Here is a 111,473-nt window from a genome sequence, read left to right on the forward strand (position 1 = left end):
CTCCCCTGGAACTGGAAGGTCGCTCAGCAACAGCTCGCACAGGATATCGCTGCCTGAAATCCGGCGCCGCCGCGCCGCTCAGCGAATGCGTACGACCGAGGTTCATGTTCTGCCGGCAGTGGACGCGGCGCCGGCAAAGCTCTGCATTCATTATGACCACGATGCCCTGTCGCTTGCCACCATTCGCAGCGAAGTCCATGCCGCCGGTGCCGAAATCGCGCAACAGTTCGGCCACCTGCTCTGGCAAGTCGACGGCGTAGTCCATGCGAGGCGAGCGCGAACCATTGAAGGGCGCGTTGGGCGGCTACCCGGCGTCCTGGAAGCAGTTGTCAATCCGGCGGGTGCCGTGCGGGTCGAATTCGAGCGGGCGAAGATCACCGAGAGCCAGATTGAAAAAGCACTGGCTGAAATGGGTGTGGCGCCATCCGAACAAGCAGCGGCACCAACACAAGAAGTTAGAGAGTTGCCCGCCGAAGCGCCGCCGCATGAATGCGCAAAGCCAGCTGAGGCTGAGCGTGAACATGAGCACGAAGGGCCACTCGGCGCGAACAGCGAATTGATTTTCGTACTGGCCTGCGGCGTATTTCTCGCAACGGGCTTTGCCATTGAGAAGCTCTGGCAGAGTGTGCCTGCCTGGCTAGCGCTTGGATGCTATGTCGGTGCCTACGGTTTCGGAGGCTTCTTCACGGTTCGCGAAGCCATCGACAACCTTCGACTCAAACGTTTCGAGATCGATACGCTAATGCTAGTGGCGGCCGCAGGAGCTGCCGCGCTGGGTGCCTGGGCCGAAGGAGCGCTCCTCCTCCTTCTCTTCAGCCTTGGCCATGCGCTCGAACACTTTGCGATGGGCCGGGCGAAGCGGGCCATCGAAGCGCTGGCGGACCTCGCGCCGCGAACAGCATTAGTACGAAGGCTTGACGGAAGTACCGTGGAAGTCGGGGTCGAGGATCTCGCGGTAGGGGAGATCGTGATCGTCAAGCCGGACCAACGGATCGCGGCCGACGGCTTTGTCATCAAGGGGGCCAGCGCGGTCAACCAGGCGCCGGTGACCGGCGAGAGCATTCCGGTCGACAAGCGCGCGGTTGACGATCCCGCTCAGGCTCGCGCCAACCCGGATCGGCTGGATGCCGCGTCCCGTGTCTTCGCTGGCACGATCAACGGCAGTGGCGCGATCGAGGTCGAGGTGACCCGGCTAGCGAGCGACAGCACACTCGCCAAGGTCGTCCGCATGGTCAGCGAAGCGGAGACGCAAAAATCGCCCACCCAACGCTTCACGGATCGCTTCGAGCGCATGTTCGTTCCGGCTGTGCTCGGTCTGGCGGTGCTGCTTCTCTTCGCGTGGGTTGTGATTGACGAGCCGTTTCGCGACAGCTTCTATCGCGCAATGGCGGTACTCGTTGCCGCAAGTCCATGCGCCCTCGCGATCGCTACACCGAGCGCCGTGCTTTCCGGTGTCGCGCGAGCAGCACGCGGTGGCGTCCTGATCAAGGGAGGCGCCCCCCTCGAATTGTTGGGCTCACTTGATGCCATCGCCTTTGACAAGACCGGCACTTTGACGAGTGGCGAGCCGCGCATTCGCCAGATCATTCCTGCGTCGGGCGTGACCAAAGAAGAATTGATGGCGATCGCCGTCGCGGTGGAAAGTCTGAGTGGTCATCCACTGGCACAGGCGATTGCCCGCGACGGGAAGGCGCATGTCGGAACCTTTGCTGATCTCCCTGCTACCGATCTTAAAAGTCTGACTGGCCGTGGGGTCTCCGCAAGAGTCGAGGGTGAGCTGATCCTGATTGGCAAGGCGGAAATGTTCGGTGCCGACGGTGTCGAGCCACTGTCGCAACCAATGACAGACGCCATCGAACAACTTCGTCAAACGGGTCATACGACGATGGTCGTTCGGCGCGGCGATCAGGATCTTGGCGCCATCGGCTTGATGGATACACCACGTGAAGCAGCGCGGGCAACAATCGAGCGGCTCCATGCCATAGGCATACGCCGCATGATCATGATCTCGGGCGACAAGAAGCGACCGATGCTGTGTGATTACCTGCCGCTTTATTTTCCGGAGATCGAGCGCTTCGCTGGCAACAGCCGCTCAGACTGGTTCCTTGCCTTGATCGAACGGTTCCCGACCCCGGCCAGCATGACCGCCACGCTGTTCGACAGCTTTGTTGGGGCAAGGCGACAAGGACGCGTGCTGATCTAGAACCGAAGAGTTAGACGATCCGGAACCGCTGCTATTTGTGCTCTATCCAGTACAATTTGCCGTTCAATGCGACAATCGCCTGCGATACTGCACCGCTCCATCAATGAAGCGATGCCCCCTATCATACTCTGCTTTTGCCTGCGCTCCTGCCGCGATGGTCCGCAGAAGCACGAAACCGTGCTGGATCGAGGTCATAGCGGGCAAGCTTTTCATAAAGGGTCTTTCTCGAGATTCCGAGCAAAGCGCAGGCTCTAACGACATTTCCCCGAGTGGCATCGAGCGCTTCGGCGATGACCATCCGCTCGTATTCGCCAACGCGCAAAGCCAGCGTCCTGGTAGTTGCGTCCGATTTCACTGCCGGAATCTGGCGCGGCAGATTCAGCACCGCGCTGAAAGCGTAGCTTCGCAATTCACGGTTGTTGCCAGGCCATTCATACTCGAGCAGGCGCTTGCGATCGGCAGCATTCAAATCGAATTTCTTACGACCTGTCTGTTCCAAAGCTTCACTAACAAACCGTGCGAACAGCGGGGCTATGTCTTCGCGGCGGTTTCGCAGGGGCGGGATCTCGATACGAACCGAACCAACGCGATAAGAAAGGTCTTCGCTGATAGTGCGATCCGGGAGGTGTCAGTCTGATGCGAAACGCTCTCCGTTGGTCAGACGCCCCCTTACCCGCGCTGCATCTTAGGCCATGAGGTTTTGCCACTCGGCCAGTGCGGCCGAGCGGCGAAGCTTGTAGGTCTGTCGGTCGACGAGATGACGTTCCTGGTTAAAGTGGTTGTAGATTGAGCCATGTACCGAGGCGAATTTTTGGAGCGACTTCATCTGGCGGAATCGCTGCATCGTCCGTTCTCGTCGGCGGAATGGCAGGTGTGAGTTTTCCACTCTGTTGTTCGCGTGTCGACCGACTTCGCGGCGTGCCTCGTTGCCCAGTTCGCGCATCGCGGCAGGATAGGATTTGAGGCCATCGGTGACGATAGCCTCGGCCTGGCCATGGCGTTTCAAAGCCTTGCGCATGAAGCGCAAAGCCGCCGCTTTATCGCGGGTTTTGGTGACATAGCTTTCCAGCACCTCGCCTTCGTGATCCACTGCGCGCCACAGGTAGTGCATCTCGCCGTTGATCTTTACGTAGACCTCATCGAGGTGCCACCGCCAGTGGCGGAAGCCCCGCATGCGGCTGACCCGCTGGCGCCTGATGTCTGCCGCGAACAGCGGGCCGAACCGGTTCCACCACATCCGCACGGTCTCATGGCAGATGTCGATCCCGCGCTCGAACAGCAGGTCCTCGACGTTCCGCAAGCTCAGGGGAAACCTGACATACATCATCACCACAAGGCGGATCACCTCGGGCGAGGAGTTGAAATAGCGGAACGGGCTGGCAGGTTTGCGGGGACGAGGCATCGACCGCCCCTAACCCGCGTCTTAACTCATGTCAGGCGGTGCATTTGCTCTGACAGAGCCTTACCCGGCACCCCGGCCAAAATCTCGATGGACAACAGATGGACCCGATCCGAGTACAATGACGACCGAGGAAAGGTTGGCAGAAATTGGGCAGATATTGGCTGTCGGCATCCTAAGGATGCGAGAAATATCTTTGAGAAATTCGAGTCCAACCATACCGTAGGTTTTTCGGTAAACTGGAACAAAGGTAGTCACAAATTTGCGCCTTGTTTCTAATTTCTAAACTGGATAGCTGCAGATTAGGTATTGGCTAATTTTTCGATCATAATGCTTGGGGAATGCAGGTTTGAGATATTGGCGATATTTCACATGCGTGCTCGCGGGGTATTGTCTGGCGCTCCCTGCACTTGCTCAAGAAGCAAATGCGCGTGACAAAGATGGTAGCCGGCACTCAATCATCGTCACCGCGCCGGGCGACAGGTTTGACCTGGATGACGCGCTAACGCTTCGTCGCGATGACATCGACCGAGGCGGAACGCCTGATTTGCTGGCTTCTCTCACACGCAGTTTTGCCAGTGTCTCGCTGCAGGATGCCCAAAACAACCCCTGGCAACCCAATCTCGTTTACCGCGGCTATGTCGCTTCGCCCTTGCAAGGTCAGGCGCAAGGGCTGGCGGTCTATGTCGATGGGGCGCGGTTCAACCAGCCGTTTGGCGATACAGTCAATTTTGATCTGATCCCTGATGCCGCGATTGCGGGCGTAACCCTGCGCGATCCCAGCCCGGTCTATGGCCTCAATGCGCTGGGCGGCACGCTGGTGATCGAAACGGCGACGGGCCGCAGTGTCCAGGGGATCGAGGGCAGGGCCAGCATCGGCTCTTACGGTGAGCGCGATTTCAGCTTCTCGGCGGGCGATGCCCGTGGCGACTTCAGCTATTTCGGGGCGGTCCAGTATCGCGACGAGAACGGATGGCGTGATTTCAGCCCGTCCGACCTGCTCAACGGCTATGTCGATCTTGGCTATGACGGCGAGCAGGCAGGCGTGCATGTCAAGTTCATCGGCGCGGATACCGATCTTACTGGCAATGGCGTCGCGCCGGTAGAATTGCTTGCTGCGCGCCGGCAATCGGTCTTCACCTGGCCCGACAACACACGCAACCATTACGGTCGACTTAGTCTCCATCCATGGTTCGCCATCGCCGATGGGTTGCGGGTTGAAGCCACGCTTTATCGCCAGCGACGAACAGCCGCGACCCTGAACGGCGATGCCGCCGATATCGCCGAATGTGAGGACGACGACCTGGAAGGGCTGCTGTGCCTTGAAACGGTTGGCGCGGATGGTGACGAGGAAGAGCAAGGGGTTCTGACCGATGCCCTCGGCAATCCCATCGCTGATGTTCTGGATGGCGGCACTTACGGCGTTTTCAATCGCGGCAATATCAGAACCAGATCCGAAGGCCTGCTTGCGCAGATCGTCAGCGAACAGGACCTGGGCGGACGCACCAACCGGCTGGCCCTGGGTTTCAGTTACGATTCCAGTGAAAGCGATTTTGCCACCTCGACCGAACTCGGCGAACTGACCGAGGCCCGCGGCGTGGAAGGGCTTGGCCCGTTCATCGACCAGCCGGATGGTGCAATCGCACCGGTCGAACTGGAAACCCGTTCCCGCTTCTGGAGCGTTTTCCTGAGTGATACCCTGCCACTTGGCGAGGCTCTGACGGCGGAAATCGGCTTGCGCTACAACCAGGCGCGCGTGCGCCTGATCGACCAGCTTGGCACTGCGCTTAATGGCGATCACAGTTTCAGCCGTTTCAACCCCGGCATAGAGCTGGACTGGGCAGTCACGCCAGCTGTCACTCTACGCGCAGGTTATTCGGAATCCAACCGCGTGCCCACCGAGGCGGAATTGTCCTGCGCGGACGAAAATGCGCCGTGCAGCCTGACCAACTTCTTCATCGCTGACCCGCCGCTGGAACAGGTGGTGGCCAAGAGTTTCGAGCTTGGTGCATCGGGCAGCCATGAACGCGGTGCGTGGGCCATCGACTGGTTGCTGTCCGGTTATCGCACAACCAATACCAATGACATTCAGTATGTTGCCTCGGACATTCGGGGCCGCGCATTCTTCAGGAATATCGGACAGACACGCAGACAGGGTATCGAAGCATCCCTGAAAGCGCGCACTGGCGGTTTCCGGCTTTCGGCGAGCTATGCCTTCATCGATGCTATCTATCGCTCTCCGATCACGCTCAGCAGTCCTTCCAATCCAGAGGCTGACGCAGAGGGATTGATCGAAGTGGTTCGCGGGAACCGCCTGCCTGGCCTTCCGCGCCACAGCGTAACATTCAGCGGCGACTACTCCGGCAAATTGAGAGCGCGCGGCTTCACCATTGGTGGCGACATCGTCGGGCGTTCGAGCCAGTTCCTTGTCGGGGACGAAGCCAATCTCAATGCCTCGGTTCCGGGATACGCCGTGTTCAATCTACGTGGCAGTATCGAACTGGCCGAAGGCGTGTCGCTGTTCGGCGAACTGCGCAATGTCTTCGACCGCCAGTATGCCACCTTCGGCACCTTCAGCGAAGTTGACGAAATCGAGCTTAAAGAAGCGCCCGGGGCAGTCATTCCTCGCGCCTATGGCCCCGGTTCGCCGCGGCGATGGACCATGGGGTTGCGGGCACGGTTTTAGCGCGCATTGGCATACCGATCTTCATTAGGAAGTATCCTGCCTCTGAATTTTATAAATTATAAAACAATGTATTAGAAAAAAGAGAGTTTGTCTGGAATACTTTCGCTACTTGATGGCGATGTCGAGACAGGCATGTGATGGTCGGTGCTGGTATTAGAAAATTGGCCGAATCCCAGGAAATTTAGGGGGCCCTATCTGAGAGAACTTTGGATCAGGGTTCGGCGTCCTCCGCCATACTTGTCCGGCCAGCCAGGCTGCCGGTCAACTGGGGCTCAATTCCGAACTAGCGCGAAAGCCCTCGCTGGCTATGCAGCTGCAATCTGCCGAACTTCAATTGCAGCAAGCGGCGCTCAACCAGCCAGTAATAGGCAATGCCGGCGGCGGTACCGGCCAGCACAGCCAAAGCAAACAGGCCATAGGGATTGGCGGAATAGATTCGGGCGACCACGGAAATCACCGGCTTGTGGACCAGATAGATCGCATAGGATGCCGCTCCGAGGAATGTCAGCCAGCTCGGAACGCCGAACGATCCCGCCCGCTCGTGACGGATCACCGGGAGAACGATCAAGGCGAAGGCCAGGCCAGTCAGAGGCGACAGGCGCGGGTCGGCTCCAAGCCCCAGCCAGATAGCAAAGAACGCGGCGCCAATGGGCAATAACCAGTCCGGTGCCCAGCCCCGCCGGGAAAGGACCGCAACTGCGATTCCCATGAAGAACTCCAGATTGATCGGAGCCAGGACCACGCTGGGCGGCAGATTGAAGAGCAGTCCCGCGATGATCGCCGCGCACCAGATGCCCAGCACAAGGGGCAGGCGACCGCTGAAATAGCCCAGCCCGAAGATCGTATAGAACAGGATCTCGTGCTTGAGCGTCCAGGCCACCGACAATGCCGTTGCAGCGTTGACGGGCGCCAGGGTAAGCGTCGGCAGCCAGGCCCAATCGCGCGAAGCCGCGCTCAACTGCGGCAGGATCGAGTAAAGCAGTGCCATTCCAATGCCGACCGGCAGGTAAGGCAGGTAGACCCGCTGAACGCGTCCCATGGCATATTGTTGGGCAGTCTTCCCTTTGTCGAAGGTCGCATGGAAGATGATGAAGCCGGACAGGACGAAGAAGAAATCGACACCCAGATAGCCCAGGTGCAATACCGATGCGCCGGAAAACGGACCGGAAAAGTCCTGCACCGCGATTTCCGCATGATGCGCCACCACGGCCACAGCGGCCAGGCCACGTCCCGCCTGCAAGCTTTCGATAACGCCCGTTGCCTTCGCCTGCGGTGGTGTCGATGCCACGCGTTCCCTCCCCTTGGGTGCAGACCGCCCCGGCAGGTAACGAACATAGCCCGACATGGTTGCGGCCGAGGTATGAATATCGGTGCACCGGGAGGGAAAATTGCGTTCCATGCACGCTTGTGCGAGGAAAGGTCGGGCCGCGCATGAACTGCGCGGCCCTCCCTCGCTGTGTTGCATTGAACGGGCGGGCCGCCGTCCGCTCAATGCAACCTCGTTGGCCGGATCGAGGCGCTCCGCACGGCTGCGGGAGGCCCCTTCCTCGGCGCATTTCTGGCTGGTCGCTCCGTCGAAGCGACCGTCAGTGTCCGTTGCCCGCGTCCATAATCAATCGCTCGAAAGAGTGTGCGGCCCTTTTTTGTATGAATTGGCAATTGACGCACTAACTGACGGTTTTTAGGGGGTTTTCGACAATAAGAGTGGAGAGAGAATTGACCGAGGATTTCGATTTGCGCAGGCATGACGCGCTCTTCGCAAGCCGCTGCACGGCTGCGGAGTGGGAGCGGATCCGCGCTTTTCGCGATCAGCCGAATTTCATGGCCGGCCCCAGGCGGCATGAAGGAACCATGCGCCCGTTCTTTGCCCACAACCTGATCCTCAACAAGGTGGTGACCGAGGCGTGGCGGTTCCAGATCCTGGTCTTCACGCTGTACCTGGACAGCGTGCGCGATCCCTCGGTGCCGCGGTCGGGATTGACGGTCGCCAACCTCCAGCGGATCTGCACCCAGCTGCAACTGGCCAGCCCCGGGCGGGTCTATGCCTTCCTCAACGTCATGAAGTTCGGCGGCTATCTCAGCGCGCAGCGCTCGACTTCGGATTCGCGCCTGGTCCATCTGACACCGACCCCGCGTTTCCTGGAGATTGTGGAGGAGTGGAACGACAACATCTTCGCCTCCATCGACGCTGCTTCAGGGAGCGATCTGGTGGGAGAGAAGGCCAGATTCCCGGATCTGGGCCGGGAAATGCGCACGCGCGGAGCCGAGGGCCTGCTGGTCGGGTGGTTGCCGCTCGATCCGTTCCCCGAAGTCTTCCACTTCGCCTCGACCGACGGAGGCTGGCTGCTGATGGAGCACATCGTGCTTCGCTCGATCACCGGCGACCAGCAGTTACAGCGCGGCCCGGTGCAGCTGAGCATCCGCAGCCTGGCCAAACAGTTCAGCGGATCGCGTTCCAACCTGCTGCGCCTGCTGGACAGGGCCTACGAGATGGACTTGCTGGACGAACCTCCCGGCGTGAACGGCCTGGTCCGGCCGTCGAGCCGCCTCGCCTGCGCCTTTCTGACCTTCATGGCCTCGTTCCTCGGCTTTTTCGAAATGCACACGAAGGCAGCCCTGGCCGCGCGAAGTCCGGAACTGCTCGCGTGCGACTAGGGCGCCGCACTGGACTACGATAATCACCGTATGGCGCGCTCCAGCGAATAACAATCAATCCTCTGTAGGTCCGGGCAATATCAGATGCTTGGACGAAACAGATGGCCCTTTGGATAGCAGCCCACCCCCCGCCTGGCGGTCCGCAGGCGCACCCTTGCCGGTGCGCGCGGGGGCTTGGCGGATAGCCGCCCCGACAACGTCCGATACTGGCCAGATGCCTTGCGGCGATCTGGCGCAATTCCGGCTGCGGCGGCCATTCGCCGCGCCGTCCCAAGGGAATCCCACAGGCCATGAAGCATGAAGCAATCGACGTGAAGCAAGCCGAGCCGGTTGGCGCGGCGCGCGTTCTGGAGGCGATCGATACCGCCTTTGCCGTCATCGAATTCGACCTGCTGGGCAATATCATCCGGGCCAATGCCAACTTCCTGGACATCATGGGCTATGAAGCGGCGGACCTGCAAGGACAGCACCACCGGATCTTCTGCTCCAAGACCTACAGCTCTTCTGCCGGATACCGCCAGTTCTGGGAGCAACTGGGCGAAGGACGGCACCAGCAAGGCGAATTTTCCCGCCTGCGCAAGGACGGGCGAGAGGTCTGGCTCCAGGCCAGCTACAGCCCGGTCCTCAATTCCGATGGACAGCCGGAGCGGATCGTCAAGGTGGCGATGGACGTCACCGACCAGCGCCTGGAATCGCTCACCTCGCGCGGCAAGATCGAAGCGATCGAGCGGTCGCAATCGGTCGTGGAATTCGACCTGAGCGGGCGGATCATCGCAGCCAATGCCCTGTTCCTGGAAATGAAGGGAATCGAAGCGGGGACCGAGCAGAAGGTCACGCACCAGGACCTGTGCGATCCGGTCTATGCGGCAAGCGACGACTATGCGGCATTCTGGCAGAAACTGACGCAAGGGGAATATGTCTCGGGCGTATTCAAGCGCCGCCGCACGGGCGGCGGAGACGTCTGGATCCGCGCCGCCTACAGCCCGATCCTGGACCTTACCGGCCGTCCGCGCCGGATCGTGCAGATTGCCCATGACATAACCGAACAGCGCCGCATCGATGCTGAATACGAAGGCAAGGTCCGCGCAATCGACCGCGCCCAGGCGGTGATCGAATTCGACCTTTCGGGCAACGTCCTGGCCGCCAATGCCAATTTCCTGGGCCTGATGGGCTATACCATCGCCGAAATCGAAGGGCGTCATCACCGCATCTTCTGCGATCCGGCGGAAGTGCAAAGCGAAAGCTACCGCCTGTTCTGGGACAAGCTGGCCAAGGGCGAATTCGATTCCGGCGAATACAAGCGCCTGCGCAAGAACGGCCAGGAAGTCTGGATCCAGGCAACCTACAACCCCATCTTCGATGCCGACGGAAAGCCGGTGAAGGTGGTGAAGATCGCCAGTGACATCACCGAGGAAAAGAACCGCGCCAGCACATTCGCAGCAAAGGTTGACGCCATTGGCCGCAGCCTGGCGGTGATCGAGTTCGATCTTGACGGCAAGGTTCTGTTCGCGAACGACAACTTCCTGCGGACGGTCGGCTATTCCCTGCGCGAAATCATCGGGCAGCACCATTCGATGTTCTGTTCGCCGGACTATATCCGCAGCGCGGAATACCGCGATTTCTGGCTGAAGCTGAACGCGGGCGAGTTCCATTCCGGGCGGTTCCACCGGGTCGGCAAATACGACCGCGATATCTGGATCCAGGCGACCTACAATCCGATCCTGGACTTGCAGGGACAGCCGAACCGGATCGTCAAATATGCTTTCGACGTCACCGAACAGGTCGTGATGGAAAAGGCGATCACGGAACGGGCCGCGCAAATGGACGGACTGGCCGAACGCCTGTCGCGCTCGATCAACCAGATCACCGATTCCACCGACCAGGCGCGCGGCCTGTCCTTGCAAACCAAGGTCAACGCCGAACAGGGCCAGGACGCGCTGGGCGAAGCGATCGAATCGATCGAGCTGATCCAGAAGTCCTCCTCCTCCATTTCCGAGATCGTCAGGATCATCAGCGAGATTTCCGGGCAGACCAATCTGCTGGCCTTCAATGCCGAGATCGAGGCGGCCCGCGCCGGCGAGCATGGCGTGGGCTTTTCCGTCGTCGCAGGCGAAGTGCGCAAACTGGCGGAACGCAGCGCCATGGCGGCGCGGGATATTTCCAAGCTGATCGACGAGTCCACCGCCCAGGTGAACGAGGGCACCGCCCGTTCGCGCGGCGCGCGGGAGGCTTTCCGCCACATCGCCAGCAGCCTCAACCAGACCAACGAAGCGATCGAAGCCATTGCGACCATGGCCACGGCACAGAAATCGGTTTCAGACGAAGTCGTGGAACTTGTGGAGAAGCTGGTCGCGGCGACCAAGCCCGATGCCTGAGGGCGCACCCTCTACCCCTTGCGCACCTGTCTCCGGCCAGGGCGATCTGTTCGGCTTGCTGCGCATCGGCCAGCTTTCGATCGCCTTGCCGGTGGAGGTCATTCGCGAGGTCGTGCCTTGCCCCGCGGACCTCGCCCCGTTCCCCTCGACCATCCCGGAAATCACCGGCGCGGTGGAACTGCGCGGGCAGCTGATCCCGGTTTTCGACCTCAAGCTGCTTCTGGGCAGCGGAACGGATTGCGACCAGGCCGCAGACCGCATCGTCGCAATCATGCGCCATGATGGCCGCATGTTCGGCTTGATCGCGCACGGCATCGATGGCGTGGCCGTGCTGCCTGAAAAATCCCGAGTGGGGATCAAGTTCGCCGGGCCATCCGGAGACAGTGCTGTCGTCAAATCCACTTTCGTCCAGGGAGGCCGCCGGGGGGTGATCCTCAATCCGGTGGCACTGGCTGGACATCAGGGACTGCCTACGGTCGAGGATCGCCACAACCATTCGGACAGCATACGCCAGACCAGCGAGCCAACGCTGGTGTTCAAGGTGGCTGGGCTGCAATGCGCCCTCCCCGCAGCCTGTGTCGATGCCAGCCTGCCAAGCCAGAGCCTGCTGCCCGCACCCGTGGCGGACCCGCTGTGGATCGCAATGCTGCGCCACAATGAAATGGAAATACCCGCTATCGATACGCTCGCTCTGCTGGGCCAGGGACAGATCCCAGCCGGGCGCGTGTCAGGCGGAGCGATTGTCCTGCGATGCAATCTTCCACCTGACGAAACCACAACCGGCTATGGCCTGGTCGCGCTGCTGATCGACAGCGTCGATGACATCGTGAGGGTCGAGCCGGACAAGGTGGCCGTGCTCGACAATTCGCTGTCGGACGTTCCTTTTGCCGCAGGAATTCTGGAACTCGCCTGCGGGCCGCGTCTCTTGCTGGACGCGAACAGCATCGTGGCGGACGAGCGACTGGTCCGGCTCAGCCGGATCAAGCAGAAAGCGCGGTCGGGCGACCATGCTGGCTCGTCTGCGGCAGAGGCATCCCTTTCGCTTGATCCGGGAGTGGGGCGCGCTGCGGAAGACACTTTCCTGGTCTTCTCGGTCGAAGACCAGACCTTCGCCGCTCCGCTGGCCGATGTGGACGAAATCCTGTCGAGCGACGCCCCGGTCTTTGGCCTGGGATCAGCCGGGAAGAACGTGGTCGGTATCCTCACCCGCAGGTGCCAGGGCATACCCATTGTCGATTTCGGCAAGCAGGTGGGACTGGCGGAAAAGCCTGCGCGGAACTTCGTGCTCGTCTCGCGCGGGGGTAGGGGCAAACAGCGCGCCGGCTTTCTGGTTGATACGCTCCATTCCGTCGACCGGGCAGCAGTGCAGCGGCTGGACAATGACGCGCGGCACCTGAAAACCGGGGCCGCACCAAGCGCGCTCGAACAGACGATCAAGCTCGAAAACGGTAGCGCCTGCGGCGTGATCGACCTGGCGGCAATTGCCGACGCAGCGCTTGGCGCGATGCCCTCTGGATCAGCAGAACCGGGCGGCATCGCGTGAAGCAACGGCCTGGCTGCCAGGTCCGGCGCAATCGCGCCAGTCTGCCCAACCTCCAGACATCAAAAGATCCAATTTGAAGCCAATCACCCCCGCCCGACATGACCATAAAACCAAATAGACATAAGAGTTTTGCTTAAAAAGACCCGACTTTTTGTACGATAATCCACCTAGTTACAAATAACTAATAAGTTCATTTCTGCTAAATTATTTAAGTAACTTCTTTTCAAAAACGCAATCACCGTTAGATATTGGCGCAAAATGTCGAATCCATTGATTATCGGAACAAGAGGGGCCAGAATGAAGATCCTTGGAAATTGCGCCATGGTTGCGGCAAGCCTGCTGGCAAGCGTATCGCTCAGCGCGACTGCTCAGGCCCAGTCCAAGCAGCCGATCGTCGCTGTTGCGCAGATTGACGACAACGCCGGCTCCGGCCAGTCGAAAACCCTGACCCAGATGATGCTGACCGCGATTGCAGCCACGCAGAAATTCCGCGTGATGGAACGCGGCCAGCTGGATGTCATGGTGCAGGAACAGCAGCGCGCCAAAAGCGGGCTCGTCACCTCGCGCAACGGCGGCAAGGTGGGCGGCTTCGAAGGCGCGGACTACCTGATCTATGGCACCATCACGACCCTGTCGGTCACCAAGAAGTCGAACTTCGGCGCGTCGCTGGGCATGGCCATGCTCGCCGGCAACAACAGCCAGACGCCGACGAACTGCTATTCCGGCGAAGTGACCTTGTCGCTGGATATCCGCATCACCGATTCCGAAACGGGCCAGATCCGCTACGTTAAGCGCATTGATGAAAAGAAGAAGGCCGGCACGATCTGCGGCGAAGGCGTGCCCCAGGTCAATGCGACCGAGCTGCTGCGCTCTGCCGCGGACAAGGTGGCGACCGGCCTGGTGACCGCAGTCTATCCGATCAAGGTGGCCAATGCCCAGCCGGATGGCACGCTGATGCTCAACTACGGCGAAGGCACGGTGGCCCTGAACGATTACGTCGCCATTTTCCGGGCCGGTGAATCCGTGATCGATCCCGACACCGGACGGGCGCTTGGCTCCAGCGAGCAGCGCATCGGCGTGGCCCAGATCACGGACGTGCAGACCAGCTTTTCCAAGGCGCGTCCGCTTGCCGGTTTCGAAACCCCGGCCCAGGCGCGCGACATTGCGCGGCTTGCCACGGATGACGACCTGGCCGCCTATCCCAAGGCCAAGCTGAAGCGCAAATAAGCAGGGGTAAAGCTATGCGAAAGAGTCTTGCAATCGGCCTGGCGCTGGTCGGCACCAGCGCCCAGGCGCAGACGGCCAACCCCGTTGCCATCCGCGTCGGCGCCATCGAAACCGCCCAGGAATGCACGCTCTATGAAGGGGTGCGTTACAAGCATGAGGAACGCTCCCGCGGACGCAGCAGCGGTTATGTCGCCGGCGGCGGCAGCGGCTATGCCAATGCCTATGGCGCGGGCGGCTCCGGCTATTACGCGGCGGGAGGCAGCTCCTCCTACTCGAATTCCAGCAAGACTTCGTTCGAGACCTTCTTCGTCAAGGATTGCATCAGCCACTTTGAAGGCATCCGTTCCGCCATGCAGTCGGCCTTGGCCTCCTCGGGGTCGGTGGTCATCAGGACCGGCAGCTACGTCCTGACCGGTCGGGTCGAGGATGTCGTTCCCACGGGCAGTGGCTATGTCGACCAGGCTGCATCCGGACAGAGCTATGGCTCGGTCAGCACGGGCCTGCGCGTAACCATGAGCGTCAAAGTGGCGGACAAGGCCGGCCGGATCGTGTTCGGCGCGCCGGTAGTGACGGAAATCGAAACCGGCTCCTATGGCGAGGCGCGCGGAAGCGCCAATGTCAGCGTTGCCTCTGGCGAAGGGCTGTACAGCCTGTTGCAGCGCCAGGTCGCCATGGTGGCCGCGCGGCAGGTTGCCTTCCACTTCCGCCCGCTTGAAGTTGTCGGCGGCAGCGGCAAGAAGGTCCAGCTGAACTATGGCGGGTCACTGCTCGAAGTCGGCACCATGTTGAGCGTGACCAGCCCGGACGGTTCGTCTGCGGCGCGCTATCGCATCACTTCGGTCAGCAGCGGCAGCGCCCTGGCGCAGCAGGTTGGCGATGCCGATTCCACCGGAATCGTCGCCGGCAGCCGCGCGACGGTCATCGAAAAGGGCGACCCGGCAGCAAACCAGAGCACCCTGGAACGGGTCGACCTGCCCTAAGCCGCCTGAAGAAAGTCCAGCACGTCCGCGCAATAGGCCTCTTCCGTCAGGCGGGGGTCGATTGCCGGACGCGGACGCGCACCTGCCGGTGCCAGGGCGATGATGGCCTGCTCCCAGGCATCCGCATCGTCTGGCGACAGCAGAGTGGTCTGCGCATTGGCTATCTCGCGGTGCGCAGGAATATCCGAAGCAATGGTCGGTACGCCAAGCGCATTGGCTTCATAGACCGGCAGCCCAAAGCCCTCGGTGCGAGTGGGCGACAGCATGCCCTTGGACCCCAGCACCAGGGCGGCCAGGGCAGGACTGGATAGCCCGGACACGACGTGAATGCGGCGGCTCAGCACCGGATCGTCGTCGACCGGGGCAAGGATCCGGTCGGAGTCATAGCCGCGCGCCCCGACGATCACGAGATGCGGGCACCGCTCACCCAGTCGGGCCATCAGCCTCTGCCAGATCCCGATCAGCAGGGCATGGTTCTTGCGCGGCTCCACCGTGGAGACGACGACGAAGTAATCCGCATCGGCCAGTTCCGGAACGCCGTCCTGCACCGAAGCGAAAGCGTCTTGCAGTGGCAGGGCCCGGACCAGGCTGCGCACTGTTTCACGGCCATGCGAACGCATCACGCTTTCCACGCTGCGCCGCGCGGTCGCCGTGTTGTAGATCATGCAATCGGCATGGTCTGCTGCCGTCCGGACCATGCGCGCATGGTGGGCCGCCGCGTGCGGGGGGACGAGGTCGGGATGCTCAAGCGGGATGACGTCGTGCAGCATCATCGCGCAGGTCACGTCCGGCCGGTCCGCCAGCCAGTTGTAAAACACCGGCACGGCCAGTCCGAGCTGCCCGATGTTCACATAGACCGCATCGGCCGGCACCGCGCGCCGGACCGGCTGCCCGAAAGATAAACCAGCCCCGTCGAGCAAGGTGCCGATCCGGGCAAGTTTCCGGGCGAGCGTCAACTTGCTTGCCGGGTGGACATCGGCAACCACTTCTTGCGGTCCCCAAAACCGCTCGACCAGTTTCGCCAGTTGCAGGTCGGAGTTCCGATCGACCTGCTCCGACCAGAGCTCCTGCAGCCGGTCCAGCAGGCGCGCGGCCCCGCGCCCGGTATAGGCGCGCATCCCCCAGGGGGTGGGCAGCACTGCAAGGTTGGGCGTTTCAGGGTCCGCGAAGACGCGCTTGGCCAGCGCAAGATCGACCCGGTCCACCCCGCGGGGCGTCGCAAATATCGGTCCGATCAGCATCCGCGACAGGTCGTATGCAATAATTCGGGTCATAAAAATCCGGAATGGATTAATTAGAATCGATTTCGGCAGAACTATTCAATAAAAACTCAACCGAAACTTGAATCCTGTGCTATTAGTGCCCGGTCAGTGGACCGTCAAGGTGCGCTGCGGGGGAAATCTCTCTTGATTACCGATACCTATTGCAATACCTGCCGACCGGACAGTTCCGCTGGCCGCGGGAGGGTTGCAACGTTCATTCGGGCGCAGGTGGGGCATCCCTCGGGCGCATTTCGGCGTGAACGCCTTTCACGGCCGCGCGGCAAAGGCAAGGCGGGCCACTCGATGACAGCTCATTCCCGGACCACTCCGGACACCCTTCTCGCAGCATGGCAAGGCTGGCCAGGTGCCCACACGCGCACCGATCTGACGTGGAGAATTCAACTGACGCACAAATCCCTGCGATTCGGGTCCGGCCTGTGACAATTGTGACAAAAATATTAAAGAAGCGTGGCTTGCCGCTTTTTCTCGCCACGGTCGCACTGCCAACCAGTCTGGCGACGATCTATTTCGGCCTGCTGGCATCCGACGTTTACGTGTCGGAATCACGTTTCGTCGTACGCAGCAGCGGCAAGCCCAGTGCATCGCCGCTGGGCGCGATCCTGGGGGGCAGCGGCCTCTCCAACGCCAGCGGCGATAGTTACGCTGTCGTTGACTATGTTGAGTCGCGGAATGCCTTGGCTGACAGCAACCGCGACGGGCTGGTCAGGAAAATATATTCGAGAAGCGATATATCCCTTTTTGACCGCTTTGACTCTCCATTCCGCGGTGAAAGCCTCGAACATCTGTACGAATACTTTGGCAACAAGGTCGCCATCGAGTTCGACGCCTCCACCCAGGTCACGACGATGACGGTGAAGGCTTACACTCCCGAAGACGCGCGCCAGTTGAACGAGCGCCTGCTGCAGTCGTCCGAACAGTTGATCAACCGGCTGAGCGAGCGCGGCCGGATCGATGCGATCCAGAGCGCCCAGGCCCAGGTGGACAAGGCGCGCACCGCGGCCCGCAACGCCACAGTGGCCCTGGCTGAATTCCGCAATTCAAGCGGGGTGATCGACCCGGAAAAGCAGGCCGAAATCAATCTGCAGATGGTTTCCAAGCTGCAGGATGCGCTGATTTCCGAACGGGCGCAGCTTGCCCAGTTGCAGCTCTACACTCCGCGCAACCCGCAGATTCCGGCGGTCCGCACCCGGATCAAGACCTTGCAGCAAGAGATTGCGCAACTGGCCGGGAACACCGCCGGCACGCCGCGGTCGCTGTCTGCCGCGGCGGCGCGCTACCAGCAGCTGCAGTTCGACGCAGAATTTGCCGGCAAGCAACTGGCCACTGCCCTTGCCGCGCTGCAAGAGGCGGAAGGGGACGCTCGCCGCAAGCAGATCTTTGTCGAACGGATCGCCGCGCCCAACCTGCCGGACTATCCGCTTGAGCCGCGCCGCATACGCAGCATCCTGGCCACGCTGGTCCTCTCGCTGCTGCTGTGGGGCGTGATCGTCACGCTGATTGCCGGGATCAGGGAGCACCGCGACTAGTGGCAATCCCGGTCAACGAGAATCCGAGCCTGCTCGACAGCCTGCGCGTGGAAACCCGCGTGCTGGGCGCACTGTTCCTGCGCGAGGCCCTGACCCGTTACGGCCGGCACAACATCGGATTCCTGTGGCTGTTCGTTGAACCGATGGTGTTCACCCTCGGCGTCACTGCCTTGTGGACCGCCACGAAGACCGCACACGGCAGCGACTTGCCGATCGTGGCATTCGCCTTGACCGGTTATTCGAGCGTGTTGCTTTGGCGCAATATGCCCGGGCGCTGCATCGGCGCGCTCTGGAACAATTTATCCCTGCTGTATCACCGCAACATCCGGGTCATCGATATCTATCTGGCGCGACTGATGCTGGAATTCGGCGGAGCAACCATTTCCTTCACGGTGCTAAGCCTTGTGTTCATGTCCATCGGCTGGCTTGAGCCTCCGCAGGACGTACTCGAAATCGTCGCGGGATGGCTGATAATTGCATGGTTCGGCGGCGCTCTGGCGATCCTGGTCGGTGCTTTGTCCCACGAAAGCGAACTTATCGACAAGATCTGGCATCCCGCGTCATACCTCATCTTTCCGCTGTCGGGTTCAGCTTTCATGGTCGATGCCTTGCCCAAGGCGGCCCAGGAAATCGTCCTCTGGATCCCGATGGTCCACGGGGTCGAAATCGTGCGCGAGGGCTATTTCGGAACCCGTGCGCGCGCGCATTATGATCTCGACTACGTTCTTCCGTTTTGCCTGATCCTTACATTCCTGGCTCTCTTGCAGGTGCGGAAAGTCAGCAGAAGGGTCGTGCCAGGATGATCCGGCTCAAGGACGTAAGAAAGGTCTACCCGACCCGCTTCGGCGACAAGCTCGTCCTGAACAATATCGGGTTCGAGTTGCAGAAAGGGGAGCGACTGGGCGTTCTTGGCCGCAACGGCGCTGGAAAATCCACGATGGTACGGCTGATCAGCGGCGCGGAACTGCCGACTTCCGGCACTATCGAAACCACCATGTCAGTCTCCTGGCCGCTGGCCTTTGGCGGCGCATTTCTGCCCAATCTGACGGGTTTCGACAATATCCGCTTCATCAGCAGGATCTACGGCCAGGATTTCGAGAGCAACCTCGCTTATGTGGAGGACTTTGCCGAACTCGGGCCATATTTGCGCGAGCCGATCATTCATTACTCATCGGGGATGCGGGCGCGCCTGGCCTTTGCGATCTCGATGATCATCGAGTTCGATTGCTTCCTGATCGACGAGATATCTGCCGTCGGCGATGCCCGGTTTCATGAAAAGTGCAATTACGAATTGTTCGATAAACGCGGTGATCGGGCAATGATCATTGTTTCACACGACGCTGCATATGTCCGCGATAACTGCAATCGCTGGGCAGTACTGCACGACGGAAAACTTGAGCTCTACGATGATTTCGAAGTTGCTTACGCCGACTTCAAGGAACTCATCGGCTGGAAGCCGCCCGCTGGTTGGCCAAACACTTTGGCAACCACAGCGTGAACCCTTCAACCACCCACCGAGCCATCCGCAATCCAGAGGTCGTAAACGTGTTCATTCAAACCATCAATTACAAGGCGCCAACTCTAACCTCTCCGGTTTCACAGGCATGCACCCAGGCGCAGTTCGAAGAAGAAGCCTACGCCTATTGGTGCAATCAAATTGGCGAAGCGCCTCGCAAGCACCGCAAGCAGTGGGAGTTTTGCTATATTGCCCAGGTTCTTGCCACTGCAGGCATGCTTGCTCCCGGCCGGACCGGATTGGGCTTTGGCGTGGGAACCGAACCTCTTGCAGCGCTGTTCGCCTCGCGCGGAGCCCGGGTTCTGGCAACCGACCTGGAAGCCGAAGACGCACGGCGCAGCGGATGGGTCGCCACCAATCAGCACGCACACAACAAGGCGGTCCTGAACGAACGGCAGATTTGCCCTCCGGACATTTTCGGCCACAATGTCGAGTTCGCCTTTATGGATATGAACAATATCCCAAGCATGATCGGAACTTTCGACTTCACTTGGTCCGCCTGCGCGTTTGAACATCTCGGCTCAATCGAAAAAGGCCATAAATTTCTGCTCAATGCAGCGAAAGTGCTGAAGCCGGGCGGAGTAGCAGTTCATACGACCGAACTGAATTGCGTTTCGGACCAAGAAACGCTGGACAACGATGGAACGGTTCTTTTCCGCAAACGCGATTTTGAACAGATGGCCTATGACCTCAACCAGATGGGCTGCGACGTTGAGCTGAACTTTCATCTGGGCGATCTACCTATCGACAAGCACATCGACGTCGCCCCCTACTCAGATGACAACCATCTGAAACTGAAGCTTTCGCAATGGGTTACCACGTCGTTCGGCATGGTCGCCCGCAAGCGCGGTTGAGGTCTACCGCCCGTGCCTCGGACGATCCTCATCGACGGCTTCAATCTGGGCCTGGAAAAAGGCACCGGGGTCGCGACCTATGCCCGCAATCTCAGCCAGCAGATTGGCGCGCTGGGGCACGACGTTTCGGTTCTCTACGGCAATCCGGGCGCGCGGTCCCGTGATCCATTGATCAACGAGATTTCGTTCTTTGACAGTAGCCCGAAGGGCCACCCATTCCTGTTGCAGGCCTATCATGCGCTTCGCGGCCCGCGTCGCCGCAAAGCGCATGAGGTGCCGATCAGCGGCAGGGTGCTCAGCCGCCAGTTTGAATCCCGGCTGCCGCATTACAACAGGATCTACAATGCGCCGGATGTCTTCGCGCGCAGCACCTATGCGTTCTGGCTCTGGGGCCAGATGTCGCACGCCGTGTTCGATGAAACGCCGGACCTGGCGCATTGGACCTATCCCTTGCCGATCCGGATCAAGGGCGTACCGAACATCTACACCCTGCATGACCTGGTTCCGCTGCGGCTGCCCTACACGACGCTTGACGACAAGCGGCACTACCTGCGGCTGATCCGCAAGCTCGCCCGCACCGCCGACCACGTGGTGACGGTGTCGGAATGCTCGCGGCAGGACCTGATCGAGATTGGCGGCATGTCGCCCGACCGGGTGACCAACACCTATCAATGCGCGGAAATCCCGCGCAAGCTACTGGAAAAGAGCGAAGAGCAGGTCGCGCGCGAAGTGGCAGGTGCGGCCGGCCTGGACCTGAAAAACTACTTCCTGTTCTGGGGATCGATCGAACCCAAGAAGAACATCGGACGGATGATCGAAGCCTATCTGGCCAGCGATGCGAAGGCGCCGCTGGTGATCGTGGGCGCGCAGGCCTGGAAATCGGAACAGGAACTTCGCCTCCTGCAAAGCGGCCATGCGGCCAGCGCCAAAGGGGAAAAAGGCGCAGCCGGTAAACGCGTAATCCTGCTCCCCTATGCACCGTTCAGCCTGCTCGTCAGCCTGATCCGCGGCGCAAAGGCCGCATTGTTTCCGTCGCTTTACGAAGGTTTCGGCCTGCCGGTCCTGGAAGCGATGCAGCTTGGCACGCCGGTCATCTGTTCCAACACGTCATCCCTTCCGGAAGTGGCCGGCGATGCGGCACTGATGATCGATCCCTACGATGTTGGCGCGATCAGTCAGGCCATTCGCACGCTTGATAGCGATGAAGGGTTGCGCGCTGATCTGGCAGGGCGAGGACTTACTCAGGCAGATCAGTTTACGGCAGATAAGTACCAGAAACGACTATCCCACGTTTACTCAAAATTTATCGGTAATAAATGATGCGGCCTTACTATTACTTAGGCGACGGACAAGCATTAACCCATTTGTCAAATGGATTACCCTTTTTCGTCAACACGAGGGACAAGGGAATATCCAGTTGGATCATCCTGGGCGGAACTTGGGAAAATTTCGTTGATGACATTATCTGCGGGATCACACGTCCGGGCGACCGCATCCTCGATGCCGGGGCAAACCAGGGTTATTACTCCGTAAAACTTGGCAACATTATCGGACCCCAGGGTCAACTTTTCGCATTCGAACCGAACCCGGAATTGTTCACGATCCTGGAAAACAACATTTCCTTGAATGGATTCCAGAACAGGGCTGTCCTTTTTCAGAGCGCCCTCGGACACCAAAGCGGCACGGCAACGCTGCAGTTCAGCTATATCAACATGGGCGGCGGCACGATTACCCGAAGCCAAATGGAAAGCGAACACTCGGTGGACGTTGCAGTCTTGCGTGGCGACGATGTCATTCCGGACAATGTCGAGTTTGACGTGTTCAAGTTCGACATTGAAGGATCGGAACCGAATGCAGCGCTTGGTCTTCAAAACGCGCTAAGCCGCTCCAGGAAAGCAGCAATTGTCGTCGAGATTTCACCCAAGGCATGGTCCGAATTCGGTAACTTTGACGAACTGTTGCTACGGTTCACCGGCGGCTTCCGTGTCGGCTTTGAGATCCACCATGACGGTCTCATGGACCCTTTGGATTTCGCCACTCTGTCGAGCCGAAAAGGCATGTTTTACGCGCTTCTTTTACCGCCCGACCATTGGGCCATGAACTTCGCTCTGGAGCGTTGTCGCCAGAATCTTGCAGGGAAATAATGACTCAAGCTTTTTCTCGACCTTTGCAGGGCGCGCTGTCAGCCGCAGCAATCCTATTGCTCTCCGCCTGCTCCAGCCTGGGTGCTTCGGGCCCTTCGAGCGGCTCCATCGGCAAGATCGCGCCCAGCGATGCGCGGGTTCGGGTGGTTGCGCTGGACGAACCGGTGGCGCGGCAGGTCGCCTCGGCAGAGCGGCAGGAAAGTTTCGCCAGCCGGTTGGGCAATGTCCAGCCGCGCCATGACCTGATCGGTGCGGGCGACGTGCTGGACGTGGCAATCTGGGAAGCGCCGCCTGCCGTGCTGTTTCCCGCCGTTGCCAGCTCCAATACGCCCTTTGGCTCGGCCAACGGCACCAGCTTGCCGGCGCAGATGGTCGATGCCGACGGGACGGTGGTGATCCCGTTCGGGGGGCGGATCAAGGCGGTCGGGCGCTCCCCGAATGAAGTCGCGCGCGAAATCCAGGCGCGGCTGGGCGGCAAGGCTCACGATCCGCAAGTGATGGTGCGCATCGCGCGGAACCAGGGCGCAACGGTTACCGTGGTCGGCGATGTAGCGGCCAGCCGCCGCATGCCGCTGACCACGCGCAATGAACGGCTGCTGGATGCCCTGGCCGAAGCAGGCGGCGTGCGGCAACCGGTCGACAAGGTGCTGATCCAGGTCACGCGTGGCTCCATCGTCGCGACCCGTCCGCTGGGTGCGATCATCCGCGATCCGGCGGAAAACGTGCCCCTGGCGGCAGACGATATCGTGACAGCTCTGTTCCAGCCCTACAGCTTCCAGGCCCTGGGCGCCCTGGGCGCCAATGCCGAAGTGCCGTTCGAAGGGACCGGCATCACCCTGGCCCAGGCCGTCGCGCGGGTCGGCGGCCTGCAGGACAACCGCGCCAACGTGAAGGGCGTGTTCATCTTCCGCTTCGAAAATCCTGCCGCCTTGCCGGAGCAGCTCCGCCCCGGCGCGCCGCTGACGGCGGAAGGCAAGGTTCCGGTGATCTACCGGCTCGACATGAGCGACCCGGCCACCTTCTTCGTGATGCAGACCTTCCCGATGCGCGACAAGGACATCCTCTATGTCTCCAACGCCCCGGCGGTCGACTTCCAGAAGTTCGCCAATCTGATTTCCCAGATGACGTTCTCGATCTCCAGCATGATTAGCGCAGTGCCCTGATATGGAACAGAAAACCGAACCGGCACTCGCTGCGAAGAAAGCAGGAATCGAGCGGATCAACCAGACCCTGACGAGCCATGCGGAGCGCAGGGTGCTGAACTGGTTGTGCGCTCGCATGCCGCGCGCCGTGACGTCGGACATGCTGACGTTTCTGGGCGTTGTTGGCGCCGTGCTGACCTTCGCGGGCTTCTTCCTGTCCGACCGTTCGGTCAGCTGGCTGTGGCTGGCCATCGCAGGGCTGGTGCTGAACTGGCTGGGAGACAGCCTGGATGGATCGCTGGCGCGGTATCGCGGCACGGAACGGCCGCGCTATGGCTTTTTCCTGGATCACATGGCCGACACCTTCGTGATGGCGCTGGTGGCGGTGGGCGTAGGGCTTTCGCCTTTCGCGCATCTGGAAAGCGGGCTGGCGGTTCTGGGTGCCTATTACCTGATGGTCATTCTGACGATGACGACCTGCGTCGTGACGGGCAAGTTCCGCATCAGCTTCGCCGGCTGCGGACCGACCGAGATCCGCCTGGGAATCATCGCCGGAACCTTGGCCACGATCATGGTCCCGCCGACCGGGTTTCTGGTCTTTGGCGTGATCCTGACCGCCTGGGACTTCCTGCTGCTGATCCTCGCAGCCGCGCTGGTCGTCACCTGCCTGGCGCAGATCGTCGGGACGCTGTCCAGGCTGTCGACGGAAGACCCGCTGATACCCTGAAGCCTGCCCCCCCGCAGCCTTGATCAGGCGGCGTAACGCGACCTGTTGAACGGTCCGATCCTTGCAGGCTTGGCGCGATGGATTTCCCAACTGGTCCGAAGATAGCCGTTCATCATGTCGAACGCCCGGGGCTGCAGTTCCAGAAAAGTGCGGCGCTTGTCCTTCGGATCGCCAACCCGCCGGATCAGACCGGCAGCGATCAGCTGGTTGACGTGACGCAGCGCGGTGCTGAGCGGCACCTGGGCTGCGGCACAGGCGCTCGACGTTGCCACGCGCTCGCCCCGCAGCCCCGCCACCGCCAGGTCGAGCAGAATGCCCCAGGCCGCTTCATTCAGCAGACCCGGGTCGATGAACTTGCTGCGGCTCTGCCGGCTCTTGATGATTTTCACGCCAAGATCGTGGAGATCGGAGAAGGATGGTTCAGCGGGCACTGCGGACTGAACTGCGGCATCGGCAGCAAGCTCAAGCCCCTGGGGATGGATCGCGGCCGCCCGGAACTGTTGAGCAAGCCGGGTCCAACGTGAAGCGGCTTGGCGCAGGCTGATGGAAAGGCAGTTCACCGTGACCGGCTTGACCAGAAAGTCGCTGGCTCCGGCCCGCATCGACTGGACGGTCAGGTCAGCCGCCAGATCCTCTCCCACCGCAATCGTGACAAGCGGACGCAGGGCCATGAAACGTTCGGAAATCTCGTTGAGCAGGAACACGCCGTCGAGCGCCTCCATCTGGACATCGACCAGGACGATACCGATGCTGCTGTCCGCAGCGATCAGCCGTAGGGCGCTGAGTGCATCGGGCGAAGTGGAACATGCGTAGCCCAGGCTTTCGACCAGTTCCCGGCTGGTTTCGAGGCATTCCGCGTCATTGCCAACGATCAGGACGCGGCTGACCGCAGCCCAGTTTTGCACGGCGTCGCCGCCGCTGGCCTGATCCTGGCGAAGAAACGAGATATTTGCAGGAATGTTCACCGACTTGCTCCTCAACTTGGGAGAAGCCCTGCATTTTTCGCGCCAGATTGGCGAAAACATTGACCTTCAATCGTTTGCAATTGCAGTCAGTCCCAGAACGGCAGTTCAAATCGCGAAAGTCCGTGGTTCTTTCGCAGAATGCCTCGCAAAATGAGAAGGATTCCAGGGGCTATTCGTGGTCGCGCGATTGTCGCTTGCGATAGATGGTCGAGGCGCTGATGCCGAGGGCGTGCGCCGCTTCGGACAGGTTCCCTCCGGCAGCTTCTATGGCTGCCTCGATCGCGATCCGCTCGATTTCCGCCAGGGTATGGCCCTTCAGCAATTGCGCGAGTTGGAGTGCACCGGACACTGGCGTGGCGACCGGAGCCTCCGCGCTGGGCGCCGGCTCGACTGGTTCCGCATGAAGCGGGGCGCCGTCCGACGCAGGGATAGCCGATAGAGGCAGATCCGGCCCGCTGTTCAGCAGGACCGCACGCAGCAGAACGTTCTGCAATTCACGGACGTTGCCCGGCCAGCGGTAGCGTTCCAGCGCGGCATAATGCGCCTCGGTGAAGGGAGCAAAGGTCTTGCCCACTTCCGCGCTGAAACGCGCCAGGAACGCATCGGACAAGAGCCGCACGTCCCCGGTCCGGGACCGCAGGGGCGGCATTTCCAGCGGAATCACGGCCAAGCGGTAATAAAGATCCTCGCGGAAACGCCCTTCGGCCACTTCGCGGCGGGGATCGCGGTTCGTCGCGCAAACGATCCGCACGTCCACCTTGTCCTGCCGTTCGGAACCGACCCGCTGGATCGTTCCGGTTTGCAGGAAGCGCAGCAGCTTGACCTGCAATTGCAGCGGCATTTCGCAAATTTCGTCGAGGAACAGGGTGCCCTTGTCCGCCGCCTGGGCCGCGCCGACGCGGTTGTCGATTGCCCCGGTGAAAGCCCCCTTCATGTGTCCGAACAGTTCGGATTCGAGCAGGTTTTCCGGGATTGCCCCGCAATTGATCGCTACGAATGGGCCGTCGCGCCGCCCGCTCTGGCGATGGATCGTTTCGGCGCAGACTTCCTTGCCGGTACCGGTCTCGCCGGTGATCATCACCGTGGCGCGGCTATCGGCTACCAGGCCGATCTGGCGATAGATTTCCTCCATCTGCGGCGACTTGCCGATGAAGTCACCCTCCTGCGGCTGTGCGGTTCTTTTGGCACTGGTCCGCCCGTTGCTCTTGGCCGCAATCCGGGTCGTCACCGCGCTGTCCACCGCAGCGATCAGGCGCGCTTCGGACAGCGGCTTGACCAGGTAGTCGAAGGCGCCCAGCCGCATGGCATCTATCGCGCGGGTCAAGGAGCCGTCAGCCGTGGCGACGATAACGGGAAAACGGGCCAGCCAGTCCGGATGATCGCGCAGCAGGTCGAGCCCGTCGGCATCCGGCAATTGCAGGTCAAGCAGGACCGCCGCGAACTCACCGTCCGCAGAGAGCTGCTCAAATGCCTGGGCCGCGCTTGCCGCGACGACCGCTTCATAGCCCGCCTTTTCCAGCTGCGCCGCATAGGCAATCGATAAGGTCTGCAAGTCCTCGATGATCAGCACGCGCTGGCGCGTCGCACGGTTCGCCATGGTCATTGTACCTTCAACTTCCGGCCGAGTTCGGCCAATGCCTGGTGCAGCGCCGTGCAGGCTGCTTCGGTCAGGTCAGCTATATCGGCCTGGTTTTCCGCCCCGGACAGGACAGCCCGCAAGGCGTTATCCAGACTGCGTGCGGCTGCTTCGGCTTGCCCGGCACCGGCGCCGCCCGCCCCGCCCTTCAACGAATGCGCCATCGCCTTCAACCCGGCCAGATCATCCGCCGCAAGAGCGGCGCGCGCGCGCTGTTCCCAATGCCGGAAGTCATCCGCGAACGCCTGCATGACCCGCCGCAGGATTGCCGCATCCCCGGCAAAACGCTCCAGCACGCCAGGCAAATCGAAGTGATCCATTGCAGCAGGCAGGTCCGAAGCCGCAACGGACGCCGGTTCAGCCAACGGCATTTGCGTTTCTGGCGCCGTCTCCGGCAGCCAGCGCAACAAGGTAGCGGCCAGCCGCTGCGGATCGATTGGCTTGCTCAGGAAATCGTTCATCCCCGCGGCGGAAACCTGCCTCCTGTCCTCCGGGAAAGCCGCTGCGGTCAGCGCGACGATCGGCAGGCGGGTGCCCCATCGTCCGACGCGGATAGCGCGGGCTGCATCCAGGCCGTTCATCACCGGCATGTGCACGTCCATCAGCACCAGGGCATAGTCCTGGCTCTCCAGCCGCTCCAGCGCTTCCTGCCCGTTGCCAGCGACATCGACCTGCATTCCCATCTGGGTCAGCATGGCCACGGCAACTTCCTGGTTGGTGCGGTTGTCCTCGACCAGCAGCAGCCGCGCGCCGCGCACGGCCCGCATCCGTTCGGCAATCGGCCGCGTGTCCGCTTCCAGCACCGCACCGGACCGCTCGGTAAAGCCCTTGCGCTGCAAATCGGCAATCACATTGTGCAACTGGGTAGCGGTGACCGGCTTGGACAGGATCGCATCCGGTACCAGCTTGTGCTCGGTCGCCGCGCGGTTCAGAGCCCCCCGGTCAAAGGCGGTGACCATCAGGATCGCGGGCACGCGGTTCAGCATCCCGGCACTGGTCGCCTTGTGCAGTTCGTCCAGCAACCACAAGCCGTCAGCCTCGGGCAGTTTCCAGTCCAGGATCAGCAGCGTGAAGGGATTGCCAGCCCGGGCTTCCGCCAGCACCCGGTCAAGCGCCTCTTCAGCGCTGGTCACGGCAGCCCCGCTGAAGTTCCAGCGTTCGATATAGCCGGACAGCACGCGCTGTGCGTCAGCATGATCCTCCACGATCAGGACATGCTCTTGCTGCAATTGCTGACCCGGCTCCATGCCGCCATCGGGGATCGGCTCCAGCGGGATGACGAACCAGAAGGTGCTGCCCTTGCCCGATACGCTATCGACCCCGATCTCTCCGCCCATGGCCACGGCCAGCTGGCGGCAGATCGAAAGGCCCAAACCGCTGCCGCCATGCGTGCGGGTCAGGGACTGGTCCGCCTGGACAAAGGGCTGGAACAGGCGGTTGGCCTGCTCCTCGGTCAATCCGGTTCCGGTATCACGCACTTCAAAGCGGATCAGGTCGCGCCCCTTGTCCTGCCCGGTCCGGCTGGTCGCGATCACCACGCTGCCCTGGTCGGTGAACTTGATCGCATTGTCGACGAAGTTGTTCAGGATTTGCCGGATCCGCAGCGCGTCGCCCCAGTAATGTCCGCCCAGCCCCTCGCCGGTTTCGAGCACCAGCTCCACTCCCTTGCTGCTGGCCGCGACAGCGAAAAGTTCCCCGACCTGGCCCAGCAGGTCCTCGATCTGCACGTCTTCGGGAATGATCTCCAGCGCATTTGCGTTGAGCCGCGAGAAATCGAGAATGTCGTTCAGGATGCGCAGCAGCGCCCGCGCCGCATTATTGACGCTGGTGAAATGGCCGCGCTGCGCCTCGTCCAGCGGGGTCTGGCCCAGGACTTCCAGCATCCCCAGAATCGCGTTCATCGGCGTGCGCAGTTCGTGGCTGATATTGGCCAGGAACTGGTCCTTGGCCGCATTGGCGCTTTCCGCTTCGATGCGCGCAGCGACCAGATCGGTTTGTAGCTTCAGCCGCCTGGTGATGTTGCGGCAGATGCCCAGCATTCCGATGGAACGATCGCCCCCATCCCGGCGCTGCACGCAATAGGATTCGATGCTGCGCACTTCACCGTCCGGACAGACGATTCGATAGGTCTTGCCCCAGTTCTCCCCCGCTTTGGCTGCCTGGATTAGCGATTCTATGGTTGCTTCTGCATCATCGGGGTGCAGCGAATGCACCCAATATTCGTAAGACGCCGGGACACCCGCCTGCAAATCGGCAGAGCGACCGAACATTTCATACATCCGGGCATCCCATTGGACCGAATTGTCAACAAAGTTCCAGTACCAGATGCCAATCTGTGCCGCTTCGGTAGCCAGTCCCAATTGGGCGACCAGTTCGCCCAGCCGCAGCTGCTGTTCATGCTCCAGCGTGATGTCCTCGGCCATCAGGATATAGCGTTCGGACCTTTGATCCTGGGCAAGTTCGATCGGTGACAGGGTCAGCCGGGTCCAGATCGCCGCACCGTCGGGCTTGGTATAGTTCACCGTCGTCTGGACCGGACGGCTCTCCAGCGCCGCGCCCTGGATCCACTGGCATGCTGCAAGAAAAGTGTTCGGATCGCCGAAGAAATTGATGAACTTGGCATTGGCCTGCTCGGACCGCTTCTCGGCCGGATAGACCAGCGCGATCCCAAGCGGGTTTTCGTCAAAGATCGTGCGGAAGCTTTGGCTCGCCGCCAAGGCGCTTTCGCGGGCCTCGGCCAGTTCCACTTCGCGCCGCTCCGCTCGTTCACGCAGTTCGGCGTTCAACCCGCTGATCCGGTTCTGGGTCTGAATGCTCATATGGACGGCAAGACCGGCAAGCAGCGACAGAACAAAGCCAAGGCCGCCAATGAACGGCCACGGGGTGAATTGCAGGGTCTCTTCAAAACCGGACTTTGCGCGCAGATTCATCTGCCAGGTGCGACCCATCACCTGGATGGTTTCGACGTGCGTGATGCCGTGATCGGCGCTTGCCTCACCAGATGTAAAGAAACGAACGGGACGCTGCGGGTCGGTGATGTCCACCAGATCGAGATCGACCTGGTCGCGCGGCCAGTGGAACAGGGCCATGCGCTCTTTTGCGATGACTGGCATGAATGCCGCGCCCTGCACTTCCCTTTTGCGCGCCGCTTCGGTCGCGGGGGCCGGACCATTGTAGATTGGCAGGAACGCAAGGAACCCGCGCTGCGCCCCGGCCGGGCCCTGGACCAGATCGACCGGCGCAGACAATTGAGCTGTCCCGGTTCGAACGGCACGCTCCAAAGCGTCGCGGCGGTGCGTTTCGGAGGCGAGGTCCAGGCCGATCGCCCGGAAGTTGATATCCAGCGGCTCGATGGTGAAGACGATGTACTTGTCGCCAGGGTTGGGACCGAAAGCCCTGAACGTCGCAACAGGCCACCCCTGGGTTCGCAATCTGGCCAGGGCTGCGGGAGCCGAAGCGGCTGGTACGCGTAGGACGAGCCCCAGTCCCCGCGTACCGCCAAACTCCTCGGTGATATTGCGCGAAGTGGCATAGTTGCGGAACTGCTCCGGCTTCAATTGATCCAGATGCCCCACCGCGCGGACCATGCCGCGGGTGCCGCGAATCCCGTGTTCCGGGATCAGGAACGAGCCGATGCGAAAGCGGATATCGTCCGCCACTTTGGCAAAGAAGCGTTCCCGGATGTGCTGCTGCTCTACCGCGATAAGGGTGCAGATCGCGGCCGTCATTACCAGCCCGACCAGGATGGTCAGCAAGACCCAGGCGCTTTGCCGTCGTTCTCTACCGGAAACGCGGTTTGCCGCTTCGCGTGAAATTGCAGACATGCCCCAAACCCCGGTTTGGCAAAGCGCGTCCCAAGCCCCTTAATACACAGACTTCCCTAATCATAAACCCGGTTTGGGCAGATTCAGGGTTAATTAGACAAATCGATGACTGCGGACAAATGTTGCGCGAATTATCGGCTCAGCCAATCAGTGTGATTGGGCAATCGCGTTGGCCATCTCCGTCAGCCTTTTCTAATCCAAATCAAGTCTGGCCCGGATTGCGGGCGAACAGGAGGAGCACCCGAAGATGAAACTGCGCAACCTTGCCCTGGCTGCCTTGATGACGGCAGCATCCCCGGTGGTTCTTGCCACTGCCGCCCAGGCCGAAACCATGGACGCCCCGGCAGCCACCGAATGGTGGCCCAAGAACGTGGACCTGTCCTCGCTGCGCCAGCACGAGGCACAGTCCAACCCTTATGGCGCCGATTTCGACTATGCCAAGGAGTTCGCCTCGCTCGATCTTGATGCGGTCAAGGCTGACATCCGCAAGGTGCTGACCACGTCGCAGCCGTGGTGGCCGGCAGACTATGGCCATTACGGCCCGTTCTTCATCCGCATGGCCTGGCACAGCGCCGGAACCTATCGCCAGGGCGATGGCCGGGGTGGTTCAGACGGCGGCGAAATGCGCTTTGAACCGCTCAATTCCTGGCCCGACAACGTCAACCTGGACAAGGCCCGCCGCCTGGTCTGGCCGATCAAGCAGAAGTATGGCCGCAAGCTTTCCTGGGGCGACCTGATGATCCTGACCGGCAATGTCGCGATGGAGGACATGGGCTTCAAGACGCTCGGCTTTGCCGGTGGTCGCGTCGATGCCTGGCAGCCCGACCTGGTCTTCTGGGGCCCGGAAAAGAAGCTGCTGACCGACGAGCGCCGCGATGCCAAGGGCAACCTCAAGGGTCCGCTGGCCGCGACCCAGATGGGCCTGATCTACGTCAATCCGGAAGGCCCGAACGGCGTGCCCGATCCCTTGCTGGCCGCTGCCGACATCCGCCGCGCCTTTGGCGGCATGGCCATGAGCGACGAGGAAACCGCCGCCCTGATCGCCGGTGGTCACACCTTCGGCAAGGCCCACGGCGCGCGCAAGCCGGAAGACTGCGTTGGCCGCGACCCCAGCGAAGGCGCGATCGAGAACCAGGGTCTGGGCTGGAACAACAAGTGCGGCAAGGGCCATTCGGAAGACACCGTCTCCAGCGGCCTGGAAGGCGCCTGGACTGCGGCTCCGACCGCCTGGACCACGCAGTATCTCGACAACCTCTATGGCTTCGAATGGGTCAAGACCAAGAGCCCGGCCGGCGCGACCCAGTGGGTTCCCAAGGATCCGGCTGCGGCGAACCTGGTGCCGGACGCCCACCGCCCCGACGTGCGCCATGCGCCGATCATGTTCACCACCGACATCGCGCTGCGTGAAGACCCGGGCTTCCGCAAGATCACCCAGCGTTGGCGCAAGAACCCGCAGCTGTTCGCGGACGCCTTCGCCCGCGCCTGGTTCAAGCTGACCCACCGCGACCTGGGCCCCGAAGCCCGCTATGTCGGCAAGGACGTGCCCAAGGTCAGCTTCGTCTGGCAGGACCCGCTGCCCAAGGCCACCTATGCCCCGATCGGCGATGCCGACGTTGCGCAGCTGAAGGGTGAAATCGCCAAGTCCGGCCTGACCGTCCCGGAACTTGTCCGCGCGGCCTGGGCCTCGGCCTCGACCTATCGCGGCACGGATATGCGCGGCGGGGCCAACGGCGCGCGCCTGCGGCTCGATCCGCAGCGCAACTGGGCGGTGAACGACCCGGCAGAGCTGGCCAAGGTTGTGGCCAAGCTGGACGCGATCCGCACTCAGTTCAACAAGGGCGCAACCGGCGGCAAGCAGGTCTCGCTGGCCGACCTGGTCGTGCTGGGCGGCTCCGTTGCAATCGAGCAGGCGGCCAAGGCTGCTGGCCACGATGTGACGGTGCCCTTCACTCCGGGCCGGGTCGATGCGACCCAGGCCCAGACCGACGCGGCTTCCTTCGCGCACCTTGAGCCCAAGGCCGATGGCTTCCGCAACTACTACTCGGCGGAATCGCACTACAACCCGGTCGAGGCGCTGATCGACAAGGCGGACATGCTGAACCTGACAGTTCCGGAAATGACCGTGCTGGTCGGCGGAATGCGCGCCCTTGGCGCCAATGCCGGGGGTTCGACCGCCGGGGTGCTGACGGCGCGTCCGGCAACGCTGACCAACGACTTCTTCGTCAACCTGCTGTCGATGGACACGGTCTGGTCGAAGTCGGCCAGCCAGCCGGGCCTGTATGAAGGCAAGGACCGCGCGACCGGCGCAGCCAAGTGGACCGCCACCCCGGTCGACCTGGTGTTCGGCTCCAACTCCGAACTGCGCGCCGTGTCCGAAGTCTATGCCTCGGACGATGCCAAGGCGAAGTTCGCGCAGGACTTCGTCGCGGCCTGGACCAAGGTGATGAACGCGGACCGCTTCTGATCCGCAACCCGTGAACGGCGGCGGCGGGCCAGTCCTGCCGCCGCCCCATTGGCAGGTGCATTTCCCATGCGTGCAAGTGTCTGGATCGCCATCGCCGCCACTGCGGCAACGGCAGCTATCGCCGGATCGCAGCCCGGCCACGCCGGAACCGCCCCTGCCCGCCCTGCCGCCTTCGCCCAATGCGCCGGGTGTCATTCGACCGAACCGGGCAAGAACCTGTTCGGCCCCAGTCTGGCCGGAATCTCCGGGCGCCGCGCTGCCAGCCTGCCGGGCTATGCCTATAGTCCCGCGCTGAAGAAGTCCGGGATTACCTGGAACGCCAAGTCGCTCGACCGCTGGCTCACCGCGCCTCAGAAAGCCGTGCCCGGCACCAAGATGCCGCTGGGCGGAGTGCAGGATCCGGCTGCGCGCAAGGCGCTGGTCGATTACCTCCTGACCATCTGACCGCTTGGAACCCCCGCGCCGGTCCGCCGTTAGGGGGACATGGTCGAGCTTTCACCTTGCGCCCCTGCTGGCGGGGCCGATGCCTGTGCTCTGCCCACCCCGCCCGCCCGTCCCGGTTCGCGGATCAGCCTGTTTCTGGACTTTGACGGCACCCTGGTCGAACTGGCCGAAGCGCCGGACCGGGTGGTCGTTGGCCAGCCCCTGCCCGGCTTGCTGAGCCGTCTGGATGACGCGCTGGAAGGTCGGATCGCCCTGCTGACAGGGCGCGGCGCAGATATGGTAGCCGCGCTGCTAGGCGATATTTCCTTTCCCGTCGCAGGCAGCCACGGCGCGGAACTGCGCATCGCCGGAGACCTGGTTTCTCCGCCGCGCCCCGCGCAACTGGACGACGCACTGGCAGCAATGCAGCGCTTCGCCGCAGAGCGCCCCGGCCTGCTGGTCGAAAGCAAGCCGCTGGGCGTAGCGCTCCACTATCGCCAGCGTCCGCAGGACGAGGAGGCGTGCATTGACCTTGCCAAAGCCTTGGCCTCGCCTCTGGGCCTGCATGTTCAGACCGGCAAGATGGTGGCCGAACTGCGCGCCGCCGGTGCGGACAAGGGCAGCGCCTTGCGCGCGCTGATGGACCGGGACGAAATGCGCGGTTCGTGCCCCCTTTTCCTGGGCGACGACGCCACGGACGAGCCCGGTTTTCTGGCAGCCGCCGATCTGGGCGGCGCAGGAGTACTGGTCGGCCCGGCGCGCGCCACTGCCGCACGCTACCGCCTGGACAGCGTCGCAGCCGTCCACGCCTGGCTGGAAGGGCTGGCCGGAGCATGACCTCACTCAATCTCTGGCCCATCGGCAATTGCCAGGTCAGCGCCCTGATCGACACGGCGGGGCGGATGGTCTGGGGCTGCATCCCCCGCGTCGACGGCGATCCTCTGTTCTCTGCCCTGCTGGGCGGAGAGGAACCGGATCATGGCTATTGGGCCATCGAACTGGAAGGCACGGTGCGGACCGAGCAGCGCTACCTGCGCAATACCCCCGTGCTGGAAACGATCCAGAGCGACGGGGCCGGAGCCGCGATCCAGATCCTCGACTTCTGCCCCTATTACCGCGACCGGGGCCGCCGCTTTCGCCCGGTGGCCTTTGCCCGCATCGTCCGGCCCCTTTCGGGCAGGCCCCGCATTCGGGTTCGGCTGCGGCCGACCTGCAACTGGGGCCACCCGGCTAGCGGCTCGATCGGGGGGACCAGCCACATCCGCTATGAAGCCGAAGCCATGGTCATGCGCATGACCACCGACGCGCCGATCGGCTACGTTCAGGAAGAGCGCTTTTTCCGCCTGGAACATCCACGCCACTTCTTCCTGGGACCGGATGAAAGCTTTGCCGGCCATATCGCCGCCACGCTCGACGGGATGCTGGCCCGCACCGTAAACGAGTGGCGCGAATGGGTGCGCGGGCTGGCCGTGCCGCTGGAATGGCAGGAGGCGGTGATCCGCGCCGCCATCACGCTGAAGCTGTGCCAGCACGAGGAAAGCGGCGCCATCGTTGCCGCGCTGACCACTTCGATTCCAGAACACGCGGATTCCGGGCGGAACTGGGACTACCGCTTCTGCTGGATCCGCGATGCCTATTACACGGTCCAGGCACTCAACCGGCTGGGCGCGCTGGACGTGCTGGAAAACTATCTGGTCTATCTGCGCAACATCGTCGATTCCGCGCGCGGCGGGCATATCCAGCCGCTCTATGACGTTCTGGGCGGAGCCTATCTGCCCGAACGCGAAGAGGACATGCTGCCCGGCTATCGCGGGATGGGCCCCGTGCGGGTGGGCAACCTGGCCTATCAGCAGGTCCAGCACGATGCCTATGGCCAGATCGTCCTGTCCAACGTCCAGGCGTTCTTTGACCAGCGGCTGCTCCGCCCGGCCGAGGTGGAGGACTTCATGGCGCTGGAAAAGGTGGGCGAGCGCGCCTTTGCCCACTTCGACCAGCCCGATGCCGGCCTGTGGGAACTGCGCACCCGCCAGGCGGTCCATACCTATTCCGCCGCCATGTGCTGGGCCGCCTGCGATCGGCTGGCCAATGCTGCCGAAGCCCTGGGCCTCGGGGACCGCGCGGACCTGTGGGCCGGGCGGGCCGAACAATTGCGCGCCCGGATCGAAGCGGAAGCATGGCGCCCGGATTCCTGCCGGATGTCTGCCACGCTGAACGGCGACTATCTGGACGCCAGCGTGCTGCAATTGCTGGAACTGCGCTTTCTCTCGCCCGGCGATCCGCGCTTTACCATGACGCTGGAATCGGTGGAGCAGGGCCTGAGGCGGGGTTCGCACGTCCTGCGTTATGACACGGCGGACGATTTCGGCCTGCCCCAGACTGCTTTCAACATCTGCACTTTCTGGCTGATCGAGGCGCTCCACTTTACCGGGCGGAGCGACGAAGCCCGTGCCCTGTTCGAGGAGATGCTGTCACGCCGCACCTCTGCCGGACTGCTATCCGAAGACATCGACCCGCGCAGCGGCGAGCTGTGGGGCAACTACCCGCAGACCTATTCGCTGGCCGGAACCATCAACTGCGCGGTGCTGATGAGCCGCCCCTGGAGTTCCATCCGATGAGCCGCCTGATTGTTATTTCCAACCGGGTCAGTGCAGGCGGCGGAGCGGCCGGCGGCCTGGCCGTCGCGCTGTCTGCGGGTCTGCGCGAAAACGGCGGCATCTGGTTCGGCTGGTCGGGCGAGCGGATCGACGAGTTTACCGGACAGATCAACTTCCGGATCGAGGACGGGGTGCGTACCGCGACAGTCGATCTGGAAGACCAGGACATCGAGGAATATTATAACGGCTTTGCCAACCGCACCCTCTGGCCGCTGTTTCACTACCGCATCGACCTGGCTGAATACGAGCGCAGCTTTGCCGGGGGCTATCGCCGCGCGAACGAGCGGTTTGCCGATACGGTCCTGCCGCTGATCGAACCGGAAGATCACGTCTGGGTGCAGGACTATCACATGCTGCCGCTGGGGTCGGAACTGCGGGCGCGCGGCGTGACGAACCGCATCGGGTTCTTCCTCCACATCCCCTGGCCGCCGCGCCGCTTGCTGGTGACGCTGCCGGAAGTGCGCGAACTGGTGGAAACGCTGTTCGCCTATGACCTGATCGGATTCCACACGCGCGAGTGGCTCGATTCCTTTGCCGATTTCGTGGTTCACGAACTGGGCGGAGCGATTTCGGACGACGACGTGGCCACGTGGAACGGTCAACGCCTGAAGCTGCTGGTCTGCCCTGCTGGTATCGACGCGGCGGAATTCAAGGCCTTGTCCGAAAGCGAAACGGCGCGGAGAACCTGCATTCGGGTGCGCGAAAGCGCGGTCGGCCGCGCGCTGATCGTCGGCGTGGACCGGCTCGACTATTCCAAGGGCCTGGAAGAGCGCTTCCAGGGTTACGAGCGGTTCCTGAGCGAGCACCCGGAAGAGCGCAAGGAAGTGGTTCTGCTCCAGATCGCACCGCCATCGCGGGGAGCGGTGGAAAGCTATCAGCAGATCCGCACCCGGCTGGAAGGGCTGGCGGGCAAGATCAACGGCGCCCATGCCGCGCTGGACTGGGTGCCCATCCGCTATGTCAACCAGGCCTATGGCCGCGACGTGCTGGCTGGCGTTTACCGTGCCAGCCGGATCGGCCTCGTCACCCCCCTGCGCGACGGGATGAACCTGGTCGCCAAGGAATATGTCGCTGCGCAGGACCCGTCCGATCCGGGCGTTCTGATCCTGTCGCGCTTTGCCGGGGCGGCAGAGGAAATGACCGAGGCGGTTCTGGTCAACCCGCACAGCGCCGAGGAGATTTCCGACGCGATCCGCACCGCCCTGGCCATGCCGCTAGCAGAGCGGATTTCGCGGTGGGAACGGCTGATGGAAAAGGTCCAGCAGCAGGACGTCATGTGGTGGCTGCACCGCTTCACCGCCGCCCTTTCCGCAGTCGAACTGCACGGCGAGCGGGCGAATCCCCTCCCCCTGATCGAGAGCGACGAAGGGCATGAAGTCGCCTAGCGAAAAAATCGTTTCGGCGGGAACCAAGTCCGTTCCGCCGTGTTTTATCCCTGTTGCTGGGCAATTGATGCCCCCTCCCTCCCAGCCCGGCGACACCCCCCTAAGGCCCCTGTCACGGTCCCGTGACAGGGGTCGCCCTTTTGGGCAAAGCGAGGCTTACTCCGGCGTGGCCAACCCGGCTTCGACAGGCTCAGCCTGAGCGGTGGAATGGGAGGAGCAGTGGGCGGGTCGCAAACCGCGCACCGCTCAGGCTGAGCTTGTCGAAGCCGGATTGCGGGAACCAAACCCTTCGACAGGCCCAACTCGAGCGGGTTCGGATGGTTCAGGCCTCCTCCGCGCCTTCTTCCGGATCGGCGGCCGTTTCCCCTTCGGCAGCAGCGCGGCGGGCGCGTTCCAGTTCTTCGCCTTCTTCTCCATCCAGGGCTTCGGCAGCTTCGCGCGCCTTGCCTTCGGCCTGCCCGGACTGGGCAAATTCGTGCTGCTCTTTCTGGAACTGGCGAGCGGCGTCGTAATTGCCTTCGCCCTGATTGCGGTCCTGCATGATCGTTTCTCCTTTCGCGCGCGGATGCGCGGTCAGGAAACGAACGGCAGGATTGCCCCGTTCCGGTTCTGCGGTGCGATTAGTCGCTGGCAGAAACCGGCACGACCACGCGAACCGCCTGGCGATGAACCGACAGGTCGATAGGGGTGCGGGCAAGCACCTCGCCGTCGATGGCAACGCGCTGAACCGGCTTCGTCTCGATCCGCACGCGGCTGCCCTCGACCTGTTCCACGCCAACAGCGGCGCGGGCCAGGCCGATGATCCGCAGGTACCAGTCCGCTGCCAGGTGAAGCCGGCTTTTGCCCGAAACGATCTGGACCAGCACTTCGCCATTATCCAGCCGCGCTTCATCGGTCAGCTGGACCCCGCCGGCAAAGCAGCCGTTGAGCATCCGCACTTCGGTTGCCCAGCAGGATCGGCTCTGTCCGTCCCACTCCACCGTCACGCGGAAGGGCCGGAAGCACAGCATGGTGCGCAGGCTCCACACCAGATAGCCGGCGCGGCCCAGAACCCGTTTCAAGCGGTGGGGAATGGTATCGCCGATGATCGGCGAAAGCCCGATGGCGGCGCTGTTGGCGAACATCTGCCCGTCGATCTCGCCCAGGTCGATCCGGCGCGTTGCACCGCCTGCGATGGCGGCGACCGCATCGCCCAGTTCCGTACCGATGCCCAGCGTCCGGGCAAAGCTGTTCGCCGTGCCAAGCGGAAGCGGAGCAAAGGTGCAGTCCGATTCCAGCAAGGCACCGATGGTCCCCGAAATGCTGCCGTCGCCGCCGCCGACGATGACCAGGTCGGCCCCGGCCCTGACCGCTGCTTCGACGTGGCCCCGCATCCTTGCCGGATCGCGTTCCGCAATCTCGCTCGACAGGCACACTCCGGCAGCGCGCAACTGGCTTTGCGCCTCGCGGAACAGGCGCGCCCCACGCCGGCTTCGGGTGTTCACGACAAGCGTTGCGGCGCGCCACGGCGGGGACTTTTCCATGCCCCTTGTAACGCGCCACCAAGGGCGGAGTTGCGCGGAATCGGGAACCTTAGCCGCCGTCCGCCGTTGCACCATCAGTACAGCACGAAGGGACCTCCACCATGACACTTATTCTCGTTCTCATCGTCGGCGGCATCATCGGCTGGCTTGCCAGCATTGTCATGCGCACCGATGGTCAGCAGGGCGTTCTGCTTAACGTCGTTGTCGGGATCGTCGGGGCAGTCCTCGCCGGTTTCCTGATCACGCCGCTGATCGGCGGCGCGCCGATCACTTCGGGTTCGTTTGACGCGATGTCGCTGCTCAGCTCGTTCCTGGGCGCAGTGGTGCTTCTCGCCATTGTGAACCTGTTCCGTCGCGGCGCAGTTCGTTAACCGCAACACAGTTTGACCGGCCCCCCGTCCTGGGCGGCCGAAGCCGGGGTGACAGCACGCGCTGTCACCCCTGCACTGCATCCGAAACACTCTTCAAAGAGCCTCTGCCATGACCATTTCGCTGATGAACCTGCCTTATCCCCACAACGCCCTGGAACCGGTCATTTCCGCGGCCACGCTGGAAGTGCACCACGGCAAGCACCACCAGGCCTATGTGACCAAGACCAATGCCCTTGCCGCGGAAAAGGGCATGGAGGGTTCCAGCCTGGAAACGCTGGTGCGCTGGGCGGCGAGCAACCAGGACCGGGGCCTGTTCAACCAGGCGGCACAGGTGTGGAACCACGGTTTTTACTGGTTCAGCCTCTCGCCGGATCGCACTTCGCCTGCCGGGGATCTGCAAACGCGGATCAACACCGATTTTGGCTCGGCCGAGCAGCTGATCGCCAAGCTGGCCGAAGCGGCGGTGGGGCACTTTGCTTCGGGCTGGGCCTGGCTGGTGCTGGGCGAGGATGACAAGCTGGCGATTGAAACCACCAACGACGCGGGCACGCCGCTGGTTTCGAACCGCCTGCCCCTGCTGACCATCGACGTCTGGGAACACGCCTATTACCTCGACCGCAAGAACGACCGCAAAGCCTATGTCGAGGCGGTGCTGGAACGCACGCTTAACTGGGATTTCGCGCTGGCCAACCTGGTGCGCAAGGAAGCCTGGACCTATCCGGCCTGATCAGCCGCGCTGCCTGGTCGGATCACCGTCCTCTGCCAGCATGGCCATCAGCTGCGCCCGCCCGCGCGCGACGCGGCTCTTGATCGTCCCGGCCGGAACGCCGCAGACCTGGGCGGCTTCTTCATAGGAGAAGCCGCCTGCCCCCACCAGCAGCAGCGCCTCGCGCCGGTCATCGGGCAAGCGGTGCAAGGCGCTTTGCAGATCGCTGACGTGGACCGCATCCTCCTGCGAAGCCTGCGCGACCAGATCGGGGTGCTCCCCGCTGTCCGGCATGTCGGTCAGGCGGTTGGTGCGCCGGATCTCGTTCAGGAAATGGTTGCGCAATATGGTAAACGTCCAGGCCTTCATGTTGGTCCCGGCCTCGTACCGTTCGCGCGCCGCCCAGGCCCGCATAACCGTTTCCTGGACCAGGTCGTCGGCCAGGTCAGGCCGACCGCACAGACCGCGCGCAAAGGCGCGCAGATGCGGGATAAGTGCCAGCAATCCAGAGCGAAAAGTGTCTTCCGGGCCGCTTTCGCCGGAACCGTTCTGCGTGGGTCCGGCCTCAGTCATCGTCAGCCCGGTCCAGCTTCTTCAGCAAGTCGTTGAAGCTGTCGGGCAAAGGCTCGGAAACGACGTCGTCGTATAGCTTGCGCAAGCCATCGGCCCAGCGCGGGGCCGCTGGTTTGCGAGGATGCGGACGGTCGCTCCGGGATTGGCCAGGCCTGGGTCCGTGCGATTTGCTCAACATGTGCTCCGTGCCAGGCGTAACGCCTTGTGTGTTTTGCCTAGATCAGCTTGATATGCCGTGGCAAGTCTGGGAACAAACGGGCGCGCGCTTGGTTCCTCACCCCATGGCCCTACGCGTCGTTTGGATGGTGTCGTGGCGCAACTGCAACACACTCCGCGGGAGGCGGATCGAGGGCTGATGGACAAGGCACTGCTGGCACGGGTGGAAAAGCAGGCGTGGTTCCACCGCTTTCCGCGTGCCCTGCCATTTACCCTGTTCGGGATTGCCCTGCTGGCAACGGGATTGTTCGTTAACAATTTCGAGCGGCTGGACCGTGCCGCAAACAGCGCGCAGCTTTACCAGCAGGCCAATGACCTGGCCAACGAGCTGGAATACAAGGCGGCAGAAAACACCGTCTACCTCAACGCCGCAGCCTCGCTGTTTTCCGGATCGGAGGAGGTCAGCAAGCGCCAGCTATCCGACCTGATTGCCGATCTGGGCGAACGCGCTGCGGAACGCGGCGTACTGGGCGTGGGCTGGGCGCGCTGGATGAAAGCCGGCGATATCGAAGCATTCCAGGCTGAACAGCGCGAGGCAACCAACGCCCCCGATTTCACGATCCGGCCGGTTCCGATCTCGCCCTTTGCCGAAATGGCGGTGATCGCAGTGCTGGCACCGGATACGGAATCGAACCATGCCGCGCTGGGCTATGACATGTATTCGGAAGCAAAGCGGCGCACCGCGATGGACGCGGCGATCAGCACCGGCCGCGCCTCCGCGACCGCCAAGGTGCAACTGGTGCAGGACTTCAACCGCGGAGCCCGACCCGGCTTCCTGATCTACGTCCCCGTCTTCGCGCGCCAGTCGACCGATCGGCGCTGGGTCAAGGGACCGCTCAAAGGCTTCGTCTATTCCCCGATCCGCGCGCAGGAATTCCTCTCCGCCGCCCTGCGCCGGGTGCCGCACGAAGATATCAACGTGCAGCTCTATGACGGGCCCGTGCAGGCATCGAACAAGCTGGCGGAAAGCGTGATCGAAGGCAGCCAGGGCGAAACCACGCGGCGCACGGTCGTGGTCGGGGACCGGACCTGGACCCTGGTCGTCACCTCGGTCAACACCCGCCTGCTCAGCCCGGTATCGCGGCTCAGCCTGCTGGCCGGCATCCTGGTCAGCCTGCTGGTCCTGGCACTGTCCTGGCTGGCAACCATGCGCGCGGCAGAGGACCGCAAGGTGCTGGAATGGCTGACGCAGCAGAACGCGATCCGCCTGTCGCTGACCCGCGAACTCAACCACCGAGTCAAGAACACCTTGGCTAACGTCCTGTCGATCGTCTCGCTCACCCGCCGCCGCTCGCGCAGCATCGATGACTTTGCCGAAGGCCTGACGGGGCGTATTCGCGCGCTTTCGGCCACGCATGATCTACTGTCCCAGCGCGACTGGAGCGATGCGCTGCTGTCCGAAGTCGTGACCAGCGAACTGGCGCCCTATCTCGATCCGACCGATCCCCACGCCGATCTGGAAGGACCGGACGTGGCGCTTGCTCCCAACGATGCGCTGTCGCTGGGCCTGGCCCTGCACGAACTTGCCACCAATGCCGCGAAATACGGCGCGCTGAGCACGCCCAATGGCCGCGTCTCGATCAAATGGCGCCTGAGCGGCGACGCCGTTTGCGAAGTCGAATGGAAGGAAAGCGGCGGTCCGCCGGTCAAGGCACCGGAGCGACGCGGCTTTGGCCTGGACCTGATCGAGAAGATCGTCTCGCACGAATTGAAGGCGGCGGTCGAAATGGACTTCGCGCCAGACGGCGTCCACTGCCGCCTCAAAGTGCCGGTGCGCGACCCGGGCACCTTCGCGATCCGGCAGGGCCGCGAAGGTTAGCCCAAGTGCTTAGTGCTGCTGCGCGGTTGAGAAGAACAGCGCCTGGCTGATCGCGGTGCGGACCGTTTCCTCGCGGAAGGGCTTGGTCACCAGGTAGGTCGGCTCCGGCCGTTCGCCAGTCAGCAGCCGCTCCGGGTAAGCCGTGATGAAGACCACCGGCACGTCACCAATGGCCAGGATTTCCTCCACCGCGTCGATCCCGGAACTCGCATCGGCCAGCTGGATATCCGCCAGAACCAGGCCAGGAACGTGTTCGCGGAAGGCTTCGACTGCCTGGCTGCGGGTGGTGGCCGTTGCCACGACCTGGTGGCCCAGCTCCGTCACCAGCGATTCCAGCTGCATCGCAATCAGCGGCTCGTCCTCGATCACCAGGACGGTCGTTGCGGTTTCATCGTCGATTTCGGCAACCGCGCGGGCGACCAGCGCTTCGACCTCATCCGCTTCAAGGCCAAGGACATCGCCCGCTTCAGCCGGAGTGAATTCCTCCAGCGTGGTCAGCAGCAGGGCCTGGCGATGTTCCGGCGGGATCACCGCAAGGCGCGCATGGCTGGCCCCTTCGCGCCCGCCTGCAAGGTTGGTGTCACCACCTTCGACATGGCTGGTGGACCAGAGCCGGGTAAAGGCCCGGTAGAGCGGCACGCGCCCTTGGCCAATCTCTTCGCGCAGGGACTTGTTGTCGATCGCGCCCTCCAGCAGGGCGCGGACATAGCTGTCGCCGGAACGCTGCGAACCGCACAGGGCGCGCGCATAGCGACGCAAAAGCGGGAGCCGTTCGGCCAGTTGATCGGAAATAGCCATTTAACAAGGAGCCTTTTTTGCCAACCGGAAGATTGGAAATCCGGTCATGGGATATGGACAAGAACCTAGGGGCGCAAGGTCGCGACTCCGCGCTTTCAAATAACCAAATCCAAGCTCCTGATTTACATAGACTTTCGTTTCACCTTCGTAACGCCGCAACTCCCCAAGCACGCCGATGATTTCCCTTCCCGGTTCGATTTGCCCAACAAGCGGAACCTGTCGGCCCCGTTTCGAATTTCAAACGCACATCATCCTCACGGGTTCCCCTCCGGAGATTTAATTGGGCGCTTTCGGGAACTCTTTTGCCGCGAGCAGTGTTCAACGCCGACTGCAACGATAACGGAGAGTGGGAATGCGCAACCCGGCAAACATGATCGAGACTGCAGAGCGGTTGAACGACAAGGATTTTCACGCCGAACTTGAGCGCATCACGCCCCACCTGCGCGCCTTTGCCCGCACCCTGTGCGGCTGCCGCGAGCGCGCTGACGACCTCGCCCAGGAAACCCTGCTGAAGGCCTGGGCTGCCCGAGAATCCTATCGCGCCGGGACCAATTTCAAGGCCTGGACCTTCACCATCCTGCGCAACCAGTTCTACAGCGAAGCACGCCGTGCCCGCTTCACCGGCGAATACGATCAGGACATGGCCGAGCGCACCCTGTGCAGCAACGGCAACCAGGAACATGCAGTCGAACTGGCCGACGTCCTGCGCGCGCTGGAAACACTACCCGGCGCCAACCGCGAAGCGCTGATTTTGGCCGCCGTGGGCGACCTCGCCTATGAAGAGATCGCCGAAATCTGCGGCATTGCCCTGGGCACCGTGAAAAGCCGCATCTGCCGTGCGCGGATGATGCTGGTGGCGGCGCTGGATGGCGGCGTCCTGCCGGATTCGCGCCACGATTTCGTGATCGAGGGCAATGCCCTTGACCTGTTGTTCATTGAAATGCGCCGCGCGGCCAATTCGGACGGCAAGGACCGTCTCGTCGCTTGATGTAACCTGTGGGGGCGGAGTTGAAGTGGATACCATGACCGGAGTCCTGATCGTTGAGGACCAGTTTCTCGTCGCTCTTGATCTTGAGCATATCGTGGCGAGCGCTGGCTATCCCGTGGTCGGGATCGCAACTGCCAAGGCGGAAATCGAAACCCTGCCCGTTCCTCCCCGGATCGCTTTCGTGGACATAAACCTGCGCGACGGGCCGACCGGCGTGGAAATCGCCCGCGTCCTGTCCGAACGGTTCGGCACGCAGATCATCTTCGTCACGGCCAATCCGGCGCAGATCGACGAGCCGCCGCCCACCGCGATCGGTTTCATCCAGAAGCCGTTTTCGCCGACGACGATCGAAAGTTCGATCGGCTTTGCACTGGGCGCGGCCAGCACGCCGCCGCGCGGCCTGCAAGTTTTCGGCTGACCGGGAACCATCGGCCCGCCGGTTCATTTAAGGCCGTGGCTGGCTGAACGACTGCCCCCAGTTGTTCGCCGATCCACAGCCATGGAGCCCCCGCACCTTGCCCCCGAGCGCGGGGGCTCCATCATCCCTTTCCCAAGCAGGACGCAGCCGATATGAGGCGGCGAACAATTGTCCGCCGCCTTTCGGGAGCTGCCGTTTCATGACCTCTGACCAACCGCTTGCCGGGCCGCTTGCCGGGATCAAGGTGCTGGACCTGTCACGCGTGCTGGCCGGGCCGTGGTCTGGACAGATGCTGGGCGACCTGGGCGCCGAGGTGATCAAGGTGGAGCAACCGGGCCAGGGCGACGACACCCGCAAATGGGGGCCTCCCTTCCTTCCCGACGGCTCGCGGGATTCGGCCTATTATCTCTGCGCCAACCGCAACAAGCGCTCGGTCGCCATCGACCTGTCGAGGCCGGAAGGGCAGGAGCTGGTCCGCAAGCTGGCGGCAGAGGCAGACATCGTGCTGGAGAACTTCCGCGTCGGCGGCCTGGCCAAGTACGGTCTGGACTATGCTTCTCTAAAAGCGGCCAAGCCGGACCTGATCTACTGCTCCATCACCGGCTTTGGCCAGACGGGGCCGGACAAGGACAAGGGCGGCTATGACTTCCTGATCCAGGGGATGAGCGGCCTGATGAGCGTGACCGGCGAAGCGGACGGCCATCCGCTGAAAGTCGGCATTCCGGTCAGCGACCTGACGACCGGGCTTTACGCCACGATCTCGATCCTGGCGGCGCTGCAACACCGCAACCGCACGGGCGAGGGCCAGCATATCGACCTGGCCCTGCTCGACGCGCAAATGGCGCTGCTGGCCAACCAGGGATCGAACTGGCTGAACGGCGGGGCGGAACCGCGCCGCATGGGCAACCAGCACCCGACCATTGTCCCCTACCAGGACTTTGCCTGCGCCGACGGGGACATCATCATCGCCCTGGGCAACGACCGCCAGTTCCGCGATCTGGTCGCCGTCCTGGGCTTGCCGGAAATGGCGGAGGATCCACGCTTTGCCACTTCGGCCCAGCGCAGCGACAACCGCGAGGCCATGTTCGCCGCAATCAACCCGGCGATTGCCAGCTGGAAGTCCGAGGATCTGCTGGCCGCGCTGGAAGCGGCCAAGCTGCCCTGCGGCAAGATCAACACGATCCCGCAGGCCCTGGTCCAGCCGCAGACCGTGGCGCGCGAACTGGTGCAGGAAATCGCCCGCGATGATGGCACGCCGGTCCGCTTCGTCGGCTATCCGGGCAAGTTCTCTGCCAGCCCGGTAACCTATCGCCACGCCCCGCCGCGTTCCGGTCAGGACACCCGCACCGTGCTGGGCGAAGTGCTGGGGCTGAGCGATGCGGAGGTCGATGCGCTGGCCGCCGATGGGATCGTCGCGGAAAAGCTTTAGGGAACTGGCCGGACATTGAAGGCGTTACCCTCCGCGAAAGCAGAATCGTGGAGGTGGTGCGGTGAAGCCTGTCCTTGCCCTGACGCTGGCCGGCTTTCTGGCCGCCTGCTCCGACGAAGCGAAGGTGCCGCAACCAAGCGAAACGGCGGCTGACGCCATTGCGTCCGAAGCCACGCCCACAGCCCAGGCCAGCGCGGCGGTCACCTCGATTCCGATGGCCCTGCAAGGCCGCTGGGGCCTGGTCCCCGCCGATTGCACGTCGACACGCGGCGATGCCAAGGGGCTGATGATCGTGGGCCCCACTGATCTGCGCTTTTACGAATCCGTCGGCAAATTGCGCAGCGGCGTCAGTTCCGGTGCGAACAGCCTGCGTGGGACGTTCGACTATATGGGCGAAGGCATGGAATGGAGCCGGGACGTCGTCCTGTCCGCCGCACCCGACGGCCAGAGCCTGGACTTCCAGGATTCCGGAGCCGATGCTCCGCCCAGCCGCCGCACCTATCAGCGGTGCCCCTAGTCCAGAAGGCCCCTAGTCCAGAAGGAAAGCCCATGCGTGCCTTGTTGCTTGCCCTGCCCGCCCTGGCCCTGTCCGGCTGCGTGACGGTTCACCCGCCCGATACGGCAGGCACTTGCCATGCCGATGCGGCACAGGGCTATATCGGCCGCACCGCATCGGCAGAGGTCGGCGCGGATCTGCTCCGCCTGACCCATGCGCGGCAACTGCGCTGGGTTGCCCCCGGCATGATGGTGACGATGGACTATCGCGGTGACCGGCTGACGGTCAGCTATGACCAGGCCATGCGGATCACCAACATATCCTGCGGCTGAAGCGCGGACCCGCTGGCATCTTCGTGCAAATCGGTTAGAGGCATTGGCCATGACCGACGAAGTGCTGATCCGCCGCGAGGGGGCCGCCGGGTTCCTTTCGCTCAATCGCCCCAAGGCCATTCACGCCCTGACGCTGGACATGGTCCACGCGATGACCCAGGCCCTGCTTGAATGGCGCGACGATCCGGAAGTGTCGGTGGTGATCATCGACCATGCCGAAGGCCGGGGCTTCTGTTCCGGCGGCGACATCGCCTTCCTGCGCAATTCGGCGCTGAACGATGGCGGGGTGTCGGGCCGCAAGTTCTTTCACGACGAGTATCAGCTCAACCACCTGATCTTCACCTATGAAAAGCCGGTCGTGGCCTTCATGGACGGGATCACCATGGGCGGCGGCGTGGGCATCAGTCAGCCCGCGCGATTCCACGTCGCGACCGAGAATACCCGCTATGCCATGCCGGAAACGGGCATCGGCCTGTTTCCGGACGTCGGCGGCGGCTGGTACCTGTCGCGCCTGCCCGGGCGGATCGGGCAGTTCCTCGCTCTCACCGGCGCGCGGCTCGACGGGGCGGAGTGCAAGTGGGCGGGCCTTGCCACCCACTACCTACCCCACGATGCCCTGGCTGAAGCCAAGGAGCGCATCGCCAAGGGGCATGAGCCGGGACAGGTCCTGTCTGCCCTGTCGACCACGCCGCCCCCGGCCCGGATCGAGGCCAATGCCACGGCCATCGCCAGGCACTTCGCATCGGACCGTTACGAGGATATCCTGGCCAGCCTGGAAAGCGACGAGAGCGAATGGGCGGCCAAGGAACTGGCCACCCTGCGCACCAAGTCGCCCCAGACCTGCAAGGTCGCGCTGCGCCAGTTGCATGAAAGCCTGGCCTGTGCCGACTTTGCCGCCAACATGGCCATAGAATACCGCATCGGCAGCCGCGTGCTGACCCTGCCGGATTTTGCCGAAGGGGTGCGTGCGGTGATCGTGGACAGGGACAATTCTCCCCGGTGGAACCCGGCCAGCCCGGAAGGCGTGACGGACGAACTGATCGACAGCATCTTCGCGCCGCTGCCCGCCGATGAGGAATGGAAGCCGCTCTCTTGACCCGCCGTCACCCTGAACTTGTTTCAGGGTCCATCGTGCCACACGGCAGAAGGTGGCGAATTCCCGACTACAACGCCAAGATGGTCCGGCAAGCACAGGGCTGAACGAAACATAGACCCTGAAACAAGTTCAGGGTGACGAAGTTGGAGATTTGAGATGTCTGGTTACGAACACATCCTCACTGAAACGCGCGGTGCCGTTACCCTGATCACGCTCAACCGTCCGCAGGCGCTCAATGCGCTGAACTCGGCAGTTCTGGAGGAACTGATCACCGCCTTTGCCGCGTTCGAAGCCGATCCTTCGCAGCGCTGCGCGGTCCTGACCGGCGCGGGCGAAAAGGCTTTCGCTGCGGGCGCGGACATCAAGGAAATGGCCGAAAAGCCGGCGGCTGAATTCTACAGCCAGGACTTCTTCTCGCGCTGGACCAGCCACCTGGTCAAGGCGACGCGCAAGCCGTGGATCGCGGCGGTCAACGGCTTTGCCCTGGGCGGAGGCTGCGAGCTGGCGATGATGGCCGATTTCATCATTGCGTCCGAAAACGCCAAGTTCGGCCAGCCGGAAATCAAGCTGGGCGTGGCCCCCGGCATGGGCGGCAGCCAGCGCCTGACCCGCGCCATCGGCAAGGCCAAGGCGATGGAAATGTGCCTGACCGGGCGGATGATGGGCGCGCAAGAGGCCGAGCGTTCGGGCCTGGTCGCGCGCGTCGTGCCCCTGGCCGATCTGGTCGAGGAAGCGGTCAAGACCGCTGCCGAGATCGCCGCGATGCCGCCGCTTGCCGCCATGGCCAACAAGGAAATGGTCAATGCCGCCTTCGAAGCGACGCTGGACCAGGGCCTGCTGATCGAACGCCGCATCTTCCAGGTGCTGACCGCGACGGCGGACAAGGCCGAGGGCATGGCCGCCTTCATCGAAAAGCGGCAAGGCGTCTGGCAGGGCAAGTAAGCGCGGCGCTTCAAGCGGGTAGGTATTGACATCTACCCACCCGGAGCAGCATCACTCTGCCCGGGCGCTGCACCGTGGCGCCCGGAACAGGGCAATCGGCTGCCGTGAACGAACTTGCTTCTTCGCCCGCGCGAATCCGGAATATTGCGGAACTGGCCCGGCTGGCCGGTGTCTCGGCGGGCACGGTGTCGCGCGCACTGGCCAATTCCGACCTGGTCAACAAGGACACCCGGGAGCGCATCCAAGCCCTGGCCCGCGAGCACGGTTTTCGCCCCAACCAGATGGCGCGGCGGCTGCGGGTGCAGGAAACCAGGGTAATCGGCATTGTCGTGCCGCTGGGTCACGACCGCAAGCAGCACCTGTCCGACCCGTTCTTCATGGCGATCCTGGGGCATCTGGCCGATAGGCTGACGGAAAACGGTTACGACATCATGCTCAGCCGGGTCCTGCCGGATCAGGAGGACTGGCTGGAGCGGATCGTCGATTCCGGCATGCTGGACGGCGTCCTGTTGATCGGCCAGTCGAACCAGTTCGAAACGATCGAGCGGGTTGCGGCGTGGTACAAGCCGATGGTCGTCTGGGGCAGCCACCGCGCCGGGCAGGCACATTGCACTGTAGGCGTGGACAACCGCCTGGGCGGCCGCCTTGCCGGGGAGTGTTTGATCCAGGCGCACCGCAAGCGCCTGGCCTTCATGGGCAACCTGTCGGCGCCGGAGTTCGCGGACCGCTATCAGGGGCTGTGCGACGCGGCCAGCGCAGCCGGACTGGCCAAGCCGCTGGCCTTGAACGTTCATCTCGCCAGCGACGACCTCGCGGCGGAAATCGCGCAGCACATCGACCAGATCGCTGCCGAGGTCGATGGCCTGGCTGCCGGTTCCGACATGATTGCGATGGTTGCGGTGCGCGCCCTGGCGGATCGCGGGATCAAGGTTCCGGAGCAAGTCTCAGTCACGGGCTTTGACGATTTGCCGCTGGCGCAACAGATCGTTCCCCGGCTGACCACTGTCCGGCAAGACCTGGTCAGCGGCGCGCGGGAAATGGTCGAACTGTTGTTCCAGCGCATGGCAGGGCAGGACGCGGAATCGGTCGAAATGACTCCGGTACTGATCAGACGGGATACTGCCTAGCCGTAGCGATCAGGCCGGGTGCACTCTGGCCAGGGTTTCCAGCACTGTCTGGGCATGGTCGCGGCGGCAGATCAGCAGGTCCGGCAGATAGGTATCGCGCTGGTTATAGACCAGCGGCGAACCGTCGATCCGGCTGGCGTGAAGGCCGTGCGTCAGGGCAACGGCCACCGGCGCGCAGCTATCCCATTCGAACTGCCCGCCCGAATGGAGGTAAATGTCCGCTTCGCCGCGGACCACGGCCATGGCCTTGGCCCCGGCGCTGCCCATCGGGATCACTTCGGCATCGAGAGCGCTGGCCACGGCCATGGCCTCTGCGGCAGGGCGGCTGCGGCTGACCACCATGCGCAGCCGTTCCGGCGCGGGCGGCACCCAGATCGGCAGGTCCGATCGCAGCAGCAGGCCCAGGCCCGGTAGCGCGACCGCGCCGACCACCGGCTCACCCTTGACCGCCAGGGCAACGTGGACGGCCCAGTCGCCGCGCCCTTCGCTGAATTCGCGCGTGCCATCCAGCGGGTCGATGATCCAGACCCGCTCGGCATCAAGCCGGCGCAGGTTGTCCTTTTCTTCCTCGCACAGCATCCCGTCCGAACCGCGCCGCATCCGCAGCATGCCCATCAGGAAGTCGTTCGCGATCCGGTCGCCCTCGTCGCCCAGGATCTTGCCGGAATATTGCCCGGACTGCTGGAGAACCAGCAGCATGCGTCCGGCTTCCTGAGCAAGAAATGCAGCCAGTTCGGCGTCGGTCATATCGTGGGCATCCAGGTTTCGATCCGGTTGCCCAGCACGTAGTCGACAATTCGCTCCGCCGCCAGTTCCGGACTTTCGCGCGTCGTGTCGATCCGCAGTTCGGGCTGCTCCGGTGCCTCGTAGGGGCTGTCGATCCCGGTGAAGTTCTTCAGCTCACCAGCACGCGCCTTGCGGTACAGGCCCTTGACGTCGCGGCGCTCGGCCTCGGCCAGCGGGGTGTCGACGAAGATCTCGATGAACTCGCCCTTGGGCAGCATCGCCCGGACCATTTCCCGCTCGGCAGCGAAGGGGCTGATGAAGGCCGTCAGCACGATCAGCCCGGCATCGGTCATCAGCTTGGCCACTTCGCCGATGCGTCGAATATTTTCGATCCGGTCCGCCTCGGTAAAGCCCAGGTCCTTGTTGAGGCCATGGCGGACATTGTCGCCATCCAGCAGGAAGGTGTGGCGGCCCATGGCGTGGAGCTTTTTCTCGACCAGGTTGGCGATGGTCGACTTGCCGGAACCGGACAGGCCGGTGAACCACAGCACCGCCGGGCGCTGGTTTTTTAGCGCGGCGTGCGCCTCGCGGCTGACGTCGAGCGCCTGCCAGTGCACGTTTTGCGCGCGGCGCAGGCTGAACTTCAGCATCCCCGCCGCCACCGTGCGGTTGGTGATCTTGTCGATCAAGATGAACCCGCCGAGCGCGCGGCTGTCGGTATAAGGTTCGAACACGATCGCGCGGTCGCAAGTCACTTCCGCCACGCCGATCGCGTTCAACTCCAGCGTCTTGGCGGCGAGGTGAGACCCAATCCCGGCAGGATCGTTGACGTTGACCGCGTACTTCGGCTGCTGGACAGTCGCCGAGACGGTCTGCGTGCCGAGCTTGAGCCAATAGGCGCGGCCGACGTGGAGCGGGTCGTCGTCCATCCACACCAGCGTCGCCTCGAACTGGTCGGCGGCCTGCGGCGGCGCATCGGCAGCGGCGATCACGTCACCGCGCGAACAGTCGATCTCGTCCGCCAGAGTGACCGTCACCGACTGCCCGGCAACCGCTTCGTCCAGATCGCCGTCCAGCGTGACGATCCGCTCGACCGTGCTGGTCTTGCCCGACGGCAGCACCCGCACCTGATCCCCCGGCTTGACCGATCCAGCCGCGATCAGCCCGGCAAACCCACGGAAATCGAGGTTGGGCCGGTTGACCCATTGCACCGGCAGGCGGAACGGCTTTGCCAAATCCGCCGCCGCATCGACCTCGACCGTTTCCAGATGGTCGACCAGGGTCGGCCCCTTGAACCACGGGGTCTTGTCCGAAAGGGCGGTGATATTGTCGCCCTTGAAGCCGGAAATCGGCAGGGCGGTGAACTGCTCGATCCCGATGCTCTGGGCGAAAGCCGCATAGTCCGCGACGATCCGGTCAAAGACCTGCTGATCGTAGTCGACCAGGTCCATCTTGTTGACCGCCAGGACCAGGTGGCGAATGCCGATCAGGTGGCACAGGTAGGAATGCCGCCGCGTCTGGACCAGCACGCCCTTGCGCGCGTCGACCAGGATTACGGCCAGGTCCGCTGTGCTCGCCCCGGTCACCATGTTGCGGGTGTACTGTTCGTGGCCCGGACAGTCAGCGACGATGAACTTGCGCTTTTCGGTGTTGAAGAAGCGATAGGCGACGTCGATGGTGATGCCCTGTTCGCGCTCTGCCGCCAGCCCGTCGACCAGCAGGGCAAAGTCGATTTCCTGGCCCTGGGTGCCCTGCTTCTTGCTGTCATTCTCCAGCGCGGAAAGCTGATCCTCGAAGATCATCTTGGAATCGTAAAGCAGCCGCCCGATCAGGGTCGACTTGCCATCGTCAACGCTGCCGCAGGTGATGAAGCGCAGCATGGTCTTGCGCTGGTGCGTGGCGAGGTAGGCGTCGATATCCTCGGCAATCAGCGCATCGGTGACGTAAACAGGGTCGCTCATGACAACGTCACTCCGGCGTAGGCCGGAGCCCAGCCCTTGAAATAGTTCGACGCGAAGCGGCGTTCCTTGCGGGACTGGGTCCCGGCCTGCGCCGGGATGACGAGCAGTGCTTTCATCTCAGAAATACCCCTGCTGCTTCTTCACTTCCATGCCGGCCCCGCCCGCGTCCTTGTCGATCACCCGGCCCTGCCGTTCGGACGTGGTGGTCAGCAGGGTTTCCTGGATCACTTCGGACAGGGTCGAGGCCGTGCTTTCCACCGCGCCGGTCAGCGGGAAGCAGCCCAGCGTGCGGAAGCGGATCGAGCGTTCGGTAATGTCCGGACGGCGGCCCAGCACGCGTTCCAGCCGCTCGATATCGTCCGCCATGAACAGCTGGCCTCCCCATTCATAGGTCGGGCGCGGTGCGGCAAAGTAAAGCGGCACGATCGGCACGTCGTTGACCTGGATGTATTGCCAGATGTCCAGCTCGGTCCAGTTGCTGATCGGGAAGACGCGGATGCTCTCCCCCTTGTGCTTGCGCGCGTTGTACAGGTTCCACAGCTCGGGCCGCTGGTTCTTGGGGTCCCAGCCGTGGCTGGCGGTGCGGAACGAGAAGATGCGCTCTTTCGCGCGGCTCTTTTCTTCGTCGCGGCGCGCGCCGCCAAAGGCCGCGTCAAAGCCCCATTTGTCGAGCGCCTGCTTCAGCCCTTCGGTCTTCCACATGTCGGTGTGGAGCGAGCCGTGATCGAACGGGTTGATCCCGCGCTCGGTCGCTTCGGGGTTCTGATAGACCAGCAGTTCCATGCCGCTTTCACGCGCCATCCGGTCACGCAGTTCGTACATCGCCTGGAACTTCCAGGTCGTATCGACGTGCAGCAGCGGGAACGGGGGCGGGGCTGGATAGAATGCCTTGCGCGCCAGGTGCAGCATGACCGCGCTGTCCTTGCCGACGGAATAGAGCATGACCGGACGCTCGGCCTCGGCCACCACTTCGCGCATGATGTGGATGGCTTCCGCCTCAAGGCGTTGCAGATGGGTAAGGCTGGAATTCATGGGCCATCCCCCTAACGGCCTTGCGGGCCAATGGCGATAATAGCAATTCCTTGCCCGCGCCAAGTTCGGCTGTTTGCCACCGCCACCCTGGCATCGGCGCCGATCAGGCGGGTTTCCTGCGTTGCAGCCCGGATCGCTTGCACGAAGCGACCAGTTCGCCGCGCTGATTATAGGCCTCGTGCCGGAAGGTCACGATCCCCGCATCGGGGCGGCTTCTGGAATCGCGCAGTTCGATCACTTCGGTCACGATGTTCAGCGTGTCGCCGATAAAGACGGGCCCCGGAAAGCGCACCTCGTCCCAGCCCAGGTTGGCGACTGCGGTGCCCAATGTGGTATCCCCCACGCTGACGCCGACCATCAGGCTCAGCGTGAAGCACGAATTGACCAGCACCTGGCCATAATCGCTGTCCTTCATATATTCGGCATCAAGATGCAGCTGCGCCGGATTGTGGCTGAGCGTGGTGAACAGCAGGTTGTCCGTCTCGGTAACGGTCCGGCGGATCGCGTGTTCGAGACGCTGTCCCACCGCCAGTTCGTCAAACCACAGTCCTGCCATTGCCCTCACCCTCTCCTATCCAGGACACCCCTTAACAGCAGGGCGATTCCGTGGCCAGTGGCGGCCTGGATTTGCAGAGTCAGGCGCGGCCCGTTTCCCCCGCCAGCAGGGCCGGGTCGATGCCCACCCTGCGCCAGCAGGTCGACCAGCGCAGACGCGGGCGCGTGTCATAGAGTATCGCTTCCTCGCCATCGAGCACTTGCCAGCCATGCTGCTGTAATTCGCCTTCCAGCTGCCCGCTGCTCCACCCGGCATAGCCAAGGGCGACGACGAACCGGCGCGGGCCCTTGCCTTCGGCAATGGCGCGCAGGATTTCCATCGAAGCGGTCAGCCCGCACAGGTTTCCAGCGATGATCGTCTCGTCGCTGTGCCAGTCGGTCGAATGGAGCACGAAGCCGTGATCCGGCTCCACCGGCCCGCCATCCAGCACATAGCAATCGGGCGCGTGGCCGGGGTCGATGTCGAGGTCTTCCAGCACGGTGTGAAAGCCCAGCCCTTCGCAAGGCTTGCCCAGGCCGATGCCCAACGCGCCCTGCTCGTCATGAATCATCATCGCATTGACGGAGCGGCGAAAACGCGGATCGCCCATGCCCGGCATGGCAAGCAGGAAGCGTCCGGCAAGGGATACGGATTCGGACATGATGGCAGTCTAATACGCCGCGCAGTTACAACAAGACTTCACTCGGCAAGTCAGGGCAACTACGCGGCGGCAGGATCAGCTGCGGAAGACGACTGTCTTTTCCCCGTTCAGCAGCACCCGGTCTTCCAGATGCAGGTGCACGGCCTCGGCCAGAACGCGGCGCTCGATGTCGCGGCCCTTGCGGACCATGTCGTCCGGCGAATCCGCATGAGTCACGCTTTCCACGTCCTGATGGATGATCGGCCCTTCATCGAGGTCAGCCGTGACATAGTGCGCCGTTGCGCCGATCATCTTTACCCCACGCGCATGGGCCTGGTGATAGGGCTTGGCGCCCTTGAAGCCGGGCAGGAACGAGTGGTGAATATTGATGCAGCGCCCGGACAGAAACGCGGCCAGATCGTCGGAGAGGATCTGCATGTAACGGGCCAAGACGACCAGTTCCGCGCCCGATTGCTCGACCACCTGCTTGATCTGCGCTTCCTGAGCGGGCTTCGTATCGCGGGTGACCGGGAAGTGGTGATAGGGCACCCCGTCCAGCAGGGTGATCGACAGCGCCTCTTGCGGATGGTTGCCGATCACGCCGACCACTTCCATGTTCAGCTCGCCAATGCGGGTGCGATAGAGCAGGTCGCCCAGGCAATGGTCGAACTTGCTGACCAGCAGCAGCACCTTGCGCCGCGCGCCCTTGGCCCGCAATTGCCAGTCCATCCCGTGCGGCGCGGCGATGCGCTCAAACCCGGCCTGGATCGCGCCGATGTCGGCATCGCGCGGATCGAATTCGACGCGCATGAAGAAACGCCCGCTGTCCTGGTCGTTGAACTGCTGCGCTTCCAGGATGTTGGCACCCTTTTCGAACAGGTAGCCGGTGACGCCCGCAGTGATCCCCGGCTTATCGGCGCAGGACAGGGTCAGGATCTGGGCATCGGACATTCGTTCATTCCTTTTTTGGCGCAGCCCCAGTCGCGGATTTTGCATCATGTGCAAGTGAAATATGGTTGGAGCGCGCGGTCCGGACCATGGGCGCAGGGCCGAATCGCTTGCCTTGGGGCGTAATCCCGGTTAGGGGCGCCCCCTTCAACCGACACGGATTCGATGATCGGCCTGGCCACAAGGGCTGCCATGGCGGATCGGACGTGTCTCGACAAGGAGACGAAAATGCCCAAGCTCAAGACGAAGAGCGGCGTTAAAAAGCGCTTCAAGCTCACCGCCACCGGCAAGGTGAAGCACGGCGTTGCCGGCAAGCGCCACCGCCTGATCAGCCACAACGGCAAGTACATCCGCCAGAATCGCGGCACCGACGTCATTTCCGACGCCGATGCAAAGACGATCAAGAAGTGGGCGCCCTACGGGCTGAACTGAGGAGCGCTAGCACATGAGCCGTATCAAGCGTGGTGTTACCACCCGAGCAAAGCACAAGCGGATTCTGGACCAGGCCAAGGGCTATCGTGGTCGCCGCAAGAACACCATCCGCGTTGCCCGTCAGGCCGTCGAAAAGGCCGGCCAGTACGCCTATCGCGACCGCAAGGTTAAGAAGCGGACCTTCCGCGCCCTGTGGATCCAGCGGATCAACGCTGCCGTCCGCGCCGAAGGCCTGACCTATTCGCAGTTCATCCACGGCGCGAAGCTGGCTGGTATCGAACTGGACCGCAAGACCATGGCCGATCTCGCCATGAACGAAGGCGGCGTGTTCGGCGCAGTGATCGCCCAGGCCAAGGCTGCCCTGCCGGCCTAAGCCGCAGCAGCACTGCCAAGCAAAAGGCGCGGGAACGGCAAGTCCGTCTCCCGCGCTTTTTCTTTTTGCGGCAAGCACAAAGCGCTTGCCAGATCGCCCCTGCCTATGCGACACTACTTACATCCATGAAGGTAAGCGCGCAGGCTCGACCGATGGCGATGACTGGATCAGACCGGTGCTGAAACAAGGGCTGGCAGATGCGATCAGCACCCGCTTCTTCCGGCCATCCGCCGAACTGGCCCCCTACTTCTCCAGCTATTACCTGATCGAATTCGCCGTAAGTCCCGGCGAGACGGTTACCGACTGGCTCCACCCGGAATGGGCCAACATCCGTTTTTCGGAAGATGGCAACTGGAGCATTGGCAGTGGCGGAGAATTCCATGCCCTTCCGCCCATCGTCGGCACCGGCCCGACCAGCCGGACAATCTCGTTTCGCGTGAACGGTCCAACCCGGATCTGGGGGGTTGGCATCCTGCCGCGCGGCTGGGTCCGGCTGATGGACGCTCCGGCCAATGTCATGGCGGACCGGACCCTGGCCTGCACGCCGGATTCCCCTTACGCACCTTTCGCGGAGCTGCGTGAACGCACATTCGGCGAGGAACCCGACGCGATTGCAGAGGCCCAGCGGATCGACCAAACCATGCAAGAGCTACTGGCGATCCGCCCGCCGCAGCTAGATGAACCACGGATCGGCAGCATCCACCGCCGCCTGTTCGACAGCGAGCTAGCCTCGGTTACCGACCTGGCGGAGAAGATCGGCATGTCCTCCCGCTCGCTGGAACGGATCTGCCTGCGCGCTTTTGGCTTCCCACCCAAGCTGTTGCTGCGCCGCCAGCGGTTCCTGCGCAGCCTTTCCCAGTATCTGCTCGACCCCACCCAGACCTGGATCAAGACGCTGGACGAAAACTACGTCGACCAGGCCCATTTCGTCCGCGATTTCCAGAAGTTCATGGGGATGAGCCCAAGCTGTTATGCGGCGCTGGAACATCCCGTCCTCGGTTCCGCAACCCGCACCCGCACGATTACGGCCGGCGCGCCCGTTCAGGCGCTGCACCGCCCCTGAACGGTCCGCGCCCGACAAGCGGACGAAAGCCCCCTTGCCCGCCACTTGCAGCAAAGGCCTTTTGACTTGGCGCGCGGCTTGGCTAAAGGCCGGGGCTCGATTGCCAACAACAGGTGGAATTCAGGCCCGTGGACCATTCAGCAACCCGTGAAGAAGCGCTGGCGCGCATTGCCGCCACGCAGGATCTCGACACGCTGGAAAAACTGCGGGTCGAATACCTGGGAAAGCAAGGCTCGATTTCCGGCCTGCTCAAGACGCTGGGCGCCATGTCGCCGGAAGAGCGGCAGATTGCCGGACCGCAGATTCACGCCCTGCGCGAAGGGGTGACCGATGCCCTTGCCGCGCGCAAGGCCGCGCTGGAAAACGCCGCGCTCGAAGCGCAACTGGCCAGCGAGACGGTTGACCTTTCGCTGCCCGCGCCGGAAAGCCCGCGCGGCACGATCCACCCGGTCAGCCAGGTGATGGGCGAGCTGGCCGAAATCTTTGCCGACATGGGCTTTGCCGTGGCCACCGGGCCGGAGATCGAGGACGACTGGCACAATTTCACCGCGCTCAACATTCCGGAAAGCCATCCGGCGCGCGCAATGCACGATACTTTCTACTTCCCGGACAAGGACGGAGAAGGGCGCGACATGTTGCTGCGCACTCACACCAGCCCGGTCCAGATCCGCGCCATGCTGGCTCAGGGTGCGCCGATCCGGATCATCGCGCCGGGCCGCGTCTACCGCTCGGACAGCGATGCCACCCACACCCCGATGTTCCATCAGGTCGAAGGGCTGGTGATCGACAAGGGCATTACCCTGGGCCACCTGAAGTGGACGCTGGAAACCTTCCTCAAGGCCTTCTTTGAGCGCGAGGACATCGTCCTGCGCCTGCGCCCCAGCTATTTCCCCTTCACCGAACCTTCGGTCGAAGTCGACGTCGGCTTTGCCCTGGTGAACGGAAAGCGCGTGCTGGGCGGCAGCGGCGATGCGCCGGGCCACGGCTGGATGGAACTGCTCGGTTCGGGCATGGTCAACCGCAAGGTCATTTCCGCAGGCGGGCTTGATCCGGACGAGTGGCAGGGTTTTGCCTTTGGCGTGGGCGTGGACCGCCTCGCGATGCTGAAATACGGGATGGACGATTTGCGCGCCTTCTTTGACGGGGACGTGCGCTGGCTGGCGCACTATGGCTTTTCGCCGCTGGATGTTCCCACCCTTTCCGCCGGCGTGGGAGCACGGGCATGAAGTTCTCGCTGACCTGGCTCAAGGACCACCTCGAAACCGAAGCTTCGGTTGAGGAGATTTCCGCCAAGCTGAACGCCATCGGCCTGGAAGTCGAAGGGGTGGAAAATCCCGCTGACCGCCTGTCCGGCTTCCGCATCGCCAAGGTGCTGACCGCCGAACGCCATCCCAATGCCGACAAGCTGCAAGTGCTTACCGTCGATACCGGCGAAGGCGATCCGTTGCAGGTCGTCTGCGGCGCGCCCAATGCCCGCGCCGGCCTGGTCGGCGTGCTCGGCATGCCCGGCGCGGTCGTTCCTGCTGGCGGCTTCGAGCTGAAGAAGAGCGCGATCCGCGGCGTCGAATCCAACGGCATGATGTGCTCCTCGCGCGAGCTGGAACTGGGCGACGATCACAGCGGGATCATTGAACTGCCCGCCGACGCGCCGATCGGCACGCCCTTTGCCGAATATCACGGGGCCGACCCGGTGTTCGACGTCGCGATCACGCCGAACCGTCCGGACTGCATGGGCGTTTACGGCATTGCCCGCGATCTCGCTGCGGCAGGCCTCGGCGCGCTGAAGCCGATTGCCGTGCAGGACGTGGCGGGATCGTTCCCCTGCCCCCTGCCGATCCGCACCGACGATCCCGAAGGGTGCCCCGCATTCCACGGCCGCGTCATTCGAGGAGTGAAGAATGGCGCCAGCCCGCAGTGGCTGCAGGACCGGTTGAAGAGCGCAGGCCAGCGCCCGATCTCTGCCCTGGTCGACATCACCAACTATGTGATGCTGGCCTATGGGCGTCCGGCCCATGCCTATGACCTTGCCAAGCTGAGCGGCGCGATCTTCGCCCGCCGCGCGCGCGACGGCGAAACCGTGCTGGCTCTGAATGGCAAGGAATATACCCTCGCCGCGTCGATGACCGTCATCGCCGACGACCAGGGCGTGCACGACATTGCCGGGATCATGGGCGGTGAGCATTCCGGCTGCACCGAGGATACGACCGACGTCCTGCTCGAAGTGGCCTACTTCGATCCGGAGCGGATTGGCGACACCGGGCGCAAGCTCAACCTCACTTCAGATGCGCGCCAGCGGTTCGAACGCGGGGTCGATCCGGCCTTCCTCGACAAGGGTCTGGCCCTGCTGACCCAGCTGATCGTGGAAATCTGCGGGGGCGAACCGAGCGAGATCATCCGCGCCGGAGAAGCGCCGCAGGGGTCCAAGGTCGTGCCATACGATCCGGCCCTGGCCGAGCGCCTGGGCGGCGTGGCCATTGCCGAGGATCAGCAGCGCGCCACCCTGCGCGCCCTGGGCTTTGCCAGCGATGCGCGGTGGAACGTGATCGTCCCTTCGTGGCGTCCCGACGTCGATGGCGCGGCCGACATTGTCGAGGAAGTGGTCCGCATCCACGGGCTGGACAATATCGCCAGCACGCCGCTGCCGCGCACCGATGGCGTGGCCCGGCCGACAGCAACCCCGGTGCAGCAACTGGAACGCAAGGTCCGCCGTGCCGCCGCTTCGCGCGGGGCGCATGAAGCGGTGACCTGGTCCTTCCTCCCCGAAGCCGATGCCGCCGCCTTCAACGATGGCAATGGCGCGGTCTGGACCCTTGCCAACCCGATCAGCGAAGACATGAAGGCCATGCGCCCCTCGCTGCTGCCGGGCCTGCTTTCCGCCGTGCGCCGCAATGTCGATCGCGGCGCGGCGGGGCTGCGCCTGTTCGAACTGGGCCGCCGCTATCTGCGCGGCGAAGGCGGACACAGCGACGAGCGCCTGACGCTGGGCCTGGTCCTGGCGGGTGAAAAGACCCCGCGCGGCTGGGCCAGCGGCAAGGCGCAAGGCTTCGATGCCTTCGACGCCAAGGCCGAAGCCCTGGCCCTGCTGGCCGAAGCCGGTGCACCGGTCGACAACCTGCAAGTGATGGGCGAAGCCGGTCCGCAATTCCACCCGGGCCAGTCCGCCACTCTGCGCCTGGGGCCCAAGACGGTCCTGGCCCGCTTCGGCATGTTGCACCCGGCTCTGCTCAAGCAGTTTGACGTGGGTGTGCCGGTGGCAGCGGTGGAGCTGTTCCTCGATGCCATTCCGGCCCGCAAGAGCAGCGGCTTTGCCCGCAGCGCCTATGCTCCGCCCGCCCTGCAAGCGGTAAAGCGCGACTTTGCCTTCCTGGTCGACGCAGCCCTGCCCGCCGCCGACCTGGTCCGCACGGTCAAGGGCGCGGACAAGGCCAACATCGTTGCGGTCCGCCTGTTCGACGATTTCCGCGGCGCAGGTGTGCCGGAAGGCAAGAAGAGCCTGGCCGTCGAAGTCACGCTGCAACCCGGCGACAAGAGCTATGACGAGGCCGAGCTGAAAGCGATTGCCGAGCGCGTAACCGCTGCGGCGGCCAAGCTGGGCGCGGTGCTGCGGGGTTAAGCCACAAGGCCAAAACCCCGCTCGTCCTGAGCTTGTCGAAGGACTGCCTTTCCTGCGTCACGCGTTGGCGCGGAAGGGCAAGCGGGCGTGGATGGGCTGGCTTCGGGTTCAGATCCCGCGCGAGAAAGCCAGAACCTTCTCGTACAGGTCCGGCGCGGCCTCGCTGCGGACCAGCATGACCGCGTGAGTCAGGCGCACCCGGCGGTCAGCGCTGCCCTTTGCAATCGCATTCAGGTGGCCCAGCACCTGTTCGCGCGTGGCTCCGCGCCCGGTGGCCGCGCTGGCCAGCAATTGCGCCAGCCGCTGCTGCGCCGGATCGGCGTCCAGCCGCTTTTGCCGCGCACCGTTGAACCACCACAGCAGCCCGACAAAGACCAGGATCAGCGCGAAGTAGACTGCCATTTCAGCCGCACTGCCCCCGGTGCAGCAGCTTGTGATCGGCCAGGACCAGCGCCATCATTGCCTCGACCACCGGTACGCCGCGAATGCCGACGCAGGGGTCATGGCGGCCCTTGGTAAACATCTCGGTCGCCTCGCCATCGCGGGTGATGGTCTGCTGGGGCGTGAGGATCGAGCTGGTCGGCTTGAACGCCACGCGCACCACCACCGGCTGGCCGGTGCTGATCCCGCCGGCAATCCCGCCGGCATGATTGGCGAGGAATTCCGGAGCGCCAGCGCCGGGCCGCATCGGATCGGCATTGCCTTCACCAGTCAGGCGGGCAGCGGCAAAGCCATCGCCGATTTCAACGCCCTTGACCGCGTTGATTCCCATCATGCCGGCGGCAAGATCTGCGTCCAGCTTGCCATAAAGCGGCGCGCCCCAGCCTGCCGGAACGCCGGTGGCAACGCATTCCACCACCGCACCCACCGAGGAACCCGCCAGCCGTGCATCGTCGACGATCTTTTCCCAGCGCTTGGCGGCCTGGGCATCGGGGCAGAAGAACGGGTTGTTGCCCACTTCCGCCGCATCGAAATTGGCCATGTCGATCGCGTCGCCGCCAATTTCGGAGACATAGGCCAGGATCGACACTTCCGGGATCACCAGCCGCGCCACGGCCCCTGCCGCCACGCGCGCCGCCGTTTCGCGGGCCGAACTGCGCCCGCCGCCGCGATAGTCGCGGAAGCCATACTTGGCGTCATAGGCATAGTCGGCATGGCCGGGGCGATAGGCCTTGGCCACTTCGGAATAGTCCTTTGACCGCTGATCGACATTCTCGATCATCAGGCTGATCGGCGTCCCGGTGGTCTTGCCTTCGAACACCCCGGACAGGATGCGGACCGCGTCCGGTTCCTGCCGCTGGGTAGTGAATTTGGACTGGCCGGGACGGCGCGCGTCAAGGAACGGCTGGATCGCCGCTTCGCTGATTTCCAGTCCGGGCGGGCAGCCATCGACCACTGCGCCCAGTGCCGGCCCGTGGCTTTCGCCCCAGGTGGTGAAACGCAGCAGACGGCCAAAGGTGTTGATCGACATGATGCGGCTTTGGCGCGTGATTGCGCCGCTGTCCATATCCGGTTTAGGAAGCCGCCATGTACCTGACCGTCTTTCGCAACCGCAAACGGCCCGACATCGACCTTGCCACCTATCAGGCGGACAACGCCCGGATGGAGGAACTGGCGCGCAGCCAGCCAGGGTTCCTTTCGATCAAGGGCTTCGTGGCGGAAGACGGCGAAGTGGTCGCCATCTCCGAATGGGAGAGCGAGGAAGCCGCCCGCGCCTGGGGCAGCCACCCCGATCACGCCCGCGTCCAGGCGCGGGGCCGCAGCGATTACTACGACGGCTACACCCTCTATTCCTGCGCCGACGTGCGCGTGCGCAGCTATGAAAGGCCGCAATCTTGACCATCACCCTCTACGGCATACCGAACTGCGATACCGTGAAAAAAGCCCGCACCTGGCTGGAATCGCGTGCGATTCCCTATGCCTTCCACGATTACAAGAAGACAGGAGCCGATGCGGGCAAGCTGGCCGCTTGGTGCGCAGCAGCCGGATGGGACAAGGTCCTGAACCGCGCGGGCACGACCTTTCGCAAGCTGCCCGATGCCGACAAGGCCGACCTGGACCAGACCAGGGCGATTGCCGTGATGCTGGCCAATCCGTCCTGCATCAAGCGGCCCATCCTTGAACATCCGGGCGGCCTGCTGGTCGGCTTCAAGGAAGCGGACTGGGCGGCGGCACTGGGATGACATTGGACCAGGCCACCCTTGGCGCGCTCGAATGGGTGGCGGCGATCCTGGGCGTGATCAACATCGCGCTGCTGATCTTCCGTTCGCAGTGGAACTTTGCCTTCGCGATTGCCTCGGTTGCGCTCTACGTCCTGATCTTCTTTGAAAACCGGCTCTATGCCGAAAGCGGGCTCCAGGTCTTTTTCATCCTCGCCAATGTCTGGGGCTGGGCCTTGTGGCGCCGCTCGCAAGAGCCCGGACAGGGCGAAAGCCGCGTTCCCGTGCGCTGGCTGGACTGGCGCAGCCGCCTCGTCTGGCTGGCAGTCACGGCGGCGCTCAGCATCAACCTCGGCTGGCTGATGCACCGTTATACCAACGCCGTCATGCCCTTTGCCGATAGCGCGATTGCCGGGGCCAGTGTCGCGGCGCAGATCCTGCTGGGCTATCGCCGGATCGAAAACTGGGTGCTGTGGATCGCGGTCGATGTCGCGGCAGTCACGCTCTACATTCACCGCGGGCTCTATCCCACGGCGGGACTCTATGCCGGAATGCTGGTGATGAGCCTGTTCGGCCTGCGCGAATGGATCGCGGCGGAGCGGCGGCAGCGCGTGGCTCCGGCGCTTGCTGCGGCATGAAGCGGGTCTGCTTTCACGGTGCGGAAAGCACGGGCAAGTCGGTGCTGGCCGAAAAGCTGGCGGCCGAACTGCGCCTGCCCTGGGTGCCGGAATACGGGCGCGAATATGCCGAAACCTTCGGCACGGAATTCACGCTGCCCGACCTGCTGGCGATTGCCGAGGGGCACGAGGCGCGGGTCCGGCAACTTGAGGGACAAGGCGCCAGCCTGGCGCTGCTCGACACCGATCCGCTGATGACGGCGGCCTGGGCGGAAATGCTGTTCGGGACGGTGCCGCCCCAGCTTCTCGCTTATCCCAAGGCCGATCTCTATCTGCTGTTCGAAGCCGACGTGCCCTGGATCGAGGACGGCACCCGCTTTTTCGGCAGCACTGCCGAACGCGCCCGCTTCGCCGCCGTGGCGGAGGATATGCTGGTCCGCACGGGCGTACCCTACAAAAGAATTGGCGGCACCTGGGCCGAGCGTGAGGCCCAGGTGCGCCAGGTTCTGGCAGAGATTCAGGTGCCGATGCGGTAGACCAGCTGGAGCCCGCCGCCCAGATCGGGGCTGCCGTCGCTCAGGCCGGTATAGGCATAGCCCTGCAAGCGGAACTTTTCGTTGAGCTTGAAGCCAATGGAGCCGGTCAGTTCGCTGCGATCCGGCGCGGTCGGCAGGGCCCCTTCGCGCCAGTCATAGTCCAGGCCCAGAGTCAGTTGGTCAGTGGTGTGGTAGATCCCCGCACCAGCCTGCCAGACGTCGTCCAGCGGGAAGGCTGCGGTTGAACCGTTGAACCGGCGACCGCCGCGCACGCTGACCGAAGTGTCCCCGAACATCTGGGTCAGTTCGGCCTCGGCGGTGAAGTCGGTCGTGCCGGTGCCCAGGCCCTTCTCTTCTGACGCGGTCGGCAGTTTCACCTTGCCGGTCAGGTCAAAGAAGGTCGTGTCGCCGACCGGCAACGAGTATCCTGCCGCCAGCGACAAGTCGCCAATGCCGCTGCGCGACGTGGTCGGACCAGCGCCGGGAATCGCGCCGCCATCCCCCGGAACCGCCGGGCCTTCGACCCGCAGCCACGGCAGCGAGGCGCGGACGAAGAAATCTCCCTGCTTCAGTTTGAAGCCCACCGGGATGGCCAGAATATCGGTGTCGGGCGTGGTGCCATAATCGCCATTGGAATAGTCCGCGCCAAGGCTGAACTGCACGTAGTCCTCGGCCTGGGCAGGCATGGCGAAAGCCGCTGCCGCGAGCGCGGCAAATGCCGCTGCGCTATGGAAGTTCTTCTTCATGGTATGCTCCCTGTTTCTTTGTGTTGCTGCCGAATGCAGCAAAGCCGGCCACGAGCTTTCCCTCGTGGCCGGCGCTTTGCCTTAGCCTCGTTCTTTAGCCGCCGCGGCCCGGTGCATCCGGCCGTTCCGGGCGCTCGGGACGTTCCGGACGTTCCGCGCGTTCAGGACGCTCCGGCCGCTCCGGACGCTCAGCCCGTTCCGCCTTTTCCGGACGGTCGGCCTTGTCGGCCCGTTCAGCGCGGTCGCTGGCAGTCGGACGGTCGGCCCGCTCATGCTCAACCGAAGTCACCGTTTCGCCGTTCGCATCGGTGGTCTTGGTGATCCGCGTCACGTTGCCGCTGGGCGTGGTGACGGTCTGGACCGAGTTCACCCCGTCCGTCGTGGTCGAGGTGGTGCCATCGGGGTTGGTAGTCGTCGTGGTCGTGGTGTCACGCGTCCGCAGAACCGTCGCGCCCTTGCCATTGGCAGTGGGTTCGGTCGTTTCCGTGGTCGTCGTGGTAACAGACGTAGGCGTGGGAGCCGGTGCCGGCGGCGGCGGCGGCGCATCCTGCGCCACTGCGATCACCGGGATCGACCCGACCATCGCAGTTGCCACCAGCAGTGCTGGCCATGTGCTCTTCTTCATAGGTTCACTCCATCTTGCGACCGCATTTGCTTTTTCCCGCAGTGGTCCCGCTCAACGCTTTTCAGGCGGCGATGCTGAACCTCCCGTTGCGGGGCACGGTAAACAAGTCGGAGGAAGCCCGAATGATCCCTTAAGTAAATTTGCCTGCCACAAACTGTGCTTAACTTCGGATAAGTTGCAGCAGGGTGGTTAATCGGTTGAACTAGGCGCGTGTAACCACAGCAATGTAGTTCAGCGACAGATCCTCGGACAAATGCAGGCCTTTTGCAGGCGCCCAGGCAATTCCTTTTGGCGCGTGCATTTTCAGGCCAATATCTTCCAGAATGACGCTAAGTTCTTCAGGAGTAATGAAATCTTCCCAGTGATGCGTGCCACGCGGGACCATGCCGATGCGTTCTGCCGCCTCCACCATCAGCAGGCGGCTTTTGGCGGTGCGGTTCGGCGTGGACAGGACCATCAGTCCGCCCGGAGCAAGTGCGGCTGCCAAGGCGCTGAGGAATGCGGCCTTGTCAGCAACGTGTTCGATCACTTCCATCGAGGTGACCAGATCGAAACCGGAAAGGCCCAGCTCCGCCACGTCGCCGCAGCGATAGTCGATGGACAGGCCGCCACCAGCGGCATGGGCGGAGGCGGCAGCAATGTTCTCTGCCGCGGCGTCAACGCCTGTCACCGCCGCGCCCAGCCGGGCCAGCGGTTCGCACAGCAGCCCGGCGCCGCAGCCCACATCCAGCGCGCGCTTGCCGACCAAGGGACGAACCGACCGCGAATCGCCCTGCCAGTGCGCGTCGATCGCATCGCGCAAAAAGGCCAGCCGCACGGGGTTGAGGCGGTGCAACATGGCGGATGACCCCTTGGGATCCCACCAATCTTGCGCCAGCTTGCCAAAATGAGCGGCTTCTTCGGCCCTGATGGTCGTTCCGGAACTTGCATTACCCATGCACCCTCCCTAACAGGGCGCCCGCTGCAGGGCGAGGGGTTCTGCGGGCAAGATTATTACGAAAAAGGGTGGGAACGCGTGGCCCGCATCGTGATGAAATTCGGTGGCACCTCGATGGCCGGGTCTGAACGGATCCGCCGGGTGGCCAATATCGTGCGGCGTCAGCAGGCAGCCGGACATGAAGTTGCCGTGGTCGTTTCGGCCATGGCGGGCGAGACCGACCGCCTGGTGAACTTCTGCCGCGAGGCAAACCCGCTCTACGATCCGGCAGAATATGACGTTGTCGTGGCCAGCGGGGAGCAGGTCACTTCCGGCCTTCTGGCCCTGACACTGCAAGCCCTGGGCTGCAAGGCGCGGTCGTGGCTGGGCTGGCAATTGCCAATCCACACCGACGATGCCCATGCCAAGGCCCGCATCGGTTCGATTGACAGCGAAGCGCTGCTTGCCTCGATGGCCGCTGGCGAAATCGCCGTTATTCCTGGCTTCCAGGGCGTAACCGATGGGGGCCGCGTGACCACGCTGGGCCGCGGCGGTTCGGACACTTCGGCAGTTGCCGTCGCCGCTGCCATCGGCGCGGACCGCTGCGACATCTATACCGACGTGGACGGCGTCTACACCACCGATCCCCGGATCGTGGCCAAGGCGCGCAAGCTGAAGTACGTGACTTACGAGGAAATGCTGGAACTGGCCTCGGTCGGCTCCAAGGTGCTGCAGACCCGTTCGGTCAGCCTCGCCATGAAGGAAGGAGTGCGCGTCCAGGTGCTCTCCAGCTTCATTGACGACGATGCCACCCCCGCCGACGAAATTCCCGGCACCATGATTGTCAGCGACGAAGAACTTGAAGGATTGGACATGGAAAGCCAGCTGATCACCGGCATCGCCGCCGACAAGAACGAAGCCAAGGTCATCCTCACCCGCGTTCCGGACCGTCCGGGCGCCGTGGCGACGATCTTTGGCCCGCTGGCCGCCGCCAACATCAACGTCGACATGATCATCCAGAACGTCGGCCGCGACAAGGGCGAGACGGACGTGACCTTCACGGTCCCCAGCGCCGACCTGCTGCGCGCGCAGACCCTGCTGGAAGCGCAGAAGGAAGCGATTGGCTTCAACCGCATCATCACCGATGCCAAGGTTGCCAAGATCAGCGTCGTCGGCGTCGGCATGAAGAGCCACGCGGGCGTTGCCGCCACCATGTTCCGGGCCATGGCCGATCGCGGGATCAATATCCAGGCGATCAGCACGTCGGAAATCAAGGTGTCGGTCCTGATCGACGAGGACGAGACCGAACTGGCCGTCCGCGTCCTTCACACCGCTTACGAGCTCGACGCCGAATAAGAAATCAGCGCCGGATCAATTGCGCCTGTCGGAGTAATCGATCCGGATCCTGACCCAGGAACCGACCTGACTGACCCCGTTGACGCGGGGCGGGCGGACGCGGAACTGCCATGCCGCAGCCAGAACGGCGCGCTGGATCTGCGAGCCATCGGGATATTCATCGAGCCCCACGCAGCTATCGACCCGGTAATCGGCCACGGTGCGGCAGGTAATCAGCGCCCAGCCTGGCCCCTGCGCGGTCGAGAGATAGCCCTTCAGCTCATCGTCATAGGGTTCGCGGTACCAGGCGGCGGCGTACATCGGCTGGCCGTTGGGTGCGGTGCCCACGCGCTTGCTATCCCCCGGCACGCCGTAATTGGCCGGGCCCATCATTCCCCGCCCCGGTGCGGGTGCCGGAGCGGCCTGTCGCGGTATCCGGGACAGGTCGAAAGCCGCCATCTGATCCCGCGCCACCGGAATGATCGCCGGCGGATTCGTGGTCGCGGGCGGGGTCTGATCGGGGCTTTGCACCGCCTGCTGCGGCGGAGCGGCCTGAAGCGGCGCGCTTTCGGCTTTGGGCGCGGCCTTCGCAGCGGGCGCCTTTTCCTCGCTCTTCCGGTCCGACGCCTCAAATGAAACGCTGACCAGGTTCCGCTCCGGCACCTTGGGCTCGTCCCGTGTCCAGCCTAGCGAGAGCACGGCCAGCACCAGCAGCGCCTCTGCCGCCAGCGCCAGGACAAAGCCGGTCGCCCGCTGCGAACCGCGTTCACGCCAGTCTGCGCTGGCCGAAACTGCATAATGGCGAAGGGAGTGGAACAAGCGGCCTCTGACGCGCGACGGTGCGCTTTCCTTGGCCCCATCGCGCCGCGCGGGCAAGATGCCCGGTGAATATTTGCCTGGGACTGGCGCAGCGCGGCGCGATTCCCTATAGGCGCGCGACGCTACGACCACCGGGGGATTTCCAAGTGTACGACAAGACTCATGCGCTGATGGAGCGCGGCCGCGCCTTCCTCGGGACCGAGCACGCGATCCTGTGCGGCGCGATGAGCTGGGTGTCGGAACGCAATCTGGTCGCTGCGATCAGCAATGCCGGCGGCTTCGGCGTGATTGCCTGCGGGGCGATGACGCCTGAATTGCTCGACACCGAAATCGCCGCGACCAAGGCGCTGACCGCCAAACCGTTCGGCGTGAACCTGATCACCATGCACCCCGCGCTGTTCGACCTGATTGCGGTCTGCGCCAAGCACAAGGTCGGCCATGTCGTCCTGGCTGGCGGCATTCCGCCCAAGGGGAGTGTCGAGGCGATCAAGGAATTCGGCGCGAAAGTGCTGGTCTTCGCACCCACCCTCGCCCTCGCCAAGAAGCTGCTGCGTTCCGGCGCGGACGCGCTGGTGATCGAAGGCAGCGAAGCCGGCGGCCATATCGGCCCGGTTGCCACTTCCGTCCTGGCCCAGGAATTCCTCCCCGCCCTGGCTGAAGAGCACGTGGTTTTCGTGGCCGGAGGCATTGGCCGTGGCGAAATGATCGCGGCCTATCTGGAAATGGGCGCGAGCGGGGTCCAGCTGGGCACCCGGTTCGCCTGTGCCAGCGAATCCATTGCCCATGCCAATTTCAAGCAGGCATTCTTCCGCGCCAATGCGCGCGATGCGGTCGCCTCGGTCCAGGTCGATCCGCGCCTGCCGGTCATCCCGGTCCGCGCCCTGAAGAACAAGGGTACCGAGGAATTCACGGCCAAGCAGCGCGAAATCGCGGCTTTGCTCGACGCCGGTGAAATCGAAATGGGCGAGGCCCAGTTGCAGATCGAACACTTCTGGGCCGGTGCCCTGCGCCGCGCCGTGATCGACGGCGATGTCGAGAATGGCTCGGTCATGGCCGGACAGTCGGTCGGCATGGTCAGCAAGGAAGAACCGGTTGCCGATATCATGGCCGAACTGATGGCTGAGTGCGAAGCGGCGCTGTCCTGACAGCCGCGAACCAAAGCCCCCGCTCAGGCTGAGCGGATTTGGACGCCACCCCCCTCTCACCCCGCTCAGGCTGAGCTTGTCGAAGCCGGGGAATAGTTCACGCAGAGGCGCGGAGAAGAAAGGGAGGCGCGAAGGGATCAGTCTGCCGCTTTGCCGCGATGCAACTGTACGACCAGTGGACCGGACCGAATGCGCAGGCCTGCGGCGGTCAAATCCTCCGCACCTTTTCTTTCTTCTCTGCGTCTCTGCGCGAACCAATCAAACCGCGCCATGGCCCACAGCGCCAGACGAATGGGCACACTCAGCTGCAAACACCCTTCGACAAGCTCAGGGGTGAGCGGAGCGGTAGGCGGACAAAAAAGGGGCCGGAGCAGCAATGCTCCGGCCCTTTGAGTTGTCGTTCGCAGGAGGAACGTGGGTTGGCGGATCCGGGGAGGAGGAGAGGGAGGAGCCCCGAACCCGCCAATCTGGTGAAGCTTAGTAGTTGTAGGCACGCTCGCCGTGTTCCCCGAGGTCGAGGCCCGTGCGCTCGACTTCTTCGGAGACGCGGATCCCGGTCAGGGCCTTGGCGACGTACATGGCGATGACCGTGCCGATGCTGGCCCAGACAATCGTTGCGCCGGTTGCTGCGGCCTGGGTGACGAGCTGGTCAGCAATGCTGGTCGAGCCATCACCCGGTCCGCCCAGCAGCGGCGAGTAGACCACTGCCGTACCCAGTGCGCCGACGATGCCGCCGACCCCGTGGATGCCGAACGCGTCCAACGAGTCGTCATAACCCAGCTTGGGCTTGAGCACTGTCACGGCCAGGAAGCAGACCACTGCAGCGACGGCGCCCAGGGCCATGGCGCCCAGCGGACCTGAGTTGCCTGCGGCCGGAGTGACTGCAACCAGGCCGGCAATGATGCCCGAGCAGAAGCCCAGGGCCGATGCCTTGTGGCCAGCCAGCTTTTCCGCGAGCATCCAGACCAGGGCGCCAACCGCCGTAGCAACGAAGGTGTTGATCATGGCCAGCGCCGCCGAACCGTTCGCCTCCAGTGCGGAACCCGCGTTGAAACCGAACCAGCCCACCCACAGCAAGCCCGTGCCGATCATGGTCATGGTCAGCGAGTGCGGCGCCATGATGTCCTTGCCGTAACCGATGCGCTTGCCCAGGATCAGGGCCGCGACCAGCGCCGAGACACCGGCATTGATGTGGACCACGGTGCCCCCGGCGAAGTCCAGCGCGCCCATTTCGAAGAACAGGCCGCCAACCGCCCAGACCATGTGCGCAATCGGGAAGTAGACGATCGTCAGCCAGACTGCCGCAAAGACCATGACGGCAGCGAACTTCATGCGCTCAACCACCGAACCCAGGACCAGCGCGACCGTGATCGCGGCGAAGGTCATCTGGAAGGAAACGAACACGTATTCCGGCAGCTTGAAGCCGTCGCTGAACGTGTCCGCCAGGCTGTCCGGCGTTACGCCCGCCAGGAACCACTTGCCCCAGGCGATGAAGGCGTTGCCTTCGGGGCCAAATGCAAGGCCGTAGCCATAGGCCACCCAGATCACCATGGCGAGGCAGGCCGCCGCGCCGATCTGGGTCATGGTGGACAGCATGTTCTTGGTCCGGGTCAGGCCGCCATAGAACAGGGCGAGGCCCGGCAGCACCATCAACAGCACCAGCAGGGTAGAGGTCATCATCCAGGCGGTATCGCCCTTGTCGACCACAGGCGCCGCGGCAGGGGCGGCTTCCTGGGCCCATGCGGCACTGGCTGCCATCAGGCTGCCCCCCGTTGCCGCCAGGCCAAGCATCATCTTGCGGATCATTGCGTTTGTCCTCCTGTTTGCCCGCGCCTCACAGCGCGGTGTCCCCGGTTTCGCCGGTGCGGATGCGGGTGGCCGAAGCCAGGTCGAGCACGAAGATCTTGCCGTCGCCGATGGAATCGGTGCTGGCGGCCTGCTGGATCGTCTCGATCACCTGGCCGGCCAGATCGTCGCTGACGCCTACTTCGATCTTCACTTTCGGCAGCATGTTGGTGGAATATTCCGCGCCCCGGTAGATTTCGGTCTGGCCCTTTTGCCGCCCGAAGCCCTTGACCTCGGATACGGTCATGCCCGCTACGCCCAGCGCGGACAGCGCGTCGCGCACCTCGTCGAGCTTGAAGGGCTTTATGATGGCGATGATGAATTTCATGCCGGTCCCCTGACTTTCTTGGCCGGCACCGCGCCGGCAGGGGAGACACAGCAAGCGCCGTGCCAATTCGGCAATTTCGTTTCAGTTCAAGGCCTAGATTGAAACTTCCCTGCGCCGCGTAAATTCGGGGCGCTCAAATGCTGCGCAACTGCCTATTTTTTAGGCAGGCCTAGAGTGGCCACCACCGGCAGGTGATCCGATGCCACTGCGGCCAGGGCGGAGTGGTGGGCATGGGTCTTGGTGACGGTCCATTCGTCCGAAATCACGATCCGGTCGAGCTGTGCCACCGGCCGGCGCGAGGGGAAGGAGCGGCCCGGCATGAGGACTTGCCAGGGAGAGAGAAATTCGCGCCAGCACCCCCCGTGCAGCGCCCATTCGTTGAAATCGCCCATCAGCACTGACGGACAGTTCGGCCCGCAATCCTTGACGTGGCCCAGGATCGTGCGGAGTTGCTGGCGGCGGCGCAGGCCCGACAGGTCGAGGTGCATTCCCACCACCCGCACCCGCTTGCCATGGACCAGCAGGTCGGCCCGCACGGCCCCGCGCGGTTCCAGCGTCGGCAGCGGGACGACGCCCGCGTCCATCACCGAAATGCCGCGCTTCACCAGCAAGGCATTGCCGTGCCAGCCGATCGAATCCGGCCGGTGGTTGAGCGGGACGGCGTGGTAATGCGACAGATCGTCCAGCATGTCGCGCGGCAGCACGGTCTCGCGCTTGCCAAAACGGCGGTCGGCTTCTTGCAAGGCCACCACGTCAGCGTCGATTTCGTGCAGGACGGAAAGGATCCGTTCGGGATCGCGCCGCCGGTCCAGACCAACTGCCTTGTGGATGTTGTAGCTGGCGAAGGTCAATTCCATGGGCGCCGCCAATCTAGGACCACGCCGGTGCATCCGCAAGCACGCCGCGGGTAAGGCCCCGCCCTATCGTTCCTTGGTCGCGCTGAAAGTCAGGTCCGGGTTCTTTTCCTGCTGATAGCTGACGTCCCAGGCAGACCGCGCCATGAACACCGGATCGCCATCGCGGTCCTTGGCCAGGTTGCTCTTGTTGAAATCGGCGAACTGCTTCAGCGCAGCGTCGCTGCCCTTGATCCAGCGCGCGGTATCGAAGGGCGCGGCTTCCAGCATGGCTTCGACCTTGTATTCCGCTTCCAAGCGCGAAATCAGCACGTCGAGCTGGAGCTGGCCGACCACGCCGACGATCCACTGGCTGCCGATTTCGGGATAGAACACCTGGATCACGCCTTCCTCAGACAGGTCATCCAGCGCCTTGCGCAATTGCTTGGTCTTGGTCGGGTCTTTGAGGGCGACGCGGCGCAGGATTTCGGGCGCGAAGTTCGGCAGGCCGGTGAAGCGGACCTTGTTCGTTTCGGACAGGGTATCGCCCACGCGCAGGGTGCCGTGATTGGGAATGCCGATGATGTCGCCGGGCTCGGCGCTGTCGGCAATCTCGCGGTCCTGGGCAAAGAACAGGATCGGCGAATGGATCGCCACCGGCTTGCCCAGTGCCGACGGGGTCAGCTTCATGCCGCGCTTGAACGTACCGGAAACCAGCCGCATGAAGGCGATCCGGTCACGGTGCATCGGGTCCATGTTGGCCTGGACCTTGAAGACGAAGCCGGTCACTTCCCTGTTGTCCGGGCTGATCGTCCCCTGCTCACTGGGCTGCGGGCGCGGCGGCGGGGCATATTTCGCAATTGCGTCGATCAGTTCGGCCACGCCGAAGTTCTTCAGCGCGGAGCCGAAATAGACCGGGGTCAGGTCGCCGTGGCGATAGGCCTCCAGGTCGAAAGCGGGATAGCCGGCCTGGGCCAGTTCGATTTCCTCGGCAATGTCCGCCGGAATGCTGCCTTCGCCAACCGGATCGCGCTTGCCCAGGAATTCGCGGCTGTCCCCTTCGGGGCGGCTGATGGTATTGGTGGCAAAGTCGAGCACGCCCTTGAACTCGCCCCCCATGCCGATCGGCCAGGACATCGGGCAGACATCGAGCGCCAGGGCGTCGGCCACTTCGTCCAGCGTTTCGAATACGCTGCGCCCTTCGCGGTCGACCTTGTTGACGAAAGTGATGATCGGAACCGAACGAAGGCGGCAGACCTCGAACAGCTTGCGGGTCTGCGGCTCGATGCCCTTGGCAGCGTCGATCACCATGATCGCGGAGTCCACCGCCGTCAGCGTGCGATAGGTGTCTTCGGAAAAGTCCTCGTGGCCCGGCGTGTCGAGCAGGTTGAACGTCACCCCGTCGCGCTCGAAGGTCATGACCGAGCTGGTCACGGAAATGCCGCGCTGCTGCTCGATCTTCATCCAGTCCGACCGCGCCCGCCGCGCTGCGCCGCGCGCCTTGACCTCGCCCGCCAAGTGGATCGCGCCGCCTTGCAGCAGCAGCTTTTCGGTCAGCGTGGTCTTACCCGCGTCGGGGTGGGAAATGATGGCAAAGGTGCGGCGGTTCGACATGGGCCGGGCCCTTAACGCGGTAAGGGCGGAAAGTCATGGGCGGAGTGCGCCCCGCCGGTCAGGCCTATGACTTTCCCTTGTGCCGGGCGGCCCTTATTCGACGTCCAGCGCCTTGCTGACCAGCACGTTGACCGAAACACGGCGGTTCTGCGCGCGGCCTTCAGGCGTTTCGTTGTCGGCCAGCGGGTCGGATTCAGCCATGCCGGTGGGAGTTAGCATCCGGTACGGCTTCCACTTGCAGGCTTGCTGCAGGTAATTGATCACCGCCCCTGCGCGCTTCTCGCTGAGCGTCTGGTTGTAATCCTCGTCGCCGACCGAATCGGTATAGCCGACCACCAGCATCAGGGCGTTTTCGTTGGTGCCTGCCTGGGCGGCAGCGGCGCACAGTTCGCTTCGCGCGCTGGGCGAAAGGGCCCACTTGCCGGTGTCGAAATAGACGTTGGTAGTGCTCTTGATATTGTACTTGTCGATGTCGCCCATGCGGCTGCGCAGCGCTTCGGTCTGGGCGCTCTGCTCGGCAAAGCCTTGCGCGGTGCCTTGCTGGATCATCATCGCGGTCTTGTGGTCGCCCGCCTTGAAAGTGACCTGGCTGGCATAAAGGCCGTCCGCCGCCTGGCGGGTCTTGACCGTGACCGGCAGGCCATTGAGCAGCGAATCAATCGTGAACTTGCCCTTCTTGCCGCCGAACAGGCCGCCGCTCGCCTTGACCTGGGTCACGTCGGTCAGCGTGATCACGCTGCTGGAGCCGTCCGGAGCGGTCACCTTGATCTTGCTGCCATTGCGGGCAACGATGGTGCCCTTGATGTCGGGACCGGCAGGCAGGGTGGCCGGATCGGCGGGCATTGTGCCGACCACGGTAATGTTGGGATTGGCCGCTTCCTGCGCCAGGGCAGGGACCGCGCCGGTGGACAGGGCCAGCATGGCGCACAGGGCCAGGTTCGCGGGCCGGATCGAATTCAAACGCACTGGGCAACTCCGAATGACTACCGCACCCATCCGCGCGGTCCTGGGCTAACTGCCGGGGGCGGGAACCGAGTCAAGGCGAGCGCCGGCAATGCGGGGGTGACCCGGTCATCCCGCGTGGCGAACCGTTAAACCAGGTTGCTTTGTCGCGCTCAGCCCAGCCCGCGTTGCAGCAGGGCATTGGCCTTTGCCGCCACCTCTCCCAGGTCAGCATCGCTGTCCATCACGCCAAAGCGCAGGCCCAGGAACACGTTCATCCCCATGATGGCCCAGGCATGGACTTCGTCCGGCTCCAGACCCAATTCACCATTGGCGCGGCCCGCCTGAAGCCGCTCGAGGATGCGGGTTGCCGTGGTGACATAGTGGGCGCGCCAGTCTTCCGGGGCGACGAATTCCGCTTCGTCGATGATCCGGTAGATTTCCTTGTTGCTGCGGGCAAAGCGCAGGAAGGCTTCCAGCGCGACTCCCTCTGCCTCCACCGCGCCGCCTTCGTGGCCGCCCAGGATCGGCGCGACGTGATCGCGCACCCGGCCCGACATATCGGCCACCAGCGCCTTGAACAGCGCCTCCTTGCTTTCGAAATAGGTGTAGAAGCTGCCCAGGGCGACGCCCGCGCGGATGGTTATCGAAACGATCGAGCTTTCGTGAAAGCCCTTCTCGCCAAATTCGGCGGCCGCTGCATCCAGGATGGCGCGCTGGGTCCGCCGCCCGCGTTCAGTCCGCGGTTCGCGCAGCTGCCCTGTGGCGCTGTCGGCCTCCATTCGCCTCCCCCTAATCCTGGCAGGCGGTGTTGCACCCGCGCCACGTTTTGTCACTTTCAACCACTCCCCTCGCACTTGCAAGCATAACAAAGTTGAAACCTGGTTCAACTTTTATATAAGCCGATGACAGGAGCCCGCGAGAACGCTGCGCGGGAAGGATTTAACTGGGAGGGATTATACCCATGCGTAAGACTGCCCTGCTGTGCCGCGCTTCGCTGATCGCAAGCGCATTCGTCGGCTTCACCGCCACGCCGGTTCATGCTCAGGACGCCGAAGCATCGGCCGAGAGCGATTCGGGCGAGATCATCGTCACTGCCCGTCGCCGTGAGGAAACGCTGGTCGACGTGCCGATCGCCATCACCGCCCTGTCCGGCGACCAGCTTGCCAACACCGGCGCAATGGACATCACCGCGCTGGCGGAACAGGTGCCCAACGTGACCCTGGAAGCCAGCCGCGGCACCAACTCCACCCTTTCGGCCTTCATCCGCGGGATTGGCCAGCAGGATCCGGTTTCGGGCTTTGAACAGGGCGTCGGCATCTATCTCGACGACGTTTACCTGAACCGCCCGCAGGGTGCGGTGCTCGACATCTATGACGTCGAACGCATCGAAGTTCTGCGCGGTCCGCAGGGCACGCTCTATGGCCGCAACACCGTGGGCGGCGCGGTCAAGTATGTGACCAAGCGCCTGCCCAACGATTTCCGCCTGCAAGTGCGCGGCACCTATGGCAGCTACAACCAGGCCGATGGCGTCATCACTGCCTCGACCCCGGTCGACAGCGCCGGCGTGGTCCGGGTTGGCGGCTCTTTCGCCCGCCTGACCCGCGACGGTTTCGGGACCAACCTGACCACGGGCGCTGAAAACTATGACAAGAACGTCTATGCCGCGCGCGGCACGCTTGAAGTCCACGGCACTGACTTCTTCGCCCGCGTCTCTGGCGACTGGATCCATGACAAGAGCTCGGCTCGCGGCGGTCACCGCCTGATCACCAGCCTGCTCTCGAACGCGCCGGTCCTGGACAACGTGTTCGACACCCGTGGCGGCCTGGTCAATCCGCGCCAGGACGTCGAAGGCTGGGGCGTCTCGCTGTTCATGGAGGCCCAGCCGACCGAATCGCTGACCTTCCGCTCGATCACCGCCTACCGCGCCGATGAAAGCTTCAGCCCGATCGATTTCGACGCGCTGCCCGCAGTCGATGTGGACGTGCCCGCGTTCTACAAGAACAACCAGTTCAGCCAGGAATTGCAGATGCTGGTCGATGCCGGTCCGGTCCAGGGCCTGGTCGGCTTCTATTACCTGAACGCCAATGCCCTGACCCAGTTTGACGTGCGGCTGTGGAACAATGCGCTGTTCCCGGGTCTGACCGCCTTCACCGAAGCGGACATCGGCACCGACACCATGGCCGGCTTTGCCGACGTGACGATCAACCTCACGGACGCGCTCAGCCTCTCGCTGGGCGGCCGTTACACCTGGGACGAGCGCAGCGGCCGCATCCTGCGCCAGAACTACCTGGGCGGATCGCCGGCATTTGGCGGCACGGCCATCCTGTTCGGCGCGCCGTCGACCAACTTCCGCGGCAAGGCCGATTTCAACAAGTTCACGCCCAAGGCGACCATCTCGTTCAAGCCGAACGACGATACCACGCTCTATGCCTCGTATTCGCAGGGCTTCAAGGGCGGCGGTTTCGACCCGCGCGGCGTGGGCACCAGCGCTCCGACGACCAATGCCAACGGCATTCCGTCTGACGCAGAAGCGGCTGCGTTCCTGACCTTCCTTCCGGAAAAGGTCGACAGCTATGAAGTAGGCTACAAGGCCAACCTGCTGGACCGCCGCCTCTATGTTGCGGCTGCCGGGTTCTACATGGACTACACCGACGTCCAGATCCCTGGCTCGGTCGCCTGCACCAGCAAGGTCTTGGTTGACGGCGTCGTGACCCAGGTTCCGACCTTCTGCGGGGTCGTGTCGAACGCGGGCAAGGCGCGCATGAAGGGCTTCGAATTCGAAACCCGCGCCAAGATCATCGACAACGACACCGGCACGCTGACGCTGAGCGGCTCGGTCGGCTACATCGACGCCAAGTTCACCAAGTACATCACGAACATCGGCGGATCGCCGACCGACGTGGCAGCGAACCGCCGCATCCAGAACACCCCGGCATGGTCGGGCAACGCCGCGCTGGATTACAGCATGGCTCTGGGCGAAGGTAAGCTGAGCATTGGCGGCGGCATGTCGTTCAAGAGCAAGACCTACCAGTTCGAAGTGCCGAACGCTTACCTGGACCAGCCGGCATACCAGCTGTTCGACGCGCAGATCGTGTACCAGGCTCCGAACAAGGCATGGACGCTGGGCGTTTATGGCAAGAACCTGACGGACGAGCGTTACAAGACCTCGGGCTATACCTTCATGGCTGCCAATGCCACGACCGGCGCCGTGACCCAGCCCTTTGCTTCCGCACTGGGCCGGGAAGGCACGTTGACCGCGTTCTACGGCAGCCCCCGCCAGGTCTTCGTGACCGGCACGATCAACTTCTAAGTTTCCTCCCTGGCCAGGTCCGTCTTCGGGCGGACCTGGCGAGAACTTGCAGCGCGCTGGCCTTCAATCCGAAGGTCAGCGCGTTCTTTTAAGGATTACATAGACCGCACCGGCCCCGCCGTGCTTGCGGTGCGCGCCCCGGACCGAGGCAATCCGGTGGGCATGGCTGCCGTGGGCGAGCCAGTCGAGCAGCTTGGCCCGGATTGCGCCGCGCCGCTCTCCTCTGTCCGCCGCTTCTACCGGGCGCGGCTTGCCGGTAATGACCAGTACCACCCGCGCCCCCATGGCCAGGGCCTGGGCCAGGCCATGATCGAGCCGCGCATAGGCCGCGTCCAGCCCGTGGCCATGCAGGTCGAGCGTGAAATCGGGATGAACTTCCGCGCGGGACAGCTTCTTTTCCCAAGACCCGTCGAGCCCATGCCGGTCAAGCGGACGCTGGCGTTCGGGGGCGGCAACGGGCGGTGGCGGCGGGGGCGGAACCCGGCCTTTCACCTTGGCAGCAGGCTTGGGTGCGGGCGCGGGTTCCAGCGGTGCGGAGAGAAGCGGATCGGTTTCCGCGAGCTTGCGCGACACCCGGCGCAGCGGCGTAACGGTACGGGCAACTCGCCCCCACAGTTCCGCTTCGTCTGGCAAGAGTCCGCGCGGGCGGCGCATTACCGGGCCTGTTGCAGCTTCTTGAGCGTACCCTTGGGCAGCAGCAGCAGCGCCTCGCCGCGCCCGCTCATGCCGCCGGCAATCGTCCGGGCCGTGTCGCCCGCGCCCCAGAAACTGTCGAACCGGTTGGCACCCTTGATCGCGCCCCCGGTATCCTGCGCAACCCACAGCCCGCTTGCCTCGCCCCGGTCAAGCTCCAGCCAGACCGGCGCACCCAGCGGAACGAAGGCCGGGTCCGCAGCCACGCTGTCACGCGCGCGCACCGGCACGCCCAGTGCGCCCAGCGGACCGTCCGGCCCGATTTCGCGGAAGAAGACATAGCTCTTGTTCTCGCGCATCAGGGCCCGGCCTGCTTCGGGATTTTCGTGGATATACTGCATGATGCCCTGCATCGAACCGGAGTACTTCCCCGGCCCGCTGCCGAGCAGGCCCCGGTCACGCATCAGGCCGCCGATGCCGGTATAGGCATGACCGTTCTGCCCGGCATAACCGATATGCATCACTGCGCCGTCCGGTCCAACCAGGCGGCCCGATCCCTGCACTTGCAGGAAGAACAGCTCGACCGGATCCGCCGCCCAGGCAATTTCCAGCCCCTTGCCCATCAACGCTCCGTCCTCGATCTCGCCGCGGTCGAAATAGGGCACGAAGCGCCCCTTCTCGTCATAGCGGCCAAGCGGCTGGGTGCCGTTGGGATTGGGCGGCGCATCGCCGGGACGGGCGCGGACCAGATCGGCGGGCAAGCCATAGACCGGCACGTCATAGCCCGCCCGGCGCGTGCGCACTCCGGCGATTTGCGGCTCGTAATAGCCGGTCACAAAGGCCTTGCCGTCGCCGATGCGCACGGCTTCGAACCAGGTGGCAAAGAACTGCGCCGCTTCGGTTTCCGGCCATTTTGCCGCCGCCTCGCAGGCGGGCTTCCAATCGCCGGGCTGGGTCAGGCCAGACGAATCGGACCGGCTGGTCAGGCGCGGGCAACTGGTGCGGAAAGACAGCAGGGCCCCGCGCGCGTCGTCGCGGCGCAGGCCGAGCGAGGAAATGGCGGGACCAGCGGCAAACCCGGCGGTCAGGGCCGTAGCGGCAGGGGTTACGGGCTTGCCGGGAACGGGGACCGAAGCCACGGGCGGCGGAACGCGGCCTTCCGGAATGATCCGTCCGCAGCCAATCAGGGCAAGGGACAGGCCCGCCACCGCGAGCCAGCGCAGGCCGCCCCCTAGCATCCCGAAATCAGCCTTCGTCGGTTTCGTCGACCAGCCAGTCCGGCGAAGCGGAATTGACGTCGCGGCTGAAGGTCCAGAGGTCGCAGGTTTCCACCGCATCGTTCAGCGAACCGGCGATCACCTGGCCATCGGCATTGCGGATCACGGCGGCAATGTCAGCGGTAAAGCGCACGGTCACGCGGGCATAGGGCGCGCGGTATTCGGCTGCGACAACCGTCGCATCCTCGATCCGGACCAGCTTGTAGTCGAGCTTTTCGCCGGCCGCTTCGCGCGCATCGATGGCCGCGTTGAACCCGGCCAGGACATCGGCATCGCACAGCCGCGCCAAGGCTTCGCGGTCGCCACGCCAGAAAGCCTCCAGCGCCATGCGATAGGCGCCCTTGGCCCCTTCCAGAAAAGCCAGCAGGTCAAAGCCGCGATCGGCCGCACCAATTTCGCGAATGCCGCGCTCGATCGCCGGAGTCACGCCCGGTACCAGCGCCTGCGGGGCGCCAGCGGAGCCACCGGTTTCACCCACCAGGCTGCGCGGTGCATCGCTGCGCGGACCTTTCGGCTCAAAGCGCGGCGGCAGCGGCTGCTCCTCATGCTCGGCACGGCGGCCCAGCACGGAATACAGGCGCAGACCCAGAAAGGCTGCGACCATGGCGATGATGACGATTTCTACGGTCTTGTCCAAGGTACCAGTCCCAGCCGCAGATGCGGCAAATGCACAGCGGTTCTTGCTACAAATAGGATCACTTGACAAATGAACAACGCGTGGACGGCGCATTTCGTGCAATTTTTGCGGGCAAGCGGTGCCAAGGTGGCACAGCGGCATAACCGTTGCCGGAAAGTCCCGCGCCTGCTAGGCGCGCGGCCAATTCACGTTCAACCTGCTTGAAAGCGACGATCATGGCCGACGAAGGCAACAACATCATCACCGACATCAACCTGGATGGCCCCCAGCCGAATGGCGCGGATACCATGCCTGCGGCCGGAATTATCCAGCAGTACATCAAGGACTTGTCGGTCGAAAACCCGAACGCGCCGGATTCGTTCCAGTGGCAGGATCCGCCGCAGATCGACGTGCAGTTCAACATCGGCGCGCGCGAACTGAACCCGGAAGTGAGCGAAGTCGAACTGAAGATCGCGGTCACTTCCAAGTGTCAGGGCGGCACCGCCTTCATCATCGACCTGTCCTATTGCGGCCTGATCGGCATGCGCAACATGGAAGACACCCACAAGCACGCCTTCACTTATGCCGAAGCGCCGCGCATCCTGTTCCCCTTCGCCCGCCGCGTGATTTCCGACGCCGTGCGCGATGCCGGTTTCCCGCCGCTGCTGCTTGAGCCGGTGGACTTCAACGGCATCTACCTGCAGCAGCTTGCCGCTTCGCAGGCAGCCCAGGAAAACGGCGAAGGCGAAGCCCTTCCCAGCGAAGCCTGAGCCTTCCCAGGTCCCGCCGATGAGCCTCGCCAAAAATGTCGGGACAATCGGCGGACTGACTGCGGTTAGCCGGGTATTCGGCTTTGTCCGCGATATGATGATGGCCCGCGTCGTTGGCGCGGGCCTTGTCGCAGATGCCTTCCAGCTGGCTTTTACCCTGCCCAACACCTTCCGCCGCCTGTTCGCGGAAGGGGCCTTCAGCGTCGCCTTCGTGCCGATGTACAGCCGCGCGCTGCACGGCGAAGGAGGCGAGGAAGAGGCCAACCGCTTTGCCAACGATGTCCTGTCGGTCTTCGTCTGGGTGCTGCTGCTATTCAGCGCGGCAGCCATGATCTTCATGCCAGCGATCGTCTGGCTGCTGGCCAGCGACTTTGCGGAGGTTCCGGGCAAGTTCGATCTCGCCGTGTTCCTCAGCCGGGTGACTTTTCCCTATCTGGGCTTCATCAGCCTGATGGCCATGCTGGCAGGGGTGCTGAACGCGCGCTCGCGCTTTGGCCCGGCGGCCTTTGCGCCGGTCCTGCTCAACGTCTTCCTGATCTCGGCCATCCTGCTCGGCAGTCACCTGCGCGGGGAGAGCCACGACGATACGGTTGTCGGCATTGCCCTGGCCGCAGCCGTGGCGCTGTCGGGCGTGGCGCAGTTCCTCTACCTGTGGTGGGAGACCCGCAAGGCCGGGGTGCGGCTGAAAGTGTCCGCCCCGCGCCTGACGCCCGAAGTGAAGCGGCTGGGCAAGCTGATCCTGCCTGCGACTTTCGGCGCCGGGATTTATCAGGTCAGCCAGTTCGTCGACACGTTTTTTGCCACCAGCCTGGAACAGGGCTCGCTCACGCTGCTGAAATATGCGGACCGGCTGAACCAGATGCCTCTAGGGATTGTCGGCATTGCCCTGGGCACCGCGATCCTGCCGATGCTGAGCCGACACATCCACACCGGCGATGGGGCAGAGGCGCAGCGCCTGCAAGCCAATGCCTTCGAAATCGGCACCCTGCTGACTCTGCCCGCCGCTGCCGCCCTGGCGATCTGCGCCCCGGCCTTTTGCACCGCGTTCTTCGTCGGCGGCAAGTTCACGCCCGCCGACGGGGCGATCATGGCGGACATTGTCGTCGCCCTGGTCTGCGGCCTACCTGCCTATGTGATCGTCAAGATCCTCAACCCCGGCTTCTTCGCGCGCGAGGATACCCGCACCCCGGTCTGGACCGCGCTGGTCAGCCTGGTGTTCAACATCTTCCTCAATGTCGCAGTGGTGCGGCAATGGGGCATCGTCGGACTGGCCAGCGCCACGGCCGCATCAGCCACGCTGAACTGCCTGCTGCTCTATGCGATCCTGCACCGGCGCGGCTGGTTCCACTTTACCTGGAAGCTGGCCGGCAAGGTGCTGCGCCAGGTCCTGGCCACAGCCGCGATGGGCGCGCTGCTGTGGTGGCTCACTCCGCAGTTCGCAGCGCAGTATTCCGGTCCCTGGTATGACCGCGCCTGGTCCCTGGCCCTGATCGTCCTGGCAGGCATGGTGAGCTTTTTCGCGGTCGCCTTTGCGGTAGGAGCCATCGACAAGTCGGTCCTCGCCCAGCTAAGGCGGCGCCGTCAGCCGCGCACCAAGGCTGACGATGAGATCCTAGAAGTAGAGTAACCTTTCATGCGCATCGTTTCCGGCATCCAGCCCACGGGCAACCTTCACCTCGGCAATTACCTGGGGGCGATCCGCAACTGGGTGAAGATGCAGGATGAAGTGGCGGCGAGCGGCGGGCAGAGCCTCTATTTCCTGGCGGACCTGCACGCCATTTCGATGCCGCACGTTCCGGCCGAATTGCGCGAAAACACCTTTGAAATGACCGCCGCGCTGGTGGCTTGCGGGATCGATCCGGACAAGTCGATCCTGTTCAACCAGGCCCAGGTTCCGGCCCATGCCGAACTGCAATGGCTGCTGAGCGGGACGGGCCGCATGGGCTGGCTGAACCGCATGACCCAGTGGAAGGACAAGGCCGGCAAGAACCGCGAAGGCCAGTCGGTCGCCCTGTTCACCTATCCGGTGCTGCAGGCAGCCGACGTGCTGCTCTATCAGGCTACCCACGTTCCGGTGGGTGAGGACCAGAAGCAGCATCTGGAACTGGCCCGCGACATCGCGCAGAAGTTCAACAACGACTTCGCATCGGAAGAAGCGCCGGTCTTCACCCTGCCCGATCCGATCATCCCGCCCGAAGCGGCCCGGATCATGAGCCTGCGCGATGGCAGCGCCAAGATGAGCAAGTCCGATCCCTCGGACATGAGCCGCATCAACCTGACCGACGATGCCGATACGATCATGGCCAAGGTCAAGAAGGCCAAGACCGACCCCGAACCCCTGCCCGGCGACAAGGGCGGGCTGGAAGGACGCCCCGAAGCGGCCAACCTGGTGGGCATCTATGCCGCCATGTCCGGCGAGAGCCAGGACGCGGTGCTGGCTCGTTTTGGCGGCGAAGGCTTTGGCAAGTTCAAGCCCGCGCTGGGCGAATTGCTGGTCGAAAGCCTGGCGCGGATCAACGCGCGCTTCGTCGAACTGCGACAGGACCGCGAGGCACTGGATGCGATCCTGGCCAAGGGCGCGCTGAAGGCCCGCGAGCTGGCCGGACCGACGCTTTCCGCTGCCTACAAGGCGCTCGGCCTGGTCCGGTAAAGGCAGGCCAAGCCCTGCCCCGTTCGTCCTGAGGAAGCACCGAAGCCGCAGGCTGAGGCGCTGTCTCGAAGGACTGCGTACGGCTCTGTGGTTCGAGACGGCACTTCAGCCTGCGGCTTCAGCACCTCCTCACCACGAACGGTTTGAGGGGAAGGAAGGAGTGACCACTTGGCCAATTTCTCCATTCAACCCCTATTCAGCACGCTTCCCCTAGCAACGGCTCAATCCTAAACTTTGCGCTGATCCGTCTGCGAATCGCATGCGGTGGCATGACCAAAAGGAATGAGTCGATGGCTCACGATACCCGTACGCCTATCGGCTGGCTGAAACTGGCACTCGTGCCGATGATGCTGGCCGCGCTTGCCGCCTGCGCCACGCCGTTCAAGGCCGACGTGCAGCGGTTCACCGCGCAGCTTCCTGCACCGCAGGGGCAAACCTTTACCGTTGTTGCTGACAGTCCGCTGATGAACGGCGGCCTGGAGTTCAGCCAGTACGCCCACCTGGTCGCCGACAAGATGGCCAGCCTGGGCTATGTCCCAGTCAACGATCCGGCCAAGGCCGACCTGCTCGTCAAGTTCGACTACGGAGTGGACAAGGGCCGGACCCAGGTCCGCTCCACCGGCTTTGTCGATCCCTACTGGTCGAGCTGGTACGGCTATCCGCGCTTTGGCTATTATGGTCGCCGGGGCGGTTATTACAGCCCCTATTACCCGCGCGGCGCCTGGGGTTACGGCTGGTATGATCCGTGGTTCGGCCCCGATTACGACAGCTACACCGTCTATGTCAGCGGGATCAGCCTGAAGATTGACCGCCGCGCCGATGGCCAGCGCCTGTTCGAAGGCAAGGCCGAAGCCGCCTCCACCTCGAACCGCCTGGGCTATCTGGTGCCCAACCTGGTCGAAGCGATGTTCACCGACTTCCCTGGCCGTAACGGCGAGACGGTGCGCATCTCGATCGCCCCGGAAAAGAAGCGGAATTGACCTGAACGATCCTCCCCGTGAGCTTGCTCATGGGGAGGGGGACCGCCGCGAAGCGGTGGTGGAGGGGCCGTAGCGCGATGCTGCGGCCCCTCCGTCATTTGCTACGCAAATGCCACCTCCCCATCGGCTCTGCCGACAGGGAGGAACCTCGAAATTCAACTCCCCAGCGCAACCACCCCGCCGGTGCTGCCAAAGCCGCCTTCGCCGCGCGCGGTTTCGTCCAGCTCGTCCGTTTCCAGCCAGGTGCCGCGCGTCACCGGCGCCAGCACCAGCTGCGCCACGCGGTCGCCGCGCTTGATCTCGAACGCAGCCTCGCCGTGGTTGATCAGGATGACCTTCAGTTCGCCGCGATAGTCGCTGTCGATGGTGCCGGGCGTATTGGGCACGGTAATCCCGTGCTTCAGCGCCAGGCCAGAGCGCGGGCGAACCTGGATTTCAAAGCCGTGCGGAATGGCCATGGCCAGGCCCGTCGCGACTGCGTGGCGCGCGCCGGGCTGGATCGTCACGTCTTCTGCCGAAACCACGTCCATTCCGGCCGCCCCATCGGTGGCATAGGCGGGCAGATCGAGCCCTGCGCCATGCGCCAGGCGCTTTACGCGGACGGGAACCTCATTCGGCGAGTGCATCGGCGATCCTTTCGACAATGGCCATGGCGACGTCGCCCTTTGCCATTTCCGGAAGGTCTTCGACACCCTGGGCCGTGATGATATGCACGGCATTGGCATCGCCGCCCATCACGTTGCCCGATACGTCGTTGGCAATGATCCAGTCCGCACCCTTGCGCTTGCGCTTTTCCACCGCGTGCTCGATCACCTTTTCGGTTTCGGCGGCAAAGCCAACCACCAGGCGCGGGCGGCGATCCCCCGCCGCAACGGTGGCGAGGATGTCGGGATTTTCGGTCAGGCGCAGCGCGGGCGGGGCCGAACCGCGCTTCTTCATCTTTTCGGTGGCGAATTCCGCCGTGCGCCAATCGGCCACGGCCGCGACCATGACGGCGGCGTCAGCGGGCAGCGAATGCTTCACCGCTTCGGCCATGTCGCGGGCTGTCTCCACGCGGATGCGGTCGACGCCCGGGGGGCAGTCTAGCGTGACCGGGCCCGATACCAGAGTGACCCGCGCCCCCAGCCGCGCAGCGGCAGCGGCAATGGCATAGCCCTGCTTGCCGGAGCTGCGATTGGCAATGTAGCGCACCGGATCGATCGGCTCGTGCGTCGGTCCGGCAGTCACCAGCACGTGCTTGCCCTTGAGCGGACCTTCCGGATCGATGGCCTGGGCAGGATCGATTTCGTCCGGGGCGAAGTCCGGCTGTCCGGCCAGGGGATCGTCCCCCAGCGGCGAAACGGCATAGCCAAGCGCCGTGGGATCGGTCGGCGGCGCGGACCTGGCCTGACCCTTCTTGGGCAGCAGAAGGCTCCCCATCCCCGACTCTGCGGGCGGCTCATCGTCCAGCGCCGGAGCGCTGCGGCGCTGGATCAGGCTGGCCGAAAGCCCGCCCAGCTGGGCAGCCTTGTTTTCCTCGGCGGGTTCTTCCCAGCCCAATTCCGGCAAGGGAGCAGCGACAGGTGACAGCGGCGCCAGCCTGCCCGGCCCCAGCAGTTCGCAGATCGCATCATAGACCGCCGCCGGTTCGGGCAGCCGTCCCGGGCCGAATTCGCCGCAGGCCATCGGGCCTTCGTCGGGCATCAGCACCTGGACGCCGCGCTCTGCCAGAGTGGCGACATTCGCCTGGGTCGCGGAATGCTCCCACATCCGCACGTTCATCGCCGGAACCGCCATGACCGGCTTGTCCGTCGCCAGCAGCAGGGTGGTCGCCAGATCGTCGGCGATGCCGTGGGCCATGCGCGCCATCAGGTCCGCCGTGGCCGGACAGACCACGACCAGATCGGCGCTGCGCGAAAGCTGGATATGCCCCATCTCGACCTCGTTGGTCAGATCCCACAGCGTGGTGTGGACGGGGTTCTCGCTCAGCGCGGCAAGCGTCATGGCGGTGATGAACTTCGCGCCGCCTTCGGTCAGCACGCAGGTGACTTCGCCGCCACCCTTGCGGATCAGGCGGATCAGTTCGCAGGACTTGTAGGCAGCGATACCGCCACCCACCACCAACAGGATACGGGGTCTCTCCATCGAACCGCGCTTGTGCAACGCCCTTCCCTTATGCGCAACAGGGTTTGCGAATGCTCCAGCTTGATGCATGATGCCCAAAATAGCACTCAGGGGGATGGTTAACTTATGCGCTTTGTCCTGACCGCACTGGTTTTTCTGTTTGGCCTGTTCGACCTGTTCATGGGCCTCAACTTCCTGCTCAACCCTGCAGAAACGGCGCTCGGCTTTGGCCTGTCCGCCAACGGGGTCCAGGGACTTTCCACCCTGCGCGCCGATTTCACTGCTTTCTTCGGCGTGGTTGCGGCCTGCATGATGATCGGCGCCTGGCGCCGCAATGCCGACCTGCTGCTGGTGCCGGTGGCCGTTATGGGCGTGGCCGTGCTGGTGCGCGGCGTCAGCCTGGTGCTGGACGGTCCCTACCCCGGCTGGCAGGTGCCGATGACGGTCGAAGCCCTGCACGTCGTCCTGCTGGTCGCCGCCTGGCGCGTCCTGCCGCACCACCGGATCGAGGAACTGACTTCCTGATCCAGCGCCCCGGTTGGGCTGTTCCTGCTTTTTCTTGGTCGTCCGTTAGCTTGCGATTCAGCCGCCGTGTCCTACATTGGCGCTGAAAGGACCGATACCCCATGAACAACGAGGAACAGCCGAGCGGCAACCCCTGGATGAAGAACCTCATGATCTGGGGCGGCATCTTCCTGGCCCTGCTGCTGGTGGTGTCGATGTTCAACACCAAGGCGGAGGCGCCCGGCACCCAGGTCGGCTATTCCGAATTCCGCGCCCAGGTGGCGAACGGCAAGGTGGAAAAGGTCCAGGTTTCGGAAAACAAGATCACCGGCACGTTCAAGGACGGCAAGGCGTTCAGCACCGTGCCGATCCCCAACGATACCTCGCTGCCGCAGCTGCTTCAGGAAAACGGCGTCCAGTACGAGGGCAAGCAGCCGGAAGAACCCAGCCTGCTCGCCGCTATCCTGTTCCAGACCCTGCCGTTCCTGCTGCTGATCGGCCTGATGATCTTTGCCATGCGCCAGTTCCAGAAGGGCGGCGGCGCGGGCGGGGCCATGGGCTTTGGCAAGTCCAAGGCCAAGATGCTGACCGAAAAGCAGGGCCGCGTGACCTTTGCCGACGTCGCCGGGATCGACGAAGCGCGCGAAGAGCTTGAGGAAATCGTCGAGTTCCTCAAGGACCCGAACCGCTTTTCCAAGCTGGGCGGCCAGATTCCCAAGGGCGCGCTGCTGGTCGGTTCGCCCGGCACCGGCAAGACCCTGCTGGCCCGCGCCATCGCGGGTGAGGCGGGTGTCCCGTTCTTCACCATTTCGGGTTCGGACTTCGTCGAAATGTTCGTCGGCGTGGGCGCCAGCCGCGTGCGCGACATGTTCGAACAGGCCAAGAAGAATGCGCCGTGCATCGTCTTCATCGACGAAATCGACGCGGTCGGACGCCATCGCGGCCACGGCCTGGGCAATTCGAATGACGAGCGCGAGCAGACGCTGAACCAGCTGCTGGTCGAAATGGACGGTTTCGAGGCCAACGAAGGCATCATCATCATCGCCGCGACCAACCGCCCCGACGTGCTGGACCCGGCCCTGCTCCGCCCCGGCCGCTTCGACCGCCAGGTGGTCGTGCCCGTTCCCGACATCGAGGGCCGCGAGAAGATCCTGGCCGTCCACATGAAGAAGGTGCCGACCGCGCCCGACGTGCTGCCCCGCGTCATTGCCCGCGGCACTCCGGGCTTTTCCGGTGCAGACCTGGCCAACCTGGTCAACGAGGCGGCCCTGCTGGCCGCGCGCCGCAGCAAGCGCCTGGTTGCCATGAAGGAATTCGAGGACGCCAAGGACCGCGTCATGATGGGCGCGGAACGCCGCTCCATGGTGATGACCGAGGACGAGAAGAAGATGACCGCCTATCACGAGGCTGGGCACGCGCTCGTTTCGGTCAACGAACCGGCTTCCGACCCGATCCACAAGGCCACGATCATCCCGCGCGGCGGCGCGCTGGGCATGGTGGTGCGCCTGCCGGAGCGTGACCGCTATTCCTATCACCGCGACCAGATGCACGCGCAGCTGGCCGTAGCCATGGGTGGCCGCGTGGCCGAGGAAATCATCTTCGGCCATGACAAGGTTTCGTCCGGGGCCTCGTCCGACATCCAGCACGCCACTTCGCTGGCCCGCTCGATGGTCACGCGCTGGGGCATGTCCGAAAAGCTCGGCCCGCTGCAGTATGAGGAAACCCAGGAAGGCTATCTCGGCTATGGCGGCTCGGCCCGGACCATGATGTCGGCTGAGACCAACAAGCTGATCGATGCAGAGATCCGCGCCCTGGTCGAAGGCGGGCACAAGCGCGCCAAGGACATTCTCAAGACCCAGGAAGACAAGCTGCACCTGCTCGCCCAGGCGCTGCTGGAATACGAAACCCTGACCGGCGACGAGATCGAGGAACTGCTGAAGAACGGCAAGATTGACCGCCCGGTCGATCCGACCGGACCTTCGCTGGTCCCGCCGACCAAGGGCTCGGCCATTCCCAAGGCTGGCAAGCGCTTTGCGGCAACGGCGGCGCAGGGGGCCTGACTCCCTCGCCGCCAGGCGCTGCGGCTAAGTGCTGCGCCTGATGGACTTTCTTCCCCAATTGCGGTTCATGCTGCGGCAAGACTGCGGCGGCCATGGCGGCAAGCAACCTGGGGAGATAGTCAAGTGAAGCGCATTCAACTGATTGCGATTGCCGGTTTACTCGTTGCAACGCCGGCCCTTGCTGCGCCCGGCGACATGAACGTCGCGACGTTCCTGGCCAAGGCAGACGCGCTGCGGGCCAAAGGCGCGATGGCGCTATTCTCGTCGGACTACAAGGCGCTCAAGAGCGAAGGCGAAGCCGCCGGTGCGGACTATCGCGCGCGGCTTAACGCGGAACGCGCCGCTGGCCGTCCGTCAAGCTGTCCGCCCAAGGGGGCCAAGGTCAGTTCGGACAAGCTGCTATCGTTCCTGCGCAGCTACCCCGAACACGTCCGCCCCCGCACCAGCATGAAGCAGGCCATGGGCGACTTCTTCGCCCAGACCTATCCCTGCAACTGAAACCTCCCCGATCCGGGGAGGGGGACCGCTGAAAGCGGTGGAGGGGGCTTTCGGGTCCAGCGCCTGTCCGAAGACTTGCGCCGGGCCGAAAGCCCCCTCCGTCACACGCTTCGCGCGTGCCACCTCCCCGCCAGCGGGGAGGCATCTCGCTTAACCTTCGTAGTCGCCGCCGATCGAAGTATTCCGCACCGGGGCCGCTGCAGTGATGCGCAAGGCTTCGGCCGACTGGCTGAGCGAGCCGACTTCATCGATCTCGTCATCATCGTCCGGCAGGACGCGTTGCAGCGAGCTGATGACCGATTCCTTGAGGTTGTCCGGACGGACAGTCTGCTCGGCGATTTCGCGCAGGGCGACAACCGGGTTCTTGTCACGGTCACGTTCGATGGTCAGTTCCGCACCGCCGGAAATCTCGCGCGCACGCTGCGCGGCCATCAGGACAAGATCGAAACGGTTCGGGATCTTGTCGACACAATCTTCAACGGTAACGCGCGCCATGGGGCACTCCAATCACTCAAAAAACGGGAGAAATCCGCTGCTACACGGCCCGAAAATCGCAAGTCAAGAAATATTCGTATAACCCATTGATATACAACGATTATTCGTAAGCCGCATATCCCCGCGAATCGGGGGCGAGATTGCCGAACTTGGTGAACTCACTCTGGAACAGCAACTGGACGTTCCCGGTCGAACCGTGGCGCTGCTTGGCGATGATCACGGTGGCCTTGTTCACCACCTCAAGGTGGCGCTGCATCCAGGTGTCATACTTGGCAATGGCATCGGGCGAGCTGGTTTCGCTCGGCTCGTCCGGCTTGCTGGCGTTATGGTAATACTCCTCGCGGAAGATGAACCAGACCATGTCGGCGTCCTGCTCGATCGAGCCGGATTCGCGCAGGTCGGCCAGCTGCGGGCGCTTGTCCTCGCGGCTTTCGACCGCACGGGACAGCTGCGACAGGGCAATCACCGGCACGGCCAGTTCCTTGGCCAGCGTCTTGAGGCCGCGGCTGATTTCCGAGATTTCGTTGACGCGGTTGTCATTGGCGCGGCCCGACCCTTGCAGCAGCTGCAGGTAGTCGATCACGATCAGGCCGATGTTGTGCTTGCGCTTGAGCCGTCGGGCGCGGGTGCGCAGTGCGGCGATCGAAAGTGCGGGTGTATCGTCGATATAGAGCGGCAGTTCGGCCAGGCGCTGGCTGGCAAAGGAAATGCGCTGGAAATCCTCACGGCTGATCTTGCCCATGCGCAGGCGTTCGCTGCTGATTTCCGCCTGCTCCGCCAGGATACGCGTGGCAAGCTGGTCCGCGCTCATTTCCAGGCTGAAGAAGGCGGTGGGCGCACCGACCGACTTGGCCGGATCGATCCCGTCCTGCATGTCGCGCAGGTAACGCTCGGCACAGTTGAAGGCGATGTTTGTGGCCAGCGAGGTCTTACCCATGGCCGGGCGCCCCGCCAGGATGATGAGGTCCGAATCGTGCAGGCCGCCGATCTTGGCGTTGAGGTCGTCCAGGCCCGTAGTCAGGCCCGAAATGTGGCCGCCCGATGCCAGGGCCTTTTCGATCTGGGTGATCGCGGTCAGGCTGGAGGTGCGGAACGATTGCGCCTCGCTGCCCACCGATGCGCCTTCGGAAACGCGGTAGAGCGCTGCTTCCGCTTCGGAAATCTGCTCCATCGGCTCGACCCGTTCCGAGGTGTCGAGTGCGGAATTGACCAGGTTGCGGCCCACCGAAACCAGTTCGCGCAGCAGGGCCAGGTCATAGATCTGCTCGGCCAGTTCCCGCGGGGCCAGCAGACCCTGCCCGTCCGCCGTCAGCCGCGCCAGATAGGACGCGCCGCCCAGTTCCTTCAGCGCCTCGTCCGCTTCGAAATAGGGCTTGAGCGTGACCGGCGTGACCACGGCCTTGCGGTCCAAGAGCTGAATGATCCGGTCATAGATCCGGGCGTGGACGGGTTCGAAAAAGTGCTCCGGCTTCAGCGGGGCAACCAGTTCCTCCATCACCCGGTTGTCGATCAGGACCGCGCCCAGAAAAGCCGCTTCCGCCTCCACGTTCGAAGGCAGGACACGCGCGGCGGTTTCGTCGGGACGGGCAAAGGGGATCGGTTCGGCCATGGGGTGCGATCAATGCGCGCTGGGGCCGCGGCCTTCAAGCAGGAAGTTCGGAATGCCTTGGGATAGACCTGTGCACAAACTCCGTTCATCCCAAAGCCGTCATGCTGAACTTGTTTCAGCATCCATCGTGCCCGGCAGACCGCAGTCGGCTTCGCAAAATGGACCCTGAAACAAGTTCAGGGTGACGGTCCTTTTAGCAAAGCCTTGCCCGACCATTTCGCATCTGCGAAAAGCCCGCCCATGGCGGACCCGCGCATCATCCATATCGAACTCGACGAGGCGACCATTCTGTGGCGCAACGCCGATATCGAGCAGGAGCGCCGCATCGCGATCTTCGATCTGATCGAAGACAACCAGTTCAAGCCGCAGCGCGCCTGGGAAGCGGGGCACCAGGGCCCTTACCGGCTGAAACTGGCGGTCGACGATGGCCGCCTCTCGCTGGAGATCTCGGACGAGGCGGGCAATCTGCTGGAAACCCTGATCCTTGGCCTGGGCCGGTTCCGCCGCCCGATCCGTGAATATTTCGCGATCTGCGATTCCTATTACCAGGCGATCCGCAAGGCATCTGCGGCAGAGATCGAGACGATCGACATGGCCCGGCGCGGCGTCCACAACGAAGCGGCGGAAATGCTGCTGGAGCGGCTGGAAGGAAAGGTGGAGACCGACTTCGCCACCGCCCGCCGCCTCTTTACGCTAATCTGCGTACTGCATATCAGGGGCTGACCTTCTGCACGAACGGGACGGGGTCGCTCAAACACCATGGCAAGCCGAAAAACCAACCGCTGGACCCTGCGCCTGATCGGCGCGCTGATGCTGTTTGCCATTCTGGCCGGCGCATGGGGCTGGTGGGACCTGCGCCACTGGCGGCCGAGCAAGCTGGAATTCACGATGCAGGGGGTCGAAATCTCGGGCGAGGACGGGATCGTCGATTTCAACGCGCTGAAGGCGACAGGGGCGAACTTTGCCTACCTCGATGCCTCCGCCAGCGCCTTTGCCCGCGATCCGGCCTTTGTGAAGAACCTGGAAGAGGCCCGCGCGGCCAAACTGCAAGTGGGCGCCGTGCACCGCTATGACCCGTGCCAGCCGGCGGAAAAGCAGGCGGCGAATTTCGTCACCGTGGTCCCGCGCGACCGCGCCATGCTTCCGCCTGCGGTCGACCTCGACATGCTGGCCGACGAATGCCCGGTGAAAGTCAGCGATGCGGCGGTGGAAAGCGAACTGATGACCTTCCTCAACCAGATCGAGACTCATACCGGCAAGGCCACGATCCTGAAGGTATCCAGCACGTTTGAAGGCCGCTATCACCTGGGCGCAGCAATCGATCGGAACCTCTGGCTGGTCCGCACCCGGATCCAGCCCGACTATGCGGGGCGGCCCTGGACCATGTGGAGCGCGAATACGATGTACGCCAGCGAAGCGGCGCAAGTGCCGATCCGCTGGGTGGTGGTGCAGCGATGAGCTGGACCCGCGACAGCCTGATCACGGCGGCGCGCAATGCCGCCAGCCGCGCCTATGCGCCCTATTCCAACTTCCACGTCGGCGCGGCCCTTGGCTTTGCCGATGGCTCGGTAGTGACCGGCGCCAATGTCGAGAACGCCAGCTATGGCCTGACGCTGTGCGCGGAAACGGTCGCCGTCGGCAAGGCGCTGAGCGAAGACTGGCGCGGCAAGATTGAGGCCGTCGCCGTGATCGGCGGCAAGGCAGGTAGCGTAGGCCAGGGCGATCCGGTCACGCCATGCGGGCGCTGCCGCCAGATGCTCAACGAAGTGGCCGCGCTGGGCGGAAGCGATCCGCTGGTGCTGTGCGTGGGCGACCAATCCGTGACCGAACTGCTCCTGTCAGAACTACTCCCCCACGCCTTCGGCCCGGCCAGCCTGGACTAGAAATCCTTCCCTGCAAGGGGAGGGGGACCGCCGCAGGCGGTGGAGGGGTCCCTGGCAACGCAAGCCGCAACGATCTGATCGACGACGACCGCCAGTTCCCGCAACACGTCTTTTGCGGGGATGCGCAGCACCTTCACGTCGAATCCTGCAAGCCACGCGTCCCGGACACGGTCACGTTCGGGTCGGTCCGCCATCTCGTGGGCCCAGTCCATCGACTTCAATCGCCAGTTTCGTAGCGGCGCAATAGAAGTCCAGAATGTAACGGCCCGCCGGGTGCTGACGCCTGAACTTGTAGCCAGCGGGACGCTTGCGCAACTCCGCCCAAAGCAACACCTCTGGCAAGCTCATTTGCCGCCGAAGCCTGGCGGCTTGCTTTTGCGTATCTTTCGGACCGTGCAGCATAGCACCCCTCCACCACCCGCTTTGCGGGCGGTCCCCCTCCCCTATCGGGGAGGATTGGCTTCGCACCACTCCAGCAGGGCGCCCAGGCAGTCGCGGCCCAGGATCGCGCTGCGTTCCGGGCTCCAGCCCTGGGCGGCGCAGGGCAGGTCGTCGTTGTCCTTGAACGGCATTTCCAACGTCATGCTGACTGCGCCGAAGCGCTCGGCCAGCTGGTTGGTCGACATGGCAAGGTTCGCCTTGCCCTTGCCCGCGACCGGATAGCCCAGCCGCGTCTGGAAATCCGGCGTGCGCCGCGCGAGGATTGCCTTGTAGCGATCATAACCCGCTTGCAGGTCCTCGCTCCACGACGGGATGCCTTCAAAGCCTGCCAGGAACACGGCCGCAATGGCTTCGTCGCCATGGACGTCCATCGCGAAATCGACGCCGGTTTCGTCCATGGCATTGCGGATCGCGAGCACTTCGGGTGACTTCTCGGCGCTCGGACTGGCCCATTCGCGGTTGAGGTTGATGCCCGCGGCATTGGTGCGCAGGTGACCACGGCGCGAGCCATCCGGATTGGCATTGGGCACGATATGGAACTGGCACAGCTGGCGAAGCTTGCGACCAATCGGGTCGGCGGGATCGGTCAGGCAGTCCAGCGCGCCTTCCATCCACCATTCAGCCATCGATTCGCCGGGGTGCTGGCGCGCATAGAGCCAGACCTGCCGCGCCCCCTCGCCCAGATCGAGGCAGTCGATCGGCTGTCCGTCCAGGCTGTAACCGAGCACCCGGTGCGTGACGCCGTCAGAGCGGGCCGCACCGGCAACCAGATCGTGGTGCCGCTCCATCGAATAGGGCGCGAAATAGGCGAACCAGGCCAGGTTGCCGCCAGGCCGATAGCGCACGGTCAGCGTACCGCCCTCTTCCGCCGCGACATAGGTGGAATCGGCCCTGCCCCAGAATTCGCGGTCCTCGCTCACCGCCGCACGGTAACCAGGCCAGCCGCCGGGATAGGCCGAACCTTCCAGCCCGGTGATCTTCAGCACCAGTTCCCGCCCCGCGCAATTGGCGACGCGAAAGTGGAACCACTGGTAAAAGTCGGACTGGTGGTCCTTGCGGATCGCCAGCCGCGCCGTTGTTCCGGCAATGGAAAGGACTTCGATATTGCCCGCATCGAATGCGGCGTCGATCACGATTTCATTCATCTGACTTCGATTGTCTCACCTGAATTGCCGGGGAAGCCCTGGAACATGGCCTGCGCCATCTTTGGCGCGGCCAGCCCCGTCGTGGCAAGGGGCGATCCGGAACCAACGGTGAAACCGGCGCGCCCTTCCCACAGCACCTTGCTGCTGGTGCGTTCGCGAATCGAGACAGCGAGTTCGGTATCAACCAGGGCCTTGGGCTTTGGCGAAAGATCGATCCCCACGCCCACGCCAACGCCGGAACCATAGGAACCGGTGGAGCCACCCACGCCGACGCTGACCGGGCCGGAGCCGCGATCCGGCTGATAGGTGCTGCGCGCGACGCGCATCAGCGCGACTTGCGCCCCGCTGCCCGGCGCCGCCTCGGTATAGCCGATCTTGACCAGTTCATGCATCACCGCGCCGCGATAGGTCTGCCATTCCAGTGAGCCCGCATCGCTGCCGGGTGCCGGTTCCACCGTGATCGTGCCCCGCCCCAGCTGGCTGACATCGCCGTTGTGGAACCGGGTGACCTGGACCGGTCCGACCGGCGTCACGCAGCCTGACAGGGCCAGGGCGCCCAGGGCGATTGCAGCGATCCGCAGGCTTCTCATTCTTCCGCACTCCATCCGCTTGGCATCCATGTTGGCCCGATACGGAAACGATGCAAGCGCCAGCGCCGTTCCCGCACAGCGGACTGGCGCAATAAATTGGGCTGCAATCGAATACAGCAATCGCGCGCCCTTGATCGTGCAGCGCTGCTGCGCCACCCCGGCATGATGAAGAAATGTCCCGTTCTGGTCACCGGCGGCGCCGGTTACATCGGCAGCCACGCCGTCCTCGCCCTGAAAGACGCCGGCTGGCCGGTCACCGTGATCGACAATCTGGTCACCGGCTTTCGCTTTGCCGTGCCCGAAGGCGTGCCGTTCTATGAAGGCGACATTGAGGACGCGGCCCTGCTGACGCGGATCATTGCCGAACAGGGCATTGGCGCGATCATGCACTTTGCCGGATCGGTGGTCGTGCCGGAATCGGTTTCGGACCCGCTCAAGTACTATCACAACAACACGGCCAAGACGCGCGCCCTGATTGCCAGCGCCGTGGCGGGCGGCGTGCCGCACTTCATCTTCAGTTCCACCGCCGCCACCTATGGCATTCCGGAAGTTTCGCCGGTGACCGAGGATGCGCCGCAGCGGCCGATCAATCCCTATGGCATGTCCAAGCTGATGACGGAGTTCATGCTGCGCGACACGGCCGCCGCCCATCCGCTCAACTTCTGCGCCTTGCGCTATTTCAACGTTGCCGGGGCCGACCCGCAGGGACGCACTGGACAGTCGACCGCTGGGGCGACTCACCTGATCAAGGTCGCGGTCGAGGCAGCGCTGGGCAAGCGGGACAAGGTGGAAGTGTTCGGCACCGATTTCGCTACACCGGACGGTACCGGGGTGCGCGATTACATCCACGTTACCGATCTCGCCCAGGCCCACCTCCTGGCGCTGGAGGCCCTGATGGCCGAGCCGCAGCGCTCGTTGACGATGAACTGCGGCTATGGCCAGGGCTATTCCGTGCTGGAAGTGCTGGATGCAGTGGACCGCGTGACCAACCAGCGGATCGTGCGCCAGCTCAGCCCGCGCCGCCCGGGCGACCCCGATTCGCTGGTATCGGACAATCAGCGGATCAAGGCGACCCTGCCCTGGGTACCGCAATATGCCGATCTCGACACGATCGTGGCCCATGCCCTGCAATGGGAACGCAAGTTGAGCGAGATGCGCCGACAAGCTTGACTTCCCAGCGAGTCACCCGTAACGGCGCACCTTCATTTTCCAGCGGCCTTGCCGCACCCGAGGACATCATGAAGATTCGCAACAGCCTCAAGTCGCTCAAGGACCGCCACCGGGACAACCGCGTGATCCGCCGCCGTGGCCGGACCTATGTGATCAACAAGACCAATCGCCGCTTCAAGGCGCGCCAGGGCTAAGCACCTGGTTGGGCGGGCTGCCCCGTGCAGCCTGCTGAAGTCAACGGCCCGCCTCCTTCCAGGGGAGCGGGCCGATGCCGTTTTGGTCAAGGGAAAAGCTGGCATGGCGCGAATCGAAGCCGTGGTGTTCGATATCGGCAAGGTCCTGGTCGAATGGGACCTGCGCCTGATCTATCGCGACCTGATCCCCGATTCGGCACAGCGCGACTGGTTCGTCACCCATGTCGTCACGCCCGAATGGCATTTCCAGCACGATGCGGGCCGCCCGCTGGCCGAAATGCTGCCGGAACGCATTGCCGACTACCCCGAGCATGAAGCGCTGATCCGGCGCTATGCCAGCCACTTCAACGATTCGATTCCCGGCCCGGTCCCCGGAACCGCCGATCTGGTGGAAGCCCTCCACGCAAAGGGCGTTCCGCTGTTTGCGATCACCAATTTCGGAGCCGAATTCTGGCCCGATTTCGCGCCGCGCTTTCCGGTGCTCGAGCGCTTCCGCGACATCGTGATTTCCGGGGTGGAGCAATTGGCCAAGCCCGACCCTGCAATCTACGCCCTGGCCGAACGGCGCTTTGGCCTGCCGGGAAGCGCGATGCTGTTCGTGGATGACAACGAACACAACATCGCCGCCGCGCGGGCCTGTGGGTGGCAGGGGCACCATTTCACCAACGCGGCGGGGCTGGAGGCGGACCTGGTTTCGCGCGGGTTGCTTGGGTGAAATTGATTCACACGAAGACACGAAGGCACGAAGAAGCCCTGCCGCGCCGCAGGCTCTGAACTTCGGAAAGTCCCGCCAAACGCGCCCTTCGAATCAGAAACGCCTTCGCCGATAGCTCTTCGTGTCTTCGTGTCTTCGTGTGAGAAAAAATCATCACGCAAAGCCGCAAAGGCGCAAAGGTGTTGTGCCCGAACAGACCACCCGCGCCATTCGCAGCCGGTTAGTTCGAAAAGCGGCTGCGCAGCACAAGCTAGCTCTTCGCGCCTTCGCGGCTTTGCGTGAGAAAATCAAAGAGGAACACCACATCGCCGCGCACCGTTTGCCTGGGTGAAACTGGTTCACACGAAGACACGAAGGCACGAAGAAGCAATGCCGCGCCGCAGGCTCTAATTTCAGGAAAGCTCGGCCAGACGCGCCCTTCGAATCAGAAAGGGCTTCGCCGACAGAACCTTCGTGCCTTCGTGTCTTCGTGTGAGAAAAATTTGCGTCTTCGCGTCAGGCCCATAAAAAAGTCCCCCGCCCTTGGAGGGGCGAGGGACAATCGGGGGCTTCCTGGGGCCGGGTGGCGGCCCTTCGGACCCTTGTGGGTCCAACGCCTCAGGCGGCGTTGCAGCTCTGAAGGTCTTCAGCGCTGAGTTCACCCTTCGGGGTGGTGAAGCTGGCAACCGGGCCGAAAGCCTTGACGACCTTGGCGCAGGTGTTGAGCGGGCGGGCACCGTCCACGGCGCCGGTGCAGGTGTCGCCGGTGCAGTTCCACACCACGCCGTTCACGACCTTGCGGGCCGGAGCTTCGACCGCAGTCGACAGCTTGGCGGTGTAGCGGGCAGCGGCGGCCTGGGCCGGCGAAACAGTGGCGGAGAAGCTGGCAACGGTGCCGAACAGGGCAAGGCCGGCCAGAACGAAAGTGCGTGCATTGCGCAGCGAGGTGAAGGCAGTCATGATTATTCCCCTTAAATCAAACGCATAGGTTCGACAGGGTCCTGGGAGGGGATGGTCGAATTGCGTTGCTAAAGGCCACCTAGTGATCTACGAATTAAGTTTCAACTAGAAACTGTGCAGTGCAGCAAAGATTTTTTTGTCGGCCCGGTAGCGCGAATGCGTTACACTGCGGTCGGGCATGGGGAATTGAAATGGACAAGCTTCGCGAACCACTGAACGACATGCAGAACTGCGGCCTCCCCGCGGCGCTGGAAGTGATGGGCGAACGCTGGAGCTTCATGATCCTGCGCGCGGCGTTCAACGGGCTCTACCATTTCGAGGAATACCTTGGCGCCCTGGGCATTGCCCGCAACATCCTGTCGAATCGCCTGGCCCGCCTGGTCGAACACGGCATCATGAAGCGCGAGCCGCTGCCCGATGACCGCCGCAAGATCGAATACCGCCTGACCGAAAAGGGCCTCGACCTGCTTCCCGCCATGCTCGCCCTGCGCCAGTGGGGTGAAAAGTACGGCTGCGGCGTGCCCAACAATCCGGTGCTCTGCGATGCGCGCGATGGCATGCCGATCGCCCCGATCCAGATCCACGCCCACGATGGCCGCCTGCTCGGTCCGCGCGAAATGGAATGGCGCACAAGCGAGGACGTGGGCAAGCCCCTGGCCAAGCAAGAGGACGAGATCGTCCGCCCCCAGCTTAACGTCCTGCGCTAGGCCCGCGGCGCTACCCGCCGATAGCTGAGCGCTTCGGCGACGTGGATGCGCCCTACCCGCTCGCTCCCCGCCAGATCCGCAATCGTCCGCGCGACACGGAGCATCCGGGTATAGCCGCGCGCGGATAGCCGCATCGCCTCCGCCGCCTGCATCAGCAGCGTGCGGCCTGGTTCATCGGGTGTCGCGTGCCGCTCCAGCAGGTCGCCGTCCAGTTCGGCATTGCTGCGCTTGCCCGTACCGTCGAGCCGCTGCGTCTGGATGCGCCGCGCCGCCGCGACGCGCGCGGCCACTTCGGCACTGCCTTCGCGGGGCGGCGGGAGCGCCAGGTCCGCCGCGCTCACCGGGTCGACTTCGACGTGAAGGTCGATCCGGTCGAGCATCGGCCCGGACACCTTGGACTGGTAATCCGCCGCACAGCGCGGCGCGCGCGAACAGGCCAGCGCCGGATCACCCAGATGCCCGCAGCGACACGGGTTCATCGCCGCGATCAGCTGGACCCGCGCGGGAAAGGTGACGTGGGCATTGGCCCGCGCGACATCGACCACGCCCGTTTCCAGCGGCTGGCGCAGCGAATCGAGCACGGCGCGCTGGAATTCGGGTAGTTCGTCCAGAAACAGCACGCCCAGGTGCGCCAGGCTGACCTCGCCGGGACGGACCCGCAGCCCCCCGCCGGTCAGTGCCGCCATTGATGCGGAGTGATGCGGCGAGCGGAACGGCCGGGTCCGGCTGATCCGCCCGTCCTCCAGCGTTCCCGCGACGGAGGCGACCATCGACACTTCCAGCGCTTCGGCCGGAGTCAGCGGTGGCAGGATGCCGGGCAGGCAACTGGCGAGCAGGCTCTTGCCCGCGCCGGGCGGTCCGCTCATCAGCAGGTTGTGCCCGCCAGCGGCGGCGATTTCCAAGGCGCGCTTGGCCACTTCCTGTCCCTTCACCTGGCGCAGGTCCGGGCCGAGGCGCGGCTCTTCCGCCTCACCGCGCAGCGGCGGCGGCAATTGCTGCGTGCCCTTGAGGTGATTGAGCAGGCTGAGCAGGTTGGGGGCGGGAACCACGGCAACGCCGCTGGCCCAGGCCGCCTCGCTGCCCTGCGCGGCAGGGCAGATCAGCCCCTTCTCCTGCGCGCTGGCGTGAAGCGCGGCGAGCAGCACCCCGGGCGTCGCCACTACCCGCCCATCCAGCGCCAGTTCGCCCACCGCGACGAAATCGCCCAGCTGCTCGGCATCCGTCACGCCCATCGCCGCCAGCAGGGCCAGCGCAATGGGCAGGTCATAGTGCGAACCTTCCTTGGGCAGGTCGGCGGGCGACAGGTTGATCGTGATCCGCTTGGGCGGCAGCGAGAGGCCCATCGCAGCCAGGGCCGCGTTTACCCGTTCGCGGCTTTCGTTCACGGCCTTGTCCGGCAGGCCAACCAGATTGAAGCGCGGCAGGCCCGGTGCGATCTGGCACTGCACTTCAACGCTGCGCGCCTCCAGCCCCAGATAGGCAACCGTCTGAACCAGTGCGACCACGCCGGAACCCCGAAATTCTTCAATGAATTGATGGACATGACGCGCAAGGAAAGGAATGTCGAGCCTCATGCTCCGAAATGGACCGGGACGCTGACCGAATTTTCAGGCAAATGGCCGGTGTGGGCCGAATCTATTGACTCGCCCCCCGCCCCCCTGTAACGGCGCGCCTCTGATCCGGGGCTTCCCCCGCAAACAAACAGATTCTTTTGAGGTTTTGAAATGAAGCGCACCTTCCAGCCCAGCCGCCTTGTCCGCGCCCGCCGTCACGGCTTCCGCGCCCGCACGGCAACCGTTGGCGGCCGCAAGGTTCTTCGTGCCCGCCGCGCTCGCGGCCGCAAGAAGCTGAGCGCCTGAGCCAACATTTCAAGATGTCGGTCCTGACCAGAAGGGCCGATTTCCTTGCTGCCAACCGGGGCCTGCGGATAGCGCGCCCCGGTTTCGTGCTTTTGGTGAACCCCAATGGCCAGGGCCAGGTTCGCTATGGCATCACCGTCACCAAGAAGATCGGCAATGCCGTCGTCCGCAACCGGATGAAGCGCCGGTTCCGCGCCCTGCTGCGCGAAATCTTGCCCGTCCAGGGGCTGCCGGGGCATGATCACGTCATGATCGGCCGCGAAACCGGAATTGAGCGCGACTTCGCCAAACTGCGCGAGGAACTGGCCATGGCCCTGTCCCGCGCGGCCCAGGGCAAGGGCGACCCGCCCCGGAAACGGCGATGAAGCGCCTGCTGATCCTTATCGCGCGCGGCTGGCAACTCGGCCCGTCGCGCGTTCTTCCGCCCACTTGCCGCTATGCGCCGTCCTGCTCGCAATATGCGATCGAGGCTTTGGAAAAGCACGGCGCGATTAAGGGTGGCTGGCTGGCCGCGAAGCGTCTATTGCGCTGCCATCCGTGGGGTGGGCATGGTTACGATCCGGTGCCTTGATCGGCATCGAACTCTCCCCATCTGACCGCTAACGATTTTCCATGCAGGGGCCCTCAGTGGACAAGCACAATTACCGCAACATGATCCTTGCCGGGATCCTGACCGTAACGATCCTGCTCGGCTGGGACATGGCGATGCGGTATTTCTACCCCGCCGCGCCTGCACCCAAGGCCGTGGCCAGCGCTCCGGCGGCAACGCCCAGCGCCGCCGCCAGTGCCGCGCCCAAGCGGACGCGCGAAGGCGGGCTGACCAACCCGGCGGACATCGCGCTGGAAGCGCAGGACATCAAGACCGCCCTGGCCAGCCCGGCCCGCGTGCGGATCGAGGCTCCGGGCCTGTCCGGCTCGATCAACCTGGCTGGCGGCATGGTCGACGACCTGACCACCAATCGCCACACCGCCACCCTGAACCCGGCAGACGGTGCGCAGCGCATCTTCTCGCCCGCAGGCACTCCGGCGCAGCAGTTCGCCCAGTTCGGCTGGACCATGGGCGAAGGCGCTCCGGCGATTGCCCTGCCCAATGCGCAGACCGTCTGGACCGCTCCCGCCGGAGCCAAGCTGACCCCGCAGACCCCGGTCACGCTCAGCTGGAACAACGGCGGCGGGCAGACCTTTACCCTGACCTACGCGATTGACGCGGACTACATGTTGACCGTCACGCAGGGCGTCAGCAACACCGGCCCTGCCCCGGTTGCGGTCAAGCCGGTCGCGCAGCTCAACCGCACGGACAAGACCGCCGCGCTCGACAGCTTCAACGTTCACGCCGGACCCTTCGGCGCGTTTGACGAAACCGTTTCGTTCGGTCCCAACTACAAGGACCTGGCCGAAGCGGGCACCCTGCCCGGAGAGGGCCAGCCCAACTGGATCGGCTTTACCGACATCTACTGGATGAGCACGCTGATCCCGGAAAAGGCCGGTGCGACCAGCGACTTCCGCAGTCTGGGCAACGGCATCTACCTGGCCAACCTGTTCTATCCGCAAGTTGCGGTGAACCCCGGCCAGCAGAGCAGCCGCGTGACCAAGCTGTTCGCCGGGGCCAAGGAAACCGAAGTGCTGGATCGCTATGAAGCGGCCGGCATTCCCAAGTTCGGCCTGGCAATCGACTGGGGCTGGTTCCGCTGGTTTGAAAAGCCGATCTTCTGGCTGCTGAAGAGCCTGTTCAACACAGTCGGCAACTTTGGCCTGGCGATCATGCTCCTGACGCTGATCGTGCGCGGGATCATGTTCCCGGTCGCCCAACGTCAGTTCGCCAGCATGGCCGCCATGAAGGCGATCCAGCCCAAAATGAAGGCGCTGCAGGAACGCTACAAGGACGACAAGCCGCGGCAGCAGCAGGAAATCATGGCCCTGTACAAGGCAGAAGGCGTGAACCCGCTGGCAGGCTGCCTGCCGATCTTCCTGCAGATCCCGATCTTCTTCGCCCTGTACAAGACCCTGATCGTCTCGGTCGAAATGCGGCACCAGCCGTTCGCCCTGTGGATCAAGGACCTGTCCGCGCCCGATCCGCTGCACCTGCTCAACCTGTTCGGCCTGCTGCCGTTTGACGTGCCCTCGTTCCTGGGCATCGGCGTCCTGGCGCTGCTGCTGGGCATCACCATGTGGCTGCAGTTCAAGCTGAACCCGGCCCAGATGGACCCGGTACAGCAGCAAGTGTTCGCGATCATGCCGTGGATGATGATGTTCATCATGGCTCCGTTCGCCGCCGGCCTGCTGCTCTACTGGATCACCTCAAACGTGCTGACCATCGCCCAGCAGGCCTACCTCTATTCGCGGCACCCGCAGCTGAAGGAGCAGGCGCAAAAGGATGAGGCCGACATGAAGCGGGCCAAGGTGCGCAGCAAGTAAGCCATGACCGATCCCGTCGATCTTGTGGAACAGGCGCGCAAGCTCTTCGCCGGGCGCGTCGAGTTCCTGCTCAGCGCCCCGTCGCTGAAGTTCCTGCCCGATCCCGGCCCGCCGGAGATCGCCTTTGCGGGCCGATCCAACGTGGGCAAAAGCTCGCTGCTCAATGCCCTGACCGGGCGCAAGTCGATTGCCCGTACTTCCGTTACGCCGGGCCGCACGCAGGAACTGAACTTCTTTGAAGTGGGCAGCCCCACCACGCTGCGGCTGGTGGACATGCCAGGCTATGGCTTTGCCAAGGCGCCGCTCAAAGTGGTCGATGCGTGGAAGCGGCTGGTGCGCGATTACCTGCGCGGGCGGGTGGAACTGAAGCGCACCCTGGTCCTGATCGACAGCCGCCACGGGGTGAAGGACGTTGACCGCGACATGATGAAGATGCTGGACGAGGCCGCCGTCGGCTACCGCCTGGTCCTGACCAAGGCGGACAAGATCAAGGCCAGCGAACTGGAAGCGGTCCTAGCCGCAACCCAGATCGAAGCGCGCAAGCACCCGGCGGCCTTCCCGGTGGTCCACGTCACCAGCTCCGAAAAGGGCATGGGGATCGAGGAACTGCGCGCCGCCGTGCTGGAAGACGCCTCGATCTAACGCGCTTACCGCGCGAATAATTGCCCCAGGTCGGCAAAGGCCTTCATCTCGATCGCATTGCCGCTGGGATCGCGGAAGAACATCGTGGCCTGTTCACCGACCTGCCCCTTGAAGCGGATATAGGGTTCGATCTCGAACTTCACCCCGGCCGTTTTCAGCCGCTCGGCCAGTTCCTCCCACTGCGCCATTTCCAGCACCACGCCGAAATGCGGTACGGGCACGCCGTGGCCGTCGACCGGGTTCTGCCCCGCATCGTCGGCCCGGCGCCCGGTGCAGTGGGCGACGATCTGGTGGCCGTAAAAGTCGAAGTCGATCCATTGATCGGATGACCGCCCCTCCGCGCAGCCCATCACCTCGCCCCAGAAGGCGCGTGCCTCGGCCAGGTCGTGCACGGGAAAGGCAAGGTGGAAGGGGCGCAGGCTCATGGTTCGATCACCGGTCATGGGTTGGCAGGGTGGCCGTTCAGCCTCGACAGGGCAAAACTGAACAGGTAGCTTCTTGCCGCATGAAGCTGATCATCGGCAACAAGAACTATTCCAGCTGGTCGCTGCGCGGCTGGCTGGCGGTCAAGCAGTCCGGCCTGCATTGCGAGGAAATCACCGTCCCGCTCTATGGCGAGGACTGGGAGGCCCGCAAGAAGCAGACCGACGGGATCGAGCCGAGTTCGGGCAAGGTTCCGGTGCTGTGGGACGGCGATGCCGTGGTCTGGGACAGCCTGGCGATCATCGAATACCTGGCCGACAAGGTGGGCCGCGACCGTTTCTGGCCCAAGGCCGACGACGCCCGGGCCTTTGCCCGCTCGATGGTGGCCGAAATGCATTCCGGCTATCAGGCGCTGCGCAGCGAATGCCCGATGAACGTGCGTCGCCGGGTCGAGGACTGGGACCTGAGCGACGCCGCGCGCAGCGACGTGGTGCGCATCCTGACTCTGTGGGCAGAGGCCCGCGCCCGGTTCGGCAAGGGCGGGCCGTACCTGTTCGGCACCTTCTGCGCGGCGGACATCATCTATGCGCCGGTGGTCAGCCGCTTTCTCACCTATGGCATCGGCGTGCCCGGATTCGCCGTGGCCTACATGGAAGCGATCTGGACTCACGAATGGATGCAGGCCTGGATTGACGCGGCCGAGGACGAGGAATGGGTGATCGAGCAGTTCGACACCGGGCACAAGCGCGCCAGCCGCTGATCCCGCGCGGCTTGCAGGGGGAAGGCATAAACCATATGCGCGGGCCACGATGACCAGCACCGTACTCAAACTCGCCCAGGACCTGATGGCCTGCCCCAGCGTCACCCCCGCCACCGGCGCGGTGTTCGATTGCCTGGAAGCGCAGCTGACACCGCTGGGATTCGAAGTACACCGCGCCCTTTCCGGCGAGGCGCCGCACGGTCCGGTCGAAAACCTGTTCGCCATCCGCAAGGGACCGGAAGGGTCAAAGCACCTGGCTTTTGCCGGGCACCTCGACGTCGTGCCGCCCGGTGAGGGCTGGGTCAGCGGGGCATTCGAACCGGAAGTGCGCGGCGAACTGCTCTATGGGCGCGGCGCGGTGGACATGAAGGGCGCGATTGCCGCCATGGTCGCCGCCGTGGCCGAAGTGCCGCAGGATGCGGGCACGATCAGCTTCATCATCACCGGAGACGAGGAAGGCCCTGCCATTCATGGCACCCTGGCCCTGATCGAACACATGCGCAGTATTGGCGCGATCCCGGACCTGTGCCTGGTGGGCGAGCCGACCAGCGTGAACCGGCTGGGCGACATGATGAAGATCGGGCGGCGCGGCTCGGTCAATATCTGGCTGGAGGTAGAGGGCAAGGAAGGCCACGTCGCCTATCCGCACCTGGCCGACAATCCGATCACCCGGCTGGTCGCCATGCTGGCCGAACTGAAAGCGATCAAGCTGGACGACGGCAATGACTGGTTCCAGCCGAGCAACCTGGAAGTGACCGACCTGTCCGTCGGCAATCCCGCCACCAATGTCATTCCGGCCAAGGCCCAGGCGCGCATCTCGATCCGTTTCAACGACCTCCATACTGGCAAGGAGCTGGCGGACCGCGTCAGCGCCATTGCCGAAAAGCACGGCGGCACGGCCCGCGCGATGATTTCCGGCGAGGCTTTCCTGACCCCGCCGGGCGAATTCTCCGCCATGATCGCCGCCGCGGTCGAGGCGGAGACGGGGATCGTGCCAGAAGCGAGCACCACCGGGGGGACCAGCGATGCGCGGTTCCTGCGCGCGCTCTGTCCCGTCATCGAATTCGGCCTGTGCAATGCAACCATGCACAAGCGCGACGAGGCCGTGGCCGTACCGGATCTTGACGCCTTGGCGCGGATCTATGCGCGCGTGGCCAAGGCGGCGCTGGCGGGCGCTTAGCAAACCGGCTTCGACAGGCTCAGCCTGAGCGGGAGGGGGGGGACCGCTCCCCTCTGAGCCTGCCGAAAGGGAACGCCGCAGCGACATTGCCCCCGGCGCGACAGCCTGTTAGTCTCTCCCGCAACAATCTTGCTTTACGGGGGACGCGCTTCATGGACCGGCGGCTGACTATCTATATCCTGATCGGCATGGTGCTTGGCGTCGCGGTCGGCCAGGCGCTGCACGCGCTGGTCGATGCAGCCACTATCAAGGCAAGCGTCGCCCCCTGGCTCAAGCTGCTGTCCGACATCTTCCTGAACCTGATCAAGCTGCTGGTCGCGCCGCTCGTCCTGTCCACCATCGTCGTTGGGATCGCGCATATGGGCGATTCGACCGCGCTGGGCCGGATCGGTTTCCGCGCCGTGGCCTGGTTCCTTACGGCCAGCCTGATTTCGATCGGGCTGGGTCTGGTCATGGTCAACCTGTTCCAGCCCGGTGTTGGCGCGCCGATCCCGGATGCCGCGGCAGCGGCCAAGGCCGTAGGCGAAGTGAAGCACTTGTCCGCGCCGGAATTCATCCTGTCGATCTTCCCGAAGAACGCCTTCGAAGCGATGGCGACCAACAATATCCTGCAGATCCTGGTCTTCTCGATCTTTGCCGGGGTCGCCCTTTCCGCGATTGGCGAGAAAGGCGCGGCGCTGGTGCGCGGGGCCGATGCCCTGGCCGAAATGATGCTGCAGATCACCGGCTATGTCATGCGCTATGCTCCCATCGCGGTGTTCGGCGCCCTGGCCAATGTGGTCGCGGCCAGCGGGCTCGACATTCTCAAGACTTATCTTGAGCTGTTGTTCGAATTCTACCTCAGCCTGGTCCTGCTCTGGGCAATCCTGCTGACCATCGGCGCGGTGTTCCTGCGCGAACGGATCTGGACGCTGATCAAATATATCCGCCAGCCGCTGATGATCGCCTTTTCGACCGCCAGCAGCGAAGCCGCCCTGCCCAAGATGTTCGAGCAGCTGGACCGGTTCGGCGTGCCGCGCCGCATTTCCGGCTTCATGCTGCCGCTGGGCTACAGCTTCAACCTCGACGGCTCGATGATGTACATGAGCTTTGCGACGATCTTCATCGCGCAGGCCTATGGCATCGACCTGCCGGTCGTTACCCAGATCATGATCCTGCTGACGCTGATGATCAGTTCCAAGGGCATTGCCGCCGTGCCGCGCGCCAGCCTGGTGGTCATCACCGGCACCCTGGCCATGTTCGGCCTGCCGGTCGAGGGTGTGGCGATCATCCTGGCCATCGACCAGTTCCTCGACATGGGCCGCACCGCGACCAACGTCGTCGGCAATGCCGTGGCGACGTCCGTCATCACCAAGTGGGAAGGCATGCTGGAGGTAGAGGAGCCTGAATTCGTCGAGCATCCGCATGCCCCGGCCCACACCGTGGCCGCAGGCCGCGCCGGTCTGGAACTGGACGAATCGAACTTCGAGGATGAAACGAAGCGGGGCTAAGGCCGTCTACTTCCGCTTCGGCTCCAGCACCTTGGGCTTGAAGGCGCAAAGGTCCACCACCGGACAACGCCAGCATTCGGGCGTGCGGGCCTTGCAGATGTAGCGGCCGTGCAGGATCAGCCAGTGGTGCGCGCCGACGCGAAAAGGGCCGGGGACTTTCTTCTCCAGCCCCTTTTCCACGGCCAGCGGGGTCTTGCCCTTGGCCAGGCCGGTGCGGTTGGAAACGCGGAAGATGTGCGTATCGACCGCGAAGGTTTCCGCTCCGAACGCGCTGTTCATCACCACGTTGGCCGTCTTGCGCCCCACCCCCGGCAGGCTGGTCAGCACGTCGCGGTCAGCCGGAACCTCGCCCCCGAAATCGCGGACCAGGATTTCCGACAGGGCGATCACGTTCTTCGCCTTGGAATTGAACAGGCCGATGGTCTTGATGTGCTGCTTCAGCCCCTCCTCCCCCAGCGCGACCATCTGCGCCGGGGTCGTAACGGTCTTGAACAGTTCGCGGGTTGCCTTGTTGACGCCGACGTCGGTGGACTGGGCCGAGAGCACGACCGCGACCAGCAGCTGATAGGTATTGCCGAATTCCAGTTCCGTTTCCGGCGCGGGATTGTCCTCGGCCAGGCGGCGGAAGAATTCGAAAATGTCCGCCTGCTTCAAAGGCCCAGCACCTCGGGCATGGTATAACGGCCAACAGGCTTGCCAATCAGCCACTGCGCGGCGCGGATCGCGCCCTTGGCAAAGATGCGGCGGTTTTCGGCGAGGTGCGACAGGGCAATCCGCTCATCATCGGCGAGGAAATGGACCGTGTGGTCCCCGGCCACGCTACCGCCGCGCAGGGCGGCGAAGCCGATGTTGCCTGCCTTGCGCGCGCCCGTAATCCCGTCGCGGCCCCGGTCGGAATGGCTGGCCAGGTCGATCCCCCGGCCCTTTGCCGCCGCTTCGCCCAGCAGCAGCGCCGTGCCCGAAGGCGCGTCGACCTTCATGCGGTGGTGGGTTTCGACCACTTCGATGTCCCAGTCCTCGCCCAGGCGGCTCGCCGCTTCGCGCACCAGATGGGCCAGCAGGGTCACGCCAAGCGAGGTATTGCCGGTCTGCAATACAGCGATCTGTTCGGCGGCATTGTCGCACAGCCAGTGGTGGCGTTCTTCCAGGCCGGTCGTCCCGACCACGATCGGAATCCCGCCTTC

General features: G+C 63.8%; 111 protein-coding genes and 2 pseudogenes (1 of these 113 running past the window's edge). 66 read left to right on the forward strand and 47 right to left on the reverse strand.

Annotated elements, in window-relative coordinates; translation table 11 throughout:
- Nucleotides 1–85 precede the first annotated feature (85 nt).
- Both ACQKOE_RS11725 and ACQKOE_RS11730 read left to right on the forward strand, forming a co-directional pair.
- Nucleotides 86–2,026 (forward strand): annotated as a pseudogene (locus ACQKOE_RS11725) (heavy metal translocating P-type ATPase); the annotation flags it as partial.
- Between the two features lie 3 nt (nt 2,027–2,029).
- Nucleotides 2,030–2,176: pseudogene (locus tag ACQKOE_RS11730) on the forward strand (IS110 family transposase); the annotation flags it as partial.
- Between the two features lie 148 nt (nt 2,177–2,324).
- On the opposite strand, the gene ACQKOE_RS11735 reads toward ACQKOE_RS11730, so the two are convergent.
- Together ACQKOE_RS11735 and ACQKOE_RS11740 are read right to left on the reverse strand one after the other, a co-directional pair.
- Nucleotides 2,325–2,702 (reverse strand): helix-turn-helix domain-containing protein, encoded by a 378-nt coding sequence (locus ACQKOE_RS11735; protein WP_427512945.1) that lies wholly within the window; start codon nt 2,700–2,702, stop codon nt 2,325–2,327.
- Nucleotides 2,703–2,888: 186 nt separating this feature from the next.
- The gene (locus ACQKOE_RS11740) at nt 2,889–3,605 is read right to left on the reverse strand and encodes an IS6 family transposase (RefSeq protein ID WP_427512946.1); all 717 of its coding nucleotides are present in this window, start codon (nt 3,603–3,605) and stop codon (nt 2,889–2,891) included.
- Between the two features lie 373 nt (nt 3,606–3,978).
- Here ACQKOE_RS11740 and ACQKOE_RS11745 point away from each other — a divergent pair, with 373 nt between their 5' ends.
- Nucleotides 3,979–6,288 carry a TonB-dependent receptor gene (locus ACQKOE_RS11745; RefSeq protein WP_427512947.1) on the forward strand — a complete coding sequence of 770 codons (2,310 nt, stop codon included), beginning with the start codon at nt 3,979–3,981 and terminating at the stop codon, nt 6,286–6,288.
- Nucleotides 6,289–6,571: 283 nt separating this feature from the next.
- Here ACQKOE_RS11745 and ACQKOE_RS11750 read toward each other — a convergent pair whose 3' ends face one another.
- Nucleotides 6,572–7,576 (reverse strand): acyltransferase family protein, encoded by a 1,005-nt coding sequence (locus ACQKOE_RS11750; protein WP_427512948.1) that lies wholly within the window; start codon nt 7,574–7,576, stop codon nt 6,572–6,574.
- A gap of 428 nt (nt 7,577–8,004) precedes the next feature.
- Here ACQKOE_RS11750 and ACQKOE_RS11755 point away from each other — a divergent pair, with 428 nt between their 5' ends.
- The 5 genes from ACQKOE_RS11755 to ACQKOE_RS11775 all read left to right on the forward strand — a co-directional run bounded on the left by ACQKOE_RS11755 (nt 8,005) and on the right by ACQKOE_RS11775 (nt 15,068).
- The gene (locus tag ACQKOE_RS11755) at nt 8,005–8,943 is read left to right on the forward strand and encodes a hypothetical protein (protein ID WP_427512949.1); all 939 of its coding nucleotides are present in this window, start codon (nt 8,005–8,007) and stop codon (nt 8,941–8,943) included.
- A gap of 290 nt (nt 8,944–9,233) precedes the next feature.
- Nucleotides 9,234–11,318, forward strand: coding sequence for a methyl-accepting chemotaxis protein (locus ACQKOE_RS11760; RefSeq protein ID WP_427512950.1), 2,085 nt, complete (start codon nt 9,234–9,236; stop codon nt 11,316–11,318).
- Complete coding sequence (locus ACQKOE_RS11765; protein ID WP_427512951.1) at nt 11,311–12,861, forward strand: chemotaxis protein CheW; 1,551 nt, start codon at nt 11,311–11,313, stop codon at nt 12,859–12,861. Before ACQKOE_RS11760 ends, ACQKOE_RS11765 begins: the two co-directional genes overlap by 8 nt.
- 297 nt (nt 12,862–13,158) lie before the next feature.
- Nucleotides 13,159–14,088, forward strand: coding sequence for a CsgG/HfaB family protein (locus ACQKOE_RS11770; protein ID WP_427512952.1), 930 nt, complete (start codon nt 13,159–13,161; stop codon nt 14,086–14,088).
- A gap of 14 nt (nt 14,089–14,102) precedes the next feature.
- On the forward strand, nt 14,103–15,068 hold the full coding sequence (locus tag ACQKOE_RS11775) for a hypothetical protein (RefSeq protein ID WP_427512953.1): 966 nt from the start codon (nt 14,103–14,105) through the stop codon (nt 15,066–15,068).
- Here the strand turns inward: ACQKOE_RS11775 and ACQKOE_RS11780 are convergent.
- On the reverse strand, nt 15,065–16,342 hold the full coding sequence (locus tag ACQKOE_RS11780) for a glycosyltransferase (RefSeq protein WP_427512954.1): 1,278 nt from the start codon (nt 16,340–16,342) through the stop codon (nt 15,065–15,067). The genes ACQKOE_RS11775 and ACQKOE_RS11780 overlap by 4 nt on opposite strands.
- Nucleotides 16,343–16,803: 461 nt before the next feature.
- Between ACQKOE_RS11780 and ACQKOE_RS11785 the strand changes: the two genes are divergently transcribed.
- Genes ACQKOE_RS11785 through ACQKOE_RS11820 form a run of 8 tightly spaced genes read left to right on the forward strand, consistent with a single transcriptional unit; the run spans nt 16,804 to nt 24,260 of the window.
- Nucleotides 16,804–17,877, forward strand: a complete 1,074-nt coding sequence (locus tag ACQKOE_RS11785; RefSeq protein WP_427512955.1) for a hypothetical protein — start codon at nt 16,804–16,806, stop codon at nt 17,875–17,877.
- Complete coding sequence (locus ACQKOE_RS11790; protein WP_427512956.1) at nt 17,877–18,680, forward strand: ABC transporter permease; 804 nt, start codon at nt 17,877–17,879, stop codon at nt 18,678–18,680. The genes ACQKOE_RS11785 and ACQKOE_RS11790 overlap by 1 nt, the downstream gene beginning before the upstream one ends.
- Nucleotides 18,677–19,375, forward strand: a complete 699-nt coding sequence (locus tag ACQKOE_RS11795; protein WP_427512957.1) for an ABC transporter ATP-binding protein — start codon at nt 18,677–18,679, stop codon at nt 19,373–19,375. The genes ACQKOE_RS11790 and ACQKOE_RS11795 overlap by 4 nt, the downstream gene beginning before the upstream one ends.
- Nucleotides 19,345–20,247, forward strand: coding sequence for a class I SAM-dependent methyltransferase (locus tag ACQKOE_RS11800; RefSeq protein ID WP_427512958.1), 903 nt, complete (start codon nt 19,345–19,347; stop codon nt 20,245–20,247). The genes ACQKOE_RS11795 and ACQKOE_RS11800 overlap by 31 nt, the downstream gene beginning before the upstream one ends.
- A gap of 12 nt (nt 20,248–20,259) precedes the next feature.
- Nucleotides 20,260–21,567, forward strand: coding sequence for a glycosyltransferase family 4 protein (locus ACQKOE_RS11805; protein WP_427512959.1), 1,308 nt, complete (start codon nt 20,260–20,262; stop codon nt 21,565–21,567).
- Entirely contained in the window at nt 21,564–22,391 is an 828-nt protein-coding gene (locus ACQKOE_RS11810) for an FkbM family methyltransferase (RefSeq protein ID WP_427512960.1), read from the forward strand. The genes ACQKOE_RS11805 and ACQKOE_RS11810 overlap by 4 nt, the downstream gene beginning before the upstream one ends.
- Nucleotides 22,391–23,554, forward strand: a complete 1,164-nt coding sequence (locus ACQKOE_RS11815; protein ID WP_427512961.1) for a polysaccharide biosynthesis/export family protein — start codon at nt 22,391–22,393, stop codon at nt 23,552–23,554. The genes ACQKOE_RS11810 and ACQKOE_RS11815 overlap by 1 nt, the downstream gene beginning before the upstream one ends.
- A 1-nt stretch (nt 23,555) precedes the next feature.
- Nucleotides 23,556–24,260 carry a CDP-alcohol phosphatidyltransferase family protein gene (locus ACQKOE_RS11820; protein ID WP_427512962.1) on the forward strand — a complete coding sequence of 235 codons (705 nt, stop codon included), beginning with the start codon at nt 23,556–23,558 and terminating at the stop codon, nt 24,258–24,260.
- 23 nt (nt 24,261–24,283) lie between these two features.
- Here the strand turns inward: ACQKOE_RS11820 and ACQKOE_RS11825 are convergent, their stop codons facing one another.
- The 3 genes from ACQKOE_RS11825 to ACQKOE_RS11835 all read right to left on the reverse strand — a co-directional run bounded on the left by ACQKOE_RS11825 (nt 24,284) and on the right by ACQKOE_RS11835 (nt 30,685).
- Nucleotides 24,284–25,225 (reverse strand): response regulator, encoded by a 942-nt coding sequence (locus ACQKOE_RS11825; RefSeq protein ID WP_427512963.1) that lies wholly within the window; start codon nt 25,223–25,225, stop codon nt 24,284–24,286.
- A 169-nt stretch (nt 25,226–25,394) separates the two neighbouring features.
- Entirely contained in the window at nt 25,395–26,822 is a 1,428-nt protein-coding gene (locus ACQKOE_RS11830; protein WP_427512964.1) for a sigma-54-dependent transcriptional regulator, read from the reverse strand.
- Nucleotides 26,823–26,824: 2 nt separating this feature from the next.
- Nucleotides 26,825–30,685: a response regulator gene (locus tag ACQKOE_RS11835; RefSeq protein ID WP_427512965.1), complete on the reverse strand. Its 3,861-nt coding sequence runs from the start codon at nt 30,683–30,685 to the stop codon at nt 26,825–26,827.
- A gap of 247 nt (nt 30,686–30,932) precedes the next feature.
- Here ACQKOE_RS11835 and katG point away from each other — a divergent pair, with 247 nt between their 5' ends.
- The 5 genes from katG (at nt 30,933) to ACQKOE_RS11860 (ending at nt 37,611) form a co-directional block, all read left to right on the forward strand.
- Entirely contained in the window at nt 30,933–33,149 is a 2,217-nt protein-coding gene (katG, locus tag ACQKOE_RS11840) for a catalase/peroxidase HPI (RefSeq protein ID WP_427512966.1), read from the forward strand.
- A 66-nt stretch (nt 33,150–33,215) separates the two neighbouring features.
- Nucleotides 33,216–33,593, forward strand: a complete 378-nt coding sequence (locus tag ACQKOE_RS11845; protein ID WP_427512967.1) for a c-type cytochrome — start codon at nt 33,216–33,218, stop codon at nt 33,591–33,593.
- 39 nt (nt 33,594–33,632) lie between these two features.
- The gene (gene otsB, locus ACQKOE_RS11850; protein WP_427512968.1) at nt 33,633–34,409 is read left to right on the forward strand and encodes a trehalose-phosphatase; all 777 of its coding nucleotides are present in this window, start codon (nt 33,633–33,635) and stop codon (nt 34,407–34,409) included.
- Entirely contained in the window at nt 34,406–36,187 is a 1,782-nt protein-coding gene (locus ACQKOE_RS11855; protein WP_427512969.1) for a glycoside hydrolase family 15 protein, read from the forward strand. The genes otsB and ACQKOE_RS11855 overlap by 4 nt, the downstream gene beginning before the upstream one ends.
- Nucleotides 36,184–37,611 carry an alpha,alpha-trehalose-phosphate synthase (UDP-forming) gene (locus ACQKOE_RS11860; RefSeq protein ID WP_427512970.1) on the forward strand — a complete coding sequence of 476 codons (1,428 nt, stop codon included), beginning with the start codon at nt 36,184–36,186 and terminating at the stop codon, nt 37,609–37,611. Before ACQKOE_RS11855 ends, ACQKOE_RS11860 begins: the two co-directional genes overlap by 4 nt.
- A gap of 322 nt (nt 37,612–37,933) precedes the next feature.
- Here the strand turns inward: ACQKOE_RS11860 and ACQKOE_RS11865 are convergent, their stop codons facing one another.
- Nucleotides 37,934–38,152: a hypothetical protein gene (locus tag ACQKOE_RS11865; protein ID WP_427512971.1), complete on the reverse strand. Its 219-nt coding sequence runs from the start codon at nt 38,150–38,152 to the stop codon at nt 37,934–37,936.
- Nucleotides 38,153–38,231: 79 nt separating this feature from the next.
- Nucleotides 38,232–39,134 (reverse strand): diacylglycerol/lipid kinase family protein, encoded by a 903-nt coding sequence (locus tag ACQKOE_RS11870; protein WP_427512972.1) that lies wholly within the window; start codon nt 39,132–39,134, stop codon nt 38,232–38,234.
- Nucleotides 39,135–39,235: 101 nt separating this feature from the next.
- On the opposite strand from ACQKOE_RS11870, the gene ACQKOE_RS11875 reads away from it, so the two are divergent.
- Both ACQKOE_RS11875 and ACQKOE_RS11880 read left to right on the forward strand, forming a co-directional pair.
- Entirely contained in the window at nt 39,236–39,505 is a 270-nt protein-coding gene (locus ACQKOE_RS11875) for a GlsB/YeaQ/YmgE family stress response membrane protein (RefSeq protein WP_427512973.1), read from the forward strand.
- 109 nt (nt 39,506–39,614) lie between these two features.
- The gene (locus ACQKOE_RS11880; protein ID WP_427512974.1) at nt 39,615–40,232 is read left to right on the forward strand and encodes a superoxide dismutase; all 618 of its coding nucleotides are present in this window, start codon (nt 39,615–39,617) and stop codon (nt 40,230–40,232) included.
- On the opposite strand, the gene ACQKOE_RS11885 is transcribed toward ACQKOE_RS11880, so the two are convergent.
- Nucleotides 40,233–40,784 carry a sigma-70 family RNA polymerase sigma factor gene (locus ACQKOE_RS11885; RefSeq protein ID WP_427512975.1) on the reverse strand — a complete coding sequence of 184 codons (552 nt, stop codon included), beginning with the start codon at nt 40,782–40,784 and terminating at the stop codon, nt 40,233–40,235. It lies immediately after the preceding gene.
- Nucleotides 40,777–40,962 (reverse strand): NepR family anti-sigma factor, encoded by a 186-nt coding sequence (locus ACQKOE_RS11890; protein ID WP_374588918.1) that lies wholly within the window; start codon nt 40,960–40,962, stop codon nt 40,777–40,779. Before ACQKOE_RS11890 ends, ACQKOE_RS11885 begins: the two co-directional genes overlap by 8 nt.
- A 177-nt stretch (nt 40,963–41,139) precedes the next feature.
- Between ACQKOE_RS11890 and ACQKOE_RS11895 the strand changes: the two genes are divergently transcribed.
- Entirely contained in the window at nt 41,140–42,819 is a 1,680-nt protein-coding gene (locus tag ACQKOE_RS11895; RefSeq protein WP_427512976.1) for a CHASE domain-containing protein, read from the forward strand.
- A 9-nt stretch (nt 42,820–42,828) separates the two neighbouring features.
- On the opposite strand, the gene ACQKOE_RS11900 is transcribed toward ACQKOE_RS11895, so the two are convergent.
- On the reverse strand, nt 42,829–43,617 hold the full coding sequence (locus ACQKOE_RS11900) for a response regulator (protein WP_427512977.1): 789 nt from the start codon (nt 43,615–43,617) through the stop codon (nt 42,829–42,831).
- Between the two features lie 352 nt (nt 43,618–43,969).
- Between ACQKOE_RS11900 and ACQKOE_RS11905 the strand changes: the two genes are divergently transcribed.
- From ACQKOE_RS11905 to ACQKOE_RS11940, 8 genes are all read left to right on the forward strand, one after another.
- The gene (locus tag ACQKOE_RS11905; RefSeq protein WP_374588912.1) at nt 43,970–44,605 is read left to right on the forward strand and encodes a sigma-70 family RNA polymerase sigma factor; all 636 of its coding nucleotides are present in this window, start codon (nt 43,970–43,972) and stop codon (nt 44,603–44,605) included.
- Between the two features lie 34 nt (nt 44,606–44,639).
- Nucleotides 44,640–45,023 carry a response regulator gene (locus ACQKOE_RS11910; RefSeq protein WP_374588911.1) on the forward strand — a complete coding sequence of 128 codons (384 nt, stop codon included), beginning with the start codon at nt 44,640–44,642 and terminating at the stop codon, nt 45,021–45,023.
- Between the two features lie 199 nt (nt 45,024–45,222).
- Complete coding sequence (locus tag ACQKOE_RS11915; protein ID WP_427512978.1) at nt 45,223–46,452, forward strand: CaiB/BaiF CoA transferase family protein; 1,230 nt, start codon at nt 45,223–45,225, stop codon at nt 46,450–46,452.
- A gap of 61 nt (nt 46,453–46,513) precedes the next feature.
- Nucleotides 46,514–46,969: a hypothetical protein gene (locus ACQKOE_RS11920; protein ID WP_427512979.1), complete on the forward strand. Its 456-nt coding sequence runs from the start codon at nt 46,514–46,516 to the stop codon at nt 46,967–46,969.
- Nucleotides 46,970–47,001: 32 nt separating this feature from the next.
- On the forward strand, nt 47,002–47,280 hold the full coding sequence (locus ACQKOE_RS11925; protein ID WP_427512980.1) for an I78 family peptidase inhibitor: 279 nt from the start codon (nt 47,002–47,004) through the stop codon (nt 47,278–47,280).
- Nucleotides 47,281–47,329: 49 nt separating this feature from the next.
- The gene (locus ACQKOE_RS11930; protein WP_427512981.1) at nt 47,330–48,376 is read left to right on the forward strand and encodes an enoyl-CoA hydratase/isomerase family protein; all 1,047 of its coding nucleotides are present in this window, start codon (nt 47,330–47,332) and stop codon (nt 48,374–48,376) included.
- A gap of 156 nt (nt 48,377–48,532) precedes the next feature.
- A complete protein-coding gene (locus tag ACQKOE_RS11935) occupies nt 48,533–49,318 on the forward strand; it encodes an enoyl-CoA hydratase-related protein (protein ID WP_427512982.1) in 786 nt (261 codons plus the stop codon).
- A gap of 104 nt (nt 49,319–49,422) precedes the next feature.
- Nucleotides 49,423–50,445: a LacI family DNA-binding transcriptional regulator gene (locus ACQKOE_RS11940; protein WP_427512983.1), complete on the forward strand. Its 1,023-nt coding sequence runs from the start codon at nt 49,423–49,425 to the stop codon at nt 50,443–50,445.
- A gap of 9 nt (nt 50,446–50,454) precedes the next feature.
- On the opposite strand, the gene ACQKOE_RS11945 is transcribed toward ACQKOE_RS11940, so the two are convergent.
- From ACQKOE_RS11945 to purU, 6 genes are all read right to left on the reverse strand, one after another.
- Entirely contained in the window at nt 50,455–51,192 is a 738-nt protein-coding gene (locus ACQKOE_RS11945; RefSeq protein WP_427512984.1) for a 3'(2'),5'-bisphosphate nucleotidase CysQ, read from the reverse strand.
- Nucleotides 51,189–53,132, reverse strand: a complete 1,944-nt coding sequence (gene cysN, locus ACQKOE_RS11950; RefSeq protein WP_427512985.1) for a sulfate adenylyltransferase subunit CysN — start codon at nt 53,130–53,132, stop codon at nt 51,189–51,191. Before cysN ends, ACQKOE_RS11945 begins: the two co-directional genes overlap by 4 nt.
- A gap of 117 nt (nt 53,133–53,249) precedes the next feature.
- Nucleotides 53,250–54,164, reverse strand: coding sequence for a sulfate adenylyltransferase subunit CysD (gene cysD, locus ACQKOE_RS11955; RefSeq protein WP_427512986.1), 915 nt, complete (start codon nt 54,162–54,164; stop codon nt 53,250–53,252).
- Nucleotides 54,165–54,267: 103 nt separating this feature from the next.
- Nucleotides 54,268–54,720 (reverse strand): MaoC family dehydratase, encoded by a 453-nt coding sequence (locus tag ACQKOE_RS11960; protein WP_427512987.1) that lies wholly within the window; start codon nt 54,718–54,720, stop codon nt 54,268–54,270.
- Between the two features lie 79 nt (nt 54,721–54,799).
- Nucleotides 54,800–55,360: a YqgE/AlgH family protein gene (locus ACQKOE_RS11965; protein ID WP_427512988.1), complete on the reverse strand. Its 561-nt coding sequence runs from the start codon at nt 55,358–55,360 to the stop codon at nt 54,800–54,802.
- A 75-nt stretch (nt 55,361–55,435) separates the two neighbouring features.
- Nucleotides 55,436–56,290, reverse strand: coding sequence for a formyltetrahydrofolate deformylase (purU, locus tag ACQKOE_RS11970; protein WP_427512989.1), 855 nt, complete (start codon nt 56,288–56,290; stop codon nt 55,436–55,438).
- Nucleotides 56,291–56,515: 225 nt separating this feature from the next.
- Between purU and rpmI the strand changes: the two genes are divergently transcribed.
- From rpmI to pheT, 5 genes are all read left to right on the forward strand, one after another.
- Nucleotides 56,516–56,719, forward strand: a complete 204-nt coding sequence (gene rpmI, locus ACQKOE_RS11975) for a 50S ribosomal protein L35 (protein ID WP_067536462.1) — start codon at nt 56,516–56,518, stop codon at nt 56,717–56,719.
- 13 nt (nt 56,720–56,732) lie between these two features.
- Entirely contained in the window at nt 56,733–57,092 is a 360-nt protein-coding gene (gene rplT / locus ACQKOE_RS11980; RefSeq protein ID WP_374588886.1) for a 50S ribosomal protein L20, read from the forward strand.
- Between the two features lie 85 nt (nt 57,093–57,177).
- The gene (locus ACQKOE_RS11985) at nt 57,178–58,155 is read left to right on the forward strand and encodes a helix-turn-helix domain-containing protein (RefSeq protein ID WP_427512990.1); all 978 of its coding nucleotides are present in this window, start codon (nt 57,178–57,180) and stop codon (nt 58,153–58,155) included.
- Between the two features lie 128 nt (nt 58,156–58,283).
- Nucleotides 58,284–59,381: a phenylalanine--tRNA ligase subunit alpha gene (pheS, locus tag ACQKOE_RS11990; RefSeq protein WP_427512991.1), complete on the forward strand. Its 1,098-nt coding sequence runs from the start codon at nt 58,284–58,286 to the stop codon at nt 59,379–59,381.
- Nucleotides 59,378–61,768 (forward strand): phenylalanine--tRNA ligase subunit beta, encoded by a 2,391-nt coding sequence (gene pheT / locus ACQKOE_RS11995; RefSeq protein ID WP_427512992.1) that lies wholly within the window; start codon nt 59,378–59,380, stop codon nt 61,766–61,768. Before pheS ends, pheT begins: the two co-directional genes overlap by 4 nt.
- Nucleotides 61,769–61,876: 108 nt before the next feature.
- Here pheT and ACQKOE_RS12000 read toward each other — a convergent pair whose 3' ends face one another.
- Nucleotides 61,877–62,170, reverse strand: coding sequence for a hypothetical protein (locus ACQKOE_RS12000; RefSeq protein ID WP_427512993.1), 294 nt, complete (start codon nt 62,168–62,170; stop codon nt 61,877–61,879).
- Between the two features lies 1 nt (nt 62,171).
- The gene (aroC, locus tag ACQKOE_RS12005) at nt 62,172–63,239 is read right to left on the reverse strand and encodes a chorismate synthase (RefSeq protein WP_427512994.1); all 1,068 of its coding nucleotides are present in this window, start codon (nt 63,237–63,239) and stop codon (nt 62,172–62,174) included.
- Between the two features lie 56 nt (nt 63,240–63,295).
- Between aroC and ACQKOE_RS12010 the strand changes: the two genes are divergently transcribed.
- Genes ACQKOE_RS12010 through ACQKOE_RS12025 form a run of 4 tightly spaced genes read left to right on the forward strand, consistent with a single transcriptional unit; the run spans nt 63,296 to nt 65,080 of the window.
- Nucleotides 63,296–63,607, forward strand: coding sequence for an antibiotic biosynthesis monooxygenase family protein (locus ACQKOE_RS12010; RefSeq protein WP_427512995.1), 312 nt, complete (start codon nt 63,296–63,298; stop codon nt 63,605–63,607).
- Nucleotides 63,604–63,951, forward strand: coding sequence for an arsenate reductase (locus ACQKOE_RS12015; protein ID WP_427512996.1), 348 nt, complete (start codon nt 63,604–63,606; stop codon nt 63,949–63,951). Before ACQKOE_RS12010 ends, ACQKOE_RS12015 begins: the two co-directional genes overlap by 4 nt.
- A complete protein-coding gene (pnuC, locus tag ACQKOE_RS12020; protein ID WP_427512997.1) occupies nt 63,948–64,565 on the forward strand; it encodes a nicotinamide riboside transporter PnuC in 618 nt (205 codons plus the stop codon). The genes ACQKOE_RS12015 and pnuC overlap by 4 nt, the downstream gene beginning before the upstream one ends.
- Nucleotides 64,562–65,080: an AAA family ATPase gene (locus ACQKOE_RS12025; RefSeq protein WP_427512998.1), complete on the forward strand. Its 519-nt coding sequence runs from the start codon at nt 64,562–64,564 to the stop codon at nt 65,078–65,080. The genes pnuC and ACQKOE_RS12025 overlap by 4 nt, the downstream gene beginning before the upstream one ends.
- Here ACQKOE_RS12025 and ACQKOE_RS12030 read toward each other — a convergent pair.
- The 3 genes from ACQKOE_RS12030 to ubiG form a co-directional block, all read right to left on the reverse strand.
- Nucleotides 65,062–65,826: a transporter gene (locus ACQKOE_RS12030; protein ID WP_427512999.1), complete on the reverse strand. Its 765-nt coding sequence runs from the start codon at nt 65,824–65,826 to the stop codon at nt 65,062–65,064. The two genes, ACQKOE_RS12025 and ACQKOE_RS12030, sit on opposite strands and share 19 nt — an antisense overlap.
- A 94-nt stretch (nt 65,827–65,920) precedes the next feature.
- Nucleotides 65,921–66,451: a hypothetical protein gene (locus ACQKOE_RS12035; RefSeq protein ID WP_427513000.1), complete on the reverse strand. Its 531-nt coding sequence runs from the start codon at nt 66,449–66,451 to the stop codon at nt 65,921–65,923.
- A 202-nt stretch (nt 66,452–66,653) separates the two neighbouring features.
- On the reverse strand, nt 66,654–67,388 hold the full coding sequence (gene ubiG, locus ACQKOE_RS12040; RefSeq protein ID WP_427513001.1) for a bifunctional 2-polyprenyl-6-hydroxyphenol methylase/3-demethylubiquinol 3-O-methyltransferase UbiG: 735 nt from the start codon (nt 67,386–67,388) through the stop codon (nt 66,654–66,656).
- Nucleotides 67,389–67,466: 78 nt separating this feature from the next.
- Between ubiG and ACQKOE_RS12045 the strand changes: the two genes are divergently transcribed.
- Complete coding sequence (locus ACQKOE_RS12045; protein ID WP_427513002.1) at nt 67,467–68,723, forward strand: aspartate kinase; 1,257 nt, start codon at nt 67,467–67,469, stop codon at nt 68,721–68,723.
- A 15-nt stretch (nt 68,724–68,738) separates the two neighbouring features.
- Here ACQKOE_RS12045 and ACQKOE_RS12050 read toward each other — a convergent pair whose 3' ends face one another.
- Nucleotides 68,739–69,521: a hypothetical protein gene (locus tag ACQKOE_RS12050; RefSeq protein ID WP_427513003.1), complete on the reverse strand. Its 783-nt coding sequence runs from the start codon at nt 69,519–69,521 to the stop codon at nt 68,739–68,741.
- A 170-nt stretch (nt 69,522–69,691) separates the two neighbouring features.
- Here ACQKOE_RS12050 and ACQKOE_RS12055 point away from each other — a divergent pair, with 170 nt between their 5' ends.
- Entirely contained in the window at nt 69,692–70,666 is a 975-nt protein-coding gene (locus ACQKOE_RS12055; protein WP_427513215.1) for an NAD(P)H-dependent flavin oxidoreductase, read from the forward strand.
- A 477-nt stretch (nt 70,667–71,143) separates the two neighbouring features.
- Here the strand turns inward: ACQKOE_RS12055 and ACQKOE_RS12060 are convergent, their stop codons facing one another.
- The 6 genes from ACQKOE_RS12060 to ACQKOE_RS12085 all read right to left on the reverse strand — a co-directional run bounded on the left by ACQKOE_RS12060 (nt 71,144) and on the right by ACQKOE_RS12085 (nt 77,010).
- Nucleotides 71,144–72,472, reverse strand: coding sequence for an ammonium transporter (locus ACQKOE_RS12060; RefSeq protein WP_427513004.1), 1,329 nt, complete (start codon nt 72,470–72,472; stop codon nt 71,144–71,146).
- A 28-nt stretch (nt 72,473–72,500) separates the two neighbouring features.
- Nucleotides 72,501–72,839 (reverse strand): P-II family nitrogen regulator, encoded by a 339-nt coding sequence (locus tag ACQKOE_RS12065; RefSeq protein WP_374588855.1) that lies wholly within the window; start codon nt 72,837–72,839, stop codon nt 72,501–72,503.
- A 152-nt stretch (nt 72,840–72,991) separates the two neighbouring features.
- The gene (locus tag ACQKOE_RS12070; protein ID WP_427513005.1) at nt 72,992–73,696 is read right to left on the reverse strand and encodes an endonuclease/exonuclease/phosphatase family protein; all 705 of its coding nucleotides are present in this window, start codon (nt 73,694–73,696) and stop codon (nt 72,992–72,994) included.
- Between the two features lie 63 nt (nt 73,697–73,759).
- On the reverse strand, nt 73,760–75,286 hold the full coding sequence (locus tag ACQKOE_RS12075; protein WP_427513006.1) for a peptide chain release factor 3: 1,527 nt from the start codon (nt 75,284–75,286) through the stop codon (nt 73,760–73,762).
- 93 nt (nt 75,287–75,379) lie between these two features.
- Nucleotides 75,380–76,252, reverse strand: a complete 873-nt coding sequence (locus tag ACQKOE_RS12080) for an OmpA family protein (RefSeq protein ID WP_427513007.1) — start codon at nt 76,250–76,252, stop codon at nt 75,380–75,382.
- A gap of 149 nt (nt 76,253–76,401) precedes the next feature.
- Complete coding sequence (locus ACQKOE_RS12085) at nt 76,402–77,010, reverse strand: TetR/AcrR family transcriptional regulator (protein WP_427513008.1); 609 nt, start codon at nt 77,008–77,010, stop codon at nt 76,402–76,404.
- A gap of 182 nt (nt 77,011–77,192) precedes the next feature.
- Here ACQKOE_RS12085 and ACQKOE_RS12090 point away from each other — a divergent pair, with 182 nt between their 5' ends.
- Complete coding sequence (locus ACQKOE_RS12090; RefSeq protein WP_427513009.1) at nt 77,193–79,541, forward strand: TonB-dependent receptor; 2,349 nt, start codon at nt 77,193–77,195, stop codon at nt 79,539–79,541.
- Between the two features lie 75 nt (nt 79,542–79,616).
- On the opposite strand, the gene ACQKOE_RS12095 is transcribed toward ACQKOE_RS12090, so the two are convergent.
- From ACQKOE_RS12095 to ACQKOE_RS12110, 4 genes are all read right to left on the reverse strand, one after another.
- Nucleotides 79,617–80,195: a Smr/MutS family protein gene (locus tag ACQKOE_RS12095; RefSeq protein ID WP_427513010.1), complete on the reverse strand. Its 579-nt coding sequence runs from the start codon at nt 80,193–80,195 to the stop codon at nt 79,617–79,619.
- Nucleotides 80,195–81,412 (reverse strand): murein transglycosylase A, encoded by a 1,218-nt coding sequence (gene mltA, locus ACQKOE_RS12100; RefSeq protein ID WP_427513011.1) that lies wholly within the window; start codon nt 81,410–81,412, stop codon nt 80,195–80,197. The genes ACQKOE_RS12095 and mltA overlap by 1 nt, the downstream gene beginning before the upstream one ends.
- Before the next feature lie 7 nt (nt 81,413–81,419).
- Nucleotides 81,420–82,055: a Tim44/TimA family putative adaptor protein gene (locus ACQKOE_RS12105; RefSeq protein WP_427513216.1), complete on the reverse strand. Its 636-nt coding sequence runs from the start codon at nt 82,053–82,055 to the stop codon at nt 81,420–81,422.
- A gap of 91 nt (nt 82,056–82,146) precedes the next feature.
- Complete coding sequence (locus ACQKOE_RS12110) at nt 82,147–82,305, reverse strand: hypothetical protein (protein WP_427513012.1); 159 nt, start codon at nt 82,303–82,305, stop codon at nt 82,147–82,149.
- On the opposite strand from ACQKOE_RS12110, the gene secB reads away from it, so the two are divergent.
- The 4 genes from secB (at nt 82,304) to ACQKOE_RS12130 (ending at nt 86,467) form a co-directional block, all read left to right on the forward strand.
- The gene (gene secB, locus ACQKOE_RS12115; RefSeq protein ID WP_427513013.1) at nt 82,304–82,837 is read left to right on the forward strand and encodes a protein-export chaperone SecB; all 534 of its coding nucleotides are present in this window, start codon (nt 82,304–82,306) and stop codon (nt 82,835–82,837) included. The two genes, ACQKOE_RS12110 and secB, sit on opposite strands and share 2 nt — an antisense overlap.
- Before the next feature lie 19 nt (nt 82,838–82,856).
- Complete coding sequence (gene murJ, locus ACQKOE_RS12120; protein ID WP_427513014.1) at nt 82,857–84,464, forward strand: murein biosynthesis integral membrane protein MurJ; 1,608 nt, start codon at nt 82,857–82,859, stop codon at nt 84,462–84,464.
- Between the two features lie 6 nt (nt 84,465–84,470).
- Nucleotides 84,471–85,487 (forward strand): tryptophan--tRNA ligase, encoded by a 1,017-nt coding sequence (trpS, locus tag ACQKOE_RS12125; protein WP_427513015.1) that lies wholly within the window; start codon nt 84,471–84,473, stop codon nt 85,485–85,487.
- A gap of 290 nt (nt 85,488–85,777) precedes the next feature.
- Entirely contained in the window at nt 85,778–86,467 is a 690-nt protein-coding gene (locus ACQKOE_RS12130) for a DUF4136 domain-containing protein (protein WP_427513016.1), read from the forward strand.
- 155 nt (nt 86,468–86,622) lie between these two features.
- On the opposite strand, the gene dut is transcribed toward ACQKOE_RS12130, so the two are convergent.
- Together dut and ACQKOE_RS12140 are read right to left on the reverse strand one after the other, a co-directional pair.
- Nucleotides 86,623–87,093 carry a dUTP diphosphatase gene (dut, locus tag ACQKOE_RS12135; RefSeq protein WP_427513017.1) on the reverse strand — a complete coding sequence of 157 codons (471 nt, stop codon included), beginning with the start codon at nt 87,091–87,093 and terminating at the stop codon, nt 86,623–86,625.
- Nucleotides 87,077–88,591, reverse strand: a complete 1,515-nt coding sequence (locus tag ACQKOE_RS12140) for a bifunctional phosphopantothenoylcysteine decarboxylase/phosphopantothenate synthase (RefSeq protein WP_427513018.1) — start codon at nt 88,589–88,591, stop codon at nt 87,077–87,079. The genes dut and ACQKOE_RS12140 overlap by 17 nt, the downstream gene beginning before the upstream one ends.
- 105 nt (nt 88,592–88,696) lie before the next feature.
- On the opposite strand from ACQKOE_RS12140, the gene ACQKOE_RS12145 reads away from it, so the two are divergent.
- The 3 genes from ACQKOE_RS12145 to ACQKOE_RS12155 all read left to right on the forward strand — a co-directional run bounded on the left by ACQKOE_RS12145 (nt 88,697) and on the right by ACQKOE_RS12155 (nt 91,632).
- Entirely contained in the window at nt 88,697–89,095 is a 399-nt protein-coding gene (locus tag ACQKOE_RS12145; RefSeq protein WP_427513019.1) for a DUF4345 family protein, read from the forward strand.
- A gap of 101 nt (nt 89,096–89,196) precedes the next feature.
- Nucleotides 89,197–91,134: an ATP-dependent zinc metalloprotease FtsH gene (ftsH, locus tag ACQKOE_RS12150; RefSeq protein ID WP_374591743.1), complete on the forward strand. Its 1,938-nt coding sequence runs from the start codon at nt 89,197–89,199 to the stop codon at nt 91,132–91,134.
- A gap of 123 nt (nt 91,135–91,257) precedes the next feature.
- Entirely contained in the window at nt 91,258–91,632 is a 375-nt protein-coding gene (locus ACQKOE_RS12155) for a hypothetical protein (RefSeq protein ID WP_427513020.1), read from the forward strand.
- Nucleotides 91,633–91,782: 150 nt separating this feature from the next.
- On the opposite strand, the gene rpoZ is transcribed toward ACQKOE_RS12155, so the two are convergent.
- A complete protein-coding gene (gene rpoZ, locus ACQKOE_RS12160; RefSeq protein ID WP_374591739.1) occupies nt 91,783–92,127 on the reverse strand; it encodes a DNA-directed RNA polymerase subunit omega in 345 nt (114 codons plus the stop codon).
- 100 nt (nt 92,128–92,227) lie between these two features.
- Nucleotides 92,228–93,736, reverse strand: a complete 1,509-nt coding sequence (locus ACQKOE_RS12165) for a replicative DNA helicase (RefSeq protein WP_427513021.1) — start codon at nt 93,734–93,736, stop codon at nt 92,228–92,230.
- A gap of 240 nt (nt 93,737–93,976) precedes the next feature.
- Between ACQKOE_RS12165 and ACQKOE_RS12170 the strand changes: the two genes are divergently transcribed.
- Genes ACQKOE_RS12170 through ACQKOE_RS12180 form a run of 3 tightly spaced genes read left to right on the forward strand, consistent with a single transcriptional unit; the run spans nt 93,977 to nt 95,619 of the window.
- A complete protein-coding gene (locus ACQKOE_RS12170) occupies nt 93,977–94,459 on the forward strand; it encodes a UPF0262 family protein (protein WP_427513022.1) in 483 nt (160 codons plus the stop codon).
- 36 nt (nt 94,460–94,495) lie between these two features.
- On the forward strand, nt 94,496–95,194 hold the full coding sequence (locus ACQKOE_RS12175; protein ID WP_427513023.1) for a glycoside hydrolase family 25 protein: 699 nt from the start codon (nt 94,496–94,498) through the stop codon (nt 95,192–95,194).
- Nucleotides 95,191–95,619, forward strand: coding sequence for a cytidine deaminase (locus tag ACQKOE_RS12180; protein ID WP_427513024.1), 429 nt, complete (start codon nt 95,191–95,193; stop codon nt 95,617–95,619). The genes ACQKOE_RS12175 and ACQKOE_RS12180 overlap by 4 nt, the downstream gene beginning before the upstream one ends.
- Here ACQKOE_RS12180 and ACQKOE_RS12185 read toward each other — a convergent pair.
- The 4 genes from ACQKOE_RS12185 to ACQKOE_RS12200 are packed head-to-tail and all read right to left on the reverse strand — an operon-like array spanning nt 95,616 to nt 97,795.
- Nucleotides 95,616–95,840, reverse strand: coding sequence for a hypothetical protein (locus ACQKOE_RS12185; RefSeq protein WP_427513220.1), 225 nt, complete (start codon nt 95,838–95,840; stop codon nt 95,616–95,618). The genes ACQKOE_RS12180 and ACQKOE_RS12185 overlap by 4 nt on opposite strands.
- Nucleotides 95,791–96,021, reverse strand: coding sequence for an endonuclease domain-containing protein (locus tag ACQKOE_RS12190; RefSeq protein ID WP_427513025.1), 231 nt, complete (start codon nt 96,019–96,021; stop codon nt 95,791–95,793). Before ACQKOE_RS12190 ends, ACQKOE_RS12185 begins: the two co-directional genes overlap by 50 nt.
- 41 nt (nt 96,022–96,062) lie before the next feature.
- Nucleotides 96,063–97,205 (reverse strand): M14 family metallopeptidase, encoded by a 1,143-nt coding sequence (locus ACQKOE_RS12195; RefSeq protein WP_427513026.1) that lies wholly within the window; start codon nt 97,203–97,205, stop codon nt 96,063–96,065.
- Nucleotides 97,202–97,795, reverse strand: coding sequence for a DUF4136 domain-containing protein (locus ACQKOE_RS12200; protein WP_427513027.1), 594 nt, complete (start codon nt 97,793–97,795; stop codon nt 97,202–97,204). The genes ACQKOE_RS12195 and ACQKOE_RS12200 overlap by 4 nt, the downstream gene beginning before the upstream one ends.
- Before the next feature lie 165 nt (nt 97,796–97,960).
- Between ACQKOE_RS12200 and galE the strand changes: the two genes are divergently transcribed.
- The 3 genes from galE to ACQKOE_RS12215 all read left to right on the forward strand — a co-directional run bounded on the left by galE (nt 97,961) and on the right by ACQKOE_RS12215 (nt 99,874).
- Nucleotides 97,961–98,965 carry a UDP-glucose 4-epimerase GalE gene (gene galE / locus ACQKOE_RS12205; protein WP_427513028.1) on the forward strand — a complete coding sequence of 335 codons (1,005 nt, stop codon included), beginning with the start codon at nt 97,961–97,963 and terminating at the stop codon, nt 98,963–98,965.
- Nucleotides 98,966–99,033: 68 nt separating this feature from the next.
- Nucleotides 99,034–99,159 carry a type B 50S ribosomal protein L36 gene (gene ykgO, locus ACQKOE_RS12210; protein WP_003046794.1) on the forward strand — a complete coding sequence of 42 codons (126 nt, stop codon included), beginning with the start codon at nt 99,034–99,036 and terminating at the stop codon, nt 99,157–99,159.
- Nucleotides 99,160–99,262: 103 nt separating this feature from the next.
- Nucleotides 99,263–99,874, forward strand: a complete 612-nt coding sequence (locus ACQKOE_RS12215; protein ID WP_427513029.1) for an HAD family hydrolase — start codon at nt 99,263–99,265, stop codon at nt 99,872–99,874.
- A 597-nt stretch (nt 99,875–100,471) separates the two neighbouring features.
- Here the strand turns inward: ACQKOE_RS12215 and ACQKOE_RS12220 are convergent.
- Nucleotides 100,472–100,813: a CC_3452 family protein gene (locus tag ACQKOE_RS12220; RefSeq protein WP_374591721.1), complete on the reverse strand. Its 342-nt coding sequence runs from the start codon at nt 100,811–100,813 to the stop codon at nt 100,472–100,474.
- A gap of 191 nt (nt 100,814–101,004) precedes the next feature.
- Between ACQKOE_RS12220 and ACQKOE_RS12225 the strand changes: the two genes are divergently transcribed.
- Nucleotides 101,005–101,520: a winged helix-turn-helix transcriptional regulator gene (locus tag ACQKOE_RS12225; RefSeq protein ID WP_427513030.1), complete on the forward strand. Its 516-nt coding sequence runs from the start codon at nt 101,005–101,007 to the stop codon at nt 101,518–101,520.
- Here the strand turns inward: ACQKOE_RS12225 and ACQKOE_RS12230 are convergent.
- Nucleotides 101,517–103,025: a YifB family Mg chelatase-like AAA ATPase gene (locus ACQKOE_RS12230; protein WP_427513031.1), complete on the reverse strand. Its 1,509-nt coding sequence runs from the start codon at nt 103,023–103,025 to the stop codon at nt 101,517–101,519. The two genes, ACQKOE_RS12225 and ACQKOE_RS12230, sit on opposite strands and share 4 nt — an antisense overlap.
- A gap of 219 nt (nt 103,026–103,244) precedes the next feature.
- Between ACQKOE_RS12230 and rpmH the strand changes: the two genes are divergently transcribed.
- The 5 genes from rpmH to yihA are packed head-to-tail and all read left to right on the forward strand — an operon-like array spanning nt 103,245 to nt 106,436.
- Entirely contained in the window at nt 103,245–103,379 is a 135-nt protein-coding gene (gene rpmH, locus ACQKOE_RS12235) for a 50S ribosomal protein L34 (RefSeq protein WP_039388288.1), read from the forward strand.
- Between the two features lie 14 nt (nt 103,380–103,393).
- Nucleotides 103,394–103,744, forward strand: coding sequence for a ribonuclease P protein component (gene rnpA / locus ACQKOE_RS12240; RefSeq protein ID WP_427513032.1), 351 nt, complete (start codon nt 103,394–103,396; stop codon nt 103,742–103,744).
- Nucleotides 103,741–103,950 carry a membrane protein insertion efficiency factor YidD gene (yidD, locus tag ACQKOE_RS12245; RefSeq protein WP_374591899.1) on the forward strand — a complete coding sequence of 70 codons (210 nt, stop codon included), beginning with the start codon at nt 103,741–103,743 and terminating at the stop codon, nt 103,948–103,950. Before rnpA ends, yidD begins: the two co-directional genes overlap by 4 nt.
- A gap of 41 nt (nt 103,951–103,991) precedes the next feature.
- Nucleotides 103,992–105,794 carry a membrane protein insertase YidC gene (gene yidC / locus ACQKOE_RS12250; RefSeq protein ID WP_427513033.1) on the forward strand — a complete coding sequence of 601 codons (1,803 nt, stop codon included), beginning with the start codon at nt 103,992–103,994 and terminating at the stop codon, nt 105,792–105,794.
- Nucleotides 105,795–105,797: 3 nt separating this feature from the next.
- Nucleotides 105,798–106,436: a ribosome biogenesis GTP-binding protein YihA/YsxC gene (gene yihA, locus ACQKOE_RS12255; RefSeq protein WP_427513034.1), complete on the forward strand. Its 639-nt coding sequence runs from the start codon at nt 105,798–105,800 to the stop codon at nt 106,434–106,436.
- 5 nt (nt 106,437–106,441) lie between these two features.
- On the opposite strand, the gene ACQKOE_RS12260 is transcribed toward yihA, so the two are convergent.
- Nucleotides 106,442–106,861 carry a VOC family protein gene (locus tag ACQKOE_RS12260; protein ID WP_427513217.1) on the reverse strand — a complete coding sequence of 140 codons (420 nt, stop codon included), beginning with the start codon at nt 106,859–106,861 and terminating at the stop codon, nt 106,442–106,444.
- Between the two features lie 80 nt (nt 106,862–106,941).
- Here ACQKOE_RS12260 and ACQKOE_RS12265 point away from each other — a divergent pair, with 80 nt between their 5' ends.
- From ACQKOE_RS12265 to ACQKOE_RS12275, 3 genes are all read left to right on the forward strand, one after another.
- Entirely contained in the window at nt 106,942–107,619 is a 678-nt protein-coding gene (locus tag ACQKOE_RS12265) for a glutathione S-transferase family protein (protein ID WP_374591893.1), read from the forward strand.
- A 49-nt stretch (nt 107,620–107,668) separates the two neighbouring features.
- Nucleotides 107,669–108,799 carry a succinyl-diaminopimelate desuccinylase gene (gene dapE, locus ACQKOE_RS12270; protein WP_427513035.1) on the forward strand — a complete coding sequence of 377 codons (1,131 nt, stop codon included), beginning with the start codon at nt 107,669–107,671 and terminating at the stop codon, nt 108,797–108,799.
- A gap of 152 nt (nt 108,800–108,951) precedes the next feature.
- Nucleotides 108,952–110,289, forward strand: coding sequence for a dicarboxylate/amino acid:cation symporter (locus ACQKOE_RS12275; protein ID WP_374591889.1), 1,338 nt, complete (start codon nt 108,952–108,954; stop codon nt 110,287–110,289).
- Between the two features lie 6 nt (nt 110,290–110,295).
- Here ACQKOE_RS12275 and nth read toward each other — a convergent pair whose 3' ends face one another.
- A complete protein-coding gene (nth, locus tag ACQKOE_RS12280; protein WP_374591887.1) occupies nt 110,296–110,943 on the reverse strand; it encodes an endonuclease III in 648 nt (215 codons plus the stop codon).
- A protein-coding gene (gene dapB, locus ACQKOE_RS12285; RefSeq protein ID WP_427513036.1) for a 4-hydroxy-tetrahydrodipicolinate reductase crosses the window boundary here: on the reverse strand, nt 110,940–111,473 show its 3' portion. It continues 195 nt past the right edge of the window; the window shows 534 of its 729 coding nt (coding positions 196–729); its start codon lies off the right edge, out of view; the stop codon is at nt 110,940–110,942. Before dapB ends, nth begins: the two co-directional genes overlap by 4 nt.

The sequence above is a fragment of the Novosphingobium sp. NPDC080210 genome, assembly GCF_050281025.1.
Classification (GTDB): Bacteria; Pseudomonadota; Alphaproteobacteria; order Sphingomonadales; family Sphingomonadaceae; genus Novosphingobium.

Coding starts and splice junctions, on each gene's coding strand:
- ACQKOE_RS12265 (WP_374591893.1), top strand. CDS start 106,942: ATGAAGCTGATCATCGGCAACAAGAACTATTCCAGCTGGTCGCTGCGC.
- ACQKOE_RS11915 (WP_427512978.1), top strand. CDS start 45,223: ATGACCTCTGACCAACCGCTTGCCGGGCCGCTTGCCGGGATCAAGGTG.
- ACQKOE_RS11875 (WP_427512973.1), top strand. CDS start 39,236: ATGACACTTATTCTCGTTCTCATCGTCGGCGGCATCATCGGCTGGCTT.
- ubiG (WP_427513001.1), bottom strand. CDS start 67,388: ATGGGTAATGCAAGTTCCGGAACGACCATCAGGGCCGAAGAAGCCGCT.
- ACQKOE_RS12165 (WP_427513021.1), bottom strand. CDS start 93,736: ATGGCCGAACCGATCCCCTTTGCCCGTCCCGACGAAACCGCCGCGCGT.
- ACQKOE_RS11890 (WP_374588918.1), bottom strand. CDS start 40,962: ATGTTGAGCAAATCGCACGGACCCAGGCCTGGCCAATCCCGGAGCGAC.
- ACQKOE_RS12175 (WP_427513023.1), top strand. CDS start 94,496: ATGGCAAGCCGAAAAACCAACCGCTGGACCCTGCGCCTGATCGGCGCG.
- ACQKOE_RS11880 (WP_427512974.1), top strand. CDS start 39,615: ATGACCATTTCGCTGATGAACCTGCCTTATCCCCACAACGCCCTGGAA.
- yidD (WP_374591899.1), top strand. CDS start 103,741: ATGAAGCGCCTGCTGATCCTTATCGCGCGCGGCTGGCAACTCGGCCCG.
- ACQKOE_RS11925 (WP_427512980.1), top strand. CDS start 47,002: ATGCGTGCCTTGTTGCTTGCCCTGCCCGCCCTGGCCCTGTCCGGCTGC.
- otsB (WP_427512968.1), top strand. CDS start 33,633: ATGGTCGAGCTTTCACCTTGCGCCCCTGCTGGCGGGGCCGATGCCTGT.
- ACQKOE_RS11930 (WP_427512981.1), top strand. CDS start 47,330: ATGACCGACGAAGTGCTGATCCGCCGCGAGGGGGCCGCCGGGTTCCTT.
- ACQKOE_RS11810 (WP_427512960.1), top strand. CDS start 21,564: ATGATGCGGCCTTACTATTACTTAGGCGACGGACAAGCATTAACCCAT.
- ACQKOE_RS11895 (WP_427512976.1), top strand. CDS start 41,140: ATGGACAAGGCACTGCTGGCACGGGTGGAAAAGCAGGCGTGGTTCCAC.
- ACQKOE_RS12145 (WP_427513019.1), top strand. CDS start 88,697: ATGCGCTTTGTCCTGACCGCACTGGTTTTTCTGTTTGGCCTGTTCGAC.
- ACQKOE_RS11945 (WP_427512984.1), bottom strand. CDS start 51,192: ATGACCGACGCCGAACTGGCTGCATTTCTTGCTCAGGAAGCCGGACGC.
- aroC (WP_427512994.1), bottom strand. CDS start 63,239: ATGTCGATCAACACCTTTGGCCGTCTGCTGCGTTTCACCACCTGGGGC.
- ACQKOE_RS12065 (WP_374588855.1), bottom strand. CDS start 72,839: ATGAAATTCATCATCGCCATCATAAAGCCCTTCAAGCTCGACGAGGTG.
- mltA (WP_427513011.1), bottom strand. CDS start 81,412: ATGCTAGGGGGCGGCCTGCGCTGGCTCGCGGTGGCGGGCCTGTCCCTT.
- rpoZ (WP_374591739.1), bottom strand. CDS start 92,127: ATGGCGCGCGTTACCGTTGAAGATTGTGTCGACAAGATCCCGAACCGT.
- ACQKOE_RS11820 (WP_427512962.1), top strand. CDS start 23,556: ATGGAACAGAAAACCGAACCGGCACTCGCTGCGAAGAAAGCAGGAATC.
- ACQKOE_RS12090 (WP_427513009.1), top strand. CDS start 77,193: ATGCGTAAGACTGCCCTGCTGTGCCGCGCTTCGCTGATCGCAAGCGCA.
- ACQKOE_RS11935 (WP_427512982.1), top strand. CDS start 48,533: ATGTCTGGTTACGAACACATCCTCACTGAAACGCGCGGTGCCGTTACC.
- ACQKOE_RS12105 (WP_427513216.1), bottom strand. CDS start 82,055: ATGGTCGCAGCCTTTCTGGGTCTGCGCCTGTATTCCGTGCTGGGCCGC.
- ACQKOE_RS11870 (WP_427512972.1), bottom strand. CDS start 39,134: ATGGAAAAGTCCCCGCCGTGGCGCGCCGCAACGCTTGTCGTGAACACC.
- ACQKOE_RS11910 (WP_374588911.1), top strand. CDS start 44,640: ATGACCGGAGTCCTGATCGTTGAGGACCAGTTTCTCGTCGCTCTTGAT.
- ACQKOE_RS12170 (WP_427513022.1), top strand. CDS start 93,977: ATGGCGGACCCGCGCATCATCCATATCGAACTCGACGAGGCGACCATT.
- ACQKOE_RS12180 (WP_427513024.1), top strand. CDS start 95,191: ATGAGCTGGACCCGCGACAGCCTGATCACGGCGGCGCGCAATGCCGCC.
- ACQKOE_RS12010 (WP_427512995.1), top strand. CDS start 63,296: ATGTACCTGACCGTCTTTCGCAACCGCAAACGGCCCGACATCGACCTT.
- dapE (WP_427513035.1), top strand. CDS start 107,669: ATGACCAGCACCGTACTCAAACTCGCCCAGGACCTGATGGCCTGCCCC.
- ACQKOE_RS11905 (WP_374588912.1), top strand. CDS start 43,970: ATGCGCAACCCGGCAAACATGATCGAGACTGCAGAGCGGTTGAACGAC.
- ACQKOE_RS12035 (WP_427513000.1), bottom strand. CDS start 66,451: ATGAAGAAGAGCACATGGCCAGCACTGCTGGTGGCAACTGCGATGGTC.
- ACQKOE_RS12220 (WP_374591721.1), bottom strand. CDS start 100,813: ATGACTGCCTTCACCTCGCTGCGCAATGCACGCACTTTCGTTCTGGCC.
- ACQKOE_RS11795 (WP_427512957.1), top strand. CDS start 18,677: ATGATCCGGCTCAAGGACGTAAGAAAGGTCTACCCGACCCGCTTCGGC.
- ACQKOE_RS12110 (WP_427513012.1), bottom strand. CDS start 82,305: ATGATCGTCGCTTTCAAGCAGGTTGAACGTGAATTGGCCGCGCGCCTA.
- ftsH (WP_374591743.1), top strand. CDS start 89,197: ATGAACAACGAGGAACAGCCGAGCGGCAACCCCTGGATGAAGAACCTC.
- ACQKOE_RS11860 (WP_427512970.1), top strand. CDS start 36,184: ATGAGCCGCCTGATTGTTATTTCCAACCGGGTCAGTGCAGGCGGCGGA.
- ACQKOE_RS11965 (WP_427512988.1), bottom strand. CDS start 55,360: ATGTCCGAATCCGTATCCCTTGCCGGACGCTTCCTGCTTGCCATGCCG.
- ACQKOE_RS12000 (WP_427512993.1), bottom strand. CDS start 62,170: ATGGCAGTCTACTTCGCGCTGATCCTGGTCTTTGTCGGGCTGCTGTGG.
- dut (WP_427513017.1), bottom strand. CDS start 87,093: ATGCACTCGCCGAATGAGGTTCCCGTCCGCGTAAAGCGCCTGGCGCAT.
- murJ (WP_427513014.1), top strand. CDS start 82,857: ATGAGCCTCGCCAAAAATGTCGGGACAATCGGCGGACTGACTGCGGTT.
- ACQKOE_RS11830 (WP_427512964.1), bottom strand. CDS start 26,822: ATGGCGAACCGTGCGACGCGCCAGCGCGTGCTGATCATCGAGGACTTG.
- rpmH (WP_039388288.1), top strand. CDS start 103,245: ATGAAGCGCACCTTCCAGCCCAGCCGCCTTGTCCGCGCCCGCCGTCAC.
- ACQKOE_RS11855 (WP_427512969.1), top strand. CDS start 34,406: ATGACCTCACTCAATCTCTGGCCCATCGGCAATTGCCAGGTCAGCGCC.
- galE (WP_427513028.1), top strand. CDS start 97,961: ATGAAGAAATGTCCCGTTCTGGTCACCGGCGGCGCCGGTTACATCGGC.
- ACQKOE_RS12085 (WP_427513008.1), bottom strand. CDS start 77,010: ATGGAGGCCGACAGCGCCACAGGGCAGCTGCGCGAACCGCGGACTGAA.
- cysN (WP_427512985.1), bottom strand. CDS start 53,132: ATGAGCGACCCTGTTTACGTCACCGATGCGCTGATTGCCGAGGATATC.
- ACQKOE_RS11765 (WP_427512951.1), top strand. CDS start 11,311: ATGCCTGAGGGCGCACCCTCTACCCCTTGCGCACCTGTCTCCGGCCAG.
- yidC (WP_427513033.1), top strand. CDS start 103,992: ATGCAGGGGCCCTCAGTGGACAAGCACAATTACCGCAACATGATCCTT.
- pheT (WP_427512992.1), top strand. CDS start 59,378: ATGAAGTTCTCGCTGACCTGGCTCAAGGACCACCTCGAAACCGAAGCT.
- ACQKOE_RS12030 (WP_427512999.1), bottom strand. CDS start 65,826: ATGAAGAAGAACTTCCATAGCGCAGCGGCATTTGCCGCGCTCGCGGCA.
- ACQKOE_RS12095 (WP_427513010.1), bottom strand. CDS start 80,195: ATGCGCCGCCCGCGCGGACTCTTGCCAGACGAAGCGGAACTGTGGGGG.
- ACQKOE_RS12200 (WP_427513027.1), bottom strand. CDS start 97,795: ATGAGAAGCCTGCGGATCGCTGCAATCGCCCTGGGCGCCCTGGCCCTG.
- ACQKOE_RS12225 (WP_427513030.1), top strand. CDS start 101,005: ATGGACAAGCTTCGCGAACCACTGAACGACATGCAGAACTGCGGCCTC.
- ACQKOE_RS11760 (WP_427512950.1), top strand. CDS start 9,234: ATGAAGCATGAAGCAATCGACGTGAAGCAAGCCGAGCCGGTTGGCGCG.
- ACQKOE_RS12190 (WP_427513025.1), bottom strand. CDS start 96,021: ATGCTGCACGGTCCGAAAGATACGCAAAAGCAAGCCGCCAGGCTTCGG.
- ACQKOE_RS11835 (WP_427512965.1), bottom strand. CDS start 30,685: ATGTCTGCAATTTCACGCGAAGCGGCAAACCGCGTTTCCGGTAGAGAA.
- ACQKOE_RS11815 (WP_427512961.1), top strand. CDS start 22,391: ATGACTCAAGCTTTTTCTCGACCTTTGCAGGGCGCGCTGTCAGCCGCA.
- ACQKOE_RS12055 (WP_427513215.1), top strand. CDS start 69,692: ATGGAGCGCGGCCGCGCCTTCCTCGGGACCGAGCACGCGATCCTGTGC.
- ACQKOE_RS11775 (WP_427512953.1), top strand. CDS start 14,103: ATGCGAAAGAGTCTTGCAATCGGCCTGGCGCTGGTCGGCACCAGCGCC.
- trpS (WP_427513015.1), top strand. CDS start 84,471: ATGCGCATCGTTTCCGGCATCCAGCCCACGGGCAACCTTCACCTCGGC.
- rnpA (WP_427513032.1), top strand. CDS start 103,394: ATGTCGGTCCTGACCAGAAGGGCCGATTTCCTTGCTGCCAACCGGGGC.
- purU (WP_427512989.1), bottom strand. CDS start 56,290: ATGTCCGATGCCCAGATCCTGACCCTGTCCTGCGCCGATAAGCCGGGG.
- ACQKOE_RS11845 (WP_427512967.1), top strand. CDS start 33,216: ATGCGTGCAAGTGTCTGGATCGCCATCGCCGCCACTGCGGCAACGGCA.
- ACQKOE_RS12260 (WP_427513217.1), bottom strand. CDS start 106,861: ATGAGCCTGCGCCCCTTCCACCTTGCCTTTCCCGTGCACGACCTGGCC.
- ACQKOE_RS12130 (WP_427513016.1), top strand. CDS start 85,778: ATGGCTCACGATACCCGTACGCCTATCGGCTGGCTGAAACTGGCACTC.
- rplT (WP_374588886.1), top strand. CDS start 56,733: ATGAGCCGTATCAAGCGTGGTGTTACCACCCGAGCAAAGCACAAGCGG.
- pnuC (WP_427512997.1), top strand. CDS start 63,948: ATGACATTGGACCAGGCCACCCTTGGCGCGCTCGAATGGGTGGCGGCG.
- katG (WP_427512966.1), top strand. CDS start 30,933: ATGAAACTGCGCAACCTTGCCCTGGCTGCCTTGATGACGGCAGCATCC.
- secB (WP_427513013.1), top strand. CDS start 82,304: ATGGCCGACGAAGGCAACAACATCATCACCGACATCAACCTGGATGGC.
- ACQKOE_RS12140 (WP_427513018.1), bottom strand. CDS start 88,591: ATGGAGAGACCCCGTATCCTGTTGGTGGTGGGTGGCGGTATCGCTGCC.
- cysD (WP_427512986.1), bottom strand. CDS start 54,164: ATGAATTCCAGCCTTACCCATCTGCAACGCCTTGAGGCGGAAGCCATC.
- ACQKOE_RS11960 (WP_427512987.1), bottom strand. CDS start 54,720: ATGGCAGGACTGTGGTTTGACGAACTGGCGGTGGGACAGCGTCTCGAA.
- ACQKOE_RS11885 (WP_427512975.1), bottom strand. CDS start 40,784: ATGACTGAGGCCGGACCCACGCAGAACGGTTCCGGCGAAAGCGGCCCG.
- ykgO (WP_003046794.1), top strand. CDS start 99,034: ATGAAGATTCGCAACAGCCTCAAGTCGCTCAAGGACCGCCACCGGGAC.
- ACQKOE_RS12070 (WP_427513005.1), bottom strand. CDS start 73,696: ATGGAATTGACCTTCGCCAGCTACAACATCCACAAGGCAGTTGGTCTG.
- ACQKOE_RS12025 (WP_427512998.1), top strand. CDS start 64,562: ATGAAGCGGGTCTGCTTTCACGGTGCGGAAAGCACGGGCAAGTCGGTG.
- ACQKOE_RS11740 (WP_427512946.1), bottom strand. CDS start 3,605: ATGCCTCGTCCCCGCAAACCTGCCAGCCCGTTCCGCTATTTCAACTCC.
- ACQKOE_RS12195 (WP_427513026.1), bottom strand. CDS start 97,205: ATGAATGAAATCGTGATCGACGCCGCATTCGATGCGGGCAATATCGAA.
- ACQKOE_RS11865 (WP_427512971.1), bottom strand. CDS start 38,152: ATGCAGGACCGCAATCAGGGCGAAGGCAATTACGACGCCGCTCGCCAG.
- ACQKOE_RS12215 (WP_427513029.1), top strand. CDS start 99,263: ATGGCGCGAATCGAAGCCGTGGTGTTCGATATCGGCAAGGTCCTGGTC.
- ACQKOE_RS12060 (WP_427513004.1), bottom strand. CDS start 72,472: ATGATCCGCAAGATGATGCTTGGCCTGGCGGCAACGGGGGGCAGCCTG.
- ACQKOE_RS12075 (WP_427513006.1), bottom strand. CDS start 75,286: ATGTCGAACCGCCGCACCTTTGCCATCATTTCCCACCCCGACGCGGGT.
- ACQKOE_RS11780 (WP_427512954.1), bottom strand. CDS start 16,342: ATGACCCGAATTATTGCATACGACCTGTCGCGGATGCTGATCGGACCG.
- ACQKOE_RS11900 (WP_427512977.1), bottom strand. CDS start 43,617: ATGGCTATTTCCGATCAACTGGCCGAACGGCTCCCGCTTTTGCGTCGC.
- ACQKOE_RS11770 (WP_427512952.1), top strand. CDS start 13,159: ATGAAGATCCTTGGAAATTGCGCCATGGTTGCGGCAAGCCTGCTGGCA.
- ACQKOE_RS12275 (WP_374591889.1), top strand. CDS start 108,952: ATGGACCGGCGGCTGACTATCTATATCCTGATCGGCATGGTGCTTGGC.
- rpmI (WP_067536462.1), top strand. CDS start 56,516: ATGCCCAAGCTCAAGACGAAGAGCGGCGTTAAAAAGCGCTTCAAGCTC.
- yihA (WP_427513034.1), top strand. CDS start 105,798: ATGACCGATCCCGTCGATCTTGTGGAACAGGCGCGCAAGCTCTTCGCC.